We start from the raw sequence: 115,343 nt of genomic DNA on the forward strand, positions 1-115,343 counted from the left end.
CAAGGCGGGCGCAGCGCCGGGCGCGTCGTGAGCGCGGACGCCGCAAGGGCGACGCCTGCGCCGGCGCGCTCGCGGACGCTGCGGCTCCTCGTCGGGGCGCTCGGCTATGCGGCGATCGCCGCCCTCGCGTGGCGCAACCTGGACCGCGATCGCGTCATCGAGGGCCTCTCCCGCCTCCGGCCTGTCCACCTGCTGCTCATCGTCGCCGTCTCGCTCGCCCACATCGCGGCGCGGGCGCTCCGCTACCACGCCCTCCTCATGCGCGAACGGCCGCGGGACTACCGCTGGGTCGACGGCGCGCGGATCTTCCTCGCGGGGCTGAGCGTCGCGGCGGTCACCCCGGCCAGAGCGGGCGATCTCATCAAGGCGGAGCTCGTCCGCCGGCATGGCGTCTCGGGCAGCGCGGGGGTCGGCCTGGTCCTGGTGGAGCGGGCGCTGGACCTCCTCGTCATCGCCGCGTCCATCGCGGTCACGGGCGCGCTCCTGTCCGGGCGCGCGGCGGCCGACGCGTGGCGGGGCGCGAGCCTCGCGCTGCTCGCAGGGCTCGCCGCCGGCGTCGCGGTGATCTCGGTGCGCCGCGCGCGCACGCCGCTGCTCGCGGCCCTCTCGCACCTCGCCGGGCGCGTCATGGGATCGGGCAAGAAGGGCCGCGCGCTGGAGCTCCTGGAGGGGCTGTTCGCCGCGTGGGATCGCAGCTTCGGCTCGCCGGCGCGGCTCGCCGGCTACGCGCTGCTGTCGGCGGTCGCCTGGGCGATCGAGTTCTCGAAGCTGTACCTCGTGATGGTGCTGCTCGGCTTCGAGGCCGAGCTCGGCGTCGTCTTCTTCGTGTACCCGATCTCGATCATCGCCGGGATCCTGACCCTGCTCCCGATCTCCGAGGGGGTGATGGGGCTGACGGGCGTCGCGCTCCTCACGTCGCTCACGGCGATCGACGCCGGCGCCGCTACGGTGGCCGTCGTCGTGGACCGGGCCGCTTCGGTGCTGCCGCCGCTCTGTCTCTGGGGCGCGTGGTCGCTCTTCGGGGCGCCCGGCGCGCAACGCGGCGCGGACGAGCCCGCGCCGGTCGAGCGAGGCTGACGCCCATGGTCAGGGCGCTCCTTGCGCGCGCGCTGCTCCTCGTCCTCGGGCTTGCCCTGCTCGTGCCGGCGCTCTGGCACGTGGCGACGCTCGCGCAGATCTTCGCGGCCCGCATCGACTACCCGATGGATATCGAGTGGATGGAGGGCGGGGCTCTCCTCCACACCCATCGCCTGCTGGCGGGAGAGGCAGTCTACGGGCCGCCGTCCCAGGGGTTTCTGCCGTACCCTTACCCGCCGGTCCACTTCACGGCCGTCGGGCTCGCCGCCACCTTCGCCGGGCTCGATTACGCGACGGGCCGCGCCGTTTCCATCGCCGCCTTCGCGCTCGCGTGCGCCGTGCTCTTCGTGGAGGCCATGCGCGCCTCGGGCCGTCGCCGCGGCTTCGGCGTCGCCCTGGGCCTCACCGCGGTCGCGGCGGCCGCGGCCAGCTTTCCCGTGGTGGGCGGCTGGTACGATGTCGTGCGCAACGACTCGCTCGCCATCGCGCTCCCGCTCCTCGGCGCCGCGCTCGTCAGCGGCGAAAACCCTTCTCGCAAGCAGCTGATCGCCTCGGCCGCCGTGTTCACCGCCGCGCTGTTCACGAAGCAGACGGGGATCTTCTTCGCCGCCTGGGTCGGCCTGTTCCTGCTCGTGCGCCGCTTCCCGCGCGCGATCGTGTTCGGCCTGTCGATGGCGGTCCTGTCGGGCGCCCTGCTCGCGGGGCTCCAGATCGCCACGCAGGGCCGCTTCTGGATCTACACGGTCAAGAACCTCTCGCACCATCAGGTGCGCGGGTCGCAGGCGCTGGACGGGCTGCGGATCCTCTTCGAGTTCGCGCCGTTCCTCGCGCTCCTCCCGCTGATCGCGATCCTCGCGCGCCGCCGTCGCTGGCTGCGGCCCCGCACCGCGCTCTGGATAGGCATGCTCATCGCGGCCTTCCCGGCGGCGATCCTGCCGTACGCGAAGGCCGGCGGCTTCCTGAACAACCTGATCCCGGTGGCGCTCCTGTCCGGCCCGGTGTTCGCGCTGCTCGTGGGGGACGTCCTCCAAGGTCTCTGGTCCTCGCCCCGCGCGCGCGCCGCCGCGGAGATCGGCGCCCTCGCGCTGGCCGCCGCCTTCTTCGTCCACCAACGGTACGACAAGGCGCGCTACATCCCCTCCGAGGACCTCTGGAAGAGGGCGATCGAGCTGAACAAGTACGTGGCCTCGCTGGAGGGCGGCGTGCTCATCCCGAGCCACCCGTTCCTCGCCGTCCGCAATGGGCAAACGACACCCCAGTTCCATGACATGCCCTACTGGGATGCCATGGTGGGGCGGATGCCCGGCATCGATCTGCCCGGCTTCCTGAAGCGCACCCAGGCGACATGGGTGATCCTGTCGGGCCTCGAGGGGCCGTCGATCCGCGGCTGGATCCACCAGCTCTACAGGCCGAACAAGCAGCTTCCCAAGCGGGCGCGCGTCAACCCGTTGATGGGCTACCCCTCGGCGCCGCGGAACCTCCTGCGGCTGCGGGAGCCGGTGAACAAGAAGGAACGGCGCGTGCTCTTCGACTTCGAGGCTGGGCTCGGCGGCTGGACGACGTCGGGGGACGCGTTCAATCCGGGCGTCGTGGGCGCCTCACGGCACAAGCTGCTCACGAGCTTTGCTCCCAAGCTCTACGACGAGGCGGTGGGCCAGGCGATCTCTCCCGCGTTCGTCGTCGACCGCGATCGCCTCGGCTTCTTGATCGGCGGCGGCAAGTCCTCGGCGACGCGCGTCGAGCTGCGCGTCGACGGAAAGAAGGTCTTGAGCGAGGTGGGGATCGAGAGCGACATCCTCACCGAGGTGACGTGGGACGTGCGGAGTTTCCGCGGCAAGACGGCGCAGCTCGCGGTGATCGACGAGGAGAAGAAGGGCTGGGGCCACATCGCGATCGACGAGGTCGAGCTCTTCGACGAAGCGGCGCCGGCGCGCTGACGCTGCCGACGCCTCCACGAACGCTCGGCCCTTCACGCGATCCGGGTCGTCTGATACCATCGCTCCCGACCGCGGCGGACGCCGCACTGGAGCGTGACGTGAACTGTCCGAAATGCACCGCCTCGATGGATGTCGTCACCTTCGGCGGGATCGACGTCGACCGGTGTACGGCGTGCGGCGGGATCTGGTTCGACAGCCGGGAGAAAGAGTCGCTCAAGGCCATGGAGGGCTCCCAGCAGATCGACACCGGCGACCCGTCGGTCGGGCGGAAGAACAACCAGATCCGGCGGGTGCCGTGCCCCCGCTGCACGACGCCGATGGTGCGCATGGTCGACCCGGAGCAGTCGCACATCTGGTACGAGAACTGCAGCGTCTGCGGCGGCGTCTACTTCGATGCCGGCGAGTTCCGCGATTACAAGGAGCACACGCTGAGCGACTTCTTCCGGGACCTGTTCGCGCGCCCGCGCAGCTGACGGCGCGCCGGCGCCCGGAGCCGCGGACACGGGCCCTCCTCCTCCGTGCAGCTCAGCCTCGAGGAGCCCGCCCGGCTGCCCTCGGGGGCGCGCTCGATCAGGGGACCTCGGGGGCGGACTCCTCGGCGCCTGAGCCTTCGCGGGGCTCGGGGAACGTCGCCAGGAGCTCGCCGGCGCGGAAGACCCACAGCGTGCCGGGCGTCGCCTTGCGCCAGAGCTCGTCGCGCGTGAGCGGCTCGGTGGCCACGACCGCCATCCGGGCGTCGGGGCCCACGCCGTGGAGGTCGTTGAAATTCACCTTGAGATCCGCGTCCACGAGCGTGGCCTCGCCGAACGGCGCCTGGCGCAGGATGCAGGACAGGTGGTCGCCGCAGCGGGCGAAGAGGTGCTCGCCGTCCGCGAACAGGAAGTTGAAGACGCCATCGGCGCCGAGCTCGTTCCCGAGCTCGTACAGCGTGCGCCCGAGCTCCCGCCCGTCGGCCGGGTAGCTCGCGCCATACGCGCTCCGGATCGCCTCGAGGAGGACGCAGAACGCGTGCTCGCTGTCGGTGTCGCCGACCGGCGTCTCGACGTGGAGCTTCCGATCCCGGACCGTGGGCAAGGTGCCGTTGTGCGCGAACACGACGTGCCGGCGGTGGAGGACCCGCATGAAAGGGTGCGTGTTCTTCAGGGCCGCTCCCCCGCGCGTCATCTTGCGCACGTGCGCGATGGCGAGGGCCGTATGGATCGGGTTCTCGCGGATGAACCGCGCGAGCGGGCTCGAGAAGGCCGGGTGAGGCTCGAGGAACGTCCGCGCGAACAGCCCATCGTACAGCGAGACACCCCAGCCATCCGCGTGCGGCCCCGTCTGCCCGCCGCGGAGCGCGAGCCCCGTGAACGAGAACACGATGTCCGTCGGCACGTTCGACACCATACCAAGGAGCTCACACATGGCGTGCTCCCTCCCGTGGCGCGCGCGCGCCATCGACGATCACGAGCCCCGTGACCCCGCCTCCGGCGGAGACGTTGCTGACCTCCGAGGCGGAGAGCCGCACCATGGCGCCCTCCATGCGCGAGATGAAGGTGGGGAGCGGGCCCTCCGCGCCGCGGGCGAAGACGAAGGGGCAAAGGTCGAAATAGACCTGCTCTTCCTCCACGGCGCCGCCGCGGAACGTCGGCATGCGCGCTGTGCGCGGGCGGCGCCGCTCCTGCACGATCCAGGGCTGATCCGCGGCGGCCCGGACTGCCTCCCTCCACGCCGCCGGCGCCGCCTTCCAGCCGAGCAGCACGCCTCTGCCGCCGTACTCGTCGTTCGGCTTCAGCACGAAGCTCTCCTGCTCTCCGAGGAGGAGCTCGACGAGATCCACCTCGCGGCCCCGCCACGCGGCGCGGCCGGCGGTCACCCTGCGCGTCCAGGGGATGTGCTCCGCGATGGCCGCGCGCTGCTCGGGCGAGAACATGCCCGAGAACATGGGGTTGCTCAGCACGGCGAACGCCGCCTTCTTGTTGAGGGGCCTGATCCGGAACGAGTTCGCCACGTACGCGGCGCGGTCGCGGTAGGCGCGGATGAGGGGGTGATCGATGCCGCGCCGCTCGATGAGCTCCTGCGTGATCACGCGCCGGTAGACGAGATCGATCCGCTCCCCGCGCGCTTCGAGGCGGCGGCCGTCGTACGTGAGCTCGTCCGGATCGACGATCCTTGTCCGGTGCCCCTCGGCCGAGAACAGGTCGGCGAGCACCCTGAGCTCGGCCGAGGTGTCGACCGCGGTCCAGTCGACGATGGCTATCGCGGGTCGGGCCTCGCGCCCGCCCCACGCGGCGTAGCCCTCGCGCAGGGCGCCGAGGAGCGCCCGGTGCGGCGCCGGCGTGCGCAGGCCGTGCCCGTCCCGGAGCGGCGCGAGGTGGGGGAGCGCCATCAGCGTCCGCTCGACGAGGAGCTGGTCGGTGAGGCCTGCGGGGGAGTCGGCGTTGTACTCGATGAAGGAGAAGCCGCCGTCGGTGATCAGCATGTCGAGGCGCCCGACCGTGTGGAGCGGCCCCGCGCCCGGCACGATGGCCGCGAGGGCGCGCTCGTCCGCGGAGAGCCCGATCTCCTCGGCCAGGAAGTCGTCCCAGATCGCGCGCTGCGCGACCCTCTCCAGCGCGGAGGCGATCTGCTCGGCCGCGCGGGCGATCGCGGCGAGGTCGTGCTCGGCGATGAGGTACGGCCGCAGGTGGCGGCACAGCGGGCGCGCGCCGTGGACCAGCCCGAGCCTCCGCTGGGCGTCGAGGAACGCCTCGAACCGCGCCGCATCCATCGCCCCCGGCGCGGCGAGCCGGGCGTCGAGCTGCTCCGCGAGGGATCTCGTGGCGTCCTGGCTCATGGCGACCTCATGTCGCGCCCGCGCGCGGGGTCCCCCAGGCGTGCACGGGCGCGCCGGAGTCGACCTCGGCCATGTACCGCTCCAGCATCCTCCTCAGCGCCTCCTCGCGCGACGCGGAGCCCGTCTCCAGCGCCGAGAGCGCGCGGAGCTGCCATGTGGCGCCCGTGATGCCTTTGGCGACCCGCGCCTCGAAGATCCCGAGATAATGGCGGGCCTCGTCCCCGTCGACCCCCGCGGTCACGAGTCCCTCCTCGACCCGCGGCAAGAGCGAGAGGAGGAGATCGCGCGCCCGGACGCACCTCGGCGCGGCCCCCGGTGCGGCCGGCCAGATGAGCTCGGCGTCGAGGCCGTAGTGCGCCGCATGGTAGAAGTTCCTCACGGCGAGCTCGAACGGGAACGACGGCAGGAGCTCTCCGATGGAGGGCGCGAGGGCGAGGATGCCTCCGAGCAGGAAGCTCCCGTTCGCGAGCATGTCATCGAGCGTGGGCCCGGACGGCAAGGCGCGCAGCTCGATCCGCAGGTGGCCGTCGCCGTCCGGATCGTACACCGGTCGATTCCAGTTCCAGACCGTGCCGTGGTGCAAGCGGAGCTCGTGGAGCTGCGGTATCCCCCCGGCCCGCGCGCAGCCCACGACGTCCTCGTCGCCGCACACCGGGAGGATGGGCTCGTGCAGCGCGACGCTCTCCATGAAGAGCTCCGCCGCGCCGTCGCGCACCCAGCCGGTCCCGAAGCCGATGCGGGCCGGCATCTTCCAGTCCGCGCCGGGCGCCGGCGGGCGATCGTCGCCGGCCTGCTTGAACACCGCCACGCGCGTCTCGTGCCACAGCCGGTGGCCGAGGAAGGTGGGCGAGTTGCACGCGGCCGCGAGCGCGGGCGCGGTCATCATCATGGCGGCGTTGAACAGCCGCGCGAAGGCGTCGGGCGTGGCCCGGAGGTGGATCTGAAAGGCGGTGTTCGCCGCCTCCATCGCGGGGTCGTCCGACGTGAGCTCGAGCGGCTCGGCGCCGTCGATCCGGATATGGAAGGGCGCCTTGCGCAGCCGGCAGAGCCCCGCGGCGAGCGCGCGATACCGCGGCAGGTTGGTGATCGTCGCAGGGCTGAAGTCGCGCCGCTGGAAGGTCGGCAGGATGCTGACCGGGACCACGCGCGCGCCCCGCGCGGCCGCGCGCTCGCGGATCGCCTCGACGGTCGCGCGCATCTGCTCGCGGAGCGCCGAGAGCGGCCTGCCGGCGAGCGGCACCGGCTGCGTGCTGAGCTCGATGTCGAACGCGCCCATCTCCGGCGTGATCATCGGGCTCGCCGCGGCGCGCGCGATCTCCGCCCCGATCGGCACGGGGCGCGCCTCGCGATCGACGAGGAACATCTCGAGCTCGGTGCCGATCGTCGCTTCCCCGTGGCCGAACCCCGGCCGCGCGAGCACCATCTCCAGCGCCGCGAGGTTCTGCTGGAGCCGGGTCTTGAAGAGCCGATAATCCACCGTCTTGAAATGGTCTTGCTGGATCTCGATGCCCAAGGGACCTCCCCTGCGATCCCGGCGAGGGCCCGTCCGCCAGCACGGCGAGCGCCGTGGGCTTCAGGAGAGCTCGCAGCCGGGAGCGCGATGTTCCCGCGCCCTACGCGCTGCGCAATGCAAGCGCAGGGCCACGGACGGCGGTCTCGGCATGAAGGAAGCCGGAGACGGCCGCCCGCCGGCGTCGAGCTCGATCGGTGTGGCGTCGATGCAGCCTGTGGCAAAACGCGCCGTGGGCGCTGTGCGAGGGGGTTCCCTGTGTTTCGTGCAGGTGTCGGGCAGGTTTCACCCTGGGCGCCGGCTCATCGGTCGACGTGCGGGACGCGCTCGACAACACATGCGCCCGCCTTGCAGCGAGCGACCGAGTCCTCCTTCGGCGCCATGCACTTGGCGACCGGGCAGCTCGCGGCGGCGCAGCTCGCGGCGCGCCACTTCTGGAGCTCCGCGAGCGCGTCGCGGTGGAACGCCTGGTTGCACGGCGGGCACAGCTGGTCGCAGCACTGCCCGGCCTGCGCGCAGGACACCACGCAGTCGGCGTCGGCCTCGCACCGAGCCTCCGTCGCCGCGGCGCGCGGCTCGCCGGCCGCCGGCGGGGGCTGCGCCGCCGGCGAGGTCTCGGCCGCCGGCGGGGCCTGCGACGCGGGTGAGGCCTCGGCCCCCGACGGGGCCTGGGCCCCCGACGGGGCCTGCGGCGCGGGTTCCTTGGTACAGCCGGCGAGACAGGCGAGGCCGGCGAGGCCGGCGAGCACGAGCGAGCGAGAGGGCAGCGGGATCTTCATGCCGGCCATGATGGCACGGAGCGAGCCCGCGGCGCGCGGGGCGATGGCCGATCCATTTGTTCTTTGTGCGACTTTGCGCCTTTGCGACCTTGCGTTGAAATCTCTCTCCGGCTCCCCGGCCGGACCCCTGCCAGTAGCTAGTAGAACGAGAGCGGCTGCCCCGTGGCCTCCACGACGGCCATCCACAGGTCGTCCGTCGGGTCCACCTGCTTGCGCATGCGGACGGCCAGGGGCATCGGCACGTGCACGAAGCGGCCGTGCCACCGGCCGATCAGCATCTCGGTGTTGCCCGCCATGGCCGCGTGGACCGCGTTCCGGGCCATGTTCCAGCAATACACGCTGTCCGACGGGGACGCGGGGACGCTGCGGATATGATAGCTCGGGTCCAGGTACTTCAGCGTCGCCTCGACGCCGCGCGCCCGGAAGTGCGCGTTGATGCGGTCGCGCAGGAAGAGGCCGATGTCCTTCAGCTTGAGGTTGCCGCTGAGGTCCGTCGCCATGGGCTCCGCGCTGGAGGTGCAGTGTTCCTGCATGGCGCCCTCGGCGACGACGATCACGGCGTTGCCGTGGCGGGCGAGCCGGCGCTCGAGGTGCGCGAGCAGCCCGCAGGGGCCGTCGAGCTCCGCGTGGACCTCGGGGATGAGGACCACGTCCACGTCCGCCGACGCGAGCGCCGCCGCGCAGGCGATGAAGCCCGAGTGCCGGCCCATCAGCTTGACGAGGCCGATGCCGTTCTTCGCCCCCGAGGCCTCCACGTGCGCGCTGCGGATGACGTCCACGGCGGCGGCGAAGGCGCTCTCGAAGCCGAAGCTGCGATCGATGAACTTGATGTCGTTGTCGATGGTCTTCGGCACGCCGACGACCCCGATCGACAGGCGGCGCTCCTCGATGGCCCGGACGAGCGACATCGCGCCGCGGATGGTGCCGTCGCCGCCGACGACGAAGAGGACGTTGATGCCGAGGGCCTCGAGCGTGTCCACCATCTGGTGCGGGTCCTGGTTGCCGCGGGAGGTGCCGAGCACGGTGCCGCCCATGCGGTGGATCTCCTCGACGCTCCGGGGATCCAGGCGCATCGGGGCGTGCCCGAAGCGGGCGACGAGCCCCTCGTAGCCGTAGCGGAAGCCGAAGATCTCCGGCACGCCATAGCTCTGCGCCATCGTGAGCACGAGGCCGCGGATGACGTTGTTGACGCCGGGGCAGAGCCCGCCGCACGTCACGATGCCGGCGCGCACCTCCTTCGGATCCCAGAAGACGCGGTTGCGCGGCCCGGCCAGCTCGAACGCCGGCGGCCGCTCGCCGGAGGCGTCCGCGAGGACGGCGGACAGGCGATCGTTGAACAGCACCTTGTCGGCCTCGCCGACGTACACCGTGGCCTTTTCGCCGAGCTTCTCGGCGACGGGCGAGGGGTGCCGGCAAGGGCCGAGATCCTTGATGGCGAGGTCGGCAGGGGTCACCACGCGCAATGCCTCCAGGTGGGGAGAACAGCGCCCCTCCGGCGAGCACCGCCGCGGGGACGCTTCCATCGTCCGACGGCGCCTGTTTCGACCGCTTTTCAGGAGCGATAAGCTATCGTAACGCCGCGCGGTTCCGTTCCCACGCGAGGAGCAGCGCGCTACGGGGCGCCGAGCGCTCCGCTGAGGTGCGCGCGTCGGTCGTCCGGTGCTCCGGATCTAGAATTCAGCCATCAGCCCTATCGACGGGTAGACGATGAAGCTGTCGAGATCGAGCGCGACCGCCCGCTGACCGAGCACCGTGAGCTCACCGCTCGAGAAGATCTCCGCCATCGTCAGCTCGAAGCCGAAGAATACGTGTTTATAGCCGAGCGCGACGCCGGCCTGGCCGCCCACGTAGAAGCCGGTGCCGGAGAACGACGCGAGCTCCCGCTCGCCCGGATAGCCGGTGAAGGCGGGCAGGTCCAGGACGAGCGACGTGCCGAAGGTCGTGAACATCAGGCGCGGGCCGCCCCAGACCCGGTACCACGTGCCGGCCTTCCCGATCTCGATAGGCAGATCGACCTGCCATCGCGTGAAGTCCTCCAGCTCGACGATGCCAAGGATGCTCCCGACAGGGAACTCCATCACGTAGCGCCCGATGCCTGCGCCGGCCGTCAGATCGACGCCGTGCTCGTCGCTCTTCAGGAGCTGGTAGCGGGTGCCCAGGCGGAACGCGCTGCCGGTATAACGGAGGTTGAGCTCCCAGCGGTCGAGCGCGGTGTAGCCGATGCCGATGTGCGGCGTGACCGAGGGCGGGTTCAACGCGAGCGCGCCGCCCGCCTCGAAGAGCGCCTGACGCTCGGCCTCGGACAGCTCCCGTGACTCCGCGACGTCCGCCAGCACGACGCCGGCGTCCACCATCGACGCGAGCGCGCCTGTGGGGATCGAGACGTCGAGCCCGAGCTCGGCCTGGACATGGCCTTTCTTGGCCACATGGGCTGGCTGGAACGTGGAGAGCGCCGGGGCGCAGCCGCAGGTCCACAGGGCGAGCACGGCGAGGGTGCGAGGAAGCATCGGCTGGTCACGGTATCATGACCGTTCTCTCGAGGCGCGCGTCGACGAGGGCGCGCCGGCCCGTTGCCGTCGGCGTCGGCCTGACGCACGTGGTGGTAGCGACACCCGACTGAGCCTCGCGTCCGGACACTCGATCCCGAGGTGTCCGCTGTCCGGCTTACCGGTCGTCGCGCGGCATGCCGGCTCTCGCAGGCGTCCAGGCGGGCGGGTCGCTCGCAGGAAAGGATTGCTGACAGGCCTCTTCCACGACATCAGCCACGGGCACGGTCGGCGCGCCCGGCGCCGCAGTTCGCCCCGCGCGCTGCTCCCTGGCCCGGCGCGCTTCGTCGCCTGACTTTCCCAAGCCACTCCAGGTCGTCCGCGCCTGCGCGTGCCCCATGGTGCCTCCTCCGCCGACGGACATTGCGCCTCGCTGCCGCGGTGGCAAGCTCCCGCACCGCGCTGTCGATCTCGGACGACCGGGCAGGCTGCTGCTGCCGGAGCGCAGCGTCCCCGTCGTGATCTACGCCGTGAGCGCCGGGCCGCTGTCGGACCCGGGCGCGAAGCAAGCCGTACGGGCGGCGCTGAACGCCGCGGACATCGTGACCGTACGAGACAAGCAGGGACGTCGCCTGCTCGAGGAGGTGGGGGTGAATCGCGAGATCCGCCTCACGGCCGATCCGGCCCTGCTGCTGCGCGAGGAGGCGCTGCCCATCGAGGCCATCCGGGCCGAGGGGGTCGAGTTCGAGCGGCACCTCGTCGGCTTCTCCGTCAGGGAGCCGGGCCCGGCGGCGCCCGACATCGACACTGACGAGTACTATGGCCTGCTCGCCAACGCCGCCGACTTCGTCGTCGAGCGCCTCGACGCGGACGTCGTGTTCGTGTCCATGGAACGGACGGACGTGCAGCACAGCCACGCGGTCGTCGCCCACATGAAGAACGCCGAGCGGGCAGAGGTCTTGAGGCGCCGGTACACGCCGCAGCAGATCCTCAGCCTCGTCGGGCACCTCGAGTTCGTGGTGGGCATGCGCCTCCACTTCCTGATCTTCTCGGCGCTCCGCGAGACCCCGTTCGTGGCGCTGCCCTACGCGTCCAAGGTCGCGGGGTTCATCGAGGACCTCGAGATGGAGACCCCGCCCCTCGGGAGCATCAGCTCCGGGCAGCTCATCGCCAGGCTCGATCGCTCGTGGGACACGCGTCACGAGATCCGCGCGAAGATCCGCCGGCTGCTCCCTGGCCTGAAGGCCAGGGCGAGGGAGACCAACCAGCTCGTCACCGAGCTCCTCGCGCGGCGCGCTCCGGCGGCGCAGCCCGTGCGGAAGAGCGCGTGAGCGCGGGGAGCTGGCGATGGACGTGATCCGGACCGATGTCGCCGTCATCGGCGGAGAGCTCGGTGGCTGCGCGGCTGCGCTCGCGGCGGCGCGGACGGGCCGCCGCGTCGTCCTGACGGAGGCGACTCACTGGCTCGGGGGCCAGCTGACGAACCAGGCGGTCCCCCCGGACGAGCACCCGTGGATCGAGGACATCGGGGCGACCCGGAGCTACCGCGCGCTGCGCCAGGGGATCCGCGAGTATTACCGCAGGCATCTGCCGCTCACCGCGTCGGCCAGGGCGCTCCGCGAGCTCAACCCCGGCAACGGCTGGGTCAGCCGCCTGTGCCACGATCCGCGGGTCGCGGTGGCGGTCCTGCACGAGATGACCGCGCCGTATCGGCTCAACGGGCGCCTCCTCGCGCTCCCTGCTCACCGGCCCATCTCGGCGTCGACGCACGGCGATCGGGTGACCGGCGTCGTGGTCCGAGGGCTCGAATCGGGGCGCGATGTCCTCCTCGTGGCCGACCTCTTCATCGATGCCACGCCTCATGGCGAGCTCCTCTCGCTCGCGGGCGTGGAGCACGCGCTCGGGGCGGAGTCGCGCGCGGAGACCGGAGAGCCGCACGCCCCCGAGCGCGCCGATCCGAGGGCCCAGCAGGCGATCACCGTCTGCTTTGCGATCGAGCACCACCCGGGAGAGGACCATACCATCGACAGGCCCTCTCAGTACGAGCGCTGGCGCTCCCTCGAGCCGCCCGGCTGGCCGGGCCGACTGCTGGACTGGACCGCGGTTCGACCCGATACACTCGAGCCTCTGACTCGAGGTCTGTTCGCCGCGGAAGACCGGCATCCCTGGTGGAGCTTCCGGCGGATCCTCGACAGGACGGTCTTCGAAGCGGGGTTCGCGCCGAGCGACATCACCATCGTGAACTGGCCGCAGAACGACTATTGGTTCGGGCCCGTCTGCGGCGTCGACGAGGCGCAGGCCGCGCGGCACCTGGAGGAAGCGCGGAACCTCAGCCGGAGCCTTCTGTACTGGATGCAGACCGAAGCGTCTCGTCCAGATGGCGGGGTCGGTTATCCAGGCTTGCGCCTCCGCGGGGACGTGGTCGGCGGCACGGTCGACGGCCTCGCGCCGGCGCCCTACATCCGCGAGTCCCGCCGGATCCGGGCCGAGCTCACGGTGCTCGAGCAGCACATCGCGTATCCGCTCCGGCCGGACGGCCCCGCGACGTTCGAGGAGAGCGTCGGGATCGGGTGTTATCGTATCGATCTGCACCCGCGCGTCGGGGGCGCCGGGTACCTCGATCTCGGCTGCTGGCCGTTCCAGATACCGCTGGGGTCGCTCATCCCGGTGCGGGTGGAGAACCTCTTGCCGGGCGGGAAGAACCTCGGCGTCACGCACATCACGAACGGCGCCTACCGGGTCCACCCCGTGGAGTGGAGCGTCGGCGAGGCGGCAGGGCTGCTCGCGACGTTCTGCCTGGAGCGCCGCGTGGTGCCGCGGCAGGTGCGCGCCCGGCGCTCGCTCCGTGAAGAGCTCCAGGCGTTCCTGGTCCGCGAGGGCATCGAGCTGGCCTGGCCGGCGCTCAGGCCGGTATGAGCCAGCGCCGCGCCGCGGCGTGTGGTGGCGAAACGACCGCGCTACGACGAACGGGGGAGCTTGACGCGGAACGTGGTGCCCTCCTCCAGCGTGCTCGTGACCTGGATGGAGCCTCCGTGCGCGTCGACGATCGATTGGACGATGAAGAGCCCCAGCCCGAGTCCTTTCGCAGAGGACGCCGCGTAGGTCCTGCCCGCGCGCTCCGCGCTGGCACGCGCGGCGTGCGTGCCCGATACTCCGCGCATGCGCCCCGGGGACCTGCTCGCAGGTCGCTTCGAGCTCGATCGCGTCGCGGGATCCGGGGGAATGGGCGCGGTCTATCGGGCCATCGACCGCGAGACCGGGCAGCCGGTCGCCGTCAAGGTGGGGCTGCACGCGGAACACGCGGAAGGCGAGCAGACCGAGCGGTTCCGCCGGGAGGCGCGGGTCCTCGCGGGGCTCTACCACCCCGCCATCGCGCGGCACATCGCCCACGGCGTCACCGACGAGGGCCGGCAGTACCTGGCCATGGAGTGGCTCGACGGCGAGGATCTCGCGGCGCGGCTCCGGCGCGGGCCCCTGGGCCTCGACGAGAGCCTCGCGCTCGCCGCGCGCGCCGCCGAGGCGCTCGGCGCCGTCCACCTGCGCGGGGTGGTCCACCGTGACATCAAGCCGGCGAACCTCTTCCTGCCGGGTGGGGACGTCGAGGCGGTGAAGATCCTCGACTTCGGGATCGCGCGGGCCTCCGACGTCACGTACACCCTGACCAACCCCGACGCCCCCGTCGGGACGCCCGCCTACATGGCGCCGGAGCAGGTCCGCGGCGAGCCCGACATCGACGCGCGCGCCGACCTGTACGCGCTCGGGTGCGTGCTGTTCGAGTGCCTCACCGGGCGGCCGCCGTTCGTAGGGTCGCACGTCGTCGCGCTGCTCACCAAGGTGCTCTTCGCGCAGGCGCCCCGCCTCCGCGAGCTGTGGCCCGGCGCGCCTCCGGCGCTCGACGCGCTGCTCTCGCGCCTGCTGGGCAAGGATCGGCAGCTGCGGCCCGGGGACGCGCTCACGATCGCGGCAGAGCTGCGCTCACCGGAGATCCGGGAGGCGAGCGCGGCGCCCCTGGCGCCGTCGGTCGGGCTGACCACGGCCGAGCGGCGGCTGGTCACCGTGGTGCTGGCGACGCGCCAGCCCGAGCCGGCGCGGCCGCCGCAGCCGGCGCAGGCCGTGGCCAGCGACGAGAGCACGGCGCCGGCGCGCGGCCTGACCCATCAGCGCCGCTGGCCGCTCGCCCTTCTCCGAGAGATCCGGAGGACCGCCGACCTGCACGGCGCGCGCGTGGAGCTGCTCCAGGACGGATCGATCGCGGCCCTGCTCACGGGGGCCGAGGCGCCCACGGATCTCGCGGCGAGCGCGGCCCGGTGCGCCCTCTCGCTCAAGGCGCTGCTCCAGGCCTCCGACGTGGCGCTCGCCACGGGCTGGGAGGTCGTGGACGGGACCCTGCCGCTCGGGCCCGTGATCGACCGCGCGGTCGCGAACCTCACGGCCGCGGAGCGGGGCGCGGAGGAGGCGCTCCGGCCGATCGCGATCGACGCGATGACGGCGTCCCTCCTCGGCCCGCGCTTCGAGGTGGCGCACGGCGAGCGCGGGGCGGCGCTGCTCGGCGAGCAGGAGCCGCTGGAGGAGGCGCGCGCGCTGCTCGGCAAGCAGACGCCGTTCGTGGGGCGGAGCAGCGAGCTGCGCTGGCTCGAGCTCCTCTTCGACCAGTGCGCCTCGGAGTCGTGCGCCCAGGCGGCGCTCGTGATCGGCGCGGCCGGCGTGGGCAAATCGCGGCTCCGCATCGAGCTCGCGCGCAGGATGCGCGGCCGCGAGGCGCCGCCCCAGATCTGGACGGCGCAGGGCGACGCGGTGCGGGCCGGGACGCCGCTCGGGCTGCTCGCCCAGGTGGTGCGGCGCGCGGCCCAGATCGCGGAGGGCGAGCCCCGGGAGCGCGGCCGGGAGAAGCTCGCCGCGCGCGTCGCGCGATCCGTGGACGCCGCGGAGCAGGCGCGGGTCACGGAGTTTCTGGGCGAGGTGATCGGCGCGCTGTTCCCGGACGCGGATCGGCGCGAGCTGCGCGCCGCGCGGCAGAACCCGATGCTCATGGCCGACCAGGTGCGGCGCGCCTGGCTCACCTTCCTGGAGGCGGAGTGCCGCGCCGGGCCGGTGCTCCTGGTGCTCGAGGACCTGCACTGGGGCGACCTGCCGACAGTGCAGCTCGTGGACGCGGCGCTCGGGCAGCTCCGGTCGAGCCCGCTCCTGGTGCTGGGGCTCGGGCGGCCCGACGTGGATGAGGTGTTTCCAGGGCTGTGGGCCGAGCGGGGAGCGACCGCGATGCGGCTCGGGGCGCTGCCGGCCCTCGCCTGCGAGCGGCTGGTGCGCGCGGCGCTCGGGGAGCAGGCGCCCACGGCGCAAGTGGAGGGGCTCGTCCACCGCGCGGCGGGGCACCCGTTCCTGCTGGAGGAGATGCTGCGCGTGGCGGCCGAGGGCGCCGAGGGCCGCGACGCGGGCGAGGCGCCCGAGACCGCGCTCGCCATGGTGCAGGCGCGCCTCGAGGGGCTCGATCTGGAGGCGCGCCGGGCGCTGCGCGCCGGGAGCCTGCTGGGCGAGGTGTTCTGGTGGGGCGCGGTCGCCCGGCTGCTCGGGGTGGACCGGGACGACGCCGCGCTCGCGGGCTGCCTCCTCGCGCTGGAGCGGCAGGAGTGGATCGCGCGGCGGCCCGCGTCTCGGTTCCCGGGCGAGGTGGAGTACGCGTTCCGGCACGGGCTCGTGCGCGAGGCGGCGTACATGATGCTCACCGAGGCGGATCAGCGGCTCGGGCACAGGCTCGCCTCCGAGTGGCTGGAGCACGCCGGGGAGCGGGACGCGCTGGTCCTGGCCGGGCACTGCGAGCGCGGCGGCGAGCCCGCGCGGGCCGTGCGGTGGCTCTGCGCCGCGGCGGACGAGGCGCTCCGCGGCAACGACCTCGCGGCCGCGCTCGCGCGCGCGGAGCGGGGCGTGGCCTCCGGGGCGAGCGGGCGGGATCTCGGCGCGCTGCGCCTGGTCCAGGCCGAGGCGCACCTGTGGCGCGGCGAGCTGTCGGCCACCGAGGCGCGCGCGACGGAGGCGGTCGCGCTGCTCGAGCCGGGGTCGGGCCCATGGTACCGCGCGCTCACCGCGGCCCTGGCCAGCGCCAGCAAGCAGGGCGCCGTCGATCGCGCCGGGGCGTGGGCCGCGAGGCTCGCGGCGACGGCGCCCGCCGAGGGGGCGCTGAGCGCGGTGGTGCTCTGCCTCTCCTGGTGCGCGGCGGAGCTCATGCTCGCCAACCAGCACGCGACCGCCGACACGCTGCTCGAGCAGTGCCTGCGCCTCGCGGGGGATCCTCCGGCCGTCGACGACGAGGCGGTCGGGGGGCTGCACCAGACCGTCGGTTTCCGCGCCGCGCTCGCGGGCGATCACGCCGCCGCGGTGGACGCCCTGGAGCTGGCGGTCGGGGCGTTCGGGCGCGCCGGCGACCGCCGGCAGGCCTGCTCTGTCCAGCTGAACATGGGCTTCATGCTCACCGAGCTCGGCGCGTTCGATCGCGCCGAGCAGCTGCTGCGCGCGGCCGTCGCCCAGGCGACACAGATGGATCTGCACGAGGTGCTCCCGACCGCGCGGCAGAACCTCGGGAACGTCCTCCTCCAGGCGGGCCAGATCGACGAGGCCCGCGCGCTCCTCGAGCAGGCCATCGACGCGTCGCGCCGGCAGGGCAACCGGCGCATGGAGGGGCTCTCGCGCGCGTACCTCGCCCGGGCGGCGCTCCTCTCGGGCGACCGCGAGGCCGCCGCGCGCGAGGCCGGCGCGGCGGCGGCGCTGCTCGACGTGGCGCCGCTCCTGCGCGCGGTGGCGCTGGCCCTCCTCGCGCGCGCCCGGATGGGAGGGGAGCCCGAGGGGGCGGCCGAGGCGCTCCTCGACGCGCAGGAGGCGTTCCGCCTCATCGAGGACGCGGGGATGGCCGAGGAGGGAGAGTCGCTGATCCGCCTGACCTACGCCGAGGCCCTGCGCGCCGCCGGCGAGCGCGAGCGCGCCGCGCAGATGATCGAGGCGGCGCGCTCGCGGCTCCTCGAGCGCGCCGCGAAGATCGGCAGGCCGGCGTTGCGGCAGTGCTTCCTGGAGCGCATCCCCGAGAACGCCCGGGCGCTCGCGCTCGCCGAGGCGTGGGCTCTGGAGCGTCAGGGGGCTGTCGCCTGAGCGCCGCGATACCTGGGGGCCCCGTGGATCAGCCTCGCTCGAGCGGATCACACCTACCCGCCGCGGGTGTGCATCTCCAGGTGCGCGTCGCGCTTCAGCTGGATGGCCGGGAGCAGCGCGCCGCGTGATCGGTCGGCGAGGCGGGCCTCGGCGCCGCGGTCGGAGCGAGCGCCCCACACGCGGGCGACGAGGGCCTTCATCTCCTCCAGCGAGGCGCCCTGCCGGAGCGGCTCGCGCAGGTTGGTGCCGCGCGGGGCGTAGAGGCACAGATACCACATCCCGTCGGCCGTCAGCCGGCTGCGATTGCAAGCGCCGCAGAACGGCTGCGTGGTCGAGGAGATGATGCCGAACGTCGTCCCATCGGGGAGCGCGAACTGGGCGGCCGGCGCGGCGCCCTCGCTCGGGATCGCCTCCACGCGGCCGTAGCGGCGCGAGAGCGACCTGAGGATCTCGGCGCGCGAGACGACCTTGTCGCACGACCACTGGGTCGCGCCCCCGACGTCCATGTACTCGATGAAGCGGACCTGGGCGGGAATGGTCCTGCCGAACTCGATGAGATCCGCGAGCTCGTCGTCGTTCACACCGCGGATCACCACGGCGTCGATCTTGGTGTCGGCGAACCCGGCGGCGGGCACGGAGCGCAGGCCATCGAGGACCCGGGCGTGGGTCGTGCGGCGGGTGAGCGCCTTGAAGCGCTCGGGGTGGAGCGTGTCGAGGCTGACGGTGACCCGGTGCAGGCCGGCCGCACGCAGCGCGTGGGCGTGCTCGGCGAGGAGCACGCCGTTCGTCGTCATCGCGATGTCGTGTATCCCGGGCTTGTCGGCGATGAACCGTACGAGCGTCCTGAGATCGCGGCGCAGCAGCGGCTCGCCGCCCGTCAGGCGCACCTTGGCGGCGCCCAGCGCCGCGAAGACGTCGACAAGGAAGCTGATCTCCTCGAACCGGAGGATGTCCTCGTGGGGGAGCCAGGCGTACTGTTCCTCCGGCATGCAATAGGAGCAGCGGAGGTTGCACCGATCCGTGACCGAGATTCGCAGATCGCCGATCGGCCGGCCGTGCACGTCGACCGTCGACGTCTGGCCCTCCGATCGCCGGGCACCGGCGGCACCTGGGAGCGGCATTGTCGCGAGCATGCCACCTTCCTCCTGCGCCCACCTGGCCGGTTTACACATCGACCGCAGCGCCGAGCATGCAACGCTGATGGTGTTCCAGGCGCGGACCCGCAAGGGACGGCGGCCGCGTTTCCAGCTCATGAAAGGCGAGACTCGATGGAAAGCCATCGCCTCCTGGGCCTGTTCGACTCGATAGTACCGCGATCGACTTGGCCCCCGACGTCGGCCGGTCGCTCGCGATGATCTCCGCGGAGCTCAGCCGCTCGGCGCTCGGCGCTCGAGCTCGAGCGTGTCCGCTGCCTCAGCGGGGAGGGGGATGATCGATCGGGCGTCGCGGCGTCGAGCTGCATGGGATGGTACGTTTCGGCCATGGAAAACACCGTCAACTTGCTCGCCTTCGGAGGCGCGCGCGACATCGTCGGGGCCTCGGAGGTGCGCTTCGAGCTGAGCGGCCCCTGCACGGTGGAGGAGTTCATGGGCGAGGTGTGCCGGCGCTATCCGGCGCTCACGCCGCATCGGCGCTCGATCCGCCTCGCTGTCAATGGGACCTACGCCCATGCGGACGAGAAGATCCGCTGCGGCGACGATGTCGCGCTCATCCCGCCGGTCGCCGGCGGCTAGGCCGGCTCACGGCGCCGCGGCGCGGAAGCGCAGCGGGAGCCGCGCCAGCCGTGCTGCCCGCCAGCGCCCGGCCGTCGACGACGGGCAGGATCGATGCTGTCGCCGCGGCTCGTGTGCGCGCTCGCCGGAGGGAGCTGGGGTCGCGGCGGGAGGTGGCGCCGCCGCTCACTTCACGCAGGTGCGCTTGTCCTGGAAATCACAGCTCGGCACGCCGGCATTCACCACCGTCTGGGTGAAGCCAGGGTAACAGATCGGGTCGCACGTCGCGTAAGCCCCGCTCGGGTACGGCACCGCACCGCACGAGATCCGATCGTAGATCCCGGCGCAGTAGCTCGGCCCGCTCTGCGAGCTGCTCACGTACCAGCCGGGCGGACAGGCGACGGAGGCGTCGCAATGCGCGAAGGACGCCCGCGTGGCCCAGGGGATGAGCTCGCAGCGGTACGCCTCGCCGTTCGCGCAGCCGAGCGCGCTGCCCTGGCTCAGCGACACGGAGTGCGTGTATTCGCCGCTGACGCACGCCGCGCACTGCCACCCGGTCAGCGCTTGCGCCCCCGCCGCGCTCGGCTCGGCCAGCGCTGCGTCCTCCCCCTCGGCCGTGCCGAGGCAGCCGGCGGCTCCCGTCAGGGCCACGACCAGCCCGAGCCCAGACACCCCCATCGTCCACCGCAAGAAGCTCTCCATGCTCGTCCTCCGATGCGATCCCGCGCCACCAACGACGTGATCCATGGAGAGGACACCGCAAGAGCGTAAGGGACGCAAGGGAAAGCGATATCCACCTGGTGGAGGCGAGCTGGGAGCTTGCGAAATTTCGCTGCGCGTGGTCCTTCGGGGGGCGGCTCGCCTTCGGTTTCTACAGTGAAGGCGAGGAGCGTTTGGGTCTATAGGCACGCGGTTTGATGGGGCCGCGGCTCCCGGGGCGCGGTTCGCGCCGGGGGGGCGTCGTTCATGGCTTCTCTCCCGAGACGAAGCCGCTCGCCGTTACAGGCGTCGCGCTCCCGAGGTTGAGCGTGCACAACTGGCCAGTGAGTGAATAGGAATAGCTCGAGCAGCTGGGGGCGTGCTCGCAATACAAGGCACACTTGCGGCTCTGATCGACCGATGGAGCGATAGTGAAGCTGCTTGACACGAGTCGAACGCCCACATTGCGGGTCATTCCTCCGGTATAGCTGATCTTGTTGAGGACCCAGTTTAGCCGGTGCGTGATGCTCGTGTACTTCGTCTTCCACGTACCCCACTCGTCGACGCTCGAGGCTGCCACGCCGTGAACGACGTATCGGCCCGGCGTGCTCGCCCAGACCAGGAAGGGGCCTCCGGAGTCGCCATGGCTGGCGTTCGGCCAATCTGTCAAAAGGTGCTCGTCATTGACCAAGAAATGCCCGTCATTCACGTTACTCGAATACGTGGCATCAGAGAGCTTCCGCATATCCCAGTCGTCGTTCGGCTGATTGTCGTGATATCCGATGCCGACCATGTAACCGGAAACATCGTTGCCGGGGTAGCCCAGGGGGAGCAACGCCGGGCGCGTATAGCTCGGGATATCCGAGTCGAGCGTGAGTATCGCGATGTCGGCGAACTTGCCGTTGGTGTCCCGGCGGCCGTCATCCGAATGCGAGCCCAGCTCGACCCCGCTCGGTGCTACGGTCGCGACCACCGTGGCGAAGTCCCCCGTTGGCAGCGGACCGTCATAGAACGTCACCGTGGTGTCGCCCGCTGGCGGAACGCAGTGCGACGCCGACAGCACGTGCCGAGGGCCGACGATGACCCCCGTGCAGTCATCTACCCAGTCGATTCCGGGGGGGAACCACGATGGGTGCGTCTGAGTTGAGACTCGAACCGTCGATTTTGCCAGGGGGCTTTTGTCGGCAACGGGGGATTCGCCGTTCGTAAGTGCTTCAGCGTGCTCGTTCGTAAGCTCGGCCCCGAGGTGCGTATCGGGGCCATTGGGGGCATCGAGGACGCATCCGGCGATGGAATAGGAGGCGGCGACAATGAACACTGCGAGTGATTTGTTCATGATGGCTCTCCGTCTTACGCATCGTGCTTCGGCAACAACCATGCCGGCGCGGGTCGACCGGTGATTGTCGCGTCGATCCACGTCGATTTCCGGGAAAATGTGGTCCTGGGGACGAGGGCGTGTGCGTCCGTCAAGCGTTGGATGGAGGCGACGGCCTCCAGCTGGCGGCTCCACCCATCAGCACATTGGATATCCGTTCACGGGTCGGATCGGCAAGCGCAACAATTCGCGCGCTTGCAAGCCCGAGCGGGCCCAAGAGAACACGCTGGGTGGCCCTCCCCGATGCCCTGGACCGCGCTGGCCAGTCTCAGCGCGAGCTGGCGTGGCGCCGCGCCTCTCGGCGCGCCCATGATCGACCTCGGCGCGACGCCGGCTGTTTGGCTCACGCGAGCACGGCCTGTCCGGTCAGGGGTTGGGTCGCTTCGGCCCCTGGAAGCACACCACCCTGTCGGTCGCGACGCCATCGCCGTCCGCCGGGTGGCTGCAGGCGACGAGCTCGTCGTGCCCGCACCCGCGCACCTGGAACACGTCGAGATCGTCGAGCGTCTCCCTCGTCTCCGCGTCCTGCTCGGCGCGGTCTGCGTGCCACTTGGCGAGCCGTCCCGGGTCGTTCTTCACCTCGGCCGGCGGGGCCTCCCGCGGCGCGTCGCCGAGCACGACCGTGCTCCACTTGACGTCGTCACGCTCGCGCACCTCGACCCTGTCCTCCGGGCAACTATACCTCTCCGCGAAGTCTTCGCGGGCGCCTGTCTTGAGCCGCTTGCAGCCGGCGCTGGAGAGCACGACCAAGAGAGTCAAGAGGCAGATCGAGAGCACCGCTCGCATCGTCAAAGGCTACACGAGCCAGTCTGCCGGCGGCAACTCGATCCACCAGCATGACAGGTGCTCCCATCGGCCGCCGGCTGCGAAGAAGACGCTGTTCAACCACTCTCCATCGAGCAGGGGGAGGCTCGCGAGCATACCGAGCCCGAGTTTCCGGCGACCGCTCGTCATCGCGCGGTGCTTCTGGCGGGACGAATCCGTGGGGGCGAACCGTCGCGATCCGTCGCATCGCCAGGGATTCTGGGAGGGCGTGACGACGGATCGCACCCCCTCAGGAGGCATGGACCCAACCCCGGCCCAACCGCCGAGCCCTGGGCCCGGAGAGCTCGCGACGGTCGATCTATCGCCTCGATCCGCCGTGGTTGCGTCGCTCGCCGGCACGCTGAGCCGAGCCGTCGCCCTCGGGGACGCGGAGGCAGCCTGGGTCGTGCACGAGGCGATCGGTCCGCTGCTCGGGCTGCCGGTGGCACCGGAGCGGTGAGCAAGCTTGGGCCGAACGTCGAGCCCGCCGCTCGCGTCGACTCGCTGGCGGAGCCTTGCCGCTCGCCGCCGAGGCGCGTGCGGCGCGGTAAAAAGCGGCGCGGTGACCGTCGTGCAACGCACGTCCGGCGACATGCGGCTCAATCCGCATCTGCACGTGGTCTTCCTCGACGGGGCTTATCACGAAGACGGCACCGAGCTCGTGTGGAACGAACTCGGTCACCTGCGAGCGCGAGGTCGGTCAGGTCATAGAGCACGCCGTCGTGTCAGCGCGGCGCGGACATGAACCAATGCGCGCTGCGGCGTAACGGCGGGCGGTGGCACGCAGGGCAACGAGGCAGCCACGCGATCAAGGCGCGAGCGATCGCGCGGCGAACGGTCGCGAGCTAGTCGGCGAAGTGACGCTCAGGCCGCGAAGCGGAGCGGGTGGGCGTGACCTTCGGCGTCTGCCGAGGGAAAAAAAGATCGATCACGCTCGGCCACGATGAAGGCGTAACAGCACAGGACGACGGAAACATGGTGGTGCCAGCCTCGGAATCGCCGCCCTTCGAAGTGATCGAGCCCCAGCTCGCCCTTCATCTCTTCGTAGGCCTGCTCAGTTCGGTAGCGCTCCTTGTACTGGCGTACGATCTGCTTCTTGGACATCTTGGTCCCCAGCGTCGTGACCGCGAACTTCGAGGGATCGCTTTCGCCGAACGGCCACTCGATGAGCAGCCACAGCGGCTCGTGCTCCTCGACCGGGATGCCATCGTCAATCGTCATTGGCGAGCCGAACGCGGCGCAAGGCGAACCGCGACGCGAGCTTCTTGCCCGTACCTTCGCGCCATGTGATCCGACGAAACGCCTTTTTGCCAAGCTTGCGCGCGAGCTCGTCGGCTGTCATGGGCGTCCTGTTCCAGCGCCCGCCGGGACCGAGGGCGACGACCATCGTCGTCGAGTCCACACCGACGGGGTAGTCGAAGCCGAGCAGGCGCACGGTGTCGCGAAACTTTGCCGAGCGACCGTAGACGGCGTCCGCAAGCACGAGCTGACCCGGCACGTTGTCGGCCGCAGCGCGCTCGATCGCGTCGAGTGCCAGATCCACCTTGCTCTTGAACTGAATGCCGTCAGGGATCTGCGCTTCGCGCCGGCGACTTGGATCGTTGGCACACTCCCAACGCGGCGATCGGCTCAACGCTCTTGCGTTCCAGATCGCTGAGAAGCCCCAGCGTGTAGCTCGCAAACGCCTCCCGGCGCTTGGGATGACCGAGGACCGTGCCAATGCCGTCAATGTACTGCTGAAGCCGCTCCTCCGCAGCGGCGTCCATGATGTATTCCATAGTCCACCGCGACGCCCGCGGCCTGCATCGTCGTGATGACGCTCGTGATCCTCGGCGGCCTCGGCTTCCCGGTGCACGACGAGCTCCTGCGCCGGGCCAGGCTGCGGCTCCGGGGCGAGCGCCCGCCGCGGCTGTCGCTGCACAGCCGGGTCGTGCTGATCACGACCGCGGTGCTGCTCGCGGTCGGGGCCGCGGGCTTCCTGGCGCTCGAGTGGTGCCGGTCGATGGACAGCCTGTCGTGGCCGGTCAAAGTGCTGGCGAGCCTCTTCCAGTCGGCGATGACGCGGACGGAGGGCTTCAACGAGGAGCGCGTGGGTATCGGGTGAGCGCGGCGCCGGTCCGGGTCGCGGCGCGTCCGCCGCGGAGGCGCGGTGAGGCGGCGCCGGCGATGGACGCGCCGCGGGCCCGCCCCGCGGCAGGGCTCCGCGCGAGGGATGTCTCGGCGCGGTCGGGGCCGGGGCGGACGCTCGACAGCCCCTCTCGGCGACCTCTGAAGATCGGCGATGTTCGATTCATGAAACCCGTACGATCGGCAATCGGGACATCGTCGATCACCACCTGATTACGAGTGCTCCCGACGCCTCGTTCGCGGCGGGCTCCGTCGCGGTGTGCGAGCCCGGCGCGGTCGTCGCGGGCCACGCGGGCCGCGCGGGCCACGACTGCCGGCCGGGAGCGATCGCCTCATGACGCAGCGCCGCGACCACATGCCCCTCCACGCCGAAAAAAGCCGTACGTCCCGCTTGACCTTCATTCCGCGGTTGTGTGTAATCGGCTGCGCTGCGAATAGCCTTGAATTGTGGACCGTCACCCTGCCACGGCGTCGATGGACTCGCCCATCGAAGCGTGAGTACCAGCGTGATGCAGCATGGTATCCGTGCCGACCGCGCCCCTGAAACGTCGGGGGCGCGCCCGTGTCACCGGCTGCCGCCCTGGAGCTCACTCCGGTGCTCCTGGGACGGTTCTGAACGAGATGCGTGACGCCCTCGCGTCGCTGCTCGGGCTCGCACACGGCGGCTGATGTTCTGCCCCTGAAGAGACTCCTGCCACCACACACGACATGACCTATCACGACTTCAGCTCCGAGGACGCCAGCATTCACCGCTCGTTCGAGCTCCAGGCCGGGCGCACGCCCGGCGTCGTGGCCGCATCCTTCGGCCCTGACCGGCTCACCTATCAGGAGCTGAATCGCCGCGCGAACCAGCTCGCGCACCACCTGAGGAGCCTGGGCGTCGGCCGCGACGTCCTCGTCGCGCTCTGCGCCGAGCGCTCCCTGGAGGCGCTCATCGGGCTGCTCGCGGCGCTCAAGGCCGGCGGCGCCTATGTCCCTGTCGACCCCGCGTACCCGCGGGAGCGGGTCGCCTTCATGCTCGAGGACGCCGGGGCGCCCGTCCTGCTCACCCAGGCGCGGCTGCTCCCGTCGCTGCCGCGCCACGGGGCGCGCGTGGTCCTCCTGGACGGCGATCGCGATCTGACCGCGGGCTTCAGCGGCGAGGACCCGCCGGACACCACGGGCCCCGACGACCTCGCCTACGTCATCTACACGTCGGGCTCGACCGGCAGGCCCAAGGGCACGCTGCTGACGCACCGCGGCCTCACCAACCTCACCCGCGCGCTGGCCGAGCGATTCGACGTGGCGCCGGGCTGCCGCGTGCTCCAGTTCGCGTCCCTCAGCTTCGATGCGTCGGTCTGGGAGATCGCGATGACGCTCGCCCGGGGAGGCACCCTGGTGATGGGGGCGCAGGCCGAGATGATCCCCGGGCCCGCGCTGCTCGATCGGATGCGCGCGGAGGAGGTGTCGATCGCGACCTTCCCCCCCTCCGCGCTCGCCGCCTTCCCCGAGGGCGCGGAGCGCTCGCTGCCCGCGCTCCGGACCCTCATCGTCGCCGGCGAGACCTGCCCGGCCGACCTCGCCGCGCGCTGGGCGCAGGGGCGCAGGTTCATCAACGCCTACGGTCCCACCGAGTTCACCGTGTGCGCCACGATGGCCGACGGGCTCGACCCGGTTCGGGACCCCGGCGAGCCCCTCTCCATCGGCCGGCCGATCAGGAACGCGCGCTGCTACGTGCTCGACCATGCCATGCGCCCGGTCCCGGACGGCGAGGCCGGCGAGCTCTACCTCGGTGGACCCGGGCTGGCCCGGAGCTACCTGGGACGGCCCGAGCTCACGGCGGCGCGGTTCGTCCCCGATCCGTTCAGCTCCACCCCGGAGGCCCGGCTCTACCGCACGGGGGACGTGGTGCGCCGCCTGCCCGGCGGCGATCTCGCCTTCCTCGGGCGCGTCGACCAGCAGGTGAAGATCCGCGGCCACCGCGTCGAGCTCGGCGAGGTCGAGGCCGCGCTTGGGCGCCACCCCGCCGTCCGCGCGGCGGTGGCCGTCGCCAGCGAGGGCCGCCTCGTCGCCTACGTCGTCGCGCGCCCGGACGCGCCGGACGCGCCCCCGGCCGCCCCCCGGGCCGTCGTGCCCGCGCTGCGCAGCTTCCTCCGCGAGAGCCTCCCCGAGGTCATGATCCCGTCGACGTTCGTGCTGCTCGACGCGCTGCCGCTCGGCCCCAGCGGGAAGGTGGACCGCGCGGCCCTGCCGCCGCCGGACGCCGCCCGGCCCGATCGCGGCGACGGCGAGCCCCTCGCGCCGCGCAACCAGATCGAGGCGGCGATCGCCGCGGCGTGGGCCGAGGCGCTCGGGATCGAGCACCTCGGCGTCCACGACGACGTCTTCGACCTCGGGGCGCACTCGCTGCTCGCCGCGCGGGTGCTGTCGCGGCTGCGCCGCGCGCTCGGCGTCGAGCTCTCCCTGCAGAGCCTGTGCGACGCCCCCACGGTCGCCGCGCTGGCCGAGCTCGTGGAGTCGCTCCCCCGGCCGAAGCAGCGCCCGGCCGCCGCGGCCATCCGGCCTGCGCCGCGCGACCGGCCCATCCCCCTCTCGCACGGGCAGCGGCAGATCTGGCTCCACGCCTCGCTCCACCCGGGCGCGCTGTTCTACAACGAGCCGTTCTCCCTGCGCCTCCGCGGGCCCCTCGACGTCCCGGTCCTGGGGCGTGCCCTCGACGAGCTCCTCAGGCGCCACGAGATCCTGAGGAGCGTCGTCGCGGTCGTCGGCGGCGAGCCCGTGCAGCAGATCCTGCCCCCGGCGCCGCTCGATCTGCCGCTCGTCGAGCTGACCGCGCTGCCGGCCGAGGCGCGGTGGGGGCGCGCCGTCGCGCTCGCCACAGACGAGGCCCGGCGCCCGTTCGATCTCGCCCGCGGCCCGCTGCTCCGGGCCACGCTGGTCCGGCTCGACGAGGCCGACCACGTGCTGTTCGTGGTGGTGCACCACATCCTGATGGATGGAGTCTCCATCTTCGACGCGCTCCCGAGGGAGCTCCACGCGCTCTACCAGGCGTTCGCCGCGGGCAGGCCGTCGCCGCTGCCCGAGCGCGCGATCCACTACGCCGATTACGCGGTCTGGCAGCGGGAGCAGCAGCTGAGCGGCGCCCTCCAGCCGCAGCTCGATTACTGGAGGCGACAGCTCGCCGACCTGCCCACCCTGGAGCTGCCGACCGACAGGCCGCGCCCGGCCGCCCCGAGCCTCGCGGGGGCCCGCCACTGCGTCGCCCTGTCGCGGGAGCTCACGCTCCGGCTGAAGGCGCTGGCCAGGGAGCAGGGCGTCACGCTCTTCGTGGTCCTGCTCTCGGCCTTCAAGGCGATGCTCTACCGGTACGCGCGGCAGGACGAGGTCGTCGTGGGCACGTCCGCGTCGTGCCGCCACCCGCCGGAGACCGAGGACCTCCTCGGCTTCTTCCTGAACACGCTCGTGCTGCGCACCGACCTGCGCGGCGACCCGACGTTCCGGCAGCTGCTCGGGCGCGTGCGTGCGGTGAGCCAGGCCGCGCTCTCGCACCAGGACGTGCCGTTCGCCAGCGTCGTGCAGGCGCTCCAGCCGAAGCGGGTCCCCGGCCAGAACCCGCTGTTCCAGGTCGCCTTCGTGCTGGAGCCGCCCGTGCCGGCGCTCGATCCGGGCTGGACCCTGAGCCAGCTCGACGTGGACACGGGCGCGTCCAAGTTCGACCTGATGCTGGAGCTCGACGAGCGCGAGGACGGCATCATCGGGCGCATCGAGTACAGCACCGCGCTGTTCGACGCCCGCACCATCGAGCGGATGGCGGGCCACTACGAGGCCCTGCTCGAGGGCGCGTCGCGCGACGTCGATCTGCGCCTCTCGGCGCTGCCGCTGCTCACGCCCGAGGAGCGGAGCGCGCTCCGCGCGTGGGGCACCGCCCCGGCCGGCCCCGGGTCGGACGCGTGCATTCACCGCCTCTTCGAGGCCCAGGTCGAGCGCTCTCCCGAGGCCGTCGCGGTCGTCTTCGACGACGGCGCGGGCAACGTCACGTCGCTCACCTACCGGGAGCTGAACCGGCGGGCCAACCAGCTCGCGCACACCCTGCTCGGCCTCCGCGCGCCGGGGGCGCCGGGGCCCGGGGCCGCGCCCGGCCCCGACGAGGGGGCCCTCGCGCGCACCGACGAGGGCGCCCTCGCGCCCGAAGACCGCGTGGCCGTGTGCATGTACCGGTCGATCGAGATGATCGTCGCGCTCCTCGGCGTGCTGAAGGCGGGCCTCGCCTTCGTGCCCCTGGATCCGACCTACCCCACCGAGCGCCTCGCGTTCATGCTGGAGCAGGCCCGGGTCCGCGTGATGCTCACCCAGGTGCGCGTCGGCGCGGTGCTGCCGGGGTGCCGCGCGCGCGTCCTCTGCCTGGACGCGGATCCCGAGGAGATCGGCCGGGCGCGCGACGACAACCCGACGGAGCTGGCGACGCCGGACCAACTCGCCTATGTCATGTACACGTCGGGCTCCACCGGCCGGCCCAAGGGCGTGGCCGTGCCGCACCGGGGCGTGGCCCGGCTTGTCAAGGGCACGACGTACGCGCGCTTCGCGCCGGACGAGGTCTTCCTGCAGCTCGCGTCGATCTCCTTCGACACGTCGCAGTTCGAGATCTGGGGCGCGCTCCTCAACGGCGGCCGGCTGGTCGTCATGCCCCCCGCGCCCGCGTCGCTCGACGACCTGGATCGCGTGATCCGGCAGCACGGGGTGACCACGGTGTGGCTCACCGCCGGCGTCTTCCACCTCCTCGTGGACGAGCGGATCACGGCGCTGCGCGGCCTGCGCCAGATCGTGGCCGGGGGGGACGTCCTGTCCCCGCAGCACGTCAACCGGGTCCTCGCCGAGCTCCCGGGGTGCCGGATGATCAACGGCTACGGGCCCACGGAGGCCGCGACGTTCGCCTGCTGCGCCGCGGTGGAGCGCCCGGTCGGCCACACGGTGCCCATCGGAAGCCCGATCCCCGGCACGAGGGTGCACGTGCTCGACCGGGATCTCAACGAGGTCCCGGCCGGCGTCCCCGGGGAGCTCTGCATCGGCGGAGAGGGCCTCGCGCGCGGCTACCTCGATCTGCCGGAGCTCACCGCGGAGCGGTTCATCCACGATCCCATCGGCGGCGAGCCGGGAGGGCGGCTGTACCGGACCGGCGATCGCGTCCGCCTGATGCCGGACGGGCAGCTCGAGTTCCTCGGCCGCATGGATCAGCAGGTCAAGGTCCGCGGTTACCGGATCGAGCTCGGCGAGATCGAGGTGGTCCTCGGCGAGCACCCGGCCGTGCGCGAGGTGGTCGTGGTGGCGCAGCCGGCGCGCTCGGGCGACCGGCGCCTCGTGGCGTACGTCGTCCCGCACGGCGGCAGGGCCGCGGCGCCGCCCGCGCAAGCCGGGGCCCGCGCGCGCCCGTTCATGGCGGATCCGACCGGCGGGCTCGAGCGTGCGATCCGCGATCACGCGCAGCGGCGGCTGCCCGACTACATGCACCCCTCGGCCATCGTGCTGCTCGACGCGCTGCCCCTCACGGGCAACGGCAAGGTGGACCGCCGCGCCCTGCCGGCCCCCGTCGAGCTCCGCCCCGAGAGCGCGCCCATGGTGGCGCCGCGGAGCTCGCTCGAGGAGCGGCTCACCGCGATATGGCAGGACGTCCTCGGCATCGAGCGCGTGAGCGTGCAGGACAACTTCTTCGATCTGGGCGGCCACTCGCTGCTCCTGATGCGCCTCCACGAGCGCGTCCGGGAGTCGTTCGGCAGCGATCTCTCCATCGTCGATCTGTTCGCGCGCCCGACGGTCACCGATCTCGCCGCGTTCCTCGCGAGCGGCAGCGGCGGCGGGAGCGACCTCTCGGAGGCCGACGCCCGGGCGCTGAAGCAGCGAGAGATCCTGAAACGAAAGAAGCAGGCAGCCAAGAGCAGACAGAATGGATCCGCTTGATCAACCCGTCCCGGAGGACCAAATCGCGATCATCGGGATGGCCGGCCGCTTCCCGGGCGCGAGGAGCGTCGACGCCTTCTGGCAGAACCTGCGCGATGGCGTCGAGTCGATCGCGGCGCTCTCGGATCAGGATCTCGCCGCGGCGGGCGTGCCCCCGGAGGTGGCCTCGGACCCGAGCTACGTCCGCGCGCGGGCCGTGCTCGACGAGGTGGAGTGGTTCGACGCGGCCTTCTTCGGGATGACCCCGCGAGAGGCCGAGATCCTGGATCCGCAGCACCGCTTCTTCCTGGAGTGCGCGTGGGAGGCGCTCGAGCACGCCGGGTACAACCCCGAGGCGTTCAAGGGGACCATCGGCGTCTACGCGGGCGCGAGCGGCCACGACACGTATTTCCTGAGCAACCTTTACCCGAACCACGAGCTCAGGAAGGCGATGGACTATCAAGTCTACGTCGCCAACGACAAGGACTTCCTGCCCACGCGGACCTCGTACAAGCTGAACCTCCGCGGGCCGAGCGTCGCGGTCCAGACCGCCTGTTCCACCTCGCTCGTGGCCGTCCACATGGCCTGCCAGGCGCTGCTCACCTACCAGTGCGACATGGCGCTGGCCGGCGGCGTGGCCATCAACGTCCCCACGCGGTCGGGTTACCTGTACCGGCACGGCATGATCCTCTCGCCCGACGGGCGCTGCCGCGCGTTCGACGCCGAGGCGCAGGGGACGGTCGTCGGCAACGGCGCGGGCGTCATCGTGCTGCGCCGGCTCGAGGACGCCCTCGACAGCGGCGATCACATCGAGGCGGTGATCCGGGGCTCGGCCGTCAACAACGACGGCTCGGGCAAGATCGGGTTCACCGCGCCGGGCGTGGAGGGGCAGGCGCAGGTCATCGCGCAGGCCCTGGCGATGGCGAACACCGATCCCGAGACGATCAGCTACGTGGAGGCCCACGGCACCGGCACGCGCCTCGGGGATCCCATCGAGGTCGCGGCGCTCACCCGGGCGTTCCGCGCCCGGTCCCGCGGCCAGCGCAAGGGCTGGTGCGCGCTCGGCTCGGTCAAGCCGAACGTCGGGCACCTCGACGTCGCCGCCGGCATCACCGGCGTGATCAAGGTCGTGCAAGCGCTCCGCCACCGGCAGATCCCGGCCAGCCTGCACTTCAAGACGCCGAACCCGGAGATCGACTTCGCGAACAGCCCGTTCTACGTCAACGCGGCGCTCGCGGACTGGGAGCCCGGCGACGGGCCCCGCCGCGCCGGCGTGAGCTCGTTCGGCATCGGCGGCACCAACGCCCACGCCATCCTCGAGGAGGCGCCCCACGCGGCGGCGGCGCCCGGCGGGCGGTCCTGGCAGCTCCTCCTGCTCTCCGCCCGCACGAGGACCGCGCTCGACACGAACACCGAGAACCTCGTCGGGTACCTCAAGGCGCACCCGGACGTCAGCCTGCCGGACGTCGCGTTCACGCTCCAGGTCGGCCGCAAGACGTTCCCGCACCGGCGCATGCTCGTCTGCAACGACGCAGACGAGGCGGTGAACCTGCTGTCGACGCTCGGGGAGCGGCGGGTCCTCGCGCACGTCGAGGAGGCCATCGATCGCCCGGTCGTCCTCATGTTCCCGGGGCAGGGCACGCAGTACGCCGGCATGGCGCGGGAGCTGTACGAGCGGGAGCCCACGTTCTGCGCCGGCGTCGATCTCTGCGCGGCCATGCTCCAGCCCGAGCTCGGGTTCGATCTCCGCGAGGTGATCTACCCGCCCCCGGGGCGGGAGGCGGCGGCCGCGGAGCTGCTCAAGCAGACGCGCTTCGCCCAGCCCGCGCTCTTCGTGATCGAGTACGCGCTCGCCACGCTCTGGATGGAGTGGGGCATCCGGCCCGCGGCGATGATCGGCCACAGCCTCGGCGAGTACGTCGCGGCCTGCCTCGCGGGCGTCTTCTCGCTGGAGGACGCGCTGAAGATCGTCGCCCGGCGGGGCAAGCTGATGCAGGAGATGCCGCCGGGCGCGATGCTCGCGGTCCCGCTGCCCGAGGCCGAGGTGCAGCCGCTGCTCGACGAGGGGGGCGGCGCGCTCTCGCTCGCGGCCGTCAACGGGCCGGCCGCCTGCGTCGTGGCCGGGCCCGAGGACGCCGTCGAGGCGCTCTCCGACCGGCTCTTCGCCGAGCGCGAGCTGGAGTGCACGCGCCTCCAGACGTCGCACGCGTTCCACTCCCGGATGATGGAGCCGATGCTCGCGTCGTTCACCGCGATCGTGGCCCGCGCGCGCCCGAGCGCCCCGAAGATCCCGATCGCGTCGAACGTCACCGGCACCTGGCTGTCCGCGGCCGACGCGCAGGACCCCGGGTACTGGGCGAGGCACGTGCGCGAGCCGGTGCGCTTCATGGCGGGGCTCGGCGAGGTGCTCGCCGATCCGACGCGCGCCCTGCTCGAGGTCGGCCCGGGCCGGGTGCTCGCGACCCTGGCCAAGCAGCACCCCGCGCGGGGCGCCCGCCGGGTGATGCTCTCGTCGATCCGGCACGTCCACCACCGCCAGTCCGACATCGGGTTCCTGCTGGAGACGCTGGGCCAGCTCTGGCTCTCCGGCGTCCGCGTCGACTGGTCGGGCTTCTACACCCACGAGCCCCGCCGGCGCGTGCCCCTGCCGACCTACCCGTTCGAGCGGAAGCGGTACTGGATCGACCCGCCCTCGAGCGCCGCGCGCCGGCCGGCGCGCAGCGCGCCGGAGCCGGCCGGCCTGATCCACCTCCTGGCCTGGAAGCGCTCGGTGCTGTCGGGGTCGATGAAGGCGTCGGCCCGGCCGGCCAGGGCGCAGTGCTGCGTCGTCTTCGCCGACAGCTACGGGCTGGGCGCCCGGATGGAGATGCGGCTCCGCCGGGACGGCTACAAGGTCATCACCGTGCGGCCGGGCGAGGGCTTCGCCGAGACGGGCGAGGGCGAGTTCACCGTCGCCCCCGCGAGCCGCGCGGACCACGCGTCCCTCTTCGGCGCGCTGCGCGCGGCGGGCGTGTCCCCCTCGCGCATCATGTTCCTGTGGGGCGTGACCAAGCCCGCGCGCGCGCCGCTCGACGCCGGCCGCCTCGCGGAGGCCCAGCGGCTCGGGTTCGCCAGCCTCGTCGCGCTGGCCCAGGGGATCGGCGACGCGGGGATTCGCGACGAGGTGCGGCTCGGCGTCGTGACGAGCCACATGCAGAAGGTGACCGACGCGGCCGTGCTCTGCCCCGAGAAGGCCACGCTGCTCGGCCCGTGCGAGGCCATCCCCAGGGCGTACCCGAACGTCTCGTGCATCAGCGTCGACATCGACCTGCCGGAGCCGCGGACGCTGCAGGAGGCGAGGCTCATCGACCAGCTCCTCGCCGAGGTCACGCTGGAGCAGACCGAGCCCGTCATCGCCTACCGGAACGGGGAGCGCTGGGTCCGGATCTTCGAGCCCGCGCGCATGGACCGCGCCGAGGGCCTGCCGCCGCGCCTCCGGGAGGGCGGCGTCTACCTGATCGCCGGCGGGCTCGGGGCCGTCGGCTCCGCCCTCGCGGAGCACCTCGCGAAGGTCGCGCGCGCGAAGCTCGTGCTCGCGGGCCGGACGGCGCTCCCGCCCCGGGAGGCCTGGGACGGCCTCGCCGGCGCGGGCGCCTTCGACGCGCTACGCCGCAAGATCGGCGCGGTGCTCGAGATGGAGCGGCTGGGCGCCGAGGTGCTGCTCGTGACGGCCGACGTCACGCGGCTCGACGACATGCAGCGCGCGGTGGCCGAGGGGCTCCAGCGCTTCGGGCGGATCGACGGCGTGATCCACGCGGCGGGCGCCCGCCGCGCCGTGCCCCTCCAGCGCATGACGCGCGAGGAGGGCGAGGCGCTCCTCGCCCCGAAGCTCGACGGCGCGCTCGTCCTCGACGAGTCGCTCCGGGGCCTCCGGCCCGATTTCGTCGCGCTGTGCGCCGCGCGGACCGCGGGCGCCCGCGGGGCGGGCCTCGCGGGCCAGTGCGCCGCGACCGCCTTCTTCGGCGCCTTCGCGCAGCGGCGGGCCGCCGGTGACGGCCCGCTCACGATCGCGATCGAGTGGGACCCGTGGCAGCGGCAGGACGCCTCGCGCGGCAAGGATCCCGAGCCCGCGGCCGACTCGAGCGAGGGCGGCGCGGCCGCCGCGGAGGAGGGGATCTCGCGCGACGAGGCGCTCGACGCCTGGATGCGCGTCCTCACGAGCCCCACGCCCCACGTCCTGGTCCTGAAGCGGGAAGCGCAGGCTAAGCAGCGCCCCTCGGCCAGCTCGATCGCGCCGCCCTCGCGGGACGTCGAGTCCGAGGGCATCCCGAGATCGGTCCACCCGCGGCCCGACCTCGGCACGGCCTACGTGGCGCCGCGCGATCCGCTGGAGCGCGCCGTCGCCGAGACGTGGGAGAAGCTGTTCGGCATCGAGCGGATCGGCGTCCACGACGACTTCTTCGCGCTCGGCGGCGACTCGCTGCTCGCCGTCCAGCTCATCTCCCGGCTGCGCAGCGTCGTGAACATGGATCTCCCCGGCCACAGCCTGCTCAACGCGCCGACCGTGGCGGCCCTGGCCGAGCTCATCGCGCAGTCCGACTCGCCCTCATCCACCTCGCTGTCGAGGCGCTCTCCCGCGCGCCTCTTGCCCGCGTCGCTCGTGCGGATCAAGCCCGGCACCGGGCGGCCGCTCTTCCTGATGCACCCGGTCGGAGGGCACGTTTACTTCTACCACGATCTCGCCACCTGCCTGGACCCGGCGCAGCCCGTGTACGGGCTGCAGGCGCAGGGCATCGAAGGCAAGGCGCCGCCCTTGACCCGCGTCGAGGAGATGGCCGCGCGCTACCTCGAGGCGGTACGGCGGCACATCCAGCCGGAGGGCCCCTACGTGCTCGGCGGGTCGTCCTTCGGCGGGGTCGTCGCCTTCGAGATGGCGCACCAGCTCATCTCCGGGGGCGAGCGCGTCGCGCTTCTCATGATGATCGACACGCCCGCGCCCTCGGCGGTGTTCCCCGAGGATCTCGACACCCCCGAGCGCCTCGCCTACCTGATCAGCGGCGATGCGAGTCTCCCCGTCCCCGCGGAGGAGATCCGGCACCTCTCCCCGGACGAGCAGCTGCTCCACGTGCTCCAGCGCAAGAAGGGTGTCTCCCGGATGTTCCCGAAGCTGGCGCTCCAGGAGCTCGCCACGTTCCGCAAGATCGTCACCGCCAACCTGCAGGCGATGCTGCGCTATGTCCCCCGCCCCTACCCGGGTGACGTGCTCTTCTTCGAGGCGAGCGAGCGCGACGCCATGACCGTGAACAACCCGGCGCGGGGATGGCTCGATTTGATCCAGGGCCAGCTCACTGTCCACGAGGTCCCTGGCAATCACATCACAATGAATTTGCCGCCGAACGTGCAAGTCATGGCCGATCATCTGCGCGCGGCCCTCGAGGCGGCGGGACATCAGGGCTGATGTTGACGCCCGGCCGGCGGGCTCTTTACCATGGGTGTGGAGCGGCGACGGCGACGCCCCCGCGCGGTCGCGCGGGCTCGAGTGCGGCCAGGGCGCGCGGCGGAGGTGGAGAATGTCGAAGATCACCGCGGAGCAGGCGAGAGAGGAGCACGTCGCGCTCCTCAAGGCGTGGACGAAGGCGGTGGGGGCCGTCAAGGACTACGGCTTCCTCGATCGCCACCTGGCCGAAGGCTGGCGGTACGTCGATTACAACGGAGTGCAGCGCGGCAAGGACGAGTACCTGAAGCTCGTCGACAGCATGTTGACGTACACGCAGGAGCTCCGGCAGTGCGACGTGCGTATCGTCGGCGGGGACGTCGCTATCGTGAGCGGCGTCTACCGCTCGCGTGCCGAGCTCAAGGGCGGTGTCAAGCTCGATAACACCATCGCCTTCACCGCGGTCTGGGAGCTCAAGGGCGGTGAATGGAAAGCCCTCGTGCACCACACGACGAGGATCCCTGACGCGTCGTGATCGACGTCCGCGCCGACCGCGTCGACCGCGTCGAAGCGCTCCGGCGGCCGGCGCCTCGCCGGCGAGGCCGGAGGAAACGTTGACAGGGATCCTGCTTCGAGTACCGTACACTCAGGATCGTCCTATCGACGATCACCAGGGCTCTCATGGATCTTCGCCGGTTCCTCACGCACGCGGTGCAGATCGCATCTGCGCTGTCGAAACTTCATAAGTCAGGCACCCTTCACCTGGACATCCGCCCCGCGAACCTCTCCGTGCACCCGGAGAGCGGGGAGGTGTCGCTCGACGGTGGGCTGGCCGTGGTGCGCGGCGATCTCGGCCTCTCCGACGAGACGAAGATCAACCCGGAGTCGCTGCCCTACATCGCGCCGGAGCGGACGGGCCGCGTCGACTGGCCGATCGACGAGCGCGCCGATCTCTACTCGCTCGGCGTCACGCTGTACGAGCTGCTCTCCGGCAAGCTGCCGCTCGACGCCGAGGACGCGCCCGCGTGGGCGCACGCCCACATCGCGAGGGTCCCTGTGCCGCTCGCGGAGCTGGTGCATGACGTGCCCCGGATCGTCTCCGAGATCGTGATGAAGCTCCTCGCGAAGTCTCCGGAGGAGCGTTATCAGACCGCCCGCGGGCTCTGGTCGGATCTCCTCATGTGCCAGACCGAGCTGGAGGAGCTCGGGATGATCGACTCGTTCCCGCTCGGGACGGCCGACATCCCGGACCGGCTGCAGCTCCCGACGAAGATCTACGGCAGGAGGCGCGAGCGCGCGATCCTGCTCGAGGCGTTCGAGCGTGTGGTCGCCACGGGCACGGCCGAGCTCGTGCTCGTCGCCGGGTACTCGGGCGTCGGGAAGACCTCGCTCGTGAAGGAGGTGCAGGCGCCCATCGTCCGCGAGCGCGGGGCGTTCATCTCCGGGAAGTTCGATCAGCTCCAGCGCGACATCCCCTACCGCACGATCGCCCAGGCGTTCGGGGAGCTCGTCCGGCAGATCCTGACGGAGAGCCCGCAGTCGCTCGCGGGGTGGAAGCACCGGTTGAGCGACGCGCTCGGCGAGGAGGGGCGGGTCATCATCGACATCATCCCGCAGCTCTCGCTGATCCTCGGCGAGCAGCCGCCGGTGCCGCCGCTCGCGCCGAACGAGGCGCGCAGCCGCTTCGTCCGCGTGTTCCATGCGTTCCTCGGCGTGGTCGCGCGCAAGCGGCACCCGCTCGTGCTGTTCGTGGACGACCTGCAGTGGGCAGATCCCGCCAGCCTGAGGCTCATCCGCGACGTCGTCGCGGCGCCCGAGAAGCGGCACCTGCTCGTGATCGGGGCGTACCGCGACAACGAGGTGACCCCGTCGCACCCGCTCATGGAGGTGCTCCGGCAGATCCACGCCACGGGCGCGCGCGTCTCGACGCTCAGCCTCGACCCGCTCCCGCACGAGAACGTCCTCGAGCTCGTCACGGACACCTTCCGCTGCGAGGACGAGCTGGGGGCTCAGCTCACCAGGCTCCTCGTCCAGAGGACGGGCGGCAACCCGTTCTTCGTGGGCCAGTTCCTGACGGAGCTCTATCGCCAGAAGCTGGTCTGGGTCGATCCCGTGAGCGCCATCTGGTGCTGGAACATCGGGGCCATCGCCGCGCAGAACCTGACCGACAACGTCGTCGACCTGGTGCTGGGCCGCCTCAGGCGGCTGGACGGCGAGACGCAGCGGGTCCTCTCCCTCGCCGCGTGCCTCGGCGCCCGCTTCGACGCCGAGGTCCTCTCGGCCATGTACGGCGAGTCGACCGAGACGACGCACGCCGCCATCTCCCCGGCCATCCGCGAGGGGCTCGTGGCGCGCCGAGGCAGCACGTACAAGTTCCTCCACGACCGCGTGCAGCAGGCCGCGTACCTGCTCATCCGCGAGGGCAACCACGCCTCGACGCACCTGCGCATCGGGCGCCTGCTGCTCGTCCAGACGCCGGAGGAGGCGCTGGAGGACCGGCTGTTCGAGATCACGAACCAGCTGAACATCGGCGCCTCCTTCATCACCGATCCGGGCGAGCGGCGCAGGACGGCCGAGCTGAACCTCCGCGCCGGCAGGAAGGCGAGGGCCTCCGGGGCCTACGGCTCCGCGGTGGCCTACTTCGCCGCGGGCTGCGCGCTGATCGGGGAGGACGACTGGGCGGGAGCCGACGATCTGCTCGCCTTCGCGCTGCACCTCGATCTCGCCGAGAGCGCGTGCGTGAACGGGGAGTTCGATCGGTCCATCGACCTCTGCTCGGTGCTCCTCGAGCGCGCGCGCACGCAGCTCGACAAGGCGGCGGCCTACCGCGTCCTGATGCAGAACCACATGGCCCGGTCCGAGCACGACGCGTGCATCGGCGTCGGGCTGGAGTGCCTCGCGCTGCTCGGCATCAAGCTCGGGAGGCAGCCGGCCGACGAGGAGGTCGTCGCGGAGATCACGGCGCTGCGCGACGCGCTCCGCGATCGCACGGCCGACGAGATCCTCGGCCAGCCGAGGATGACGGCGCCGCCGATGCTCGCGGCGATGGGCGTGATGGCCGTGATGTACGCCTCGACCTTCTACACCGATCCGAACCTCAACGACCTCCTGGTCTGCCAGATGGTCCGGCTCAGCCTGCTCCACGGCAACGCGGAGCCGACCGGCATCGGGTACACGTGCCTCGGCAAGGCGCTCTGCCAGAAGCTCGGCGCGTACCAGGACGGCGACCGGATCGGCAGGGTGGGCTACGAGCTGACCGAGAAGATGAACGCGCTCGTCTACAAGCCCGAGGTGGCCAACCTCTATGGCTGTCTGATCTCGGTCTGGACGCGCCACATCGACACCGGGATCGCCTGCCAGCGCGTGAGCATCCAGGCCGCGAACGAGGTCGGGAACCTGACGTGGGGGAGCTTCAGCAACATCCAGCTCACCCTGAACGTGATCGTGCGGGGCGACCCGATCGAGGAGGTGTACAAGGGCGCGGTGAGCGCGCTCGACTACGCGACGAAGGCGAAGATCACGTTCGCCGCGGACGCCGTGACGAGCATGCTGCGCCTGGTCCAGGCGATGAGGGGCGCCACGCGCCACCTCGGCACGATGAGCGCGGACGACTTCGACGAGCAGGCGTTCGAGGACCGCCTCGAGAAGGAGAGCTTCCCGAGCGTGCGGCTCGTCCATTACGTGATGAAGACCGCGCAGCACCTCCTGGCCTCCAACCCCGACGAGGCGGCCCTGGCCGCGGAGAAGGCGGAGCGCAACATCTCGGGGGGCAACGGGATGTTGTTCTCGGCCGAGTACCACTACTTCGGCGCCCTCGCCCGGGCGGCCCGCTTCTCCGGGGCCCCGGCCGAGGAGCAGGCCGGGCTCCGGCGGTCGCTCGCCGGCCACGAGGAGCAGCTGCGCGTCTGGGCCGAGAGTTGCCCCGACAACTTCGCCGGCAAACACGCGCTCGTAGCGGCGGAGCGCGCGCGCGTCGACGGCAGGCACGACGAGGCCGCGGCGCTCTACGATAAGGCGATCGTGGCCTTCCGCGAGTCCCGGTTCATCCACCAGGAGGCGCTCGCGAGCGAGCTCGCCGCCCGGTTCTACCTGGATCGCGGCTACAGCGGCCTGCCGGGGCTCTATCTGCGGGAGGCGGTGGCGTCGTACTCGCGCTGGGGCGCGAGCGAGAAGGTGAGGCAGCTCGAGCAGCGGCATGCGCTCGTCCTGAATCAGGAGCAGCGCCGCGCGACGAGCAGAGGCGTCATGACGATGGCGGCGGAGGCCATCGACGCGCAGACCGCGGTGAAGGTCTCGCGGTCGCTCTCGAGCGACATGACGCCGAAGGAGATGATGGAGTCGCTCATGCGGCTCGTCGTCGAGCACGAGGGGGCGGAGCGGTGCTGTCTCCTGCTCACCGGGGACGGCCTGCGGCTCGCCGCCGAGGCTGTGGTGGACCGCGACGGCATCAGCATCCGCGTGTACGAGCGGAGCACGGCGCCGCTCGCGACCCGCGTCCCGGCGTCGATCGTCAACTATGTCGAGCGGACGCGGGAGCGGGTGGTGCTCAGCGACGTCGGGGCGAGCGGCGCCTTCGCCGGGGACGAGTACCTCGTGCGCGAGCGGCCGAAGTCGGTGCTGTGCATGCCGCTCATGAAGAACCCCGGCGAGGTGGGCGGCCTCCTCTACCTGGAGAACCGGCTGGTCCACGGCGCGTTCATCCTGCGCCGGCTGCCGCTCCTCGAGTTCCTGGCCGCGCTGTCGCTGCAGAACACCGTGCTCCGCGGCGAGCTGGAGCAGGAGGCGCTGAAGGTCCAGCGGACCGAGGAGGCGCTGCGCCGGAGCGAGAGGGCGCTCCGGGATCTGGCGGAGTCGAGCGACGTCCCCACGTGAGGCGCGGGCCGCGCCGCCGCACCGGCGTGGTGTGGCGGCGCGGCGTTCAGGCGCTCTCGAGCACGTGGCCCACGCTGTCGAGGAACGGCCTGTCCGACACGGAGAGGTGGAGCTGCACGAACCGCCAGTGATCCCCGTGGCGCTCCACCGTGCAGGTCAGTCGGAGCGCGGGCAGGTCGAAGCGCACGCCGCCCATGGTGGCGTGGATACCGAAGCCGGCCGTCCCGGCGCAGGCGGCCGCTCCCCCGGCCAGCAGACGCACCTGGACATCGCCGGTGATCCTGCACACGAGGTCCTTCAGGAGCTCGCTCTGCCGCCGGAACGAGGCCTCGATCTCGGCCCAGCGCGTGAAGTGCAGCTTGTCGTGTGTGCCGTAGAAGATCAGGGCATCGTCACGTACGAACATGTCGCATAACGCGTCCACGTCGCCTCGCTCGAAGGCGCGCGCGAACTCGACGAGCATCTGGCGAACCGAATCTTCTGGACTTGCCGGCTTTCTCTCCGAGGACTCCATGCGCTCGCTGCTCCCGTACCGATCCGAGCCTGATCTCGGCCGAGCATACAGCACCCCGGAGGCGACGCGCGACGCCCTGCGCGCGAAAGCGCTCGGAGCCCGGGCGGCTGCGCGCGACAAGGGTCGTCGCGGTCACGAACACGTAACACCACACGACCCCGACCAGCGCCAGCCGACCAGGTGCCCCCTCGAACCCCGGAACCCAGCTGACCAGAAACCCCACGAGCAGGAACAGCAGCCCCACGCCCTGCAGCTGCGCGATCGACATCCGCTTCAGGAGGGCGCCGACCGAGAGCGAGGGCAGGTACATGCTCAGGAGGTGCACCTGGATCACCCAGCTCGCCTGCTGGACCGAGCACTGTTCGACGCCGCACATCTGGAGCGGCGTCGGCACCATGAGGAGGCTCATCACCAGGAAGGCGCCCGCGCCCATGGCCACCATGGGCCAGTACAGCGCGCGGGCGCGCGCGTCCGGCGCGGCGGAGGCCTCGGCGGCGCGCGCCTCCTGCGGCCCGTGCGCCGCGAACGAGAGCGCCGCCATGAGCTGGAGCGCCGCGAGCATCAGCAGGGCAGCGGGCATGTACCTGGACGTCCGCCCCTCCAGCAGGCCGAAGAGCGAGATGCCGGGGACGATGCCAGCGGCGCTGGCGAGCTGGATCATGGTCAGCAGGCCCGGCGCCCTTGCTGCTCGGCTGCCCCTCGAGGATCGCGAAGCGATACTGCTGCACGAACGCGCCTTGCAGACCGACGCCGCAGACCGCCGCGCAGAACAGCGGGAGATCGGCGCGCTCCACCGCGACCGCCGCGTTGGGCCACGGCCGAGCCCCGCTCGGCGGAAAGACAGACGGAAAGTGTTGAAAATGCCGAGCTATCTTCCGGCCCCTTCTCGCTGTCGCAGAAATCCCTGGCGGGACGATTCCGCGGGGGCGAACCGGTGCGATCCGTCGGATGCCCCGGGATTTGGGGAGAGGGTGACGACGGATCGCAGCCCCTCGGAAGGCGTGGGCCCAACCCGGGCCCAAGGGTCAAGCCCAGGGCCTGGGGCGCTCGCCTTGACCGATCCGTCGCCTCGGGCTGCGGTGGTCGCCTCGCTCGCCAGCACCCTGAGCCGCGCCGTCGCCCTCGAGGATGAGGTGGCAGCCCAGGTCATTCACGAGGCGATCGGTCGGCTGCTCGGGCTGCCGGTGGCACCGGAGGGGTGAGCAAGCTTGGCCGGCGACATGCGGCTCAATCCGCATCTGCACGTGGTCTTCCTCGACGGGGCTTATCACGAAGACGGCACCGAGCTCGTGTGGAACGAACTCGGTCACCTGCGAAGCCAGAAGAGCCTACGAAGGCGGACGATGACGCCGCTCCGAAACGCAAGCGTGGCGGCCGTCGACCGTGGGCCGAGCTCTTGCGCCGCACATTTGCGATCGATGTCCTCGAGTGCCCAGCTTGCAAGGGGCGGATGAAGCTCGTCGCCGTGGTGACCGCGCCAAGGAACATCGCCCGCTTCCTCTCCGCGCTCGGCGAGCCGACCGACGTCCCAGCACGCTCTCCCAGCGTCCACGCGCCGGCCACCGTACTGGAAGAGCACCGTTCTGCGCCGCAAGGCGCCCGGTGACGCCGTAGAGCGTCTCGCGTCGCGCGTCCTGGGCCAGACCAGCGCCCGGACGGGCAGGTGTGCCCACGGCACGCCGATGCGCCCCACAGCGCGCTCGGCGCCGCCCGGACCACGCTCTTTCGACCCAGGACCGAGCCATCACGACGCTCGCCGTCCCACCCTTTAGGTTCGCTGCGCTACACTTCCTCGCGAAGGGCGCTGTGGGCTCAGGTCGCGCCGGGTCAGCGGGCGACCGAGCTCAGTTGACGACCGGGGTGAAGCAACCGATCGACGTGTCGATGCGGAAGTTCGACTCGGTCGTGTGGCGCTCGGCGAAGAAGAAGTCGAGCGTGTAGCTGTTGCCCGGCGTGATGCCGAACTCCTCAGCGCGCGCGTCGAGGTCGATGGTCGCGCTCTCCGGCCTGTGAACACCGCCCAGATCGATCGCGAGGTGGCCGTTGATGAAGGTGAAGAGATCGTCGTCGCCCGAGAAGGTGAACACCTCGCCGCCCTCGTATTCAAACTTGGTGCGGAGCTCGAGCGTGAAGTGGTAGTTGTGGCTCCGGTCCTCGTTGCCAAACCCCATGTCGTCGATCGGGAAGAAGTCGGTGCTGTCGTACGTGGACGTGCCATTCCCGTTGTCGGCGAGCGGGATCGATATCTGGACGGCGGTGTTCACGTCGGGCACGTCGCGGAACCACTGATCGAAGGCCTCCTTGCCGGTCGTGGTCCGCGTGCCCTCGCTGCCGCCCGCATACACCGGCTTGCTGTCCGCGCCGAGCTGAGCCTCGACGAGGCCCCGGTCGCTCCCGAACCGGCCCGCCTCGAAATCAGGGTGCGTGTCCTTGAAGTCGCGGGCGATTGCGATGAGATCGCTGCCGCAGGCGTCGTCGCCCGAGCTCGGGTTACCGCCCGAGCTACCCCCGATCTCGCCGAAAGAAGGATCTTGCCCGAAGTCGCCGCCGCTCGCCGTCCCGGAGCCGCCGCTCGCCGTCCCGGAGCCGCCGCTCGCCGTCCCGGCGCCGTAGGAGGCAGCGTCACCAGCGTCGCTGGTCCCTCCTGCACACGCGGTCGCCGCCACGAGGGTCACGCACGCCGACACCGCCACCACCATCCGCCGATAAGCCATCATGTCTCGCCCCTTTTCCCGACCGCCAGAAGTCATCGAACCCGCACGGGACGACGTCGGAGGCCCCACGTCGCCAGCGTCCTTCCCGGTGGGCAGCGGTGGGTCGAACGGGTCAAAAATTCTTCGACAAAAAAGCTCGGCGTCCCCGGCCGCAACCCCGGAGACCTTCTACATCAGGAGCAGAAAATTCAAACGTATCTGAAGCTCGTCATGGCCTGTCTACGCCGCGGGACGTGGCCCTCCGCGCAGGAGCTCCGTAGAAGCAGTACCCCTTACCCCACAGGGGGAATCGGTGCGTGCGCTCGAACCCCTCGGAGAGGAAGATGCCGGTCCTCGCGCTGCGATCCGGCTTCTTTTACCTACGCGCCGACGTCGCGCTCTGCTTGATTTGCACCTCGTCCAGGAACTTGCCGCCGATCGCGACGCGCTTCTCCGCTGGCGGCGGGACAAGGGCCTCGACGCCGTCGGGCAGCAAGGTCTCGCAGACCAGGTCGTTCCCGCCCGCTTCCGTCGTCTGGAGCGCAGCTTGACGACTGTCCGCGTGTAGGGGTCTCGCTTTGTCCGTCTCGTCGTCATGCCGCTCTTCGCTCAGGCGTCCCCATGCGGAGCGTGACCTCGCGCGCCGTGCCGAGCAGCCGGCAGCGGAGGGCGTCTCCGTTGTAGAAGAAGCGTGCTCGACCGCACAAGGCTGGGCCTTGAAGGATCTCCTCTGTGATCGCGCCGTCGCGCTCGCCAGAGGCGACGGCCCCCCACGCCTGCGACGACTCATGCCTATCTGACGTCGATGATGTTCGTGGAGCGCCTCTGGAAGTCGAGCATGCACGTGAGGCTGAACTCGAAGCCGCTCCAGCCGTTTCCGAACCCGCAGCCGGCAGGGTGCGAGCTGTTGCGAATCGTGCGGTCCGAGGCGCTCCACGACCAGCCGAGGGACGCGGGCGCGCCATTGCAATCGAGCATGTGGATCCAGCCGTACCCATCGCGCACGTCCAGGTGGATGCACTTGTTCGCGGCGACGTTGCGCAGCGATCCGTCGCCGCCGAAGATCCAGCGCGAGGCGGGGCCGCCCGTGTTGTTCACGGCGAATAGCGCTGTCCAATGCGAGCTGTCTGGGTAGTATTCGTCCGCGACGAGCTCTGTGCCCCAGACTCCGTGGACGATCCTCACCTCCGCGCGCTTGCCGCGAAGCAGGCCGCCCGCCGGATCGACGCCCCACGGATTGCCGCCCTCGTCGACGCTCACCTGCGCGAGCCGGCCGCCTCGCCGATCCCAGCCCCGGCGGTTCCACCAGAAGAGCGTGCCGTCGTTGCCCACGACCCAGACGGAGCGCTCCGCGCCGATGCCGATGTCCTGCGCGCCGCCCGCGATCTGGTCCCAGGCGGCCCCGTTCCAACGGTAGATCGCGTTGTACGCGTTCACGACCCACGGCACGCCATCGGGATCGACGTCGATGCGCGCGGCCATGCCGGGCTTCTGCACCCAGCCCGCCTGCCCTTCCCACCGGTAAATGTTGAAGTTGCCGCGGCCGTCGCCGCCGCCGCCGATCGCCCACATGTGGTCGCCGACGGCGCTGCGCCCGACGTCGCGAATGTCGCCGTACACCTGATACCAGCCGCCGTTCCACGTGAAGAGCTTCTGGTCCCTCGTCACGGCCACGGGTTGCCGCCGCTATCGACGTCGATGCGCATTCCGGTGGTGATGCCGCCGATCTCGGTCCACGCGCCGGGCGGGGTGTCGAAACGGTAGACCTTGCCGGTGGTGCCGACCGCCCAGGCCTTGCCGCCGCCGTGGCCGATGTCGAGCCCGGTGCCGCCGGTGCCGAAGAACTGGAGGTCCTGCGCCGTCGCGACGGCGCTGGACATGAGACACGCACCGGCGAGCGCAATACGGACGAGTGATTTCGCTTTCATGGACGTCTCCCTGATCGAGCCCGCGCTCCCGCGGCGGGCCGTGATGGATCATAGGAGCACATTCATCGCGCCGCACGAACGGCATATTGCCCTGGTGCGCGGTGTCGAGCCCGCAGCAGCCATTGCAGCGGTGTTGTCCCCGTCTGCTCCTTGAACGCCTGTTCAACGAACGGACGCTCATCGGCGCCTCCGCCGCGACGGCCGCCCCGCTCGGAGGAAGGGGGTTTGACCCGGTTCGATCCCTGACGGCCTCGAACAGCGCCCCGTGATCCTGAGCGAGATCGCCGCGGCGCGGACGTGCGTCTCCCGCGCACGATCGGAGACGCCGACCCGCGAGCGCATTTCGATCTTCCACCCGGCGCATCCTTCCGGGCATCCTGCGAGCCATGGGCGATCGGCCGAGGCCGTTGCTGATGCCGCGGCCGGATCTCGGCCTGCGCGCGCTCCTCACCGTCATGGAGGGTCGTGGCGCGAACGAGGTTCGCTCGGAGCCACCGCCCTTGCGCTGAAGGACATCGATCTACTCGCTAGACGTTGGGCCATGGATCTCTCCTTCGGCGGCGCGGCGCAGGGGGCACCGGCTCGCGTGCCCGCGCGGGGCCCGGCGGACCGCTCGGCGGCGCGCCCATTGACCGCGGCCCGTGCCGGCGCGAGGTATCCATCATGAACGCGCCAACGTACGAGCTGTACTACTGGCCTGGCATTCAGGGCCGCGGCGAATTCGTGCGCCTCGCGCTCGAGGACGCCGGCGCTCCTTATGCCGATGTCGCCCGCCTGCCCGCGGCGAAGCACGGCGGCGTCGCCGCCATGCAGAAGCTCATGAAGAGCCACGCGCTCGCGCTCGAGCCCTTCGCGCCGCCGTTCCTCCGCTACGGCGATCTCGTGATCGCCCAGGTGGCCAACATCCTCTTCTACCTCGGCCCGCGCCTCGGCCTCGCGCCGGACGACGAGGCGAGCAGGCTCGGCGCCCATCAGCTCCAGCTCACCATCACCGATCTGGTCGCCGAGGTGCACGACACGCACCACCCCATCTCTGTCGAGCTCTATTACGAGGACCAGAAGCCCGAGGCCCTCCGCCGCAGCCAGGCCTTCCTCGCCGAGCGCATGCCCAAGTTCCTCGGCTATTTCGAGCGCGTCCTCGAGCGCCACGGCGGCCGTCACGTCCTGGGAGGCGCGATGTCCTACGTGGATCTCTCGTTGTTCCAGGTGATCGCGGGCCTCCGCTACGCGTTCCCGCACGCCATGGCCGCCTTCGCGCCCAGGATCCCCGGGCTCGTCGCCCTGCACGACCGCATGGCCGAGCGCCCGCGGATCGCCGCCCACCTGGCCTCGGATCGGCGGATACCCTTCAACGAAGACGGCATCTTCCGGCACTATCCGGAGCTCGATCCGGCGCCGTCGAAGAGGCGGTGAATCCGTCCGACGCGATCTCGAGCTTCGTGCGGGTCGCGCTCGCGCAGGGAGCGCTCGCGACGCTGCACCGCGCGTGCGTCACGCGTCGTCTCGACGCTGAGCCGCTGGGGCGGCGTGGAGCAGCTCGCTCGGCGCCGCCCGGACCAGCACATCTTGCCAGGACGTCAGATTGGGCCTGTGCTTTGCGACACCACGGACTCGAGCGTCTTGCGAGATGAGAAAGCCGAGAGCCTCGCGGTGCGCAGCGCAATACCGGAACATTGACCGATACCTCGTTCCGAAGGAGACTCGCCGCATGGGACTGCTGACCTTCTCCATCAACGTCACCCTGGACGGCTGCGTCGACCACCAGGAGGGGATCTCCGACGACGAGACGCACGCCTTCTTCACCCGCCTCATGGACGAGAGCGGCGCGATGCTGTGGGGCCGCGTCACCTACGAGATGATGGAGAGCTACTGGCCGGCGGTCGCCCGCGGCGACGAGGAGGCGCCTCCGGCGATGCGCGAGTGGGCGGTCAAGCTGGAGACCAAGCCGAAGTACGTGGCGTCGTCCACGCGCAAGGACTTCCCGTGGACCAACAGCCACCCCATCGCCGGCGATCTGCGCATGGGCGTGCAGAAGCTCAAGGACGCGACCCCGGCCGGCGTGCTCCTCGGCAGCGGCAAGCTCGCGACCGAGCTGGATCGGCTGGATCTCATCGACGAGTACAAGTTCCTCGTCCACCCCAAGCTCGCCGGCCACGGCCCGACCCTGTACCAGAGCGGGCTGCCCGCCACGCGGCGGCTCGAGCTGGTCTCGGCCAAGCCGCTCCGCTGCGGCGCGGTGGCGATGCACTACCGGCGCGCGCGCTGACGCAGAGGAGCCCCATCGCGCCCAGCTCGCGGGCCAGCGCGTCGTCGGGAGCCTTCTCGCCGCGCAGCACCGCGGCGATGTTCGGGGTGATCGCGCCGCGGATGGCGCGGCCGGCGAGCGCGGCGTACAGGCTCGGCGGGTCGCCGGCGAATGGCGAACCAGCCGCGCGGCGCGCGGCGCACCTCGGCGGGCACCACGAAGGCCGGCTCGGGACAGAGCGCGAGGGCGCGCAGCTGGGCGGTGAGCCACTCGTCCGGCCGCACCGCCGGGTTGCCCAGGCCGACATACTCGCAGAAGCGGTAGAACGCCTCCTCAAGGCACAGGCCGGCGCCGTGCTCGCGCCAGTCGAGGGCGGCGGGCGACTCGAGGAAACTGGCGGCCAGCGGCCTTCGGCCGCATCCAGACCCTAGCGTTCAGATCCGATAAGGTCGATTCCGTCGCCTCGATGGCACTCGGAGGCAACGGCCCCGGCCGAGCTCCAGCTCGAACCGCGCGTCCGCTGGCGCGGACTGGATCTCGATCAAGCCGGCGCGATCCCCAGCCACCGGCACCGCGGCCGCCAGCTGGGCCTGCTTCGACGCGCGCGCCCGCTTCGGCGCCAGGCCAGGCGCCGACCCCGATCGGTGATGCCGCGGGCCCTTCACCGCGGGCCCTTCACCGCGGGCGACGCGACGGCGGAGGGCGCCCCGTTGGGCCACACCAGAGCCGCCCTCGGCGGCGAAACAGGCGGAAGCCATGAGAATCGCTACTGTTTCCAGCGACCGCTCGTCATCGGCCGTTTTTTCTGGCGGGACGATTCCGCGGGGGCGAACCGTCGCGATCCGGTGCTTTGCCCCGAATTTCAGGGAGGCGTGACGACGGATCGCTGCCCGTCGGTGGGGTTGGGCCCAACCCGGGCCCAACCGGCGAGCCTCGATCCTGGGAAGCTCGCGTCGGCCGACGCGTCGCCTCGGGCCCTCGTGGTTGCCTCGCTCGCCGGCCCCCTGAACCGCGCCGTCGCCCTTGGGGATGAGGAGGCGGCGCGGATCGTTCACGAGGCGATCGGTCGGCTGCTCGGCCTGGTGCCAGCACCGGAGGGGAGAGAAAGGTCGCGCCGACGGTAGCAAGCCGCATTGACGAGGCGCCCGGATAGGACAGGTGCGGAGATCCGCGGAAACCGAACTGTCTTGGCCTTGGCCGGCACTGTCGGAGATGGCGGCCGATGTGGCACAGGACAGCTGTTCGCGCCCGATCGAGTGAACGAGCTGAGCCCTTGGGTCGCCGCGTCTCCGACGCCTGCTCTCCGTGTTCACGGAGACCAAGCCCCGGGCCGACCGAACATTCAGTACGACACGCCATCGAGGACGAACAGGATCCGGAGATCGATTCACGTTGCCGATATCGTGGAGGCTCGGCCAGCGCGAGCGGCGGCGCGTCAGCGCGACAGGTCGAGCTCGAAGAGCGGGAGCAGCCGGCCAGGGATGCTGGCAGAGCCCTTCTCGCCCACGCGCCGCGCGCCGCAGGCCTCGTAGAACCGCCCGGCGTTCGGATCGCCCTGGATCACGAGGACGCGGTACCCGCGTCGCCGCGCTTCGTCGCGCGCGTGCGCCAGGAGCGCGCGGCCATGACCGCGCCCGATCTCCTCCGGCTCGACGAAGAGGTGGCCGAGCTCCACCCGGGTCGAGCTCAGGGCCTCGAGCGTGTAAAACCCGAGCGCCTCGTCTCCGCGCACCAGGACGAAGGTCGGATGCCGCGCCACGTACGCCGGCGAGATCGAGAGCTCCGCGCGGCACGCCTCCATGAACTCGCGCGTGTAGCCCCAGTGCACCTTGGAACGGAGGGCGAGCGCGCCGAGGAGCTCAGCCTCCTCGGGGCGAGCGGCCCGGATCACGGGGACCTCAGGCAGGCGAGCCGACCGGGCGCGCCGGGGACGGCGGCGCGCCGGTCTCCGCCGGGCGGTGTCTGCTGGCGCAAGGGCATGGCTTCGGCATGCATGGCTTCGGCATTCTAGCGACGGGCTCCTGACCTCGCGATGTGCTGCGAGCGGACGAGCTCTCCGCGTGACGGCGTCTGCAACCGGCCCCGTCGAGTGATAAGAGAACGTCATGGGGTTCGATGTGCCTTTGATCCGAGAAGCACGGCCGGAGGACGCGCCGCTGCTCGCGGCAGCCGAGCGCGCGATCGCGAGCGTTCCGGGGAAGCTCGCCTCGATGCCCGACGAAATCGTCGACGACGACCTTCGAAAGAAGATAGTCGAGCTCGACGATCGCTGCGGCGGCATCTATCTCGTCGCCGAACACGCGGGCACGGTCGTCGGGCATGCGTTCTTGGAACCGCTCTCACTTGCCGCGACGTCGCACGTCGTCAGGCTGATGATCGCCGTTCACGAAGGCCATCAACGCCAAGGCGTTGGCAGAGCCCTCATGAACTCGCTCTTGCGCTGGGCGCGGTCAAACCCGCGCGTTGAAAAGGTCGAGCTTCAGGTGCGCTCGTCGAACGAGCCCGCGATCGCGCTTTATCGATCACTCGGGTTCGTCGAAGAGGGGCGTAAGACGAGGCGGCTGAAGATCGGTCCGAACGAGTATCTTGACGACGTTTACATGGCTCTGTGGGTTGGTCCGTAAAGCGCGAACCTTGCGCGCTCTCTAGAACGATACTCTTGCGTTTTGGCTTGTATGGGAAGGTGCCGGCCACTGCGAATCGCCAACGTTGACGTTGCGTGGTTCTGAGTGCGGCGATGCAACTACCAGTCCCGCTGCCAAGCAATTCTACGCAATGCTCGATCGCCAAAATCGATAGGTGATTTTTTTGTGTCGGCTCCAGGCTGCCAAACCGTTGAGATACGGAGGAAGCGGGTCGCCGATGATGACCTATCCCGATCGATGACGAATGCGCGGCGCCGCGCACTGACCTTCAGATTAGACCAGTGCGACGACTCCCCGCAGGCTGTGGAGTGAAGGCTGCCTCATCGTCGATGCATGGATAATTTGTTGATACAGCGTCACTTTTCAAGGAGCGCCGTCGTCCTTGGGGATGAGGAGGCGGCGCGGATCGTTCACGAGGCGAAAGGGAGGCTGCTCGGCCTGGTGCCAGCACGTGATCCAAGGCCGGGAACTCCTCGGCGACAACGGGGAGGGGTGCGGGGGTCGGCGCCGAAGTGCCCGCGGAGGCGGCCGAGGAAGAACGGCTCCTGCGCGGCCTGGGCCGCCGCCATCGCGCCCATCAGATCCGTGAGGGAAGGCGTGGGGGTTTGGGGCTTGTCGTTATCCATGGTCTTGTCGCCAGCGTGGGGTGGACAATCTCACACGAATGAGTGAACTCAATGCTCCGTTCCTCGAACGCCGCCGTTCCAGAACGCCCCCTGGCATCGTTCCGGCCATCTTCGCATACTCCGGACGTAATCCTCAGCGTCGCGGCGACGGGGCGGCGTCCCTCCTTACCCGTCGCAGGGCCCGCGCGCCGTGCATTGGGTGCAGCTCTGGCTCGACGGACCGCGACGTGCGTTCGCCATGACGGGCTCGGGCCGGGTGCCCACCTACGCCGCGTCGAACCCGAACGCCATCGGTTCCACGTTGGATCGTGCGCGGGTGCTGCCGTTCGGGGTTGCGAGGGCAAGTTCAGATGATCGAGGATGCAGCGCACCACCGCTGAGTCGGTGATCGTGGAAGCGTGGTCGCGGCACAAAGCGACGTCGATGTCGTCGGCGACGCTGAACCGAGAGAGCCACTCCGCGATCGGGAGGGGCCGCGACGGATCGATGGCGACGTCCAGGATCATGAGCTGTCCACCGACCCGGACCACGGGCGCGACGTGGTGGGACCACGTCACGGTTCCGGACGGCTCGTTGGTTGTCTGGAAGACCAGCCGCTTGCGCGGCTTTGCCCTGACTCTGGCAAAGTAGGGCGTCGGATAGTCCCATTGGTGGAAGAAGTAGACCGCTGCCTCGGCCCGCTCCTCGCAGCCGTTGTCGGCCGCGAGCCAGGGAATCCGCCGCAGAAACTCGGCTTGCTCCGGCACGGTGAGCAGCCGGCTGTCGCGGATCGCGGCGAACCCGGAGCTCAGCTGCTCCCCGGTCCACGTGGGAACGCAATCGGCTGCCAGGCTTCCGGGCGGGCCCTTGAGCTCGTCGAACGAGCGCGGACCGTCGGGCAGCCGTCGGGCAGCTGGCAGGTCCCGCTCGCGTTGCCTCCGGGGGATCCTTCGTCACCCGGCGAGCCCGCGCCGGACGGCGGGGAGTCGACGGCGTCCTCTAGCTAGCAGCGATCCCGTGCCGGCGCGCTCGATGTCAGGAGCCGGATCGGAATAAGCGCCCTCGTCGCCTCCACAGGCCGAGGCGGCCAGGGCCGCCCCCGCGACACACAACACTCTTGCAAGAGTAAAATAAGACTGTCGCATGAATCTGATCTCCCTGCGTAAGACATGAAGCGCCCCGAGAGGAGCCGTCACGCTCGGAGCATGTCGGGGACCACGGGGTGCGGCGCACCATAGCACCGCTCGCGGTCCCCGCACGGCAGACATCGGCGATTCTCGAGGCTCGGCTGGCTCCTGCGCCGCCGCTCGACGGTTACCGGGTGGATGCCGGCAACCCCGGTCGTCCTTCGCTCGAACCGCATCGGATCGCGCCGTTTTCCTGCTGTGCGCAACCACGCACCGCGACGCGAGGACTTCCCTCTGCAGGGGCGCAGTGCCTCGGTGTACAATGCTCATCATGAAGAGCTTTTCCTGATGAGCACGCTGTGTCTGCCTGTCGCGTGCAGCCCCGAGAACCCGGACTTCGATCCAGCGAGCTCCGACGCCACGAGCACGGGGACGTCCGGCGGGGGCGGCGGCTTGCCCGCTTGCGATGATGGGCAGACGTTCTGCTCCGGATCCTGCGCGGACACGAGCTCCGGCATCGCCCACGCATCGTGAGCGAGCTGATCGAGTCGGCACCACTCATGGCGTGTCTGTCGGATCGCGAGCGGCTTCTCCGCTCGATGCTGCGCCGTGCGACCGGGCAATGTGCTCTTGTCTTTGTTGAGCTCCTCGTGACGGTGAGCGACTGGTCCACGAGGACGTCGTCGCCGAGCTCGACCCAGTTCGGGTGTGCGTAGAAGTCCTGCACCGCGTGAAGCGAACGGGAAAGGGCCAGGCGACACCTCGCCACGCGCGTCCGCGCAGGGCGCGTGTTGGTCGAGGCTCCTTCCGGGCGAGTTTGCGGTGCAGGACCGTGGTTATCGGCTTGGCCTGCCCAGGCCGCACGGCACCACCATCACTGCGTCATGAACCGTCCGCGCGACGCGGGCGAGGTCAGCGCTCTCTCCGCCACGCGGACGGAGCCCACTGCACTGCCACGCGACATTCGCTCGCTGGCCTTGCGGACGCTGGGTAGAAGTTGCGGATGCTGGCGGCGGCCTGCGGCCGCCAGGCCTGATCCGCCGGCGCCCTACCAGCCTGCCAGCCGGGGGACGAGCACCCGGATGCTGACGCCGGCGATGAGCAGGCAGCCGGCCAGAAACAGCATGGGGGCGAGCTGGCTGCCGGTCGCGTCGTAGATGCGCGGCACCACGTTCTGGGCCACGAAGCCGCCGAGGTTGCCCACCGAGTTGATGGCGGCGATGCCAGCGGCGGCGTGCGGGCCCGCGAGGAGCTTCTGGGGCACGCTCCAGAACACCGGCTGGCCGGCGAAGATGGCGGCGGCGGCGACGCACAGCAGGGCGAACTTGGGTGCTGCGCCCGGCACGACCACGCTCAGCACCAGGGTGACGGCGCCCAGCAGCATGGGGCCGGAGATGTGCCAGGCGCTGACGCCGTTGCGGGCGGCATGGCGCGGCACCCACCAGAGCGCCAAGGCGACGAAGACCCAGGGGATGACGTTGATGAAGCCGTTCTGGATGTTCGAGGCGCCGAAGCCCTTCACGAGGGTGGGCAGCCAGTAGCTGAGGCCGTAAGCGCCGAGCGGCAAGCCGACATACAGGCCGGCGAGCGCCATCACTCGTATGTCCAGCAAGGCCCGCCAGGGGGAGCCTTCCGCCTGTTGGCGGGGCTCCGCGGCGAGGGTCCTGGCGAGCCAGGCCTTCTGGTCGGGGGTGAGGAAGCGGGCCTGCTCGGGGTGGCTCGGCAGGCGCCAGAGGACGTAGGGCGCGAGCAGGACGGCGGGAGCGCCGGTGGCCACGAACACCCACTGCCAGCCAGCCAGTCCCAGGAGGCCGTTGAGATCGAGCAGCGCGCCGCCGACGACCGAGCCCACCGCGTTGGCCACGGCGCTGGCCATCATGAAGGCGCCGATCATGCGGGCGCGGTGCGCATGCGGGTACCAGAGGGTCAGGACGTAGAGCACGCCCGGGAAGAAGCCGGCCTCCGTCACGCCCAGCAGGAAGCGCAGGACGAAGAACATGGCCGGGCTCTGGGTGAACCCCAGCGCGATGGTGACGAGGCCCCAGGTGCCCATGATCCGGCTGAACCAGACCCCGGCGCCGACGCGGACGAGGATCAGGTTGGCCGGCGCCTCGAACAGGAAGTAGCCGAGGAAGAACAGCGAGGCGCCGAGGCCGTATGCGGCTTCGGTGAGGCCCAGGGCGCCCACCATCTCCAGCTTGGCATAGGAGACGTTCTGCCGGTCGATGTACGCGATCAGGTACATCAGGCAGAAGAGCGGCATCAGGCCACGGGTGATCCGCTTCAGGGTCGCGGCGCCGATGTCCGGGGTCGCGACGCCCATGTCCGGGGCCGCGGGGCCCATGTCCGGGGCCGCGCCCCCTGCGTGCTGCATGCCATCCTCCAATCCTCTCGATAGGCTAAGAAATCCAAACTCGATCCGAAAGTCAAGCTCCTCTCGTAGCGGCCGTCCAATCGTACAGCCACGCTGCATGCGATGGTTGACATGCGCTTGGCTGTGGGTTGCCGTGTCGCCGCTCCGCGGAGCGGCTACTCCTGCGGAACAGCCATCTAAGCGGATAGGAAACGATAGAGCTCTCGCCCGTGTCAAGCCCCGCGGAAACGGCGCCTGGCGAGCCGTCTATCGCGCATCAAACACCCGCTCGCCCCGTCGCAGGGCCCGCGCGCCGTGCATTGGGTGCAGCTCTGGCTCGACGGACCGCGACGTGCGTTCGCCATGACGGGCTCGGGCCGGGTGCCCACCTACGCCGCGTCGAACCCGAACGCCATCGGTTCCCACGTTGGATCGCGCGCGGGTGCTGCCGTTCGGGGCTGCCAGGGCAAGTTCAGATGATCGAGGATGCGGCGCACCACCGCTGAGTCGGTGATCGTGGAAAGCACGCGCATCCTCCGTTCGCATTTCGGGCAGCGGAGCGCATCGAAGCCGAACGAACGCTTCATGAGCACGGCCCACTCGACGTAGCGCGACGTTGCGAACAACTCCCCTTCGAGCAGCCGCCCCCAGTGCAAGACCGAGATCAGGATCGACTCAACTCGCACCGTGGGCTCGGCATGCGCGAGCGACCTCGCTGAGAGCGCCGGCGGAGCGCACGGCGACGCGGGCGCGGGCGATGCGGGCGCGGGCGCGGCGGGCGCGGGCGCGGCGGGCAGAGGCGCGTGCCCCGCGCACCGCTCAGACTTCGCGGCGCGGGCCGGAGGTTTGGGTGTCACGAGAGAGCGCCACGACGAGCGAGGCGCGAACACGCCATGGCATCTAACAAGCGGGATGTTCGGCGGAGGAATCAAAGCCACGAGCCGGGCCATGAACTCCATTGGACTCATGACGCGGTGAGTGCGTACCCGCCGAGGTGTCTTCAGCAAGTACGCTATACGCCCGTCGAGCAGGAGCTCGATTCGATCAAATGCGAAGGCCGGGCGGGAGCAGTACCGCACGAGCCTCTCGCGCGCGGGTCGTCGACCGCCGTCATCCGCTGCGATGCGCACCGCGCAATGCACGTCGAACCCGTCGCACGCCGCGGAGAAGCGTCGCTCTCGGCGCTCGAAAGCCGCGTCGGGACTGTCCTTGTGCTCGAAAGGCCGCGCAAGATACGCTCCACCTGCGAGTGCGAGCTGGGTACACGCATCGAGCGCGGGGGGCTCGATGGTCTCGTTGCTGCGCTCCTCGGCCGCGCGCTCGTCGAGGTAACCGCGGCGCCGTAGCCAAAGAAGCGCACGCTCGCGCACCCGTCGTGCCACCTCGCTGGCATCGTCCTTTGAAGGCGGCGGCGCATCCTGGAAGCGCACGCCCATGGCGGTCTTCTCGAAAACGCCGTCGATTGCCATCGCGTGAAAATGGACGTGAACGTTCAAGCTCGAGCCGAATCTCTGAGGGAACCCGACCGAGCCCGTCCGTGCGCCCGGCGAGCGGCGGCTCTCAGCCCGGCAAGGGGCGGCTCTCGGATGTCTGATCCCATGATGCGCGACCAGGCACCGCCCAACACAGAATTGGACCTGACGGCGCTTCGCGCGGCAGGTCAATTCAACGTTGGGCTGGCAGAGTGCGGGCACGCAGGCACGATCCCGAAACAGGCGGCAGCGCATCGAGGGGCCCGACAACAGGGCGGCGAACGAAGGAGAATCCCGCGGCGCTGCACCGCCAGGCCAGGCGCCGACCCCGATCGGTGATGCCGCGGGCCCTTCACCGCGGGCGACGCGACGGCGGAGGGCGCCCCGTTGGGCCACACCAGAGCCGCCCTCGGCGGCGAAACAGGCGGAAGCCATGAGAATCGCTACTGTTTCCAGCGACCGCTCGTCATCGGCCGTTTTTTCTGGCGGGATTTCTGACACGCGGAACTAGAAGCGGACGTGCAGCGCCGTCATCCCGCGGAGCTTGGTGTTGGGCCCCCATGTCGGCTCCGTGGTTGCGAGCTCGAGCCGGGGCAGCCGGCGCAGCAGCACCGAGAAGGCGATCTCGAGCTCGGTGATGGCGAAGAGGGAGCCCAGGCACGCGTGCGTGCCCCGGGCGAACACCAGGTGCGGGTTCTGCTTCCGCGTGATGTCCAGCCGATCGGGCTCCGCAAACACCTCGGGGTCGCGGTTGACGGCGCTCAGCACGACGGACAGCCGATCCCCCTTGCGAATCAGCTTGCCCCCGAGCTCGAGATCCGTGAGCGCCCAGCGCTCGACCCCTCGCTGTACAGGCGACGCGTAGCGAAGCAGCTCCTCGACGGCGCTCTGCATGAGCTCCGGGTGGCCTCGAAGCAGCGTCAGCTGATCGGGATGCGAGAGCAAGGTGTATACGCCAGCCGAGATCATCCGGGCCGTCGTCTCGAAGCCGGCGTAGAGGAGCAAACTGAGGTTCGACAAGAGCTCCGGAAACGCGAGCCGATCGCCGTGGTCCTCGGCCGAGAGCAGCGCGCTGATCAGATCGGCGCCCGGGCGCACCTGCCGTTCGGCGATCCATCGGCTCAGGTACTCTCGCGCGGCGCCATCGGCGGCTTCGCCCTGCTGTCGCACCGCCGGCGGTTGAGCCTGATCGAACTGCAGATGAATTCCGGGCATCCACGCGCGAAGTTGCTCTCGCTCCGATGCCGGCAAGCCCATCAGCTCACAGAGCACGTTCGTCGGCAGGGGATACGCGTAGTCGGCCATGATGTCCATGTGCCCGTCCCCCTCGACGCGATCCACGAGCTCATGCGCGACCTGCTCGATCCTCGACCGGAGGCGCTGGATCGCCTCGCGCGTCAGCACCTTGCCGACGAGGGAACGCACCCGGTCATGCTCGGGTGGATCCAGCTCTATCATGTTGTGGGCCCACGGGCATGATCCGGAGGTGTGGCGCGGGGGGAAGGCCATGACCCTTTCACGTTGTGTGGACAAGCGCCTGTCGGCCAGGACGAGCTTCGCGTAGGAATATTTCGTGATCCACCATTCCCCTACCGAAGGGACGAAATGGACCGGCGCTTCCGCCCGGAGGCGTGCATAGAGCGGGTAGGGGTCCGCCACGAAGGCGGGATCCAGCGCGTCGAAGCTGTCGACTGACCATTCCTTGTACGTGATCGCGGATGTCATCTTCTTCCTCCGCCCTGGAAACGGACGTGCAGCGCCGCCAACCCGCGGAGCTTGGTGTTGGGCTCCCATGTCGGCTCCGGGGTCGCGAGCTCGAGCCGCGGCAGCCGGCGCAGCAGCACCGAGAAGGCGATCTCGAGCTCGGTGATGGCGAGGAAGGAGCCCAGACACGCATGCGTGCCCCGGGCGAACACCAGGTGCGGGTTGTGCCTCCGCGTGATGTCCAGCCGGTCGGGCTCCGGAAACACCTCGGGATCACGGTTGGCGGCGCCCAGGACAATGGAGAGCCGATCCCCCTTGTGGATCAGCTTGCCCCCGAGCTCGAGATCCGTGAGCGCCCAGCGCTCCATCCCTCGCTGCCCGGGCGACGTGTAGCGCAGCAGCTCCTCGACGGCTGTCTGCGTCAGCTCCGGGTGGCCTCGAAGCAGCGTCAGCTGATCGGGATGCGAGAGCAAGGTGTACACGCCAGCCGAGATCATCCGGGCCGTCGTCTCGAAGCCGGCGTAGAGGAAGAACGTGAGGTTCGACAAGAGCTCCGGGAGCGCGAGCCGATCGCCGTGGTCGTCGGCAGAGATCAGCGCGCTGATCAGATCGGCCTCCGGGCGTACCTGCCGCTCGGAGATCACCCTGCTCAGGTACTCCCGCGCGGCGTCATAGGCCTCTTCGCCGTGCTGCCGCACCTCCGGCGGTTGAGCCTGGTCGAACTTCAGATGAATCCGGGTCGTCCACGCGCGAAATCGCTCTCGCTCCGATGCCGGCAAGCCCATCAGCTCGCAGAGCACGAACGTCGACAAGGGATACGCGTAGTCGGCCACGACGTCCATCCGCCCGCCCCCCTCGACGAGGCCCACGAGCTCGTGCGCGATCTCCTCGATCCTCGACCGGAGGCGCTGGACCACCTCGCGCGTGAACCCCTTGCCCACGAGGGCGCGCACCCGGTCATGCTCGGGTGGATCCAGCTCCATCATGTTCGGGGTCCATGGGCAGGATCCGGAGCCGCTGCGCGGGGGGACGGCCATGACCTTTTCACGTTGTGTGGTCAAGCGCTTGTCGGCCAGGGCGAGCTTCGCGCAGGAATACTTCGTGATCCACCATTCCCCTACCGAGGCGACGAAATGGACCGGCGCTTCCGCCCGGAGGCGCGCATAGAACGGGTAGGGCTCCGCCACGAAGGCGGGATCCAGCGCGTCGAAGCTGTCCGCTGACCATTCCTTGTGCGTGACCGCGGATGTCATCGTCTTGCTCCTGATTCCTCCTGAGCCACCGGCGATCGAGCTCCGGAGCCGTTGCGCGCCGGTGGACACGCGCGTTCACCTCGCGAGGAAGTCGTCGAGCGCGCGGTGAAACCGGATGGGCCCGAGCTCGAAGCGGCCGAACGTGACGACCTGGTTCGCGCCGGAGCGCAGCCCGCTCTGGATCGACGTCACCCTCCTGAAGTCTTCGTCCAGTGTCGTCTCGAAGCTCTCTCTGTCTGCTCTTGTGTGGCGCACCTCGCGCTCCGTCTGCGGGACGCGGGCGGCGCTCGCCCACGTGCGCCAGAGCGTCCGATCCAGGCTGCTCGGAAACACCGTCTGGAGAATGGTCGGACCTTCTCGCAGCATGAGGACCGTATTTGGAAATATGAGATAGACGACATTCGCCACGGAGAGGAGGTCCCAGCTCGCTGGATCGCGGTCCAGGCACGCGTTGATCCTGTTTCTGGGGACGATCATGCGCTGGTGGGGATAGAAGTCGTCATGCAGGGCGATGTTGTCGTGCAACCAGGGGGCGATCGTCTGCGCGTGCGTCTTCCGGAAGTGATAGACCTCGAATGCCACTTCCATGAGGAGCTTCCAGTTCGCGTTGGGCGAGAAGGTGAGCTGATATGCCGGCTGGAGGCGCGAGAGGTTCCAGCCGGCGAGCTCTTGCGCGAGGGGACCCAGAAAGGCGTCCAGATCCGGCCCAGGATCGGTCCACACCATGCCGAATTTCACCCGAACTGGGAACGGGGTGAGCGCGGTGCGTTCGCAATGCCCCTCGGCAAAGCCGTAGGCGTGCGGGACGTGCAGCAGCTTGCCATCGAGCCCATAGGTCCATCCGTGGAAAGGGCACGTGAAGGAGCTCCGGGCGACGCCCGTGGGGCCGTCCAGGAGCCGGGCACCTCGGTGGCGACACGCATTCAAGAACCCCCTGATCTGGCCCTCCTTGTCGACGGAGAGCAGGATCGGCACGCCCAGCCCGTCGTGGGTGACGTAGTCGCCCGGCCTTTGCAGGAGCGCCGCGCTCGTCAGGATGATGGGGTAGCGCTGGAACAGCTGCCCTCGCTCCCTCTCGAGCCGCGTCGGTGACGTGTAGATGTCCACCGGCCTCTGGTCCGGCTCCGCGTCCATGTCCGTGGTCCGCCGCTGGATCAGATCGAGCGTGCGCCGTATCAGCGTCACCTGCTCCGCATGCTTCATACAGGCTGGAGAGCGGGCTCAGGCGCCGATACCAGGGATTCCACGATCTCCCGCTGCGTATCGGTCAGGCAGGCAGGGACGGGTTTCGGTCCTCGGGGATCCATTCCCGGAACCTTGAGCAAATTCTCGGCTAAGCAAGCTCCGAGAGCTCGACCTGGCGCACCGCCGGGGCCGTCGTCATGGAGGGCTCCTCCCTGCGGCGCGGGCTCATCAGGGCGTCGAGCTGCTCGATGAAGCAGGCGTTCTCCGCCGGCAGGCCGACGGTCACGCGGAAGTATTCGTCGTATCGCTCGTCGCCGAACGGCTCGAAGGCCTTCACCTTCACGCCTCGGGCGAGCAGCGCGTCGTGGATCTTCGCCCCGGACCACGCCCCGCGCGCGCGGCACAGGATGAAGTTGGTCTGTGACGGATAGGCCTCCAGAGCGCGATGAGCTCCGATGGCTGCCATCAGCCTGGCTCGCTCCCTCGCCGTCTGATGCCGGACGAATCCGAGGTGTCCGCTGTCCTGGAGGGACGCCATCGCGAGCTCTGCGGCCAGCTGCCCGACGCGGTGCGGCGTCATCTTGGCCTCCATCTGCGCCACCACCTTCGCGTTCCCCATGGCGTACCCCACGCGCACCGACGCGAGCCCGTAGGCGAAGGAGAAGCTGCGCAGCACCATCAGGTTGGGATGGCGCAGCACCAGGTCCGCCATCCGGGTGTTCGGGCTCTCCTCGAGGTAGTGCACGTACGCTTCGTCGATGAAGAAGAGGGATTTCGGGAACCGGGTGAGCAGCGGACCGAGCTCCTGCCTCGTGATGAGGACGTTGCCCGTGGGGTTGTTGGGGTTGCAGAGGTAAACCAGGCCGTCCTGCCGCGAGAGGCGCGACTCGAGCATGTTCATGTCGAGCGCGAAGCCGTTCTCCGGGCAGAGCGGGAGCAGCTCGCATCGCAGCCCCACGCGGACGCCGGAGGCAGGCACCTTGGAGTAGGTGAGCCGCGTGGTGATGATGGGATAGGCCGTGCGCTTCAGCAAGAAGCGCAGGGTCCGCATCGCCGAGCGCTTGATCTCGCGCTCGATCAGGAACGGGATGCAGGTCTTGAGCAGCGGGCCGCTCCCGTTGGCGACCAGCACGTTCTCCGGCCTGACGCCCGCGTCCGCGGCGAGCGCGCGCCGGAGATCTCCGTTGTCTCCGGCCGGGTAGCTCCGGAGGGAGATGTTGCCGGCGTGGCGCCGCAGGACGTCCGCGCACCGCTCGGAACAGTACGTGCCGTGGTTCAGCGCCATGTCGATGGGCGGCGCGCCGGACCGGCGAACCGGGGCGATGGGTGCGTTGCTCGCTGTCGTTCGAGGCTGCATGGAGCGCTCCTCCCGTGGTGTTCAACCAGCATCAACCAGGCTAGTAGTCCCCAGGATTCAGGAGGCCACCTTCGCTGGCCAGTTGCAAGGAGGAAGAGTGAGAGGCGCGGCCCCAGAGCTTGTGTGCGAAGGCGTGGGACCAGGGTGAGGATGGGCCGAAGTGCGAGCTCGGCTTACGGAGCGGTCGTTGTCCCCCCCCCGCAGGCCCCCCCGCAGGCGCTCGTGGGGCACCTGTTGACGCCTTCGTCGTCCCGTGTGGAGCCCGCGCGCGCCCCCGCGCCGCTCGGCTGGTCTCCTTGACCGCCGTGCGGGCACTCACGGACTGATCGCCGTCCCGACTGTCGCGTTCCCGACTGTCCCTGTCGTCGCCTTGACGCCCGGGTTTTGCCGCACGGCCTTCCAGTGGCAATAGCACAGGTACGGCGGGTTGATGCGACACTCGAACCTGTCGATGCAGTACGGAGAGAGCCCCCAGCAGTCTGACGACAGCGTTCCACCCTCGCACGTGCAGCTCCCGTCTTCGCTGCACCACCAACTGAGCGAACCAGTGCCCCCACCGTTGTTCACGAGCTCCTCTGTCACGGCGGTCGTCTCCTCGGGAGTGGTCGTTTCTTCGGGGGCTACGACGCAGCCGGCCAGGAGGCCGGAGGCAAGAGACAGGACGGCGAGCGCGGCGCGAATGGTGTTCTTCATCTGAGCAGCTCCTTGTGAGGGTTCGCTGTTCCCTCAGAGCAAGGCAGGTGCCCGCGCATCAAACCCCCCGCTTCTTCGGGCTATTCCTTGGAGGCGTGCGTGGGCAGGTTGAGCGAAACCTCGCTCACGTGCGCGCGTAGTTGAGCGAAACCTCGCTCACGTGCGCGCGTAGTCGCGCATCGCGGGCGCTCCGCCGGTCCCAGGCTGCGGTCGCGAGCTCGGGCCCCGCGGCAGGCCGCGTTGCTTGAAGGACCGCGAGCTTCGGGGGGGCCAGCACGAGCGTGCCCGCCTCGTGCCGCACGCGTTCGAGCGTTGGCTCAGGGTCCGTGGGAAGGAGGATGGAATCGACACGAAGCGGACCGCCGCGCCCATCGGGTCGCGGCCTCGCGCGACCGTTCAGCTCGCGCGGAGCGGCGGCGCCTGCAGCGGGGCGCTCTCGCGCTCGAGCGCGAGCGCGGCGCGCAGGACCAGCGCTTCCTCGAAGTGACGCCCCACGATCTGCAGCCCGAGCGGCAGGCCGACGCTGGTGAGGCCCATCGGCACGCTGATCGCCGGCTGGCGCGTCAGGCTGAAGGGCGCGACGAAGGAGGGGGGGAGCGCGCCGCCGTCGATCAGGGGCGCGGCCCCGGCCGACGTCGGCGTCACCAGCAGATCGAAGCGGCGGTGGAACGCGGCCATGGTCAGCGCCAGCTCCGCGCGCTGCCGCTCCGCCTCCAGGTACGCCACCGCGCTCAGCGCCTCTCCCTGGGCTGCCGCGCTCTGGACCGCCGGATCGAGCAGCGCGCGCTGCTCCGGTCCGAGCTCCCGCACCGTGTGCGCGGCGCGCGCCGCGAACAGCGTCCGCAGCACGCCCCCCGGGTCAGCGAACGGCGGCGCCACCTCCTCCACCTCGGCGCCGAGCCGCTGGAGGAGCGCGACCGCCGCGTCGAAGCGGGCCCGCGTCTCGCCCGGCAGATCGACGTACCCGAGCGTGGCGCTCACGCCGACCCGCACGCGGCGCAGGAACCTTGCATTGAGCGTGTCGGACGCGCCGAGCGTGTCGGACGCGTCAGGGGCGTCGGGGGCGTCGACCGCGACGAGCGCGCCCAGGTACAGCGCGTCCTCGCGCGGCGGCGGGGCCCGGAACGGATCGCGATCGTCAGGACCGGAGAGAACCGAGAGGAGCAGCGCCGCGTCGCCGACGGTGCGCGCGATCGGCCCCACGTGCGGGGGCACCCCCACCACGCTCGCCGGGTGCGCGGGCACGCGACCGAAGGTCGGCTTGCACCCCACCACCCCGGAGAACGCGCTCGGCACGCGGATCGAGCCGCCGCCGTCCGTTCCGACGGCGAGCGGACCGAAGCCGGCCGCCACCGCCGTGACGGCGCCGGCGCTGCTGCCGCCCGGCGTGCGCCGCGGGTCCCACGCGTTGCGCGTGATCCCGGTCAGCGGGCTGTCGCCGAGGCCCTTCAGGCCGAACTCGGAGGTCGTCGTCTTCCCGAAGAGCACCGCCCCGTGCTCCCGCAGGCGGGCGACGGCGGGCGCGTCCTCTGTCCAGGGGCCAGCCGCGTCCACGGTGCGCGAGCCCCGCCGGGTCGGCCAGCCGCGCGTGAGCAGGAGGTCCTTCACCGAGACGGGTACCCCGTCCAGGCGCCCCACCGGCTCGCCTCGAGCCCAGCGCGCCTCGGACGCCCGCGCGGCCTCCAGGGCCCGCTCCTCGTCGAGGAGCGCGAACGCGTTCAGCGGGGCTCCCTGGCGCTCCACATGGGCGAGGACGGCGCGGAGCGCCTCGACGGGGGAAGCGCTGCGGGATCGGTAGAGCGCGAGGAGCTCGACGGCGGTGGCTTGCACGAGCGAGGTCGGCGGCATGTGTCCACTATAACGGATGATATGTCCTTCGCAACGGATATGCGCGTTCGCCTCGGTGTTCTCGCCATGGTCCTTGTCGTGTGGATCTGTCGTGCATCACAGCCGACGGCGACGCCGGGCACAGGATGGCGTCTCCGGCGAGAGGGCGCGGCTGTCGCATTCGTAGCTCGGTGGACGGCCGGCGCCGTGCCCGGCTTGCGCCGGATCGGTCTTTGGCCGCCCCGTCCAAACCCGGCGTGCACCTTTCGTCATGCACCGGGCTTTCCATCCATGTTCGTGGCGAAGCAGGGTTCGCGCATCCACCCCAGCTTGTGCCGTTGCAGCGCGGCTGAGGCCGAATGCATGGCAGAGCTCGCGATGCTCGTTGAGGCCTCCGGGCCGAGTGGGGCCGCGCGCTTGCCTCGCGTTTCGAATTCCACCACACGCCGAAGCACGCGAGCTGATCGAGCGCGGCCGAGATATGCGTCGACGCGGATGCGACGAGGTGGTAAGCGTACGAGCCCTAGGAGTGCAACATGGCGTCGATGCGCACGCGAAAAGTGAGTCTCTGCGGCAAGGAGCTGCATGGCCTGCAGCACATCTGCGCGTTCTTCGATTCGCGCAAGGAAATGTACGACATCCTCAATCCGTACTTCCAGGAAGGAATCGATACCGGCGACGAGGTGGTGACCATCCTCGAGTCGAGCGTGCATGACGACCATGTGAATCGGATGCAAAGCGGCGGCGTGCCCGTGCAGGACGCGATTCAGCGTGGCCAGCTCAAGGTCGTGCCTTCCGAGCAGACGTACCTCCAGGACAACGTGTTCGTCGCGGACCGCATGCTCTCGACGCTCGAGGGCGTGCTCCAGGGCGCAGCCGAAGGCGAGTTCAAGTCCGTTCGCACCTGCGGCGACATGGAATGGGCGCTGAAGAGCCTGCCGGGCACCGAGGACCTGATGGTCTACGAAGCAAAGGTGAACACGCTGGCGCCCAAGCACGACTGCACGCTTCTTTGCTGCTACGACGTCAATCGCTTCAGCGGCCGGGTGATCGCCGATGTGCTCGCCACGCACTCGCACGTGGTCATCGGCGGCCACGTGCACGAGAATCCGTACTACCTCGACCCGGTGACGTTCCTGAAGAAGCTCGCGCTGCGGCGGGCGCCGGTGGCTCTCGCGAACGCGGGCTGACACGCCTTCGGCTGATCCGCGCCCCGCGGCAGGCGCCCGGGGCGCTCCGCTTCGCGCGCCGGGCTGCCACGATCGCCGCCTCGCTCCGCGTGGTATACCCCCTGCGTGGGACGCTTCGATCATCTTGCCACCACGCCCGCGCGCGGCGCGGCCGACGTCCTCAAGTGGAAGCTCGGCGCCCGCGAGAAGGCCGTCGCTGACGGGTTCGTCACGCCGCACCGCACGTACGACCGCTCGCTCGTCGAGAGCGGCCGCGCCTCGCTCACGTGGATTGGCCACGCGTCGTTCCTGCTCGTGCTGGGCGGCCTGCGCATCCTGATCGATCCCATCCTCGCGACGGGCCTCGGCACAACGAAGCGGCTCGCCCCGGCGGGCATCCCGCTCGAGGACCTCACCGAGATCGATCTGGTGCTGATCACGCACAATCACCGCGATCACCTGGACACGCCGACGCTGTCGCGCATCCTCGCGGCGCACGCGGTGCACCCGGGCAAGCTCGGCAAGAAGAACCCGCCGCTCCGGCCCCGCTTCGTGGTGCCGCAGGGCAACGGCGCGCTCCTCGCGAAGCTGGGCGCGGGCGCGATCGACGAGCTCGCGTGGTGGCAGTCCGTCCGCGTCGGCCAGGTCGAGATCACGCTCGTGCCCGCGCGGCACTGGTCGATGCGCATGCCCTGGGACAGGAACGAGGCGCTCTGGGGCGGCTTCGTGATCCGCGGCCCCGAGGGCGCCGCATACCACTCGGGCGACACCGGCTTCTTCGACGGCTTCGCCGAGATCGGCGCGCGCAACGGCGGCTCCATCGACTGGGCCATGTTGCCCATCGGCGCCTACGCCCCGCGCTGGTTCATGGAGCCGCAGCACATGGGCCCGGAAGAGGCCGTGCAGGCCTCCAAGCTGCTCGGCGCGCGCACCTTCGTCGCGATGCACTGGGGCACGTACAAGCTCACCGACGAGCCGATCGGCGAGCCGCCGGTCCTCGCGCGCGAGGCCTTCCTGAAGGGCCGCGGCGACATGGAGCGCCTCTGGATCCTCGACGTCGGCGAGACCCGCAGGCTCTGAGATCACGCATCTTCCGACGGCGGCGGCAGGCCCGGCAGGCCGTCGATGCTCGTCGTGTTCTTCTGCAGCCGATAGAGCGAGAGGCCCTCAGGCCCCTTGCGCTCCGCCCACTTCGACAGCGTGTCCCGCTCTCCCTCGTAGGCCATGCGCGGCACGGCGTAGCCGCACGACGTGGCGACGCGCTCGAGCTCGACGCGGATCACCGAGCGGACGCCCTGGAACGGCGGGAAGAGGTCCGCCAGCGCGCCGAAGCGCGGGTCGCCTGGGAAGACGGGCTCGCCGCGGCCCTGGAGGCGCAGGATGCGGGGCGGGCCGTCGAACGCGCAGAACATCAGCGTGATGCGGCCGTTGTCGCGCAGGTGCGCGATGGTCTCGACGCCGCTGCCGGTCAGGTCGAGGTAGGCCACGGTCCGCGGGTCGAGCACGCGGAAGGTGTCGTGCCCCTTCGGCGACAGGTTGACGTGCCCGCCGCTGCCCGAGGGGGCGGAGGCCACGAAGAAGAGGCGCTGCTCGGCGAGGAAGCCGATGAGGTCGTCGTCCAGCTCGGAGAAGGTTCGTCCCATGGATCCTCGTGGGCGGCGGACTGCCGCGTCGCGCGGTGTTGTAGGGGCGGCGCGGCGGTGAGGGGAGGGGAGGGGGAGAGAGCAACGCGCGCGCTGCGCCACGCGGGCTGGCTCATCCGTGGTCGGTTCGGTCGGAGACCCACTCCATCACAAGATGGTATTCCGCGACGCCCGCCTCGACGTTCAGGCTCTCGGCGGTGGCGAGCCGCCGCGCGTGCGCGTCGGGCGATGCGTCGATGAGGGCGAATGGATCCGCGGCGGACGCGACCTCCGCGGCGACCGCTCCCCATCCCCATTGCGCGAGCGGCCAGCTCAACCCCGCGTTACGACCGTCGCGCCCCCGCGCTCGACGAGCTCGTTGAGCCACGGTGGTAGGGCTGCGAGGGCCGACCAACCTCTCTCTAGAGCGACAAACGGGCTGAAATTGCCTGAAAAGCGCAGAATTTCGAACCGCCACGACACCATAAGACACCAAGACGTTTGTTTTATTTTCTGGCGTCTTGGCGTCTTCTGGCGCCTTAGCGGTTCATTTCTTGCTTGAAGAACGTGATCGGTGTTCTAGCGGGATCGCGAGCGCCGGCGCCGCACCCCGAGCGCGGCCGCCGCGATCGCGAAGAGCGAAGCGTAGGACGCGCCCCGCGGCGACTCCTCGCCGGTCACGCGGCAGCCGCAGCCGCCGTCATCCTCGCTGCCACCCGCGCCGCCGGTGCCGGTCGTGGCGGCCGCGGTCGTGGATGTCGTGTCGCCGCCGGTGCCCATACCGCCGGCGCCATCGCCGCCGGCGCCATCGCCGCCGGCGCCATCGCCGCCGGTGCCATCGCCGCCGGCGCCGCCGGTGCCAGCGCCGCCGGTGCCATCGCCGCCGGCGCCGCCGCCGGTGCCATCGCCGCCGACGCCCGTACCACCGCCGACACCCATACCACCGCCCATGCCACCCCCGCCGCCCGCGCCGGACGCGTCGCAGGCGTCGCCGATGCCATTGCCATTGGAGTCCGCCTGGTCGGGGTTCGGCACGGTCGGGCAGTTGTCGCAGGCGTCCCCGACGCCGTCGGCATCCACATCCGACTGCACCCTATTGGCCACGGTCGGGCAGTTGTCGCAGGCGTCGCCGACACCGTCGGCGTCGGTGTCGATCTGCGCGGTGTTGGACACCGTGAGGCAGTTATCTATGTTGTTGAGGACCGTGTCGAGGTCGATATCGGCGGCGCTCGGCACGGCGCACGCGGTCCAGGTCGTCGACCAGGGCTCGCTGGTCTCGTCGCGGCCGCTGACGCCATTGCTGCCCGTCATGACCTGGCCGGCCTCCGTGAGGTCCACGCGACACGTGTTGATCGTCGTCGTATTCATCGACAGGGGTGCGTGCAGCGCGGGATTGTCCGCCGTATCCGGCAGATACGTCGAGCCGTTGACCGTGACGCCCGTCTTGTTCACCGGGGCTTGGGTCCCTGCCGTTCCATAAGGCACGTAGTCGACGTCGGTCACGAGGTTCGTCATGCCATCCCAGTAAAATAGAATGACCGGCTCGCCCCCATTGGTGAACCCCCACGCGGTGCCGACCCCGTTCATGACCGGCACGAGCATGTCAGGGACAGCGGGGCTCGTCGTGGTCGCGGCGCCCGTTGCGATCTCGTACGTGGGATAGATCCCGTATCCGGTGAACGCGCTCGTCACGCCGCAGGAGGTCCTGAAGCACTCGCCGCCGGCGATCGACACGTACTGGGTCTCACCCGGCTGGATGACAGCACCGGCGGGGAATCGCACGATGAAGTCGCTGGTGCCGGCGGGTGCCCCAGCGATGACCACGTCGTAATAAGTATTGTAATCGGCGAGATAATAATCGGTCAGGACGATCGGCGTGTTTCCGGGGTTCCGGATCGCGACGGACTCGGCCTGTGTCGGGGAGACGACGACCTCCATCAGCAGGAGCTTCTCCGCCGCGGCGTGCGCCGCGGCTGGAAGCAAGACCATCGTGGAGAAGGACAGAATCGAGGCGAAGCGCTTCATGGGGCGTACCCTAAACCAAACCCGGAGAGAGTGAAAGGCCCAGGGTGGCGTCAGTCCGGATTATCCCAAAGCGGCTCCGAGGCCGGCGCGCGCTCGACGCGGCCACCACGGCAAGCAGGGGCCACCCCGATGCGGGTTAACCCGGCGGAGCTGCTGAATTGGCCAGGGCGTTCGGGCGGCCCGACGGAGATCCCGTATCCAGCCGCGGCCCGGGTCGGACGTGACGAGAAGACGACAGCGGGTGGACCGCCATCTGGACGACGTTGTCGAGCAGCCGCTTCGCAGCTAGCTCGATGCCGTCACACCGATTCAAGACCAGGACCGGGAAACAGCCGACGATGGCACCGTTCGTATCCGGCAAGGCGTTGCGCCGGATGACCTCCCTGGGCCGTCGCCCAGCTCAGGGGCAGCTGCCGGCGAAGCTCAGGAAGCTCTGTACGCAGGCGTCCGCCTGAGCTTGGCTGGTGAGCGGCAAGGAGGTGAGGGTGTTGGCCACCGACACGTATCCGCACTGGTCGGGCTCCGGGCCGAGCTGGCCGTTGACAGCGAACTCGACGAAGGGGCCCTCGTGGCCATTGCTGTTACTCTTCAGATAGTAGTAGATGCTGCCGGGGCCCATGAACCCCGAGTAGTTGATGCACTCGACGGGGGGAGCAGGGGGACCCCACCCGGGCATGCCATCACACGGGCACGCCGGCGCTGTGGGCTGGCAGGTGCCGCTCTGGCAGGTGAAGCCCGACCCGCACGAGCCGCAGTCGAGCGCCCCGCCGCAGCCATCGGCGATCGAGCCGCAGGTCGCTCCCTGAGCGGCGCAGGTGGTGGGGACGCAGACGGGCGTCTCGCAGCTCGTCCCCGTCCAGCCGGGCGCGCACGTGCAGGTGTAACCGCTCTCGGTCGCGGCGCAGGCGCCGCCGTTCTGGCAGGGGGCCGAGGCGCAGGGGTCGGTGCAGGTGCCGTTCTGGCACAGCAGGCCGTCGCAGCACGGGAGGGTGGCGTCGCACGGCGCCCCCACCGGCAGGCAGCCCTGGCCGTTGCAGGTCGGGTCGTAGAGCGGCGAGCTCGGGTCGGTGCTGGTGATGTAGTCACCGTCGTGGGCGCTATGCGCGTTGATGCAGGCCTGGTCGCTGATACGAAGGATCTTGTACGGCTTGCTCGCGGAGCCGGTATGGTGGCAGATCTGGACTGTGCCGCCTGGATCGAAGTAGGTGCACTGCTCGGGGGTGAGCGCGTCATGGGCCTCGCCCACGACCTCCCGGCTTTCGTCGCCGTCGGCCGCGGAGGGGCCGGCGCTGGTACAGCCTGCGAGCAGCAGGGTGGAGAGAGCCGGGATCGTCAGAGAGTGGAGACGTGAGCCTGCAAGATACCGCATGGGTGGTCATCCTTTCAAGGTTGTGCTTGCGCTGGCTGGAGAAGGGGCTGGCGGTCTATTCAAGTTAGCTATTCAAGTTAGATGCCAGTGTCGAATCGGCGCTTTCGGAGGTGATGTTGACGCAGGCCCCTGCATGGCATTCGGTGTGTGCGCGCCGCCGGTTCCCGTCGCCCAGGTCCGGTCGCGCGCCGCCGCCTGCTGCTGCCTGAATGCCTCACCTGCGGAGTCCACGGCGCACCGCCGTGACCGACCGCGGCGACCCTGCCGAGTTCGATGACGGAGCGATCTTCCACCATAGGTTCAGGCGAGGATGCAACAGCGACGAGCTCGTCCGCGCGCTTGTCTTGCCGTTCGTGGACAGCTCGCTGCCGTTTCTGGACAGGCGACATCGTTCGCGCACGCGATCGATGGCGATCTGCGCGATACGTCGAGGTCGAGCCCGACTACCGGTACGCCATGGTGAGCTGCGGGCGGTTGGCCCGGGGTGGCGTTGTCGCCGGGGTTGTTGCTCGTGGGTGCCAGCGCTCGTGACGTTCAGGGCCGGCGCCGCGGCAGGCCCGCGGCCGCGCGCCCCGCGGACAGCGTCCCGGAGGGGCTCTCGCCGAACCGGCGCTTGTATTCGACGCTGAACCGCCCCGGGTTGCCGAGCCCGAGCGCGGCCACGACGCCCGCGACCGACGTGCCGGCCGAGGGCTCGGCCAGCTGGCGGCGCGCGAGCTCGAACCGGCGCCGCCGCAGGAAGTCCATCGGCGGCATTCCCCGGCTCGCCACGAAGGCTGCTCGCAGGGACCGCTCCGGCACGCCCGCCGCGGCGACGATGTCGGCCAGCGTGATGGGCTCCGCGGCGTGCGCAGCCATGTATTCTTCAGCCTTGCGGACGCACGCCGGGGCCACGCGCGGCTGCGGTGCATCGAGGATCTCCGATAGGCTGTGCCGTGTGTGTACCAGGAGGCTCGTGAAGAGAGCACCACGCAGCGCGGCGAGCAGCATCGCGAGGCCCACGACTGCTCGATCTGGCGGCGGAAGAGCTGCGCGACCTCGTGGACCGTGCGGCCCGGTCCGTCCTCGATGTCGAGCGCCGTACCGAACCGGATCGGGCCGCGCAGCGCAGCGCCCGTGAGCGTGGTGAAGTGGGCGTAGTCTTGGAATCCAGGGGGGATATGAAATGAACGCCTGGAAGCGGATGATCTACCGTTGCAGTCTCGGCCTGACTGTCTCGCTCGTCTTGCTCGAGCAAACCGCCCACGCCGGCACGATCGGGATGGTAGCGGGCAACGCGCATGTCGAATCCTTCAATGCCGACACCGATGAGAGCCTAGGCGGCGCGGAGCTGGTCGGTTCCAGCTTGTTCTCCAGCGGGGATTGCGCCATTCGCGCGACCGCGACCGAGACGATCGGATACGTGGCCACCCTCTCCTCCCAGATCTACATCGTCGACCTTGACGTGGGTCCACCGGAGGTCATCGGGACGATTCCTATTTCGAACCCAGGGCAAGACATCGTGCTTACCCCGGACGGAAACTACCTCGTCGTGTGCAGCGGGATCCCGTTTCCGCTGGTAAGCGTCATCGACGTCCGTACATCCGCGGAGACGTCCACGTTCGACCTTGGCCTTGGCACGAACTGCACCTCGGTCGACGTATGCAGCGACGGCTCGGTGCTCGTCACATCGGACGGAACACCGGACGAAATGTCGACCGTTCGCCGGCTCACCATCAACGCGAGCGGGGGCCTCATGGATACAGGCGAGGAACTGCAGTTCTTCGCCAGACCGAGCAATGTCTATTGCGCTCCCGACGCTGCGGCAGGTGTGGTTCTGACGGGGGACGATGGCCATGCTGTCTCGTTCGCAGTGCAGGGGCTCGTGGCGGTCGACACACGTCCCCTGTCGGCTGTGGTCGGCATGTCGGGCGCCTTCGATGGAACGGGCGGAGAGTTCTACGCGCGCAGCTCGTCTGGGTTGGAATTTGAACCAGGCTTCGTGGATGCCTTCGGGTTCGCGCCGATGACCGGGGCTCTGAGCCAGGCGCCGCTCTTTACCTCGGAGCTTTCCATCGGCGGGCTCGCCGAGCCGGGGACGGACCAGCTGCCCGTCCATCCTGACGGGACGCGTCTGTACGTCTCTCAGTTCACGACCGTCTCCGTGCTCGACGCAGCGACGGGGGGCCACGTCGACGAGATCGCGACGAGCAGGCCGCGCTTCTCGAGCCTCACCGGCGTGTGCGTCGCCACGGCCGACGTCCTGCCGCTGCCGCCGGCGAACGACGACATCCAGCGCGCAACCGTCGTGACGGAGCCGCTGTCGTTCATCGACGACATCAAGACGGCGGCCGCAACGACGGCGCTGGACGACCCGTCCTGCTCCGGCAACGGCCATACTGTCTGGTACACCTACACGCCGACGGTCAGCCGGCGCATCGAAGCACGTACGGACGGGAGCGACTACCTCACAACGCTGTCGGTGTACACCGGGAGCCCGGGGGCGCTGTCGCAGATCGCATGCAACGACGTCTTCAATCAGAATTCCTTGGTATCGTGGGACGCCGTTGCCGGGGAAACGTACTACATCATGGCTGGGTCGATCTTCGACAATCCAGGAGGAAACCTCGTCTTCACCGTGGAGCCCGCGCTGGCCATCGACGTCACACTCAATCCAAGTGGTTCAATGTTCGTCGGGACCGGCGATGCGCGGGTGACAGGCACGGTGACGTGTACAAGGCCGGTCGACGTCTCCATCAGCGGGAGCCTCCGCCAGCGCGCGGGGCGAACGATCGTCGAGGGACCCATCGATGCGTCGGTCTTCTGCGAGGGCTCTGCCACCTGGAGCGCGCTGGTCGACGACCCGGACGCGCTGTTCGCCGGGGGCCCCGCCGCTTTTCAGGTTGATGCGCACGCATGCGACCGGGAGTGCGCCGACGACGCCGCGACGGGGACCGTCCGGTTGCGAGGAGGGAAGTAGGGCTGTCGCGCGCGTGAGGTCGCTAGAACGGCAAACATGGATCGGCTCTACAGGTCGGTCTCCTGATCGGTGTCCGTCACTGGTACCCGATGATCCGGTGGGGGACGTAGGGCTCCTCGAGGGAGGCGGCCTCCTCGGCGCTCAGCTTGACCGACAGCGCGGCCACGGCGTCGTCCAGGTGGGAGCTTCTTGTCGCGCCGACGATCGGCGCCGCGACGGGGGCCTTCTGGAGAAGCCAGGCCAGGCCGATCTGCGCCCGGGGGACACCGCGGCGGGCGGCAAGGTCGGCCACCCGCTCGACGATGGGTCTGTCGGCATCGGCGGACGCGTCGTACTTCTGGTGGAGCACCTGGTCGCTCTGTTCTCGGGCGGTCGTCTCGCTCCAGTCGCGGGTCAGCCGTCCGCCTGCGAGGGGACTGTAGGGGATGACGCCGATCCCCTCCTCCTGGCACAGGGGCAACATCTCCCGTTCCTCCTCCCGGTAGATCAGGTTGAGGTGGTTCTGCATCGAGACGAACCGGGTCCAGCCGTGGCGGTCGGCGGCGTGCAGCGCCTTGAGGAACTGGTAGGCGCGCATGGCCGAGGCGCCGAGATAACGGACCTTGCCGGCCCTCACGACGTCGTGGAGGGCCTCGAGGGTCTCTTCGATGGGTGTACCGTAGTCCCAGCGGTGGATCTGGTAGAGATCGATGTAGTCGGTCCCGAGCCGCTCCAGGCTCTTGTCCACCTCGCTGAGGATGGCCTTGCGGGACAGGCCGGCGCCGTTAGGGCCTTCGTGCATCCGGCCGTGGACCTTGGTGGCCAGGACGATCTGGTCACGGCGGGCCAAATCTTTCAGGGCCCGACCGACAAATTCCTCGCTGGTGCCGGCGCTGTAGACGTTGGCGGTGTCGAAGAAATTGATCCCCAGGTCGAGGGCGTGGCGGATCACCTTCCGGGATTCGTCCTCGCCGAGGACCCATTGGTGGAATCCCGGCTGGGGAACGCCGAAACCCATGCAGCCCAAGCAGATCCTCGACACATCCAGCCCGGTCCGGCCGAGCTTTACGTACTCCATCGGAACCCTCCTCAGGGCACTCTACTACGGTTCGGAACGAGGGCTTCCAGCCCTGCCAAGGGGCGGCTGTGAAGGTGACCACCGCCGCCACGCGGCTTCCTGGTCGATGGCGTACGATCGCCCAGATACGACCTCGCTCGACCCCCGCCGGATGATCCAGAGGCGCCTTCCTGGCGCGGCGCGGATCCGGTAGTCCTCGCCCGGCCTCCGGCTCTCGCATGCCCCCGTCGACCACGCCTCCCTCCGTCGCAGAGCGCCTCGCGCGCGCCCTAGAGGTGCTCGTGCCGGCGCTCGACATCGTCGAAGCGCGGGTCGACGAGGGCGCGCCGCCGGCCTGGTGCGAGGCGCGGGGCTGGACGGGCTTCCTCCTGTCGCTCTCCGACGCCGAGCTCGCCCGCTGCGAGGCCGAGGGGCTCGCCGCGTGCATCGACGGCCTCGAGCGCCCGCCCCCGAGCCTCGTGGCCCTGGCGCGGGCCGCGGACGAGGCCGCGAGGCTGCCGCGGCGGCCTGTCCAGCCGCTCCCGCGGGCGTCGCTGGACGAGCTGCGGGCGGTGCCTGCGCGCAAGCGGCTCCAGCTGGAGGCCCTGCTCGGCGCCGTGGCCCCCATGGCCGCCCGCGCCCGCCGCCTCGTCGACGTGGGCGCGGGGCACGGCCACTTCACCCGCCTGGCCGCCGCGCGCTTCGACAGGGACGCGATCGGCCTCGAGCGCGAGCCCGACCGCGTGGCCACCGCCTCCGCGCTGGCCGCCGGGGGCCGGGCGCGCTTCGTGGCGTTCGACGCCTTCGAGCAGGCGCTGGCGTTCGGTCCGGACGACCTGGCGGTGGGCCTGCACGCCTGCGGCGAGCTCGGGGACCGCACGGTGACGGCGGCGGCCGAGGCGCCCTGCGACCTGGCGCTCGTCTCGTGCTGCCTGCAGAAGATCGGCGCGCCGGCCCGCGCCCCGCTCTCGGCCGCGGCCAGGGCGGCGGGGCTCGTCCTGAAGCGCGAGGCGCTGGGGCTCACCAACCTGACGGCGCGCCCCGCGGGGGTCGAGGCCAGCCTCGACGAGGAGCTCCTGGCGCGCGAGCGGCGGCACGCGCTGCTGTCGCTGCTCCGCGGCCGCGGGCTCGACGTCGCCCTGGGCGAGGAGATGCGCGGGATCAACCGGCGGCGCGCGCACGGCGGGCTGCGCGAGCTCGCGGCCCGGGCGCTCGCGCTGCGGGGCCTCGGCCCGGCGACCGAGGCCGAGCTCCGCGAGCGCGAGGTGGCGGCGCGCGCGGCGTTCGGCCAGATGCGCCGGCTCACGCTGCCGCGCGCGCTCCTGGCCCGGCTCACGGAGGTCGCGGTCGCGCTGGATCGCGCGATGGCCCTCGGCGAGCGAGGGCACGAGGTCGAGGTGGCCATCGTGTTCGAGACCGAGGTGACGCCGAGGAACGTCGCGATCTTCGCCAGCGCCCGGCCGGGAGGGCTCGGTGGCTGAAGCGGCCCCCGCGGCTCACCCGATGCGCGGGAGTGCCGTGGAGCCCCAAGCCCGCCCCCCCCGGTCACCAACGTGGTCGTGAACGTGGTCGTGGTCGTGAACGTGGTCGTGGTCGTGGTCGTGGTCGTCAACGGCTTGTCGTGAACGTGAACGTCCCCGGAAGTCGCCGGGGGCAGCGACACTCGTCGACCAAGGTACCGGCGGAACGTTCACGTCTACGATCGTGTCGTCGACGGCCACGACCACGACCACGACCACGACCACGTTCACGACCACGACCACGTTCACGGTGGTGACCGCTGGGCCAGCAGCCCTGCGGATCGGGTGCTTCCCTGGCAACAGTGCCGCGCGGCAGACCGTTGATTCCAAGCGTTTCATGGAATGGCACGCACGGTGCACATCACGGCGCCATGCAAAGACGTCAGTTCTTGGGAGGCGCCGCTGCAGCGGTGTCGGCAGCGCTTCTGGCAGGCAGGGCGCGGGCCGCCGGGCCCAGCGTGATCCGCGTCGGGGTGCCCGGTGTCGGCGTGGGCAATCGCCCTGTCACCGGAGGCAGCTTCTTCTCCCTCTTGCACCTCCAGGGGACCCTGGCGGAGGAGTTCAAGAAGGACGGCATCGAGGTGAAGTGGAACTTCTTCCGCGGCGCCGGCCCGGCCGTGAACGAGGCGGTCGCGAACAACCTGCTCGACATCTGGACCCACGGTCACCTGCCTTCCGTGGTCGGCCGGGCGAGCGGCCTCAAGACGCGGCTCCTGGCCAGCGCCAGCCGGCGCGGACACGCCTACCTGGTGGTGCCCGCCGATTCGCCGATCACCGGGGTCAAAGATCTGCGCGGCAAGAAGGTGGCCTTCCAGAAGGGCACGGCCTCGCAGCTGTCCGCGAACCGGATCCTCGAGGGCCACGGGCTGACCGAGAAGGACATCCGGTCCATCAGCATGGATGCCTCCACCGCGAAGGCGGCGATCGCCACGAAGGACATCGACGCGGTGTTCGGCGGCACGGACTACCTCTCGCTCCGCGACCAGGGGATCGGGAAGATCGTCTACACGACCAAGGGGGATTCCCCTACCTACCCGAGCAATTCAGGCATCATCGCGCGGGAGGACTTCATCAACGAGTACCCCGACGTCGTGCAGAAGATCATCACGCTCGCGGTGAAGTCGGCGGCGTGGGTCTCGGACGAGAAGAACCGCACGCAGGCCTTCCAGCTCTGGTCGAAGTCCGGCACGCCCTTCGCGAACTACAAGGAAGCGCAGCAGGGCGAGGACATGAAGCAGAACGCCAGCCCGCTGCTCGACGAGTACGCCATCGCCCGGTACAAGTCGGCGGTCGCCGACTCGAAGAAGTACGGCCTGATCAGGAGCACGTTCGAGGTCGAGCCCTGGACCGATCGGCGCTTCCTCAACCGGGCGCTGAAGGACACCGGACTCGAGCGCTTCTGGGCGGAGTGGGACGCGAACGGCAAGCCGAAGGGCTGACGGCACGCGGGCGCGGGCCGCGACGCGCGGTCTGCGCCGCCAGCACCGGCGACTCGCTCGATCCCAACTTGCTGCAAGGAATGACCTGATGGAGAAGAGGCGGATTGGCTCGCTCGACGTGTCGGTCGTGGGCCTGGGGTGCAACAACTTCGGCGGTCGAATCGACGAGCAAAGGACGGTGGCGGTCGTCGGCGCGGCGCTCGACGTCGGCATCAACTTCTTCGACACGGCGGACGTCTACGGCGGCACGAAGAGCGAGGAGCTGCTCGGCAAGGCCCTCGGGAGCCGGCGGAGCTCGGTGATCATCGCGACCAAGTTCGGCGTCCCGCTCGACGACGAGCGCAGGGGCGGCGCGCGGCCGGCGTACATCCAGCGCGCCGTGGAGGACAGCTTGCGCCGGCTGGGCACCGACTGGATCGACCTGTACCAGCTGCACCGCCCCGATCCCGAGACGCCCATCGAGGACACGCTGGAGGCGCTCGACGCGCTGGTCCGCGCCGGCAAGGTGCGCGAGATCGGCAGCTCCAACTTCTCGGCCGCGCAGATCCGCGTCGCCGAGGAGGCCATCCGCCCGGGGAAAGCGCGCTTCGTGAGCGTCCAGAACGAGTACAGCCTCCTCCAGCGCGAGCCCGAGCGGGAGGTGCTCTCGGACAGCAAGCGCCTCGGGATCGCCTTTCTGCCCTATTTCCCGCTGGCGAGCGGGCTGCTCTCCGGCAAGTACCGGCCCGACGGCCCGGCGCCCGTCGGCGCGCGGCTCTCGTCGCAGGACACGGCGCTCTCCGCGCGCTTCTTGACCGAGCGGAACCGGCAGACCGCCGCGGCGCTCGGCGCCTACGCGGCGTCCCGGGGCCACACGCTGCTGGAGCTGGCCTTCTCGTGGCTCGCCTGCCGGCCTGCGGTGGCCTCCGTGATCGCCGGCGCGACGTCGCCGGAGCAGGTGCGCGCGAACGCCGCCGCCGTGGGCTTCCGGCTGACCGGGGCCGATCTGGAAGAGATCGATCGACTGGCGCCGCTCCCGGCCCGCTGAGCGAAGAGGAATCCATGGCCGTTTCGACATCCACGTTGCGTGTTCAGGCTGCCGTCGAGCAGCTCCAGTCCGGCGGTATGGTGATCCTCGTCGACGACGAGGCGCGCGAGGACGAGGGAGATCTCGTCGTCCTGGCGGAGCACGCGACGCCGGCCACCATCAACTTCATGGCGACCCACGGCCGGGGGCTGATCTGCCTCGCCCTCACCGAGGACCAAGTGGACCGCCTCGGGCTGCCGCTCATGGCGACCCGGCCCGGCGCCCGCCGGTCCACGGCGTTCACGGTGAGCATCGAGGCGCGCGAGGGCGTCACCACCGGCATCAGCGCCCGCGACCGGGCGCGCACGATCGCGGCCGCCATCGCGCGGGACGCGTCGCCGCGAGACGTCGTGTCGCCAGGGCACGTGTTCCCGCTGCGGGCGCGCCGGGACGGGGTGTTCGAGCGCGAGGGGCACACCGAGGGCGCCGTCGACCTGGCGCGGCTCGCCGGGGCGCTGCCGGCCGCCGTGATCTGCGAGATCCTGAATGACGACGGGACGATGGCGCGCCGCCGGGACCTCGCGCGCTTCGCGGCGCGACAGGGGCTGCCGCTCGTCTCCATCGATGACCTCATCCGCTACCGGGTGCGGTCCGAGGACGTCGCCGCGCGCGTCCGGAGCGCCCCGTTCCGGCCCGCAGGAAGCCCGAGCGGCGAGTGGCGGGCGCACACGTACACGCTACGTCGCGAGAGGCAGCTGCTCCTCCTGACGCACGGCGCGCCGGCGCACGCCGGCGACCCCGCCCTCGTGTACACCCACCGCGCCGCGCTCGTCTCGGACCTCCTCGGCGACGCCCATCTGTTCGACGCCCTGCGAGACATCGAGGCCGCGGGCGCCGGCGCGGTGGTCTATGTGCCCCCGCCGGCCGAGCCGACAGCGCCGGGAGCGGACGTCACGATCGGGCTCGAGCTCGCCGTGGCTGCGCGCGAGCTCGTGGCGCTCGGATATCGCCGGGTGACGCTCCTCGACTCGAGGGCACCCCGGCCCGACGGGCCAAAGAAGGAGATCGACCTCGAGACGGGCGAGCCCGTGGCGCAGGTGGGGGGCCACGGCGCGCTGCTGCCCCGGCGCGGGCGGACGGCGGATGGCCTCTCGGGGTCTCCCGCCCTGCAGAGCTGAGGCGAGCGTGCCGCTGCGACGCGCGTGGAGCGCCGTCGCTCGTCGCCGCCGGTGCAGCTCGTCGGCCTGGCCAGTTCCCCCTGCGGATTCCGGTCATGGCAGCACGTCGCATGTGATCCAACCTAGCCTGGATGTCCCTGCGGTGAGCTAGGCTCTGCCTGACGAACCGCGGCTCGGATCGAGCCATCGGTCGATCTCGATGGGCACGGACAATGAACGGGCAGAAGCTCATACCGGAGCTCGACGTGGCGGATCTCGGCGCCTCGCTCCGCTTTTACGTTGGCGTCATCGGCTGCACGCTGCGGTTCGAGAGGCCCGAGGAGAGATTTGCCTTCATCGACCTCGAGGGCGCGCAGCTGATGCTGCAGGAGGCGGCAGGGCCGGGCCGCAGGTTCCGCACCGCACCGCTGGAGCATCCTTACGGGCGCGGCGTCAATTTTCAGATCGAGGTCGCCGACGTCACTTCGCTGTACGAGCGCGTGCGCGCAGGCGGCTTCCAGATCGTGATCCCCTTCGAGGATAGGTGGTACCGCGAGGGCGATACGGAGCTCGGCAACCGCCAGTTCGTCGTCGCCGACCCTGACGGTTATCTCCTGCGGTTCTTCACCGACCTGGGCCAGCGCCCTCTGCGCTCTTGATCGCTCTCCGTGCTCGCTGGTCGCCAGTCCGATCGACCGAACTGGCTCCGCCTGTCAGAAATCCAACCAGGGATCTGTAGCGCGAATGAAGAGATTTTGACGCAAAGACGCAAAGGCGCAAAGACGCAAAAATACAAATAATCTGCTCTTTTTTGCGTCTTTGCGCCTTTGCGTCTTTGCGTTGAAATCTCTCTCCGGATCCCTGGCTGGACCCCTGGCGGGCGAAACTAGGGATAACTGACGGTGATCTCGGCGAGGAACGTCCTGCCGTTCTGCCGGCTCGTGGCCGAGAGGTAGCTCTCCGCGGCCGGGTAGTCGTACCGCGTGTCCATCGCGTTGTAGATGCCGATCACATAGCGGCTGTGGAAGCGCTGGAGCTCGCCGGACACCGTGAGGTCCGCGACGATCGCGCCCGCGGTCTCGTCAGCCGAGCTGCGGGCGATGCGCCGGGGCGCCTCCAGGTTGATCCGGAGCCCGGCGGCGACGAGCCGCTCCACCACGGGCACGACGCCGCGAAACGACGCCAGGTGCTCCGGCGCGTTGATCAGCCGCTCTCCGCGCCTGAGCTCGCCGCGCTGGTAGCCGTACGTCGCCGCGAGCATCCAGCCTTGCCGCCACTCGCGGCGGAGCTCGACGTCTCCCCCCGCCACGAACGCGTCTGGACGGCTGTTCACGTAGCGCACCACGCCGGGCACCCCGGGCCTGTCCTCGGCGGAGATGATCCGGGCCGACAGCTTGCTCGCGTGGACGGCGCCGAGCGCGGTCCAGTCGTCGCCGAGGCGCTGCGAGTACTCGATCTCGGCCGAGGCGATGGACTCCGGCTTGAGCACGAGGCCCCGGGCGGGGTCGACGGCGGGCACCTGCGTCTTGCCGTCGGTGTAGAACTGCTCGGAGATGCTCGGGGCGCGGAAGGCGCGCCCGGCCATGATCTTCAGGACCCCTCCCGGCGCAGGCCGGAGGATGATCGCGGCGCGCGGCACGACGATCGGCGCGAACGTGCTGTAGACGTCGAGGCGCGCGCCCCACGAGAGGCGGACCCACGGGGCGGGCGAGCTGTCGAGGATGAGGTAACCGGCGCCGAAGCGGTACGGCTCGGGCTTCGTGGTGACGCGGCCGTCCCCGAGCACGCTGCCCAGCGTCGCCTCGGGGTGCGCCTGCACCTCGCCGCCGCCGGTGACCCTCAGCCAGGGGAGCGGCGTCCACGCCGCCCTGAGCTCGCCGCCCAGCCAGGTGCCGTGCTGCTGCTCGAAGATCGTCTCTTCCTCGAACGCGTAGACGCCGCGCCAGACGAAGCGGTTCACGTGGGCGCGCGCCATGAGCTGCAGGTCGGGCGCGAGCCGCGGCTCGAAGCGCAGCTCGGCCATCATGTGCGCGTCCTCGTAGCTCGTCCCGAGGTCGTTGAGCCGCGTGCCCACGTAGCCGGTCGGGACGAGCTGCTCGCGCGTGTGGTACATCCACTGCGCCGTGAACGGCCCGTACCAGGCGCGCCCGGACGTGCCGCCGGCCCGGAACGTCTCGGCGCGCTCGGCGATCTGCGCGCGCGGCCCCTCGCCGGGTTCCCGCAGCGACACCGGGACGTCGAACCCGTCGGAGCGCGCCCCCGTGACGCTCGCCCGCACGCCCGCGTCCTTGCGGGCGTTGTAGTGGAACCCGGCGCGCGCGTGGCCCACGCCGTCGTAGTAGGTGCCGGCCGCCACGTGCGCGGCCGTGGGCTCGTCGCGCCCGCGCGGGACGAGGTTGACGATGCCGGAGAGCGCGCCCGTGCCGTAGAGCAGCGAGCCAGGGCCGCGGACGACCTCGATGTGATCCACGTCGTGGAGGTCGTCGCGCGCGTCGGAGCCCACGAACGCGGCGTTCAGCACGTTGTCGTTCGTCGAGTGGCCGTCGGAGAGGACGAGCAGCCGGTTGCCGTAGTCGAGCGGCTCGCCGAGCCCGCGGATCCCGGCCGAGTAGACCACGTGATCGTTCGAGAGGTAGACGCCGCGCGTGCCGCGCAGCGCCTCGGCGATGGTCGGGTACCCGAAGGCGCGCAGCTCCTGCTGGTCGATGACGCTGATGGATGCGGGCGCGTCCTCCAGGCGCTCGAGGACGCGTGAGGCGGACGACACCTCCCGGAGCGGCGCCAGCGTGACGTCGCGCAGCTCCGCCTGCTGGCCGGCCGCCACCTCGATCGTCCGCTCGACGGGCGTGAAGCCCCGCAGGCTGACGCGGACGCGTCGCCGGCCCACGGGGACGCCCTGGATCACCGACGGCGTGAAGCCCATGGGGCGGCCGTCGATCTCGACGAGGGCGGCGGGCTCGTCGGCGCGCACGAGGATCGAGCCGGTGAGCGGGCTGAGCGTCGCCGTGATCGGCACCGTCTCGTGCGCGGCGAGCGTCAGCGGCTGCGGCGCCGCCTCGAAGCCCGGGCGCGAGAAATGGAGCACGTGGCGGCCCGGCGGCAGATCGAGATCGCACGGGGCGGTGCAGGCGGGCGGCGCCCCCTCGTGGTCGACGTGCACCGTGGCCTCGCTCGCGCCGCGCACGTCCACCCGCACGGTGCCGACGATGCGGCGGAGCACGATGAGGACCTCCTTGCTCTGCCCCAGCTTCACCGGGACGTCGTCCACGGCCACGGGCTCGTAGCCCGCGAGCTCGACGAGGATCCGGTAGCGCCCCTCGGACATGGCGAGCCGGCGCGGCGCCGTGCCGCGCGCGCCGAGGTCCTTGCGATCGACGTAGATCCTGGCGCCCGGCGGCGACGTGACGATCTGGAGCACGGCCACGCGCGGCGCGATCCGCTGGAGCGCGGCCTGGAGCTCGGCGACGACCTCCGGATCGGTCTCGCCCTCGAGCGCGTCGTCGTAGTACCGGTGCGCGTCGGCGAAGCGGCCCAGCTCCTCGTAGGTGAGCGCGATGTTGAAGACCACGTTGCGGTTCGGCACGAGCCGGTTCGACGCGAGGAAGTGCTCGAGGGCGGCCTGGAACCGCCCCTGCTTGTAGAGATCGCGGCCCAGGTCGAAGTGGAGATCGGCCTCGTCGGCCTGGCCCTCGCCGTCGGCGCGGGCGGCGGGGGCCTGGAGCAGGGCGCCCGCGAGGAGGGGCACCGCGGCGAGCCTCCACCGGCGAGCGCGCGTGCTCGAGAGCGCTCGACGCATGCAGCTAGCGGTGCTCGCGCAGGCGCGTCGCCTTCGTCGGCGCCGGCTCGCTGCTGGCCGGGTACGGCGACGACGGCGCGAGCACCGCGCGCGGGCGGCCCGCCCTCGCCGAGCCGAGCGGCGCGAGCGCGGCCCCGGCCGTGGCGAACCCGCTCGCCGCGGCGGCCGCCGCGGCCGGGGGCGGCGAGGCGGCCTCGGACGGCGGGAGGGACGAGGGCCCGGGATCCTCGCCCGAGGGCGCAGAAGGCTCGCCCTGCGCCGGCGCGACCTGCGAGGGCGCCTCGCCAGCAGGCGGCGCGCCCGCGGCCGGCGCCGCGCCGCGCCCGAGCCACGCGGTCGCCGCCACGCCCCCGAGGAGCGCGACGAGCGCCGCCGCCGCGATGGGCGCGACCATGCTTCGCCGGCGCCGCTCCTGTGGATCCCCTGCGGCGACGCGCTCGCCCCGCCTGGACGGCGCTGCCGTCGGCGCCAGCGACTCGTCCGGGGGCAACGCGTGCACGGAGGGAGGTCCGGCAGCCGACGTCTGCGCCGGCGGCATCGACGGCGAGGCCGCCGCCGTGAGCGTGAGAGGAGCGACGGACGCCCGCGCGGGCGGCACCGACGGCGAGGCCGTCGCGGTGAGCGTGAGAGGAGCGACGGACACCCGCGCAGGCGGCATCGAGGGCGAGGCCGCCATCGCGAGGGCGGGTGGAGCGACGGACGCCTGCGTGGGCGGCATCGAGGGGGCGCGCTCCTTCGCCTGCTCGCTCAAGCTGTGCCGGGACCCACGCGTGGGGCCGATCGGCCCGGTCAGGGTCTCGGCTTCCTCGTCGATGGCCCGCGGACGATCCGCCGGAGGCGGCGCGTCGACGGCCTCGTTCCCCATCGCCCTGCGCAGGATGCGCGCCACCGTCTGGCGCGCGGACTCCGACCCGAGCGGCTCGAGCAGCGTGGCGAGCTCGGCGATCGTCTGGGGACGGCGCGCCGGATCCTTCTCGAGGCACATCAGGATGATCCACTCGAGCGCGAGCGGGATCTCCGGCCGGTGGCTGCGCGGCGGCACGGGCACGTCGGTCACGATGCTGACGAACAGCGCCGAGACGGACTCGGTCTCGAACGGCAGCCGCCCTGTCAGGAGCTGATAGAGCGTCATGCCGAGCGCCCAGATGTCGCTGCGGGCGTCCACCGTGCGGGTGCTGCGGATGTGCTCTGGCGACATGTAGCGGGGAGAGCCGAGCACCACGGCGGATGCGGTCAGCTGGGCGTTCAAGCCGAGCACGCCCTCCTCGGACGCCTTCGAGATGCCGAAGTCGAGCACCTTGATCAGGGTCGAGCCGTCCTTGCGGCTCGCGAGGAAGAGGTTGCCCGGCTTGAGGTCGCGGTGGACGATCCCGAGCGAGTGCGCCTCGGCGAGCGCCTCGCAGGCCTCGATCACATAGCTGACCGCCTGCTCCACGGGCAGCGGGCCCCGCGATTCGAGCAGCGCCTCCAGATCGATGCCATTCAGGTACTCCATCACGAAATAGGGCAGATCGTCGTCGGTCTGCCCCACGTCGATGACGCGGGCGATGTGCTCGCTGGCGATCGCCGCCGCGGCCTGCGCCTCTCGGAAGAAGCGCTCCGTGGCGCCGGGCGTCGTGCGCCCCTCGGGCAGCAGGAACTTCAGCGCGACGCGATGGCGCAGCGAGAGGTGGTGCGCCGCGACGACGATCCCCATGCCGCCTCGGCCGAGCACCCGCTCGACGCGGTACTTGCCACCGACGACGTCCCCGACGCGCGGAATCCTGCGCCATGAAGCCGATTCCGCCGCGTCCGAGCCTGCGTGGGCCATCGGCCGTCAGTATACACCAGCACCTCTGGGACCCGGCAGAATCTCGGCCGCCCGCCGGCGCCGTGTGCGATACGCCCGCTCCCAGCCCCACCCGCTCTGTCGGGCGGCGATCCAGGCGGGGTGTGGCGCTAGCGCTCGCAGCAGCGGCTGCGCGGCGAGCGGTTGTGGACGGGGGCGGGGGCGCACAGGCCGGGCGGGGCCGGTCGACAACCGCCGAGCGGGCTCCGGCTTTGCGCACTGCGTGGTGGTTCGTCTTCCGTGGATGACGCGCATTGCTGTGCTGGCCACCGGTTCCTCGGCGAGGTCTCATCGTGAATGCCTGGCCTACCGCGTCCTTCGCCGGCGGCGGCGCGGGGGCGGCGCCGATGCGGCCGGCCTTGCCCGCGCGCCGAGGTTTCCCCTCCTGGCGCCGCTCAGGGAGGGGCCGACGTTCGGACGAACACGACGACGCCGTTCGCGGGGATCGTGAGTCGCAGCCGCCCGCCCTCGGACCGCAGCGTCGATCCGTAGTTGCCGACCCCGTCCCCGCCGTAGATCTCCGCGTCGCTGTTGAAGATCTCCTTCCACTCGCCGCCGCCGAGCCTGGGGTGGTCCAGCACGAGGTCCCGGAGCGGGTGGTTCGAGAGCGTCGCGGCGACGAGGAGCGCGTCGGGGCCGTGCCAGCGGAGGAAGCACAGGAGCCGTCGCTCGCGATCCGTGGAGAGGACCTCGATCTCCCTGGATCGCAGCGCCTCGTACGCCAGCCGCAGCTTGATCATGTCCCGGTAATAGGCGAACAGCCTCGCGCCGGAGCCCGGGCGCTGCCCCGCGAAATCGACCTTCCCTTCGATCAGCCGGTTATAAATCAAGTCCTGCGTCGCCCCGATCTCCTCTCCCATCAAGAACATCGGCGTTCCCGCCGAGAGCATCGTCACCCCAAACGCGAAGCGGCACCTGGCCTCGGCGAACCGGCGTGTTTCCCCGATGAGCGGCGCGCCGTTCACGGCCGTCACGATGGTCCGGTGCGTCCCCCTCGCGTTGCCAGCCTCGTCATGCGACTCGTGGTAGACGATCTTCTTGTGCCCGGAGCGGCCCAGCGCGCCCGCGAGGTAATCCATCGGGAGCGGCCGGTCGTCGCCGTATCCGGCCTCCTTGATCAGCCGCGCGTCACGCGGGCCACGGTCGTCCGCGTCTCCCACCAGGTGGTGGTAATACTGGGCGTACCATGTCGCGTCGAACCCGAGCCCGCCCTGCTCGGCGTCCTCGGTCACCTGGTACCACTCCGAGTGATCCTCGGCGATGAGGATGACACGGGGGTTCACCATGCGGAGCGTGCGCGTGAGCTCCCGGAGCAGCTTCTGCCCGAACTGGTTGGCGCGCCCGACGGGCCGCCCGTCCGCGTGCAGCCGGTTGTACGCGTGCATCGAGGTGGTCTGATCCACGCGCAGCCCGTCCACGTGGAACTCCACGACCAGGCTCACGGCGCTGCTGATGAACAGCTTCCGGACCATCTCCTCGTCATAACGCGGGGCGAAGCCCGTCGACTGGTTGTCGACATAACCACCCAGGGGGTCGGGATACTCGCTGGGAGCGCCCTCGTACCAGTAGTAAATGTTCCGGTCGTGGGCGTTCGTGTCGTACATCCACTCGGCGCGGTCCGCGCGAGCCTGCTTGTAGTGGTTGTAGACGACATCCAGGATCACCGCGATGCCGCGCTGATGGCACGCCCTCACCAGGTACTTGAGCTGATCGCGCCCACCCGCCGTGAACTCCATGGCGAGGTAATGCGACGTCCCGTATCCCCACCCCTCGTCGCCTTCGAACTGGGCCACCGGAAGCAGCTCGATCGCGTTCACCCCCAGATCCGCGAGATGGTCGAGGAACGCCAGGACGTCGCCGAAATTGCCAGGCCGCCTCGCCCGGTAGCCGAGGGATCCGACGTGGAGCTCGTAGAGGACCAGATCCTCCACCCGCCTCGGGAGCGGTCGGCTGGGATCGTACTCGTCGCGCCAGAACTCCTCTGCGGGCATGAACTCCGTCTCCGGCCAGGCCGGCTCGCTGAACCTCCTCGTCACCTTCTCCTGATCGATGACCACGGAGCAGCTGACCGAGCCGTCGAGCTCGGTGTAGCGCCCCGAAAAGGGCCGGCCCTCGGGGTTCACCCGGCCCTTCCCGACCTGGCAGCGCGAGTAGAGATCGGTCCGGTAAGCGATCTGCCCGTCGTCCTTGGTGATCCGGAACATGTAGAGCCGGTGATCGAACTCATGAAAGTCCGCGAGCTCGGGAGCGGTCGGATCGGTGTGCCAGATACCCTCCTGGTCCCGGGTCATCAGGAACGGGGCCCCGTCGCTGCCCGACCCGTCGTCGGCGATGTACCCGCTCTGCTCGTCGTGACAGCACCCGAACCTGCCGAAGACGAGCTCCACGCGGCGGGCGCTCGGCGCCCAGACGGAGAACTGGATCCCCGGCGCCGCCCCGCGCGAGAACCGCTTCTGCGCCCCGAGCCGCCGGCAGTGGGTGAGGTAGTACCGCTGCTCCTGAGGCGGAGGCGCGCCGCCGCCCGGCGGCTTCAGCTTGAACGACCGGTACCGATCGGCGGAGCCCGGGTCGCCGACCTCGGTGGCGATCCCCCACAGGTTCGTTCGCCACGGCGCGTCCAGGATGACCCCCCAGCGGAGCTCGGCGCCTGCCAGGGCCTCGTCGATCTCCACCGTCACCTCGAAGACCGGGCAGCCGTCCTCGCCGGTCGATACCCGCATCGGCGTCGTCACGGATGGATCCCAGCTCCCGTGGAGCCTCGGGCGCCGGAAGATCTCCGCGGCGATGCTGGTCAGGTAGATGAAGCGTACCGGGATACCGCTCATGCTCGGCTCCTCTCTACCTGGCCCTATGGAGCTGGACCGCCGTCACTCGACCGGGATCCGAGATCTGGAAGGAGCTCCGGTCCTCGACCTTGCGCTCGACATCTTCGGTGAAGACCTTCGAGACCTCGAGCTGGCCCGGCGGCAGGAAGTCGGGCGCCACGTTGATCGACCCGAGTCCGGAGCGCGGGTCGGGCTTGAAGTAGAGGCACAGCGTGCGCTCCGTCTCGGTGTCCCCCACATGGCTGCGGTTGTAGACGTGCGCCAGGTAGCTCAGCTCGAACGTGTGATAGCCGGAGGCGTCGGAGTGTCCGCCGCGGAGCCCGTACTCGCCCTGGGTGATCGGCAACCCGCTCTCGTTGACCCGGAAGTAGATCCCGCGGTGCTCCCGGTCGAGGAAGAACAGGTTCCAGAACGCCTGCGTCTCGCGAGCGGCGCGGTGATAGAACGGGTCCTGGGTCGCCCCGTAGAGGATGAGGTGGGCCAGGATCGCCTGCTCCTGCTGCCAGAAGTCCTTGGTGGTGCCCCAGGTGAACTCCACGCGCATCCCTGTCGCCGGCTCGCGCTCGACGGCGTCGAAGCAGCCCCCGCGGAGCTGGTCCAGCCCGATCTCCGTCATCGATCGGCCGAGCCGCTCGGCCATCGCGAGGCATCGCGCGGCCATCGCCTCGCCCGACGCGCGTCGCTCCTCGGGCCCCCCCGCGAGCCGCACCCTCTCTGCGCTGGACCGGTAATAGTTCGCGATGCGCGTCAGATTCCAGGCGATTTTGAAGTTGTGCCCGATGACGGCGCGGTTCTGCTGCCAGCCGTGATGGTGATCCGGGCTCCAGTCCCGGTTGAATCGCTCATTCACATAGGGGATCGACGGATCGGGGTCCGGGAACTTGTCGAGGATGAGGAGGGTCAGATCATGCAGCATCCTCTGGCTCTGCTCGAGGAGCTGGCGCATGTCCTCCCTGCCATGGTCGGGCAGGGGATCGAGCGCGAGGATGACGTTCACGAGGTAGGCCGGGATGTGATCCCCGATCGAGTTCCAGTTCTTCTTGAGGTTATTGTCCTCGCGAAGGTTCCGATCAGGCCGCAGCGTCAGGGGATCGATATGGGAATAATAGCCTCCTTCCGCGCGGTCGAGGTAGTAATCGTCGAACATCCGCATCGTGCGGGCAATGTCGCAGAGGACCTCGGGATCTTGCGTGACACGGTAGTACATGGCGAGCCCCGAGAGCGCGTAGATCTGCTCGTAGATCGGCATCGATCCCTCGTCCTCCCCGTACGACGAGGGGACGATGAGCTCCGCCCCGTAGCGCCGCCGCCGCCGGGCGTGGGCCCACATGCACTTGTCGCCATCGGTGCTGGAGATGCGGAACGACTCCCGCTGGAACCGCACCCCGGCGCGCGCCGCGAGGAGGTACCGCTCCTGGCCGGTGATCATGTAGGCCGACGCGAGGCCGTAGATCAACCGGGAGAGGACCGCGCACTCCTGCAGGTCGTCGTCCGTCGGCAGCCCGATGACGTTCAGCTTGGTGCGGTATCCGGCGACGAAGTCTTCGATGGCGTACCCGCGCTTGTCGCCGAACAGCGAGTCGAGCCACTGGTCGGCGAGGACGCCCGCGTGCCAGGTCCACCAGCGCGGATGCTCGAACAGCGGCCGCCGACGATCGCCGTGAAGGTCCTTGACGTGAACGGTCGTCGCGACATCCACAGGCAGGGCAGACGTCGGCGTGGAGAGGTAGAGGATGTGGACGACCTTGGCGGCGAACGTCTTGCCCTCGTAATAGACGCCCTCGACGACCACCAACATATCTGCCCAGACGTACTTCTTCAGCTCCCAGGATGGGGTGTCCCTCGAGCCCGTCGCGTCCACCGGGTCGAGCGTCCGGTCGAGGTCCAGGCCGTCCAGGTTCCGCATCACGCCGAACGCCGTCGCTCGGCCGACCATGACGGTGAACCTGTCCCCGCTCCGGCATTCGATTTCGAACCGAGCGCCGTCCGGGTCAACGGCTCGTACCGTGCCCATCAGCGTCGTCGTGATCGTGAGCAAGCGCATCTCCCCGCCCTCCCGCCCTCGATAGATCGACAGATCTGCTCCAGGGACGCTCCTGTCATGAAGCTCGTCCGCTCTGCTGTCAACGCGCCTCCGGCGCTTGGCCGGAAGCTCTACGTTCCTGCGCTGAGCGGCTGATCGTACTCCTCGTTTGTCGCGAACGCGCGGCGCTGCACGAGGCTTGTCGCCATGGGCGACGGGAGCTAAATGTCGCCCGGGGGAGGCGTACCATTCGGGGGAATCGTCGCGCTTGCGCGGCGTAACGCTCGCGGTTTCTCCATGGCGCTGGGCGTGAGGGACATGACCGATATAAAGGACACCCTGCTGCGTTACTACGCCTATGCCAACGCGGGCGACTGGGCCGCGTGGTGCGACCTCTTCGCGGAGAACGCCGTCGTTGACGAGCAGCTCGCCGGGCACATCGAGGGGCTCCCGGCGCTCCGCCGGTTGATGAAGAACGGGCTCGTCGGATATGCCGCGTTCCAGAACGTCCCCGAGCGCGTGCTGGTCTCTGGCGCGGAGGGCGCCGTGCTCTCGCGGATCACCGGCAGGACCCACACGGGCGCCGTCATCTCTGCGCCTGTCATGAATTACTTCGTCTTCGACGCGGCCGGCAAGATCGCCTACATGACGAATGTCCACGACACCGTGCCGTTCGCGCCGCTCTCCGATCCTGCAAACCGAGAAGGACGAATGAAAAAGAGAATTCTCGTCGGGCTCTCCGAGTGGGGCTACTGGGGCGAGGAGCTGGTGGGACCCCTTCACGCCTTCGACGCGGCCGGGTACGAGGTCACGTTCTTCACGCCGAAGGGGAAGAGGCCAGTCGCCCTCGGCGCCAGCCTCGATCCCAGCTACGTCGACCCGCCCCTCGGCCGCAGCGTCACCTCGCAGGAGAACGCCAAGAGGGCCCTCGAGCTCGAGAGCTCGGGCCGCCTCGCAAGACCGAAGGACCTCTCTCGGTGGTTCCCGGAGCGGCCCTACATCTCGTCTCCCACCTATCTCCGGGAGCTCGAGGCGTACCACAGCGCGCTGGCCGAGCGGCAGTCGGAGATCGAGGCGTACGACGCCCTGCTCCTCGTCGGCGGCAGCGGCGCGCTCCTCGACCTTGTCAACAATTTCCGCGTCCATGACCTCATCCTCGCGTTCTACCGCCTCGGAAAGCCCATCGCGACGGAGTGCTACGCGGTCGGCTGCCTCGCCTTCGCGCGGGAGGAGGACCGGAAGAGCATCATCCGCGGCAAGCACGTCACCGGGCACCTCCTGGAATACGATTACAAGGAGGGCACTGGCTTCGTGGGCACGGACTTCGTCATGGGCCCGCCGCCCTATCCCCTGGAGTACATCCTGCGCGACGCCGTGGAGCCCGGCGGAGAGTACCACGCCAACATCGGCCATCCGACGTCGGCGATCGTCGACTACCCGTTCATCACGAGCCGCTCGACCCCGGACTCCTACCTCTGCGGTGAGCTCGTTGTCGCGGTGCTCGAGAAGGGGCTCCGCAAGTACGGCTGGGAGGCCTGAGCCATGAACCGCGCGCACCACAGGACGGGGCGTTATGCCCTGATCGAGCAGCTCCGCGCCGACGGCGTCGAATACATCTTCGGCAACCCGGGCTCGTCGGAGGAGGGGCTCGTCGACGCGCTCACCGACTACGAGACGCCGCGCTATTACCTGGCGCTGCAGGAGACCGTCGCGACGGCCATGGCCGACGGCTACGCCCGGGCCGGCCGGCGCCTCGGCGTCGTCCAGGCCCACAGCGGGGTGGGGCTCGGCAACAGCATCGGAATGCTCTACCAGGCGAAGCGCGGCCACGCGCCGCTCCTGGTCCTCGCCGGGGAGGCCGGCCTGCGCTACGACGCCCTGGAAGCGCAGATGGCAGCCGACCTGCCGGCCATGGCGGCGACGGTGACCAAGTGGGCGACCCGGGTGGTCCACCCCGGCTCCCTCCTGCGGGTGATTCGGCGGGCGATCAAGACGGCGCTCACGCCCCCCATGGGGCCCGTGTTCGTCTGCCTGCCCATGGACGTCCTGGACGCCGTGAACGAAGAGCCGGTGGTGCCCACCGGGGTTCCGGTCACCCGTGTCGTGCCCGAGCCGGCCGACGTGGCGAGGGCGGCAGCGATCCTCGCCGGGGCCGCGCGGCCGACGTTCATCGTCGGCGACGGGGTGGCGTTCTCGGGGGCGCAGGCGGAGCTCACGCGGTTGGCCGAGCAGGTCGGGGCCGAGGTCTGGGGCGCCGACTCCTCGGAGGTGAACATGAGCGCCGCGCACCCTCTGTTCCAGGGGCTCCTCGGCCACATGTTCGGGGAGGACAGCCGGGCGATCACCAGGAAGGCGGACGTGATCCTCATCTGTGGAACCTACGTGTTCCCCGAGGTCTTCCCCGCCCTGTCCGGGGTCTTCGCGGAAGGAGCGCGGGTGATCCACGTCGATCTCGATCTCCAGGCGATCGCCAAGAACTTCCCTGTCGACCTCGGGCTCCTCGCGGATCCGAAGAGCACGCTGCGCGCCCTTCGCAGGGCGCTCTCCTCGATCATGACGCCGGCGCAGCGGGACGAGGCCCGGAGCCGCCTGGCCCGGATCGGAGAGGCCCGCGATCGCGCCCGGGCCGCCGCGATCGCGGCCGACCGCGCGGCGCGCGACGCGACGCCCATCCGCCCTTCACGGCTCATGGAGGAGCTCGCGGCGGCGCTGCCGGCGGACGCGATGATCTTCGACGAGGCGCTGACCTGCTCTCCCGAGCTCTGGCGCTACCGGCCTCCGGTCAGCCCTGGAGAGCTCTTCCAGACGCGGGGAGGCTCGCTGGGCGTCGGCGTCCCCGGGGCGCTCGGGATGAAGCTCGCGTGCCCGGAGCGGACCGTGGTCGGGGTGAGCGGCGACGGCGGCAGCATGTACACCATCCAGGCGCTCTGGACGGCGGTCCGCTATCGGATCGGCGCGAAGATCGTCATCTGCAACAACCATAGCTACGAGCTCCTGAAGCAGAACCTGGAGGCCTACTGGCGCGAGCGCGGCCTGCCCGAGCGCGCCTTCCCTCCGGCCTTCGATCTCACCTGTCCGGACATCCGCTTCCACGAGCTCGCGCGGTCCATGGGAGTCCCGGCGACGCGGGTGGACCGGCCCGAGCAGGTGGGGCCGGCCATCCGGCAGGCCCTGGGCACCTCGGGGCCGTTCCTCGTCGACGCCGTGATAGCTGGTGACCCGCGCGGGCGCGCCGCCGCCCCATGCGGACAATGACCGCGCCGGCGGCTCGACCTGGTCGACGATGCGCCGCCGTACCGGGAGCGGAGCAGGGTCGGCGCGCGGCGCAGCGGTATGCCGGGAGCGATCCGGTCGAATGGATAGACAGAGAGAGGGGGCCTCACGATGGATCAGCCGAACGTCGCCATGCTTCAGCGGATGACCGAGCGCGCGCCCCTCGACGCCGATGAGGTGAAGCGGCTGGTCCACGCCTGGTTTGAGAAGCTCGACGCCCACGCGCCGGTGGAGGAACTCCTCCCGTTGCTCGCGGACGAGGATCTCTCGCTCGAGCTCCCCGAGGGCACGGTCCGCGGCCACGCGGGGTTCAGGGCCTGGTATGGCGGCGTGACCCGGAAGTTCTTCGACGAGCTCCACGAGCTCGTCGATCTCCGCGTCGAGGTCGCCGAGACCGAGGCGAACGTGACGCTCGTCGTGAACTGGCAGGCTCGCACGTGGACCCCGCCCGCCGCGAGCAGCCTGTGGCTGGGGTTCGACGCCGCGCAACGGTGGCTCGTGCGCAGCTATCCGGCCGGCGGCAGGCCGGTGATCGTGCATTACGTCGTCGACTCGCTCACGCCCATGCAGGGCTCCGCGAGCCTCGGCGCTCCCTGACCCGCGCAGGAGCGCCATGGGCGCCGGAGGTCCAGGGGAGCGGGTGATGCGGAGCCTACCCGGAGAGGAGAGGGCCATGTCCATGAAAGGGAAGAAGGTCGCCATTCTGATCGAGAGCGACTACTACGAGCCAGAGATCTTCTACTACCAGCGCCGCTTCGAGGAGGAGCAGGCGGACCTGCGCTTCCTGACCCGGCTCTGGGGTCAACCGGCCCTCACCTTCAAGGGGCACGAGTGGCACGTTCCCTTCGAGTGCAGGGAGAGCTTCGAGGGGATGAGCGATGATGACCTGCGGAGCTACTCGGCCATCATCGTCCCGTCGGGCATGGTGGCCGATCGGCTACGCTACTCGGAAGACGTTCGCAAGCTGGCCCCGGCGACCGAGCTGCTCGAGCGAGCGTTCGCCGAGCCGACCATCGTGAAGGGCATCATCTGCCATGGCATGTGGCTACTGTCCACCGTGCCCGAGCTCGTCCGCGGGCGCCGGGCGGTGGTCCACAACAACCTGGTCGGCGACGCCAGGAACATGGGGATCGACTACACCGACGAGGATCTGGTCGTCGACTGCGACCTGGTGACCGCGCGCACGGGCGACCACGCCCCGATCTTCGCCCGGAAGATCATCGACATGCTGGCCGGCCTCTGAACGGCCGAGGAGAGGGGTTCTCATGGCGCTGCTCTGCTTCTCGCACCTGGCGTTCTCGTGTGACGACCCGATCGCCGTCGAGCGATTCTACACCAAGCATTTCGGCTTCAGGCGCGCCCGGGTCTATTCGCCCGGCCCGGACCAGGTGGTGCAGATCGAGCGTGGGCCCGTGGCGATCGAGCTCTTTCGTGCCACGGAGGCGCGTCCGTGTCCCGCCGTCGGCGGGGCCGGGCCGGCGTACCCGGGCTACCGCCACATGGCGTTCCTCGTCGACGACCTCGATGCGAAGATCGCGGCCATGGGCCCGGACGCCCGGATCACGCTCGGCCCCGTGGACATGAGCCAGTTCATCCCGGGGATGCGCGTCGCCTGGATCGCAGATCCCGAGGGGAACATCATCGAGCTGAATCAGGGTTACGTGAACGAGGACACCCCCCCTCCGCCGCCCGCGTAGGCTCCCCTGGATCGGGCCACGCACGCGCTCGCGTCACGGGTGTGCCGCGGGCGGATCGGGATCTGCGGGCCAAAGCAGGCGGCGTGCGTTGTCGTGGTAGATCTTCTGGAGCACGGGCGCGGGCAGGTGCATGCCGTAGATCCTCCAGAACCCCTGGCGGCCGTTCGCGGCCTCGGTGTCGAAGTAGTCGTCCTCGGTCTCGAGGAAGCGCGCGTAGACCTCGTAGCCTGCGGTCTTTGCGCTCTTGAGGTCGGTGCCGAAGAGCACGCGGTCCTGGTAGCGGACGAAGAAGCGGCGCGCCGCGCGCGGCTGCCGGCCAAGCTCGCTGATGCTGGCCGACATGTCGACGTTGAAATTGGGGAAGCGATCGAGCCAGCCCGCGAGCTGCTTCAGGTCTTCGGACGAGCTGCCCATGTGCGCGCCCACGAAGGTGACGTCGGGGTGGCGTTCGAGGACGCGGTTGCGCTCCTCGAAGAGCTGCGCGCGTGTGGGAAAGCGCGTCCGGTCTGCGAACGACCAGCCCGGGAACTCGCGCAGCTCGTGCCAGCGCTCGTTCTTCGCGTCCAGCGGGACGAAGAACGCCGCCGGGTCGGCCACGTGCCAGAGCACGGGCCGGCGGTAGCGCGCGCACGTGCGCCAGACCGGCTCGAGCTCCGGGCTGTCGAGCGCGACGCGCCGGCCCTCGGGCGTGCGCACCGTGAGCCCGAGCTCCTTGAAGATCTTGAGCCCCTTGGCCCCGGCCTCGAAGTCGGTCGCGAGCTGAGCGGCCGCGCGCTCGCCCCACCCCGGCGCGCCCACGAGCGTGAGGTCGAGGTTGGCAAAGGTCAGGAAGCGCCCTGGATATGCGCGGTCGAAGCGCTCGAGCTCGCGCGCCAGGCGCTTGCCCGAGAAGCCATCGAGGTTGACGATGGTCTCGACGTGAAACGCGTCCATGCGCGCGACCTCGGCGGCCACGTCCACGACCCGGCGCAGGTGCGTGTGGACATCGATGGCGGGCACGGCCAGGTGGGTGATCGCGGTGCGCTCGAGCGCCACAAGCGGTGTGGGCTGCCAGTCCGCGAGCCGCAGCGCCGCGATGTCGGCGGGCTGCGACGGCGCCGGGCCGTGAGCGCACGCGGCTGGCAGGAGGAGAACGAGGAGGACCGCTGCGATGTGCGCGCGGGACATGAGGTGACCTCTGGACGCGAGCATGACCGAGCATAGCGCGCAGGAGGCCGCGCTCGGCGAGGAACGCCTCGGGGCAGATCACCGAATTGGCATGATAGGCTGCGGGGCGCAGGCGGAACGGAAGGAGGCAATGTGCTTCGACTTCACCTGGCCCTTGGTTGCGCGGTTTTCATGGTTGCAGCGTGCGGCAACGATGTGCACGAGGGGGGTGCTGCCGGCAATGGCTCTGGCGCTACCGGTGGCACCACCGGTGCCGGCGGATCCGTCGCGAACAGCGGCGAGGGCGGCGCCGTCGGCTCGGCGGGAACGGCCGGCGGCGAGGGCGGCCATGGCGGCACCGGCGCCGGCGGCGACCCGGGCGGCACCGGGGGCAGTGTCGCGGGCGGGGGCGTGGACGGTGCGGCCGACCCGTGTGGGGGAGCGTTGCCGATCACGTGTGGCGATCGTTTGAATCACAGCACGACGAGCCAGGGGCGCGCGAATGTGTGGACGGGCTACGGCCGGACCGCTCGTGCCGAGTCCGGGCGTGAGACGGTCTATGCCTTCTCCTCGACGACGGAGTGCATGGTGGTCGCAAAGCTCGAGAACCTCGCGACGGACCTGGACCTGCTGCTGCTTTCCGCCTGCGACCCCATCCGGTCGAACGAGATGGCTTCCTCGACCCCGCTGGATCTACAGACCGTCGAGACCGTGAGCTGGACGAGCGCGCCAGGCCAGACATCCTACCTGGTGGTGGACGGCTACGCCGGGGCCGAAGGCAGCTACACCATCTCGGTCGACTGCACGTGTCGATGATCTGACCGCTCCAATCGCGCCGGTCCTGCCCATCGCGCAGCGGTTAGCGGCCAGCGAAGCGCCGTCGGCGCGTCCTGCGCAGCCCATTGACCCTCCTGCACAAGCCTCGGCGGCCTCCCGCGCAGCGCCGTCGGCCGTCCTGCGCAGCCCATTGGCTCTCCTTTACAAGCCCCGGTGCCCTCCAGCGCGGCCCCGGCGCCCTCCAGCGCGGCCCCGTCGTCCCTCCAGCGCGGCCCCGGCGCCCTCCAGCGCGGCCCCGTCGTCCCTCCAGCGCGGCCCCGGCGCCCTCCAGCGCGGCCCCGGCGTCCCTCCCGGGGACCCACGCTGTGTCCTGCGCTACATTTGCTCCCGTCCTGCGCGGCCGCTGCGCCCCTCCTGCACACCCCTGTTGGTGTCCTTTGTCACCATCGTCCGTCTCCTGCGCAGCCCCGGTGCCTCTCCTGCGCAGCCCCGGCGTGGCCTCGCGTGCCTTTTGTGGTTGCTACGCAACTCTTTCTCCATCGTGCGCCCCCTCCGCCAGCTCCGTGGCCTGCTGCCGGCGGCGCCGGGCACGCCGCTCCCTCGATGCCGCGGTGCACCGCCGCTCCCAACCTTCGGCCCCAGCTCCTCGCTCGTGACGGGAGCGACTCGTGCTCTCCTCTGACCAATTCGCACGGCCTCCGATGCCAGGGACAGACAAACGCATTGCGGCATCGGACTGATTTTTCTCGCCCGAAGCGCAGGGTATGGCGATTTCAACCCCGTTGACGCCGTGCGGCTCGCGCACGTACCGTCCGCGCGTGCGTGTCGTTGAGCCATCGCTGCACGGCTGCCCGACGCTCGGCGGGACCACACCGGCCGCCGAGGGTCTCCGCGCCGTTCCGGTGGCGGTTCGCGAGCAAGCAGGGCTGCTCCGTCGGGACGCGCGGTGAGGCGGAGGGGAGCTCATGCGTCGTCGGGTCGATGATCGAGCCCGCGGGGTTGCTCGTGCCATCTCGCTCCTCGCGATGGCCTCGATGGGCGTCGCCGGTATCTCCGGGTGCTCCTACGCCGAAGACTGCGCGACGATGTACACGTGCGAGCCGCTCCCCGGCGAGATGCCGCCACAGCTCCCGGCGTCGCCGTGCGACGGCGATCCTGCGAAGAGCCCGGCGAAGGACGGGTGCGGGGTGTTCGTCAGCGAGTCGTCAGGCGACGACGGGAGCCCTGGCACGAAGGGCGCGCCGGTGAAGACCTTGCAACACGCGATCGGGCTCGCCGTGCACGGACGGGGCGACGGCAAGCCGCCGACCCGGCGCGTGTACGCGTGCGGCGGGTCGTTCGAGGAGGAAATCACGCTGCCTTCCGGGGTCGACCTCTGGGGCGGCCGGCGCTGTCAGAACGGCGACTGGTCGTACGCGTGGTCGTTCGGCGGGCCGGACGAGCCCACCGTCATCGCGCCGCCCGAGGGGATCCCGCTGCGGATCCTCGAGGGCGAGGACCTGGGGGCCATCCCGGGGGACGACGCGACCTCCATGATCTTCGGCGTGCGCGCCGTGGCGGCGGACGCCTCGGCGCCCGATGGCAAGTCGTCGATCGCGATGATCTTGAGCCCCGGGACCTGGGCGATCGTGCGGGATAGCGCGATCGTCGCGGGCAACGGCAAGGACGGGGAGCCGGGAGAGGACGCGTTCAGCGAGCGGGCGCAGGACGGGGCGCCGGGGAACCACGGCGCACACGCCTGCACGGCGGACTTCGCGACGGGCGCCCTTCCGGTTGTGACCGTGTGCGATGATGGATCCGAGTCCATTGGAGGCTACGGAGGCGACGGCGGGCTCGACGCAGGGGGTGACGGGGAGCCGGGACAGCCGGAGTCGGCGGCGAATCCGGAAGGCAAAGGCCTCGCGGGGACCGGCGCGGGCAGCAGCGCGTGCACACCGGGGAAAGACGGCGCCGACGGCGACGATGCCGGGCGCGCTGTCGGCGCCGTGGACGCGGGCTACCTCTCGGAATCGTATGGCTGGGTCGGCATCCGGGGCGAGGACGGCAAGAGGGGCGGCGTCGGCCAAGGAGGGGGAGGCGGCGGCGGCGGCAAAGGGCGAGACGGCACGATCTCGTGCCGCGCGGGCGGACCGCAGGGCGGCGCTGCCGGCGGCTCGGGCGGGAGCGGCGGTTGCGGTGGCCGGGGCGGCATGGGGGGCGGCTACGGCGGATCGAGCATCGGCATCGTCGCGTTGCAGGGGAGCGCGATCACGCTCAAGGCGACCGAGATCACCACGGGCAACGGGGGTCAAGGGGGCGCTGGCGGAAGGGGCCAACCGGGAGGCATCGGTTGGAGTGGCGGGTCCGGCGGGGATCTCGAGGGAACGGACATGCTGCGCGCGTGCGGCGGCGGGGGTGGAGGCCGTGGCGGCCGGGGCGGGGACGCCGGCGGCGGCATCGGGGGCTCGTCGTACGGCGTCGCGTTCGTTGGCGCCTTCGTGAGCCTCGATCCGGACGTGATCGTCCACTTTGGACGGGGGGCCGGCGGCGGCCCCGGAGGCAATGCGGCGCCTGACGACGACCGGGGCTGGGGCGAGTCCGGCGACGGCATGGCCTACCGTCCGTTCGATGCGCCCGCTCCACGACCCCCCCAGTGACCGAGGCGGTGCGCGCCGTGCGGCGCCGAGAGAGGACCATGACAACGATCCGAACGACCTGTCCGGTTCTTGCATTGCTGTTCGTCGTGGCCGGGTGCGGCACCACACCGGCCGCGAGCGACGCCGGCGGAGCACCGTGTGACGGCTCCGCGGAGTGTCATGACGAGGCGCCGCCGGAGTCGGTCTGTCTCGAGCGCCTTGCCGCCGATGAGCTGGTGGACGGCTGCGGCGTGTTCGTGACCAACGAATTCGGAGGCGGTGACGACGCGAACCCCGGCACGACGAAAGCCAAGCCGGTGCGCACGCTCCAGCGCGCTGTCGAGCTCGCGCGCGCCGGGCGCGGGCGTGTGTTCGTCTGTGCCGACGGGTTCTTCGGTCCGCTGGTGCTGCCCTCCGGGGTCGATCTCCTCGGAGGGTTCCATTGCTTCCAGTGGTGGCGTCAGGCAGGGAGCAGATCCCTGCTTCAGACTACCCACGATCGAGCGATTGCCCTGACCGTCGTACCGGCGACCGCCGAGGACACGGGCGCTGCGGACGGGGTATCGAGAATCGTCGACATCGACATCACTTCATCAAAGCCGATCGCGATGCTCGTCCAGTCGAACACCGAGGTCGAGATGCTCCGAGGCAGGGTTCGCCCCACAGCCGGGTGGGGGGGGCATGACGGCGAGGACTTGCCCGAGCCCAGCGACGCACCCGACGGCGCCGATGGAATGTACGGCGGCGACGCGTGCTCGGCCGAGACCGTGGCCGGCGGGGCTGCCGTGGTGAACCCGTGCGAGGGCGGGCTCCCGAGCGTCGGCGGCAAGGGCGGTGACGGATTGCCCGGCGGCGCGGAGGACGGGCACGACGGCGAGCCGACCCCGACGCCGAACCCCAGCAACTACGGCGGGCGAGGACGCGGGGACGTGGCCGACGTGGGCTGCACGGACGGCGATTACGGGATCTACGGCGCGCGGGGCACGGCCGGCGCCCCCGGCCAGGGCATCGGGCGCATCAGCGAGGCCGGCTGGGAAGCGGACTGGGCCGGCGACGGCGGCCGGGGCACGCCGGGCCAGGGCGGCGGCGGAGGCGGCGGCCGCAGGGGCGGGCTGGGCGCGTGCGGCGCGGCGTCCAAGGGGGGCGCGGGGGGAGGCTCGGGCGGGGCCGGCGGATGCGGCGGACGAGGCGGCAAGGGGGGCGAGAACGGCTACCCGAGCATCTCCATCGTTGCGCTGCACGCCAAGGTGACCGTGCGCGACAGCGAGATCGAGGCGTCCCACGGCGGCCAGGGCGGCGACGGCGGCGAGCCCCAGCGAGGCGGCCGAGGCGGCCGGGGCGCACCGGGCGGCGTACTGGAGGACCGCCCGGCCTATTCCTGCAACGGCGGCCCCGGGGGCTACGGCGGCGAGGGCGGTTATGGCGGCCCGGGGCGCGGCGGCGACTCGATCGGCATCGCCTATCTCGACGAAGACCGGCTCACCGTCGAGGGCGTCACCTTCACGCTGGGGCTGCCGGGCAAGGGCGGCATCAGCTGGGATGACCAGGGCAGGATGATCTCGGGCGAGGACGGTCTCGCCGTGGAGACGCTCCGGTTTCCTGAATAGCTCGATTGGTTCCCCGAGGCGCGCGCCCGTGGCCGCGGCGGCGCCGTCCGCGATGCAGGAGAACTTCGCGGTGTTTCTCCTCGAGCTCTCAATCGCGTGAATGATCGCCGATGCCGGCCCCACGTCATGAACTCGCGCAACGCGCTCGAAAGCCACCGGACGGCCAGCTCGTTGCCGCTCTTCCGACGAACAGTCACACGCAGATCGAAGTCACCGCAGGACGCAATTCCCTCGACGAAATCCTCGACGTGCCGGCCAGCATGGCGGGCAGGGTTGTAGAATGATGCGTGTAACTGGTACGTTACCCCCGACGGTGTGAGGCCGACCCAGGGCGTCTCGGCGATTTCGAGGGTCGCGTCGAGCCCGCTCGGTCAGCTATAGATGTCCCGGAGGAGGAGCGCATGGTCGGGATGGGGAGGGAGATCTGCGGCGACCTGAGGATCGCCGAAGAGCGCGAGTGGCTCGTCACCAACGGCATCGGCGGTTATGGCTCCGGGACGGTGGCCGGCTCGCTCACGCGCGGCTATCACGGGCTCCTCGTCGCTGCCCTCCGGCCGCCCGTCGATCGGCGGCTGATGCTGGTCAAGCTCGACGAGACCGTCACGTACCGCGGCGCGGCCTGGGACCTCGCGACCAACCGCTGGGCGAGCGGCGCCGTCGCGCCGAGCGGCTTCGTCAACATCGAGCACTTCGCGCTGGAGGGCTCGATCCCTTGCTGGCGCTACGCCTGCGCCGACGCGCTGCTCGAAAAGCGCGTCTGGATGGAGCACGGCCAGAACACGACCTACGTCGCTTACACCGCGCTCCAGGCGCGCGAGCCGTTGCGCCTCACCGCGCGCGCGATCGCCAACAACCGCGTCTTCCACAACACCGGCACCGTCGCGTGGCCGGCCGGGGTCAGCGCCGCTTCGGGCGGCGTCCGCGTCGTCACGGCCGGCGACGCGCTGCCGCTGTTCCTCAAGCTGGAAGGCGCCGCGGCCACCCCCGCGACGGAGCTCTACCGCGGCTTCGCGCTCCCGGCCGAGACGGCGCGCGGGCTCCTCGATCGCGACGACCACATCCACGTCGCGACCTTCGAGACGACCCTCCTGCCCGGCGAGACGGTGGTGTTCCTCGCCGCCGCCGGAGACGGCACCACCGCTGTCGATCCGGAGGCCCTCGCGCGCCGCCGCGCGCGCGATCGGGCCCTCCTCTCAACGTGGAGCGGAGCGAGGCCGTCGGGCGCGCCCGCCGCCTCGGAGTGGATCGCACAGCTCGTCCTCGCCGCCGACCAGTTCGTCGTGGACCGCGCGCAGAGCCCCGGCGGCAGCCCCGGTAAGAGCCCCGGCGGCAGCCCCGGCAAGAGCATCATCGCCGGGTATCCCTGGTTCGAGGACTGGGGCCGCGACACGATGATCAGCCTCCCCGGGCTCGCGCTCTCGACAGGACAGGCGAGCATCGCCGCGCCGATCCTCCGCACGTTCGCCGCCTTCGTGGATCAGGGGATGCTGCCCAACCGGTTCCCCGATGCCGCCACGGTCCCCGAATACAACACGATGGACGCCACCCTCTGGTACTTCCAGGCCATCCGCGCCTGTCACGAGGCGACCGGCGACGACGGGCTCCTGCGCGATCTGTTCCCGGTGCTGCGGGACATCGTCGACTGGCATATCAAGGGCACGCGTTATGGGATCCAGGTCGACCCGGGCGATGGCCTGCTCCGCGGCGGGCAGGAAGGCGTCCAGCTCACCTGGATGGACGCCAAGGTCGGTGATCGCGTGATCACGCCGCGCATCGGCAAGCCGGTCGAGATCAACGCCCTCTGGTACAACGCGCTGCGGGCGATGGTCGCCTTCGCCGCCCGCCTCGGCGAGCCCGCCGAGCCCTATCAGGGGATGGCGGCGAGGGCCCTCGCGTCCTTCGAGCGCTTCTGGAACGCCGCCGCGGATTACTGCTACGACGTCCTCGACGGGCCCTCCGGCGCCGAGGCGGCGCTCCGGCCGAACCAGCTCTTCGCCGTGTCGCTCCCCGAGAGCCTGCTCTCCCCCGAGCGACAGCGCGCCGTTGTCGACGCGTGCGCGCGGGCGCTCCTGACCTCGTACGGGCTGCGCTCGCTCGCCCCGTCGGAGCCGGCCTATCAGGGGGTCTGCTTCGGCGATCAGGAGCGCCGCGACGCCGCTTACCACCAGGGCACTGTATGGGCGTGGCTCATCGGCCCGTTCATCGAGGCGCACCTCCGCGTCTACCGCGATCCCGACGCAGCCCGCCGGCTGCTCGCGCCGATGGGCGATCACATCAACGCCGCCGGACTCGGCTCGATCAGCGAGATCTTCGATGGTGACGCCCCCTTCGTGCCGCGCGGCTGCATCGCCCAGGCGTGGAGCGTCGGCGAGGCGCTCCGCGCCTTCACGCTCCTCGACCAGGCGGCGTCGCCCGTCAAGGCGCCCGCTTGACGCGACGACGCCGGCGCGGGGCTCGACGCCGGTGAGATCCAGATCAGCCGCCCTTGCAGACGTCGGCGCAGGTGCCCGTCGCATCGGCACACGCGAAGGACGCGCAGTCCGAATCGGCGGAGCAGGGCGCGCCGGCGGCGCCGAGCGGCGTGCACGTGGCGCCATCGCACGCCGCGCCGGCCGCGCAGTCTTCGTCCGACGCGCATGCACCGCCCGCCTGCTCGCGCGCCTGGCACGTCCCGTCCTCGCCGCAGCGAAGCTCGTCCTGGCAGTCGAGGCTTCCCTTGCACGATTCGCCGATGGCGAGCCGTGGCGCGCACGTCCCCGCGTCGGGCGCCGAGGGCTGGTCGCACCGGAGCCCGTCGTCGCAGTCGAACCTCGACGAGCATGGCTCTCCGGCCACCGCCCTCGCTTTGCACGCCGACGTCGACTGTCCGCTCGCGTCGACGGTGTGCAAGCAGCGGTCCCGGGCGCAGTCCCAGTTGTTGCCGCACGTCCCGCCCTCGGGCACGGAGCCGTCCCACGCATCGGGGCAGGACGGCGTGAACTTGGCGTTCACCCCCAAGAGCACGCTCACGATCTGAATTTCGGCGCAGGGGGCCGCGTCCACCTCGGCCAGGCACGCCTCCGCCTTCTCCGGGACGAAGGTGCCCTTCACCTCGCCTCCGTCGCTGACGGCAACGAGGATCGCCTCGAGCTCCGAGGCGCACGCGTCGGCGGAGCTCGCGTCCAGGTCGTGCGCAGCGCGGGTCGCAGCGTCGCAGCACGCGAAGGTGCGGTCGCAGAGGGCCTTCGCATAGCTGGAGAGGAAATCGCTGCCTGCCCGCGCCCGCGCCTCGTCATCCCCGCATCCGGGCACGGCGGACATCGCGACGGGGACGGCCGACAGGAGCGTCGCGAACAAGACAGGTCGCTGTATGCGCATGGAGAACCTCCTCGGTTCGATCGTAGATGGATCGCCGGAGCCAAACCACCGTGAGCGCCATGACGAGCTTCGGGATCTCCTCGCCGGTGGGGGTCGAGACGGCTGGCCGTTCCACGAGACCGAGCTGAGCCCCGCGCCGGGCGAGCTGGGCTGTCGCGCCCCTTCAGTCGTCGTCCGCTCCTCCGTGCCGCTCGCTTCCGCGCGCGGGCGAAAGCCGCCCATCGCGGAGCTCTTCCAGCACCTCCGCGAGGCTCGTCGCGACGTCGACGAGCGCCGCGTTCACGCGGTCCGCGTGTGTCCTGAAGCTCAGGATGCACATCCGCAGCAGGAACCGCCCCCCGGCCACCACCCCCGTGAGCAGCACCCGCTGCTTCGCGTTCACCCGCGCGAGGAGGCGCCGGTTCAACGCGTCGAGCGCCGGCCCGTCGTCGACGCCGGGCGGGCGCGCTCTGAAGGCGAGGAGCGACAGCTCGGGCTCCGCCACGACCTCGATGTGCGCCATCTGCCGGAGCGCGTCGGCCGCGCCGCGGGCGAGCGTGAGCTTCTCGTCGAGCTCGGCCCGGAAGACGGAGGCCCCATGCATCTTGAGCGGCAGCCACACCCGCATCCCGCGCGCGTCGCGCGACAGCTCGGGGCTGATCGCGCAGAAATCCACGAGATCGTCCTCTGCCTGCATCGGCGGCATGTACGACGCGGAGAGCGCGTGCGCGCGCCGCAGCGCCTCGCGATCGCGCACCGCGAGGCAGCCCGTCCCGTACGGCAAGAAGAGGCTCTTGTGCGGGTCCAGCGTCACCGAGTCGGCGCGCTCGATCCCGCGCATCGCCGCGCGCCCTCGCTCGGTGAGCGCGAAGAAGCCGCCGTACGCCGCGTCGACGTGCAGCCAGAGGCGCTCGGCCTCGGCGAGGTCGGCGAGGGCGGGCAGATCGTCGATCGCGCCGGTGCCCGTCGTGCCCACCGAGGCGACGAGGAGGAAAGGGGAGAGGCCGCGCGCCCGGTCGCGCGCGACCGCCTCCGCCGCCGCGCCGGGCCGCATGCGGAAGCGCCCGTCCACCGGGATCTCGCGCACGGCTTCCGGCGGAAAGCCGGCGAGGAGCGCGGCCTTCGTCACCGAGTGGTGCGCCTCCTCCGAGGCATAGAGGGTCCCTCGCAGGAAGTCCGGCGGGAGGCGCTCGCGGCGCGCGGTGATCACCGCGACCAGGTTCGCGAGCGAGCCGCCCGTCGTGAGGATCCCCCCGGAGCCCTCGGGCAGGCCGAGCATGGCGCAGAACCAGGCGATCACGTTCGCCTCGATCTGCACGAGCAGGGGGGCGGCCTGGAAGACGCCCACATACCGGTTCACCGCGTCCGCGATCAGATCGGCCACGGCCGCGTGAAAGAGCCCGCCGCCCGGGATGTACCCCATGTAACCGGGGGACGCCGTGTTCAGGCTCATCGGGATGAGCTTGCCGAAGAGCTTCCGGAGGAGCTTTTCATAAGGCACGCCGCGCTCCGGCAGCGGCTCACGGAGCGAGCGCGCGACCCGCTTGCCTCCCCGCGTCGCGTGCATCGGCTGCTCCGGCAGGCTCTCGATGTGCTGGACGATGCGGTCCATCGCGAGCTCGACCATCTCGCGCATGGCGTCGCCCGGCAGCTCGAGCGGGTGGGGGCCTGACGGCGGGCGTTTCGGGCGGGGCAACGCGCGGCATCCTACTTCACCGCGCGCTCCACGGCGCGCGGCGTTCCGGGCGAAGGCGTCGCGAAGACGTTGCGAAGACGTTGCGAAGACGTTTAGAGATGTCCAGCCAGACGAGCCGCCTCGTCACGGGGGCGCCGGCCTGCGATCGACCTGCGATCGACGCCCGAGCCGGGTCCTCCGCGAGCTCGCCGGAGCGTCACGCGCGTCCGTACCCTCGCTGTCCGTGCACCACCACGGCGCGCATCTCGCGCTCGGCGTCTTGCTCCTTGATGGTCTCGCGCTTGTCGTGGCTCTTTTTCCCCCGCGCCAGCGCGATCTCGACCTTGGCAAGACCGCTCTTGAAGTAGAGCCGGGTGGCGACGGCGGTCATGCCCTCGCGGGCGATCGAGAGATCGATGCGCTCGATCTCGCGCCGGTGGAGGAGGAGCTTGCGCGCGCCCTTCGGCACGTGGCCGAAGGCGGCGCTGGCCATCGCGGCGATGCTCACCCCGTGCAGGAACACCTCGCCCCGGAGGACCGTGCAGAACGAGTCGGTCAAGTCGGCCTTGCCGGCGCGAAGCATCTTCACCTCGCTCCCCTTGAGGACGATCCCCGCCTCGAACCGGTCGCCGAGGTCGTAGTTGAAGCCTGCGCGCTTGTTGCGCGCGATGAGCGTCTCGCCCGGCCTGGCCTTCTCCTTCGGCATCAGGGGAGCTTATCCGTCGATCCCCAGCGCGGCGAAGCGCCGGGCGAACGAGAGGCCCGACGGGAGCAGCGGGCGGGCCTCGGCGAAGGCCGTGCGTGCGTCGGCCTCCCGGCCGGCGCGGCGGGCGGCGCGCGCCAGGAAGTAGAGCGCCTCGAGCCGCTCGATCGGGAGCAGGCCGCGCGAGCGCGCGAGCGTCTCCTCCCAGCTCGCGCCGCCGGGCGCGCCGATCGCGAGCGCCACGGCGTCCAGCAGGGCCTGCGCGTTCGGCGCCGCCGGGCCGGGCGGGCAGCTCGCGCGGATCCACGCGACCGCCGCCGCGGCCTCGGCGCCCTCGCCGCGCGCGGCGTGGAGCCGGGCGAGCATCAGCGAGAGCTCGACCACCGGGCGCTCCATGAAGCGCTCCTCGAGCGCGCGGCCTCGGCGGGCGAGCTCGAGCGCCTCGTCGTCGCTCCCGTTCCAGAAGAGCTGCTCGGCGAGGTTGCCGGTCGCCGCGCGCTCGGGCCACGGGTTGCCCACCTCGCGCGCCAGATCGACCGCGCGCCGGAGATCGTCGATCGCGCGGTCCAGCGCCTCCATCGCGGTCCACAGGAAGAACCGGTTGCAGTACGCGACGCAGAGGTGGACGCTGTCCTTCGCCCCGGCCGCGAGCGCGATCACCTCGTCGAAGCGGGCCTCGGCCTCCGCGAGCCGACCGGCCACGACCAGCGCGCACGCGAGCAGGAGGAGCGCGACGACGCGCGCCTCGTAGTCTCCGTCCGCCTCGGCCATCGCCGCGCCGCGGCCGAGCTGCTCGACCGCCTCGGGCACGCGCGCGTGGCGCCACGCGCAGCGCCCCTCGGCCACGAGGAATCGGCGCGAGAGCCGGCGGTCGCCGAGGCGCGCGACGATCGGCCGCGCCTCCTCCACGCGCGCCGCCGAGCCGGCGAAGTCGTTGTCCCAATCGAGCGCCGCGGCCTCCTCGAGAAGGGCCTCGCAGAGCAGCGCGTCTGCGCCCGACGCGCGCGCGGCGGCGGCCGCCGCGGTGAGGTCCTCGAGCGCCTCGCGCGTGCGCGACATCCGGTAGCGCGCCGCGCCCCGCAGCGTGAGCGCGCGCGCCCTGGCCAGGCCGTCGGCGCCGCCGAGCGCCTGGCCAGGCACACCTCCCGGTGCCTCGGCCGGCGCGTCGATCACGTCGCCCACGTCGCCCGCGTCGATTACGTCGATCACCTCGATCGCGCGCGTTGCATGGGCGTCGGCGGCCACGTGCTCGTGCGCCGCGAGCGCGGCCTCGGCGAGCCGGATCGACGCCGCCGCGGCCTCCGCGCGCGCCCCCACCGCCGCGGCGTGCAGGGCGAGGCGCTCGAGCGCGTCCGCGCCCGGATCCCGGGCGTCCCGCCACACCTCGAGCGCAGCCTGGTGGACGCGACGGCGGTGCGACGGGTCGAGCATCCCGTACAGCGCGTCGCGGAGCGCGGCGCTCCGGAAGGCGAAGCGATCGGGCGCGCGCTGCTCGAGCAGGCCGTGGTCGCGGAGCGCGCGCAGGCCGGCGCGCGCGTCGACGGGCGTGGTCGCGCCGCCGCCGCGCTCGAGCGCGCCCTGGACGCGCTCGACCTCGGCGGCGCTGAAGGTGACGCCGAGGACCGCGCACAGGCGGGCGCACGCCGAGATCTCCCGCGGCAGGAGGTCGAGCTGGCGCGTGGCGAGCCACTGCCACGCGGGGGAGGGCGGGATGCGGTCGAGCGCCGCGGTGGCGAGGTAGAAGCTGCCCGTCCGCACGCGCCGGCGCACCATGCCGGCCTCCTTGAGCGCGGCGGCGAGCTCCACGAGCGCCGCGGGGTTGCCGGCGGCCCAGCCGTGCAGCCGGTCGAGCGCGGCCGCGGGCGGGTACTCGGCGGGCGCGAGGAGCGCGGCGGCGAGCCGGACCCCGGCGGCCGCGTCGAGCGGGGCCAGGGTGAGCGCGTCGCTCCGGGCGGCGCGCGCGCCGAACCCCCGGCGCGCGGCGGCGAGCCGCGGATCCGCGGCGACGAGCGCCCAGCAGGGCCCGCGCTCGCCGTCCAGGGTGGCGACCTCGAGCGCGTCGAGGAGGCCGTCGGGCGCCCAGTGCGCGTCGTCGAGGACGACCGCGATCGGCCCGCTGCGCGCCCGCGCGCGCAGCGCGGAGGCGAGCGCGCGCGGGCCGTGCTCGTCGCCCGGCGGCGCTCCGGCGAGCGCCTGGCGCAGGAGCTCCTGCAGCGGCCGCGCCGGATCCCCCGCCGCGGGCGGCTCCGCGGCGGCGGCGATCACCGCCGCGTCGGGCCAGAGGCGCTGCACCAGCGCGGCCGCCTCCGCGAGGAGGCGGGACTTGCCGAGGCCGCGCTCGCCGAGGAGCGTGAACAGCCCAGGCGCGCCGCGCGCGAAGCAGGCGCCGGCGCTGGCGGCGAGCGCGTCGAGGACGTCGTCTCGGCCGACGAGCGGCGGTCCCGCGCGCTGCCGCAGGAGGTCCGTCTCCGCGCCGGCGCCGCCGCGCGCCGCCGGGAGCGCGCGGGCGGCGGCCTCGGTGAGCGCCACGGGATCCGCCGCGCCCTCGGGGATCCAGGTCTCGGGCTGCTCCACCGCCGCGCCGTAGACGGCGGGCGGGCCGTCGCTGCGCGGGCGGCTGCGGAGCGGGGCGAGGTGGACAGCGGCGCGCGCTTCCCCGCCGCGGGTGAGGTCCTCGGCGGCGGCGAGCGCGGCAGCGAGCGGCGCCTCGACGTCGGCGCCCGAGAAGACCGCGACGAAGCGCCGGCCGCGGCGCCGCGCCACGAAGCCCGCGCGCCGCGCGACGGCGGCGCTCACCTGCGCGGCGTCGGCCGTGGTCTCGACGGCGACGAGCGCCATCAGCCGGCGGCCCTCCGCGATGAGCGCCGCGGCCGGCGCCTTTGCTGCGGCCGCAGCGGGCGTCTCGGCCGCCGCGGGCGTCTCGGCCGCCGCGGGCGCGGCGGCGGCCACGGGCAGGGCGCACGGCGCGCGGCGGCGCGCATCGTCCAGCGTGCGCGGGAGCGCGTCTTCCAGCGCGCGCCGGAGGGCGCCGGCGCTCGGCGGGCGCTCGGCCGGGTCCTTGGCCATGCAGGCGAGGATGAGCTCCTGCACCGCGTCGGGGGCGCCTGCCTCCTCCGGCAGGCGGGGCGGGCGCAGGTGGAGGTGGCCGTGCTCGATCGCGCTGCGATCGCCGACGAAGGGCGGCCTCAGCGCGAAGAGCTCGTGGAGGATCACGCCGAACGCATAGAGGTCCGTCCGCGCGTCCGCCGCCGCCTCGCCGCGGATCTGCTCGGGCGCCATGTACTCGGGCGTCCCCAGCGCGAAGCCCGCGCCGGTCCGCTCGGCGCCGGCCCACGCCGCGCCGTCGCCCGTCGCGGAGGCGGCGCCGCCGCCGAGCGTGCAAGCCCGGCCGAAGTCGAGCAGCGTCGCGCGCACGGCGGGTCCGGTCGCGTCGATCGCCACGTTGTCGGGCGTGAGATCGCGGTGCACGACGCCGCGCGCGTGGACGGCGCCGAGCGCCTCGAGCACCGCCGCGGCCACAGCGAGCGCGCCGTCGGGGGCGGCCGCCGCGCCTGCGCCCGCGGCGCGGTCCTCGATCCACCGGGCGAGCGTCGGCGCACGCACCCGCTCCATCGCGAGGTACGGCCGCCCGTCGTCGAGCTGCCCGCGCGCGTGGAGCGCAGGCGCGGGCGGCGCGCCGGCGCGCGACATCGCCGCTGCCTCCCGCGCGAAGCGCGCCCGCGCGAGCCCGGTGCTTGCGCGCGCGACCTTGATGGCCGCGGCCGCGCCGTCGTCGCGGCGCGTGGCCTCCCAGACCACCGAGAACCCGCCGCGGCCGAGCTCGCCGCCCACGGCGAAGCCCTCGATGCGCGACGGCGCCCCGGCGCCCGCCTCCGTGACCGCGGGCGCCGTGAAGCCGTCGCGGGGACACGGGCACGAGGCGGAGACCCGGATGTGGCAACGTGGGCAGCGAGGCAAAGGACCTCTCGGGCGGCGGCGTCCGGTGCGGCGAGGGCGAGGGCGAGGGCGAGGGCGAGGGGATGAGTACGAGAAGCTGAGATCCGGACCGCGCCCGGCGGCGCTCCGCGCGCCCCGCATGCTACGCTGTATGTCTTGTGAAGTGCGACGCGACCGACCCTGTGCCGCTCACCACGGTCGTGGCGCGGGGATGCTCCTCCGGGGACCGGCGCGTGCTCTCGCCTGGGGATCGCGTCGGCGACTACGTCGTCGCATCGCTGCTCGGCCAAGGCGGCGCGGGCGCTGTGTACCGCGTGGTCCCCGCGGAGCGCGGCGGCGCCGCGCGCGCGCTCAAGGTGCTCCACGCCGATCTCGTCTCGAGCCATGAGGCGGCGCTCCGCTTCGCGCGCGAGGTGCGCGCGATCGGCCGCATCCGGCACCCCAACGTCATCGCCGTCCACGAGGTCGGCGAGCTTCCGGACGGGAACCCGTACTTCACGATGGAGCTGCTCGACGGCGTGGATCTCCGGGCGCACCTCGCGGCGGCCGGGCGCCTGTCGCTCGACGAGACGCTCTCGATCCTCGATCCGCTCGCGGCAGCGCTCTCGGCCGCGCACGCGCAGGCGATCGTGCACCGCGACATCAAGCCCTCGAACGTCTTCCTGGCGGACGAAGGCGGCGCGCGGCGCGTCGTGCTCCTCGACTTCGGCGTGGCCAAGCTGCTCGACGACTCGGGGCCGGCGATCACCGGCTCGCGGCAGATGGTCGGCACGCCGGCGTTCATGGCGCCCGAGCAGATCCGCGGCCTGCCGACGGATCAGCGCACCGACGTCTACGCGCTCGGCGCGCTCGTCTATGCCCTGCTCACCGGCGAGCCGCCCTTCCCGGCGACGTCGACGCTGCTCCCGCAGCTGCACCTCCACGCCCGCCCGCCGCGCCCGAGCGCGCGCGCGCCGGTCGAGCCTGCGATCGACGAGGTGGTGCTGCGGGCGCTCAGCAAGGACCCGGGGCGGCGCCAGCAGGGCGCGGCGGCGCTGCTCGCCGAGCTCCGGGAGGCTGCGGGCCGCGCTGGCCTCCCGTCCGGCGCCGAGCGGCTCGCGGTCGCCCTCCACGTCGAGGCGCACGCCGACGCGGCGGCGCTGGAGGACGCGGAGCCGGGCCTGCTCGACGACCTGGAGGCGATCCTGCCCGCCGCCCAGGCGTGGCTCGCCGAGCGCGGCTTCCGCGTCGCGGTCGAGGCCGGCCACGCTGCGCTCTACGTCGTCGATCCGGGCGGGTTCCCCGGCGGCGAGCGCGCCGCGCGGCGGTCGGCGATCGACGCGGCGCGCGCGCTCCTCGGCGCGCTCGAGGCGCGGCCCGCGCGCGATCCGCGGGTGCACGTCGCGCTGTGCCTCCACGCCGCCCCGGCGCGCTTCGACGGCGGCGCGCCGGCTGGGGGCCCGCTGCTCGACGTCGCGGCGTGGCTCCCGGAGGGCCTGCCCGCCGGCCTCTTCGCGACGCCGGCGCTGCTCGACCTCGCGACGCCGGCGCTGCTCGACGGGCTCGGGCTCGAGGCGGCGCCGGCCGGGGCCGTGGCGCGGCTCTGCGCGCGCGCCCTCCCAGCGATCACCATGCGCCGGTGATGGGGACGTCGCCGGCGAGGCCGAACTGGAGGGCGCGGTCAGCGCCGTCCCAGCCGTTGCCGTTCATGTCGAGGAGCCACATCCCGTTCGACGGCCGAAAGGCGCCGACGAGGCTCCGTGCGGTGCCGCTCCAGCGCCCGACCACGGGGATATCGCCTGCCTGGCCGAGCAGGATGGGCACCTCGCCGTCGTACCCGTTGCCGTTGAGATCGAGGTGGAATTCTCCGTTCCGGAAGACGCCGACGCGCGTCTTGCCGGTGCCGGTCCAGTCGCCGACGAGGGGCACGTCGCCGCGCAGGCCGAACTGGAGCACGCGGTAGGTGCCGTTCAGCCCATTGCCGCTCACGTCGAGGTACCAGTACATGAATCCATCGGGCAGCACGCGGACGACGCCGGGGCGCGCCTTCCCGCTGCCATCCCAGCTCCCCACGACCGGGGTGTCCCCCGGACTGCCCCAGTGGACGACGCGATCGGACGAGTCATAGCCGTCGCCGTCGAGATCGAGGTACCAGACGCCGGCCCGGAAGACGCCGACGCGCGTCTTCCCGGAGCCGGTCCAGTCCCCGACCACGGGCACATCGCCGGGCAGCCCGAACTGGATCTGCCGATCGACGCCGGGCGACCAGCCGTTGCCGTCGAGATCGAGGAACCACATCCCGTCGGCGTCGCGGAACACGCCGGGCTTCGAGTGACCGTCGCCGCTCCAGTCGCCCACGACAGGCGTGGTGTTGCCGGTGACGGAGAAGCTGATCCCGGCGTCGCCGTCCCACCCGTTGCGGTTGCGATCGAGCACGAAGCTGCTCGGCCAACGGAAGACCCCGACGCCGGTCGGAACCCGCGCCACGGGCGGCGAGATCGGGCTGTCGCTGCCGCCCTCGATCTCGCCCTCGAGCGCGCCGTCCGCCTCGCCGAGCGAGCCCTCGATCGCGTCGCCGCCGTCGATCGAGGCTTCCCCGCAGCCCGCCGCGGCGGTGACAGCGGCGATCAGAAGAAGCAGCGTACTGGACTTTGTCGACATCGAATTCATGGATTTCATCCTTATCCTCAATGGTCCATCGTTCATGGCGCGGATCGCCGGCATGACGACACACGCCTATCTGCGAACAGCGTTCTCGCTGCGCCCCGCGTCAGCGCCGCCCGAGATCAGCTGTCCCAAATCAGTCGTTCTGATCTCCCCGCCCAGGCCCCCTGCGTCACAGAGCGGCGGTCACCCGCACAGGAGACGGGTCCAGATCGACGTTTTCGGCGCGCAGGCGCACTCCAGTGCGCCGAGCACCGAAAACGTCGAGATGGGCCCGTATCCGAAGCGGGTGCCCGCCGCTCTCGCTCACCAGCAGCCGGTGAGGGGGACGTCGCCGGGGAGGCCGAACTGGAGGGCGCGGTCAGCGCCGTCCCAGCCGTTGCCGTTCATATCGAGAAGCCATGTTCCGGTCTGCGGCCGCCAGGCGCCGACGAGGCTCCGGGTGGTGCCGCTCCAGCGCCCGACCACGGGGATATCGCCTGCCTGGCCGAGGCGGATGGGCACCTCGCCATCGTACCCGTTGCCGTTGAGATCGAGGTGAAACTCCCCGTTCCGGAAGACGCCGACGCGCGTCTGGCCGGTACCGGTCCAGTCGCCGACGAGGGGCACGTCGCCGCGCAGGCCGAACTGGAGGACGCGGTAGGCGCCGCCGTCCGTCCCATTGCCGCTCATGTCGAGGTACCAGTACATCAATCCATCGGGCAGCACGCGGACGACGCCGGGGCGCGCCTTCCCGCTGCCGTCCCAGCTCCCCACGACCGGCGTGTCGCCCGGATTGCCCCAGTGGACGACGCGATCGGACGAGTCGTAGCCGTTGCCGTCGAGATCGAAGACCCAGACGCCGGCCCGGAAGACGCCGACGCGCGTCTTGCCGGAGCCGGTCCAGTCGCCGACCACGGGCACGTCGCCGGGCAGCCCGAACTGGATCTGCCGATCGACGCCGGGCGACCAGCCGTTCCCGTCGAGATCGAGGAACCACATCCCGTCGGCGTTCCGGAACACGCCGGGCTTCGAGTGACCGTCGCCGGTCCAGTCGCCCACGACAGGCGTGCTGCCGGTGACGGAGAGCTGGATCGGCGCATCGTCGTCGTAGCCATTGGCGTTGCGATCGAGCGCCCAGGCGCCTGCACGAAAGATCCCGACGCCGGTGGCCCCAGGCGTGGTCGGGGCGAGATCGTGGCTCGATCGGTTGTAGACCGTGATGACCTCCGGGTACGTGACGCCGCCGCCCCCGCACTGCCCGAAGATGTCCCCGTCTCTGGAGCAATGCTCGGCGCAGGGGCCGAGGACCTGGAACCCGCACTCCTCGCCTGACGTGTGGCAAGTCCGCCCTCGGCCCATCGCCTTCATGTCGTTCGTCGCGCCGATACACGCGAACTTCTTCGGCTCCAGGTCGAAGAGGTTGCCGAAGTACGTGGCCTCTTGAGCGGTGTAGTCCATCCCTTCCTCGGGGGTGAGGGTCATGCGCGGCGCGCGCAACGAGATGTTGACCGGCTCGCCGAGCTTGTTCGCGTGCGCGAGCAGGCACGCGCTCACCCAGCGCTGCTCTTGGTCGGTGAGCTGCTTGTCACTCCAGGACGGGGCAAGGCCGTGGAGGCCGTTGAACTGAACGAAATCTGTCGGTCGCGGATCCCCTACGACCCGTTGCGGATTCGCTACGACGAGCTTTTGTCCCTGGCTCAGGGCGCACGACATCATGTACGCCATCGCTTTGCGGCGCAGCCCGTTCCCCTCGCCGGTCACCCGCTTGAAGATCCTCTCGGACTTGCTGGCGAGGGAGGCAGCCGCGAGTTCGCGGAGGAAGTTGAGGACGCCGGGGTCCCGCGTGAAATCGGCGTCGATGCCGTTCAACGAGATGACCGTAGGCCCCGGGTCGCCGCCCGGCACCGGCACCGGCTCGGGCTCCG

At 70.9% G+C, this 115,343-nt stretch carries 88 protein-coding genes and 1 pseudogene (2 of these 89 running past the window's edge); 41 read left to right on the forward strand and 48 right to left on the reverse strand.

From position 1 onward, the window contains the following. The 4 genes from WMF29_RS11915 to WMF29_RS11930 form a co-directional block, all read left to right on the forward strand. Positions 1-31, forward strand: the 3' end of a protein-coding gene (locus WMF29_RS11915; protein WP_437328948.1) for an NAD-dependent epimerase/dehydratase family protein. 1,007 nt of this gene lie to the left of the window's left edge; only the last 31 of its 1,038 coding nucleotides appear in the window; its start codon lies off the left edge, out of view; its stop codon occupies positions 29-31. After that, positions 28-1,077: a lysylphosphatidylglycerol synthase transmembrane domain-containing protein gene (locus tag WMF29_RS11920; RefSeq protein WP_437328949.1), complete on the forward strand. Its 1,050-nt coding sequence runs from the start codon at positions 28-30 to the stop codon at positions 1,075-1,077. Before WMF29_RS11915 ends, WMF29_RS11920 begins: the two co-directional genes overlap by 4 nt. A gap of 5 nt (positions 1,078-1,082) precedes the next feature. Then, positions 1,083-3,014, forward strand: a complete 1,932-nt coding sequence (locus WMF29_RS11925; protein ID WP_437328950.1) for a hypothetical protein — start codon at positions 1,083-1,085, stop codon at positions 3,012-3,014. A 98-nt stretch (positions 3,015-3,112) separates the two neighbouring features. Next, positions 3,113-3,487 (forward strand): zf-TFIIB domain-containing protein, encoded by a 375-nt coding sequence (locus WMF29_RS11930; RefSeq protein WP_437328951.1) that lies wholly within the window; start codon positions 3,113-3,115, stop codon positions 3,485-3,487. Positions 3,488-3,584: 97 nt separating this feature from the next. Here the strand turns inward: WMF29_RS11930 and WMF29_RS11935 are convergent, their stop codons facing one another. The 6 genes from WMF29_RS11935 to WMF29_RS11960 all read right to left on the reverse strand — a co-directional run bounded on the left by WMF29_RS11935 (position 3,585) and on the right by WMF29_RS11960 (position 10,625). Next, positions 3,585-4,418: a class II glutamine amidotransferase gene (locus tag WMF29_RS11935; protein ID WP_437328952.1), complete on the reverse strand. Its 834-nt coding sequence runs from the start codon at positions 4,416-4,418 to the stop codon at positions 3,585-3,587. Further along, complete coding sequence (locus WMF29_RS11940; protein WP_437328953.1) at positions 4,411-5,829, reverse strand: hypothetical protein; 1,419 nt, start codon at positions 5,827-5,829, stop codon at positions 4,411-4,413. The genes WMF29_RS11935 and WMF29_RS11940 overlap by 8 nt, the downstream gene beginning before the upstream one ends. Before the next feature lie 7 nt (positions 5,830-5,836). Beyond that, on the reverse strand, positions 5,837-7,342 hold the full coding sequence (locus tag WMF29_RS11945) for a hypothetical protein (RefSeq protein WP_437328954.1): 1,506 nt from the start codon (positions 7,340-7,342) through the stop codon (positions 5,837-5,839). 299 nt (positions 7,343-7,641) lie between these two features. Next, positions 7,642-8,118 (reverse strand): hypothetical protein, encoded by a 477-nt coding sequence (locus WMF29_RS11950; RefSeq protein WP_437328955.1) that lies wholly within the window; start codon positions 8,116-8,118, stop codon positions 7,642-7,644. 137 nt (positions 8,119-8,255) lie between these two features. Then, positions 8,256-9,575: an ATP-dependent 6-phosphofructokinase gene (locus WMF29_RS11955; RefSeq protein WP_437328956.1), complete on the reverse strand. Its 1,320-nt coding sequence runs from the start codon at positions 9,573-9,575 to the stop codon at positions 8,256-8,258. A 213-nt stretch (positions 9,576-9,788) separates the two neighbouring features. Continuing rightward, complete coding sequence (locus WMF29_RS11960) at positions 9,789-10,625, reverse strand: hypothetical protein (protein ID WP_437328957.1); 837 nt, start codon at positions 10,623-10,625, stop codon at positions 9,789-9,791. A 377-nt stretch (positions 10,626-11,002) separates the two neighbouring features. Between WMF29_RS11960 and WMF29_RS11965 the strand changes: the two genes are divergently transcribed. Both WMF29_RS11965 and WMF29_RS11970 read left to right on the forward strand, forming a co-directional pair. Next, complete coding sequence (locus tag WMF29_RS11965; RefSeq protein ID WP_437328958.1) at positions 11,003-11,935, forward strand: polysaccharide pyruvyl transferase family protein; 933 nt, start codon at positions 11,003-11,005, stop codon at positions 11,933-11,935. A gap of 16 nt (positions 11,936-11,951) precedes the next feature. After that, positions 11,952-13,520: an FAD-dependent oxidoreductase gene (locus WMF29_RS11970; RefSeq protein ID WP_437328959.1), complete on the forward strand. Its 1,569-nt coding sequence runs from the start codon at positions 11,952-11,954 to the stop codon at positions 13,518-13,520. A 41-nt stretch (positions 13,521-13,561) separates the two neighbouring features. Here WMF29_RS11970 and WMF29_RS11975 read toward each other — a convergent pair whose 3' ends face one another. Then, positions 13,562-13,765: an ATP-binding protein gene (locus tag WMF29_RS11975; protein ID WP_437328960.1), complete on the reverse strand. Its 204-nt coding sequence runs from the start codon at positions 13,763-13,765 to the stop codon at positions 13,562-13,564. Here WMF29_RS11975 and WMF29_RS11980 point away from each other — a divergent pair. Beyond that, a complete protein-coding gene (locus WMF29_RS11980) occupies positions 13,764-17,741 on the forward strand; it encodes a protein kinase domain-containing protein (RefSeq protein WP_437328961.1) in 3,978 nt (1,325 codons plus the stop codon). The genes WMF29_RS11975 and WMF29_RS11980 overlap by 2 nt on opposite strands. A gap of 53 nt (positions 17,742-17,794) precedes the next feature. Here WMF29_RS11980 and moaA read toward each other — a convergent pair whose 3' ends face one another. After that, complete coding sequence (moaA, locus tag WMF29_RS11985) at positions 17,795-18,862, reverse strand: GTP 3',8-cyclase MoaA (RefSeq protein WP_437328962.1); 1,068 nt, start codon at positions 18,860-18,862, stop codon at positions 17,795-17,797. Positions 18,863-19,222: 360 nt separating this feature from the next. Here moaA and WMF29_RS11990 point away from each other — a divergent pair, with 360 nt between their 5' ends. Beyond that, positions 19,223-19,474, forward strand: coding sequence for a MoaD/ThiS family protein (locus WMF29_RS11990; protein ID WP_437328963.1), 252 nt, complete (start codon positions 19,223-19,225; stop codon positions 19,472-19,474). A gap of 165 nt (positions 19,475-19,639) precedes the next feature. Here WMF29_RS11990 and WMF29_RS11995 read toward each other — a convergent pair whose 3' ends face one another. From WMF29_RS11995 to WMF29_RS12005, 3 genes are all read right to left on the reverse strand, one after another. Further along, the gene (locus tag WMF29_RS11995; protein WP_437328964.1) at positions 19,640-20,155 is read right to left on the reverse strand and encodes a hypothetical protein; all 516 of its coding nucleotides are present in this window, start codon (positions 20,153-20,155) and stop codon (positions 19,640-19,642) included. Between the two features lie 262 nt (positions 20,156-20,417). Next, positions 20,418-21,488, reverse strand: a complete 1,071-nt coding sequence (locus WMF29_RS12000) for a trypsin-like serine protease (RefSeq protein ID WP_437328965.1) — start codon at positions 21,486-21,488, stop codon at positions 20,418-20,420. 405 nt (positions 21,489-21,893) lie between these two features. Then, entirely contained in the window at positions 21,894-22,313 is a 420-nt protein-coding gene (locus tag WMF29_RS12005; protein ID WP_437328966.1) for a hypothetical protein, read from the reverse strand. 277 nt (positions 22,314-22,590) lie between these two features. On the opposite strand from WMF29_RS12005, the gene WMF29_RS12010 reads away from it, so the two are divergent. Next, positions 22,591-22,791 carry a hypothetical protein gene (locus WMF29_RS12010; protein WP_437328967.1) on the forward strand — a complete coding sequence of 67 codons (201 nt, stop codon included), beginning with the start codon at positions 22,591-22,593 and terminating at the stop codon, positions 22,789-22,791. A gap of 132 nt (positions 22,792-22,923) precedes the next feature. Beyond that, entirely contained in the window at positions 22,924-23,076 is a 153-nt protein-coding gene (locus tag WMF29_RS12015) for a hypothetical protein (RefSeq protein ID WP_437331107.1), read from the forward strand. Between the two features lie 119 nt (positions 23,077-23,195). Here the strand turns inward: WMF29_RS12015 and WMF29_RS12020 are convergent, their stop codons facing one another. From WMF29_RS12020 to WMF29_RS12030, 3 genes are read right to left on the reverse strand one after another with little or no spacing between them, the layout of a single operon-like run. Beyond that, positions 23,196-23,552: a transposase gene (locus tag WMF29_RS12020; protein WP_272100911.1), complete on the reverse strand. Its 357-nt coding sequence runs from the start codon at positions 23,550-23,552 to the stop codon at positions 23,196-23,198. After that, positions 23,542-23,964 carry a transposase gene (locus tag WMF29_RS12025; protein WP_437328968.1) on the reverse strand — a complete coding sequence of 141 codons (423 nt, stop codon included), beginning with the start codon at positions 23,962-23,964 and terminating at the stop codon, positions 23,542-23,544. The genes WMF29_RS12020 and WMF29_RS12025 overlap by 11 nt, the downstream gene beginning before the upstream one ends. Then, a complete protein-coding gene (locus tag WMF29_RS12030) occupies positions 23,897-24,097 on the reverse strand; it encodes a hypothetical protein (RefSeq protein WP_437328969.1) in 201 nt (66 codons plus the stop codon). Before WMF29_RS12030 ends, WMF29_RS12025 begins: the two co-directional genes overlap by 68 nt. 47 nt (positions 24,098-24,144) lie before the next feature. Here WMF29_RS12030 and WMF29_RS12035 point away from each other — a divergent pair, with 47 nt between their 5' ends. The 5 genes from WMF29_RS12035 (at position 24,145) to WMF29_RS12055 (ending at position 40,653) form a co-directional block, all read left to right on the forward strand. Further along, positions 24,145-24,435: a hypothetical protein gene (locus WMF29_RS12035; protein WP_437328970.1), complete on the forward strand. Its 291-nt coding sequence runs from the start codon at positions 24,145-24,147 to the stop codon at positions 24,433-24,435. A gap of 731 nt (positions 24,436-25,166) precedes the next feature. Beyond that, positions 25,167-30,389, forward strand: coding sequence for an amino acid adenylation domain-containing protein (locus WMF29_RS12040; RefSeq protein WP_437328971.1), 5,223 nt, complete (start codon positions 25,167-25,169; stop codon positions 30,387-30,389). Continuing rightward, positions 30,376-35,805: an SDR family NAD(P)-dependent oxidoreductase gene (locus WMF29_RS12045; protein ID WP_437328972.1), complete on the forward strand. Its 5,430-nt coding sequence runs from the start codon at positions 30,376-30,378 to the stop codon at positions 35,803-35,805. Before WMF29_RS12040 ends, WMF29_RS12045 begins: the two co-directional genes overlap by 14 nt. 112 nt (positions 35,806-35,917) lie before the next feature. Further along, positions 35,918-36,316 carry a YybH family protein gene (locus WMF29_RS12050; RefSeq protein ID WP_148313982.1) on the forward strand — a complete coding sequence of 133 codons (399 nt, stop codon included), beginning with the start codon at positions 35,918-35,920 and terminating at the stop codon, positions 36,314-36,316. 146 nt (positions 36,317-36,462) lie between these two features. Next, a complete protein-coding gene (locus WMF29_RS12055; RefSeq protein ID WP_437328973.1) occupies positions 36,463-40,653 on the forward strand; it encodes an ATP-binding protein in 4,191 nt (1,396 codons plus the stop codon). 46 nt (positions 40,654-40,699) lie between these two features. Here WMF29_RS12055 and WMF29_RS12060 read toward each other — a convergent pair whose 3' ends face one another. After that, complete coding sequence (locus tag WMF29_RS12060; protein ID WP_437328974.1) at positions 40,700-41,116, reverse strand: nuclear transport factor 2 family protein; 417 nt, start codon at positions 41,114-41,116, stop codon at positions 40,700-40,702. Further along, the gene (locus tag WMF29_RS12065; protein WP_437328975.1) at positions 41,046-41,828 is read right to left on the reverse strand and encodes a hypothetical protein; all 783 of its coding nucleotides are present in this window, start codon (positions 41,826-41,828) and stop codon (positions 41,046-41,048) included. The genes WMF29_RS12060 and WMF29_RS12065 overlap by 71 nt, the downstream gene beginning before the upstream one ends. A 391-nt stretch (positions 41,829-42,219) precedes the next feature. Here WMF29_RS12065 and WMF29_RS12070 point away from each other — a divergent pair, with 391 nt between their 5' ends. Genes WMF29_RS12070 through WMF29_RS12080 form a run of 3 tightly spaced genes read left to right on the forward strand, consistent with a single transcriptional unit; the run spans position 42,220 to position 42,773 of the window. Then, positions 42,220-42,369, forward strand: coding sequence for a hypothetical protein (locus tag WMF29_RS12070; RefSeq protein ID WP_437328976.1), 150 nt, complete (start codon positions 42,220-42,222; stop codon positions 42,367-42,369). Between the two features lie 18 nt (positions 42,370-42,387). After that, complete coding sequence (locus WMF29_RS12075) at positions 42,388-42,621, forward strand: transposase (RefSeq protein ID WP_437331108.1); 234 nt, start codon at positions 42,388-42,390, stop codon at positions 42,619-42,621. Next, entirely contained in the window at positions 42,618-42,773 is a 156-nt protein-coding gene (locus tag WMF29_RS12080) for a hypothetical protein (protein ID WP_437328977.1), read from the forward strand. Before WMF29_RS12075 ends, WMF29_RS12080 begins: the two co-directional genes overlap by 4 nt. Before the next feature lie 238 nt (positions 42,774-43,011). Here WMF29_RS12080 and WMF29_RS12085 read toward each other — a convergent pair whose 3' ends face one another. The 3 genes from WMF29_RS12085 to WMF29_RS12095 all read right to left on the reverse strand — a co-directional run bounded on the left by WMF29_RS12085 (position 43,012) and on the right by WMF29_RS12095 (position 45,788). Further along, positions 43,012-43,884, reverse strand: a complete 873-nt coding sequence (locus tag WMF29_RS12085) for a fibro-slime domain-containing protein (RefSeq protein ID WP_437328978.1) — start codon at positions 43,882-43,884, stop codon at positions 43,012-43,014. Positions 43,885-44,652: 768 nt separating this feature from the next. Beyond that, the gene (locus tag WMF29_RS12090; RefSeq protein ID WP_437328979.1) at positions 44,653-45,534 is read right to left on the reverse strand and encodes a tectonin domain-containing protein; all 882 of its coding nucleotides are present in this window, start codon (positions 45,532-45,534) and stop codon (positions 44,653-44,655) included. After that, positions 45,525-45,788 carry a hypothetical protein gene (locus tag WMF29_RS12095; protein WP_437328980.1) on the reverse strand — a complete coding sequence of 88 codons (264 nt, stop codon included), beginning with the start codon at positions 45,786-45,788 and terminating at the stop codon, positions 45,525-45,527. Before WMF29_RS12095 ends, WMF29_RS12090 begins: the two co-directional genes overlap by 10 nt. A 663-nt stretch (positions 45,789-46,451) precedes the next feature. On the opposite strand from WMF29_RS12095, the gene WMF29_RS12100 reads away from it, so the two are divergent. Continuing rightward, on the forward strand, positions 46,452-47,201 hold the full coding sequence (locus WMF29_RS12100) for a glutathione S-transferase (RefSeq protein ID WP_437328981.1): 750 nt from the start codon (positions 46,452-46,454) through the stop codon (positions 47,199-47,201). Between the two features lie 295 nt (positions 47,202-47,496). Further along, on the forward strand, positions 47,497-48,054 hold the full coding sequence (locus tag WMF29_RS12105; RefSeq protein WP_437328982.1) for a dihydrofolate reductase family protein: 558 nt from the start codon (positions 47,497-47,499) through the stop codon (positions 48,052-48,054). Between the two features lie 1,414 nt (positions 48,055-49,468). Here WMF29_RS12105 and WMF29_RS12110 read toward each other — a convergent pair. Next, positions 49,469-49,924, reverse strand: coding sequence for a GNAT family N-acetyltransferase (locus tag WMF29_RS12110; RefSeq protein WP_437328983.1), 456 nt, complete (start codon positions 49,922-49,924; stop codon positions 49,469-49,471). A 214-nt stretch (positions 49,925-50,138) separates the two neighbouring features. Between WMF29_RS12110 and WMF29_RS12115 the strand changes: the two genes are divergently transcribed. After that, positions 50,139-50,657, forward strand: a complete 519-nt coding sequence (locus WMF29_RS12115) for a GNAT family N-acetyltransferase (protein WP_272094494.1) — start codon at positions 50,139-50,141, stop codon at positions 50,655-50,657. Between the two features lie 598 nt (positions 50,658-51,255). Here the strand turns inward: WMF29_RS12115 and WMF29_RS12120 are convergent. Continuing rightward, complete coding sequence (locus WMF29_RS12120) at positions 51,256-52,050, reverse strand: protein-glutamine glutaminase family protein (protein ID WP_437328984.1); 795 nt, start codon at positions 52,048-52,050, stop codon at positions 51,256-51,258. A 708-nt stretch (positions 52,051-52,758) separates the two neighbouring features. On the opposite strand from WMF29_RS12120, the gene WMF29_RS12125 reads away from it, so the two are divergent. Then, positions 52,759-52,944, forward strand: a complete 186-nt coding sequence (locus WMF29_RS12125) for a hypothetical protein (RefSeq protein ID WP_437331270.1) — start codon at positions 52,759-52,761, stop codon at positions 52,942-52,944. Between the two features lie 178 nt (positions 52,945-53,122). Here WMF29_RS12125 and WMF29_RS12130 read toward each other — a convergent pair. From WMF29_RS12130 to WMF29_RS12170, 9 genes and pseudogenes are all read right to left on the reverse strand, one after another. Then, positions 53,123-53,179, reverse strand: a pseudogene (locus WMF29_RS12130) (hypothetical protein); the annotation flags it as partial. 279 nt (positions 53,180-53,458) lie between these two features. Next, positions 53,459-54,733: an MFS transporter gene (locus WMF29_RS12135; RefSeq protein ID WP_437331109.1), complete on the reverse strand. Its 1,275-nt coding sequence runs from the start codon at positions 54,731-54,733 to the stop codon at positions 53,459-53,461. Between the two features lie 419 nt (positions 54,734-55,152). Beyond that, positions 55,153-56,670 carry a transposase gene (locus WMF29_RS12140; RefSeq protein ID WP_437331110.1) on the reverse strand — a complete coding sequence of 506 codons (1,518 nt, stop codon included), beginning with the start codon at positions 56,668-56,670 and terminating at the stop codon, positions 55,153-55,155. Positions 56,671-56,742: 72 nt separating this feature from the next. Then, positions 56,743-57,960, reverse strand: a complete 1,218-nt coding sequence (locus WMF29_RS12145) for a cytochrome P450 (protein WP_437328985.1) — start codon at positions 57,958-57,960, stop codon at positions 56,743-56,745. Next, positions 57,957-59,192, reverse strand: a complete 1,236-nt coding sequence (locus WMF29_RS12150; protein ID WP_437328986.1) for a cytochrome P450 — start codon at positions 59,190-59,192, stop codon at positions 57,957-57,959. Before WMF29_RS12150 ends, WMF29_RS12145 begins: the two co-directional genes overlap by 4 nt. Positions 59,193-59,267: 75 nt before the next feature. Next, the gene (locus tag WMF29_RS12155) at positions 59,268-60,395 is read right to left on the reverse strand and encodes an aromatic ring-hydroxylating oxygenase subunit alpha (protein ID WP_437328987.1); all 1,128 of its coding nucleotides are present in this window, start codon (positions 60,393-60,395) and stop codon (positions 59,268-59,270) included. 130 nt (positions 60,396-60,525) lie between these two features. Continuing rightward, entirely contained in the window at positions 60,526-61,734 is a 1,209-nt protein-coding gene (locus tag WMF29_RS12160; RefSeq protein ID WP_437328988.1) for a pyridoxal phosphate-dependent aminotransferase, read from the reverse strand. Positions 61,735-62,049: 315 nt separating this feature from the next. Then, positions 62,050-62,427, reverse strand: coding sequence for a hypothetical protein (locus WMF29_RS12165; protein WP_437328989.1), 378 nt, complete (start codon positions 62,425-62,427; stop codon positions 62,050-62,052). A gap of 396 nt (positions 62,428-62,823) precedes the next feature. Continuing rightward, positions 62,824-64,275, reverse strand: coding sequence for an amidase (locus WMF29_RS12170; RefSeq protein ID WP_437328990.1), 1,452 nt, complete (start codon positions 64,273-64,275; stop codon positions 62,824-62,826). A 515-nt stretch (positions 64,276-64,790) separates the two neighbouring features. Here WMF29_RS12170 and WMF29_RS12175 point away from each other — a divergent pair. Both WMF29_RS12175 and WMF29_RS12180 read left to right on the forward strand, forming a co-directional pair. Further along, complete coding sequence (locus WMF29_RS12175; RefSeq protein ID WP_437328991.1) at positions 64,791-65,444, forward strand: MEDS domain-containing protein; 654 nt, start codon at positions 64,791-64,793, stop codon at positions 65,442-65,444. 105 nt (positions 65,445-65,549) lie between these two features. Continuing rightward, complete coding sequence (locus tag WMF29_RS12180) at positions 65,550-66,503, forward strand: MBL fold metallo-hydrolase (RefSeq protein WP_437328992.1); 954 nt, start codon at positions 65,550-65,552, stop codon at positions 66,501-66,503. A 2-nt stretch (positions 66,504-66,505) separates the two neighbouring features. On the opposite strand, the gene WMF29_RS12185 is transcribed toward WMF29_RS12180, so the two are convergent. The 5 genes from WMF29_RS12185 to WMF29_RS12205 form a co-directional block, all read right to left on the reverse strand. Next, on the reverse strand, positions 66,506-67,066 hold the full coding sequence (locus WMF29_RS12185; RefSeq protein ID WP_437328993.1) for a pyridoxamine 5'-phosphate oxidase family protein: 561 nt from the start codon (positions 67,064-67,066) through the stop codon (positions 66,506-66,508). Positions 67,067-67,178: 112 nt separating this feature from the next. Continuing rightward, a complete protein-coding gene (locus WMF29_RS12190) occupies positions 67,179-67,382 on the reverse strand; it encodes a hypothetical protein (protein ID WP_437328994.1) in 204 nt (67 codons plus the stop codon). Positions 67,383-67,624: 242 nt separating this feature from the next. Continuing rightward, positions 67,625-69,070 carry a thrombospondin type 3 repeat-containing protein gene (locus WMF29_RS12195; protein WP_437328995.1) on the reverse strand — a complete coding sequence of 482 codons (1,446 nt, stop codon included), beginning with the start codon at positions 69,068-69,070 and terminating at the stop codon, positions 67,625-67,627. Between the two features lie 400 nt (positions 69,071-69,470). Continuing rightward, positions 69,471-70,439 (reverse strand): hypothetical protein, encoded by a 969-nt coding sequence (locus WMF29_RS12200; protein ID WP_437328996.1) that lies wholly within the window; start codon positions 70,437-70,439, stop codon positions 69,471-69,473. A gap of 534 nt (positions 70,440-70,973) precedes the next feature. Further along, positions 70,974-71,297: a helix-turn-helix domain-containing protein gene (locus WMF29_RS12205; RefSeq protein ID WP_437328997.1), complete on the reverse strand. Its 324-nt coding sequence runs from the start codon at positions 71,295-71,297 to the stop codon at positions 70,974-70,976. Positions 71,298-71,378: 81 nt separating this feature from the next. On the opposite strand from WMF29_RS12205, the gene WMF29_RS12210 reads away from it, so the two are divergent. Beyond that, positions 71,379-71,579: a hypothetical protein gene (locus WMF29_RS12210; RefSeq protein ID WP_437328998.1), complete on the forward strand. Its 201-nt coding sequence runs from the start codon at positions 71,379-71,381 to the stop codon at positions 71,577-71,579. 25 nt (positions 71,580-71,604) lie between these two features. Next, on the forward strand, positions 71,605-73,398 hold the full coding sequence (locus WMF29_RS12215) for a YncE family protein (RefSeq protein ID WP_437328999.1): 1,794 nt from the start codon (positions 71,605-71,607) through the stop codon (positions 73,396-73,398). A gap of 76 nt (positions 73,399-73,474) precedes the next feature. Here WMF29_RS12215 and WMF29_RS12220 read toward each other — a convergent pair whose 3' ends face one another. Further along, positions 73,475-74,455 (reverse strand): aldo/keto reductase, encoded by a 981-nt coding sequence (locus WMF29_RS12220; RefSeq protein ID WP_437329000.1) that lies wholly within the window; start codon positions 74,453-74,455, stop codon positions 73,475-73,477. 218 nt (positions 74,456-74,673) lie between these two features. Between WMF29_RS12220 and WMF29_RS12225 the strand changes: the two genes are divergently transcribed. Then, positions 74,674-75,915 carry a methyltransferase gene (locus WMF29_RS12225; protein WP_437329001.1) on the forward strand — a complete coding sequence of 414 codons (1,242 nt, stop codon included), beginning with the start codon at positions 74,674-74,676 and terminating at the stop codon, positions 75,913-75,915. Between the two features lie 15 nt (positions 75,916-75,930). On the opposite strand, the gene WMF29_RS12230 is transcribed toward WMF29_RS12225, so the two are convergent. After that, positions 75,931-76,203, reverse strand: a complete 273-nt coding sequence (locus WMF29_RS12230; RefSeq protein ID WP_437329002.1) for a hypothetical protein — start codon at positions 76,201-76,203, stop codon at positions 75,931-75,933. 161 nt (positions 76,204-76,364) lie between these two features. Here WMF29_RS12230 and WMF29_RS12235 point away from each other — a divergent pair, with 161 nt between their 5' ends. The 4 genes from WMF29_RS12235 (at position 76,365) to WMF29_RS12250 (ending at position 80,215) form a co-directional block, all read left to right on the forward strand. Next, complete coding sequence (locus WMF29_RS12235; RefSeq protein WP_437329003.1) at positions 76,365-77,393, forward strand: ABC transporter substrate-binding protein; 1,029 nt, start codon at positions 76,365-76,367, stop codon at positions 77,391-77,393. Positions 77,394-77,481: 88 nt separating this feature from the next. Then, on the forward strand, positions 77,482-78,420 hold the full coding sequence (locus WMF29_RS12240; protein WP_437329004.1) for an aldo/keto reductase: 939 nt from the start codon (positions 77,482-77,484) through the stop codon (positions 78,418-78,420). 14 nt (positions 78,421-78,434) lie between these two features. Beyond that, positions 78,435-79,577, forward strand: coding sequence for a 3,4-dihydroxy-2-butanone-4-phosphate synthase (ribB, locus tag WMF29_RS12245; protein WP_437329005.1), 1,143 nt, complete (start codon positions 78,435-78,437; stop codon positions 79,575-79,577). A gap of 212 nt (positions 79,578-79,789) precedes the next feature. After that, complete coding sequence (locus WMF29_RS12250; RefSeq protein WP_437329006.1) at positions 79,790-80,215, forward strand: bleomycin resistance protein; 426 nt, start codon at positions 79,790-79,792, stop codon at positions 80,213-80,215. Between the two features lie 227 nt (positions 80,216-80,442). Here the strand turns inward: WMF29_RS12250 and WMF29_RS12255 are convergent, their stop codons facing one another. From WMF29_RS12255 to WMF29_RS12270, 4 genes are all read right to left on the reverse strand, one after another. After that, entirely contained in the window at positions 80,443-83,301 is a 2,859-nt protein-coding gene (locus WMF29_RS12255; protein WP_437329007.1) for a TonB-dependent receptor domain-containing protein, read from the reverse strand. Between the two features lie 55 nt (positions 83,302-83,356). After that, positions 83,357-85,162 carry a protein kinase domain-containing protein gene (locus tag WMF29_RS12260; protein WP_437329008.1) on the reverse strand — a complete coding sequence of 602 codons (1,806 nt, stop codon included), beginning with the start codon at positions 85,160-85,162 and terminating at the stop codon, positions 83,357-83,359. Between the two features lie 413 nt (positions 85,163-85,575). Continuing rightward, positions 85,576-88,005: an alpha-amylase family glycosyl hydrolase gene (locus WMF29_RS12265; protein ID WP_437329009.1), complete on the reverse strand. Its 2,430-nt coding sequence runs from the start codon at positions 88,003-88,005 to the stop codon at positions 85,576-85,578. A gap of 13 nt (positions 88,006-88,018) precedes the next feature. Then, entirely contained in the window at positions 88,019-90,049 is a 2,031-nt protein-coding gene (locus WMF29_RS12270) for an AGE family epimerase/isomerase (protein ID WP_437329010.1), read from the reverse strand. Between the two features lie 297 nt (positions 90,050-90,346). Between WMF29_RS12270 and WMF29_RS12275 the strand changes: the two genes are divergently transcribed. The 5 genes from WMF29_RS12275 to WMF29_RS12295 all read left to right on the forward strand — a co-directional run bounded on the left by WMF29_RS12275 (position 90,347) and on the right by WMF29_RS12295 (position 94,998). Beyond that, complete coding sequence (locus WMF29_RS12275; protein ID WP_437329011.1) at positions 90,347-91,567, forward strand: type 1 glutamine amidotransferase domain-containing protein; 1,221 nt, start codon at positions 90,347-90,349, stop codon at positions 91,565-91,567. A gap of 3 nt (positions 91,568-91,570) precedes the next feature. Then, positions 91,571-93,283: a thiamine pyrophosphate-binding protein gene (locus WMF29_RS12280; protein WP_437329012.1), complete on the forward strand. Its 1,713-nt coding sequence runs from the start codon at positions 91,571-91,573 to the stop codon at positions 93,281-93,283. Positions 93,284-93,412: 129 nt separating this feature from the next. Then, positions 93,413-93,898, forward strand: a complete 486-nt coding sequence (locus WMF29_RS12285) for a nuclear transport factor 2 family protein (protein WP_437329013.1) — start codon at positions 93,413-93,415, stop codon at positions 93,896-93,898. Positions 93,899-93,974: 76 nt separating this feature from the next. Further along, the gene (locus WMF29_RS12290; protein ID WP_437329014.1) at positions 93,975-94,544 is read left to right on the forward strand and encodes a DJ-1/PfpI family protein; all 570 of its coding nucleotides are present in this window, start codon (positions 93,975-93,977) and stop codon (positions 94,542-94,544) included. 22 nt (positions 94,545-94,566) lie between these two features. Then, positions 94,567-94,998: a VOC family protein gene (locus WMF29_RS12295; protein WP_437329015.1), complete on the forward strand. Its 432-nt coding sequence runs from the start codon at positions 94,567-94,569 to the stop codon at positions 94,996-94,998. Between the two features lie 33 nt (positions 94,999-95,031). Here WMF29_RS12295 and WMF29_RS12300 read toward each other — a convergent pair whose 3' ends face one another. Further along, positions 95,032-96,165 carry an amidohydrolase family protein gene (locus WMF29_RS12300; protein ID WP_437329016.1) on the reverse strand — a complete coding sequence of 378 codons (1,134 nt, stop codon included), beginning with the start codon at positions 96,163-96,165 and terminating at the stop codon, positions 95,032-95,034. A gap of 132 nt (positions 96,166-96,297) precedes the next feature. On the opposite strand from WMF29_RS12300, the gene WMF29_RS12305 reads away from it, so the two are divergent. The 4 genes from WMF29_RS12305 to WMF29_RS12320 all read left to right on the forward strand — a co-directional run bounded on the left by WMF29_RS12305 (position 96,298) and on the right by WMF29_RS12320 (position 103,575). Further along, positions 96,298-96,960: a hypothetical protein gene (locus WMF29_RS12305; protein WP_437329017.1), complete on the forward strand. Its 663-nt coding sequence runs from the start codon at positions 96,298-96,300 to the stop codon at positions 96,958-96,960. A gap of 986 nt (positions 96,961-97,946) precedes the next feature. Next, positions 97,947-99,557 carry a hypothetical protein gene (locus tag WMF29_RS12310; RefSeq protein ID WP_437329018.1) on the forward strand — a complete coding sequence of 537 codons (1,611 nt, stop codon included), beginning with the start codon at positions 97,947-97,949 and terminating at the stop codon, positions 99,555-99,557. Positions 99,558-99,595: 38 nt separating this feature from the next. Continuing rightward, positions 99,596-101,143 (forward strand): hypothetical protein, encoded by a 1,548-nt coding sequence (locus tag WMF29_RS12315; RefSeq protein ID WP_437329019.1) that lies wholly within the window; start codon positions 99,596-99,598, stop codon positions 101,141-101,143. A 401-nt stretch (positions 101,144-101,544) separates the two neighbouring features. Continuing rightward, complete coding sequence (locus tag WMF29_RS12320; protein WP_437329020.1) at positions 101,545-103,575, forward strand: amylo-alpha-1,6-glucosidase; 2,031 nt, start codon at positions 101,545-101,547, stop codon at positions 103,573-103,575. 43 nt (positions 103,576-103,618) lie between these two features. Here the strand turns inward: WMF29_RS12320 and WMF29_RS12325 are convergent, their stop codons facing one another. The 4 genes from WMF29_RS12325 to WMF29_RS12340 form a co-directional block, all read right to left on the reverse strand. Then, positions 103,619-104,500, reverse strand: coding sequence for a hypothetical protein (locus tag WMF29_RS12325; protein ID WP_437329021.1), 882 nt, complete (start codon positions 104,498-104,500; stop codon positions 103,619-103,621). Positions 104,501-104,663: 163 nt separating this feature from the next. Further along, positions 104,664-106,175 (reverse strand): pyridoxal phosphate-dependent decarboxylase family protein, encoded by a 1,512-nt coding sequence (locus WMF29_RS12330; protein WP_437329022.1) that lies wholly within the window; start codon positions 106,173-106,175, stop codon positions 104,664-104,666. 196 nt (positions 106,176-106,371) lie between these two features. Continuing rightward, on the reverse strand, positions 106,372-106,860 hold the full coding sequence (gene smpB, locus WMF29_RS12335) for an SsrA-binding protein SmpB (RefSeq protein WP_012234932.1): 489 nt from the start codon (positions 106,858-106,860) through the stop codon (positions 106,372-106,374). A 9-nt stretch (positions 106,861-106,869) separates the two neighbouring features. Next, positions 106,870-110,814: a protein kinase domain-containing protein gene (locus tag WMF29_RS12340; RefSeq protein ID WP_437329023.1), complete on the reverse strand. Its 3,945-nt coding sequence runs from the start codon at positions 110,812-110,814 to the stop codon at positions 106,870-106,872. Positions 110,815-110,951: 137 nt separating this feature from the next. Between WMF29_RS12340 and WMF29_RS12345 the strand changes: the two genes are divergently transcribed. Next, positions 110,952-112,415: a serine/threonine-protein kinase gene (locus WMF29_RS12345; RefSeq protein WP_437329024.1), complete on the forward strand. Its 1,464-nt coding sequence runs from the start codon at positions 110,952-110,954 to the stop codon at positions 112,413-112,415. Here the strand turns inward: WMF29_RS12345 and WMF29_RS12350 are convergent. Next, positions 112,399-113,442, reverse strand: coding sequence for a hypothetical protein (locus WMF29_RS12350; protein WP_437329025.1), 1,044 nt, complete (start codon positions 113,440-113,442; stop codon positions 112,399-112,401). The two genes, WMF29_RS12345 and WMF29_RS12350, sit on opposite strands and share 17 nt — an antisense overlap. 300 nt (positions 113,443-113,742) lie before the next feature. Next, positions 113,743-115,343, reverse strand: partial view of a hypothetical protein gene (locus tag WMF29_RS12355; protein WP_437329026.1) — the 3' portion only. The gene runs 145 nt beyond the window's last position; only the last 1,601 of its 1,746 coding nucleotides appear in the window; the start codon falls outside the window, past its right edge — the gene reads right to left on this strand; it ends in the stop codon at positions 113,743-113,745.

The organism is Sorangium sp. So ce381 (genome assembly GCF_051473845.1).
Lineage (GTDB): Bacteria > Myxococcota_A > Polyangia > Polyangiales > Polyangiaceae > Sorangium > Sorangium atrum.

Excerpts from the sequence above, each read along its gene's own strand:
- WMF29_RS11925 (WP_437328950.1), top strand. The coding sequence starts at position 1,083 with ATGGTCAGGGCGCTCCTTGCGCGCGCGCTGCTCCTCGTCCTCGGGCTT.
- WMF29_RS11935 (WP_437328952.1), bottom strand. The coding sequence starts at position 4,418 with ATGTGTGAGCTCCTTGGTATGGTGTCGAACGTGCCGACGGACATCGTG.
- WMF29_RS11940 (WP_437328953.1), bottom strand. The coding sequence starts at position 5,829 with ATGAGCCAGGACGCCACGAGATCCCTCGCGGAGCAGCTCGACGCCCGG.
- WMF29_RS11950 (WP_437328955.1), bottom strand. The coding sequence starts at position 8,118 with ATGAAGATCCCGCTGCCCTCTCGCTCGCTCGTGCTCGCCGGCCTCGCC.
- WMF29_RS11960 (WP_437328957.1), bottom strand. The coding sequence starts at position 10,625 with ATGCTTCCTCGCACCCTCGCCGTGCTCGCCCTGTGGACCTGCGGCTGC.
- WMF29_RS11965 (WP_437328958.1), top strand. The coding sequence starts at position 11,003 with ATGGTGCCTCCTCCGCCGACGGACATTGCGCCTCGCTGCCGCGGTGGC.
- WMF29_RS11970 (WP_437328959.1), top strand. The coding sequence starts at position 11,952 with ATGGACGTGATCCGGACCGATGTCGCCGTCATCGGCGGAGAGCTCGGT.
- WMF29_RS11980 (WP_437328961.1), top strand. The coding sequence starts at position 13,764 with ATGCGCCCCGGGGACCTGCTCGCAGGTCGCTTCGAGCTCGATCGCGTC.
- WMF29_RS11975 (WP_437328960.1), bottom strand. The coding sequence starts at position 13,765 with ATGCGCGGAGTATCGGGCACGCACGCCGCGCGTGCCAGCGCGGAGCGC.
- moaA (WP_437328962.1), bottom strand. The coding sequence starts at position 18,862 with ATGCCGCTCCCAGGTGCCGCCGGTGCCCGGCGATCGGAGGGCCAGACG.
- WMF29_RS11990 (WP_437328963.1), top strand. The coding sequence starts at position 19,223 with ATGGAAAACACCGTCAACTTGCTCGCCTTCGGAGGCGCGCGCGACATC.
- WMF29_RS11995 (WP_437328964.1), bottom strand. The coding sequence starts at position 20,155 with ATGGAGAGCTTCTTGCGGTGGACGATGGGGGTGTCTGGGCTCGGGCTG.
- WMF29_RS12000 (WP_437328965.1), bottom strand. The coding sequence starts at position 21,488 with ATGAACAAATCACTCGCAGTGTTCATTGTCGCCGCCTCCTATTCCATC.
- WMF29_RS12005 (WP_437328966.1), bottom strand. The coding sequence starts at position 22,313 with ATGCGAGCGGTGCTCTCGATCTGCCTCTTGACTCTCTTGGTCGTGCTC.
- WMF29_RS12010 (WP_437328967.1), top strand. The coding sequence starts at position 22,591 with ATGGACCCAACCCCGGCCCAACCGCCGAGCCCTGGGCCCGGAGAGCTC.
- WMF29_RS12015 (WP_437331107.1), top strand. The coding sequence starts at position 22,924 with ATGCGGCTCAATCCGCATCTGCACGTGGTCTTCCTCGACGGGGCTTAT.
- WMF29_RS12020 (WP_272100911.1), bottom strand. The coding sequence starts at position 23,552 with ATGACGATTGACGATGGCATCCCGGTCGAGGAGCACGAGCCGCTGTGG.
- WMF29_RS12030 (WP_437328969.1), bottom strand. The coding sequence starts at position 24,097 with ATGGACGCCGCTGCGGAGGAGCGGCTTCAGCAGTACATTGACGGCATT.
- WMF29_RS12035 (WP_437328970.1), top strand. The coding sequence starts at position 24,145 with ATGACGCTCGTGATCCTCGGCGGCCTCGGCTTCCCGGTGCACGACGAG.
- WMF29_RS12040 (WP_437328971.1), top strand. The coding sequence starts at position 25,167 with ATGACCTATCACGACTTCAGCTCCGAGGACGCCAGCATTCACCGCTCG.
- WMF29_RS12045 (WP_437328972.1), top strand. The coding sequence starts at position 30,376 with ATGGATCCGCTTGATCAACCCGTCCCGGAGGACCAAATCGCGATCATC.
- WMF29_RS12050 (WP_148313982.1), top strand. The coding sequence starts at position 35,918 with ATGTCGAAGATCACCGCGGAGCAGGCGAGAGAGGAGCACGTCGCGCTC.
- WMF29_RS12055 (WP_437328973.1), top strand. The coding sequence starts at position 36,463 with ATGGATCTTCGCCGGTTCCTCACGCACGCGGTGCAGATCGCATCTGCG.
- WMF29_RS12060 (WP_437328974.1), bottom strand. The coding sequence starts at position 41,116 with ATGCTCGTCGAGTTCGCGCGCGCCTTCGAGCGAGGCGACGTGGACGCG.
- WMF29_RS12065 (WP_437328975.1), bottom strand. The coding sequence starts at position 41,828 with ATGATCCAGCTCGCCAGCGCCGCTGGCATCGTCCCCGGCATCTCGCTC.
- WMF29_RS12075 (WP_437331108.1), top strand. The coding sequence starts at position 42,388 with ATGCGGCTCAATCCGCATCTGCACGTGGTCTTCCTCGACGGGGCTTAT.
- WMF29_RS12080 (WP_437328977.1), top strand. The coding sequence starts at position 42,618 with ATGAAGCTCGTCGCCGTGGTGACCGCGCCAAGGAACATCGCCCGCTTC.
- WMF29_RS12085 (WP_437328978.1), bottom strand. The coding sequence starts at position 43,884 with ATGATGGCTTATCGGCGGATGGTGGTGGCGGTGTCGGCGTGCGTGACC.
- WMF29_RS12095 (WP_437328980.1), bottom strand. The coding sequence starts at position 45,788 with ATGAAAGCGAAATCACTCGTCCGTATTGCGCTCGCCGGTGCGTGTCTC.
- WMF29_RS12100 (WP_437328981.1), top strand. The coding sequence starts at position 46,452 with ATGAACGCGCCAACGTACGAGCTGTACTACTGGCCTGGCATTCAGGGC.
- WMF29_RS12105 (WP_437328982.1), top strand. The coding sequence starts at position 47,497 with ATGGGACTGCTGACCTTCTCCATCAACGTCACCCTGGACGGCTGCGTC.
- WMF29_RS12115 (WP_272094494.1), top strand. The coding sequence starts at position 50,139 with ATGGGGTTCGATGTGCCTTTGATCCGAGAAGCACGGCCGGAGGACGCG.
- WMF29_RS12125 (WP_437331270.1), top strand. The coding sequence starts at position 52,759 with ATGAGCACGCTGTGTCTGCCTGTCGCGTGCAGCCCCGAGAACCCGGAC.
- WMF29_RS12135 (WP_437331109.1), bottom strand. The coding sequence starts at position 54,733 with ATGGGCGTCGCGACCCCGGACATCGGCGCCGCGACCCTGAAGCGGATC.
- WMF29_RS12140 (WP_437331110.1), bottom strand. The coding sequence starts at position 56,670 with ATGGCTTCCGCCTGTTTCGCCGCCGAGGGCGGCTCTGGTGTGGCCCAA.
- WMF29_RS12145 (WP_437328985.1), bottom strand. The coding sequence starts at position 57,960 with ATGACATCCGCGATCACGTACAAGGAATGGTCAGTCGACAGCTTCGAC.
- WMF29_RS12150 (WP_437328986.1), bottom strand. The coding sequence starts at position 59,192 with ATGACATCCGCGGTCACGCACAAGGAATGGTCAGCGGACAGCTTCGAC.
- WMF29_RS12155 (WP_437328987.1), bottom strand. The coding sequence starts at position 60,395 with ATGAAGCATGCGGAGCAGGTGACGCTGATACGGCGCACGCTCGATCTG.
- WMF29_RS12160 (WP_437328988.1), bottom strand. The coding sequence starts at position 61,734 with ATGCAGCCTCGAACGACAGCGAGCAACGCACCCATCGCCCCGGTTCGC.
- WMF29_RS12165 (WP_437328989.1), bottom strand. The coding sequence starts at position 62,427 with ATGAAGAACACCATTCGCGCCGCGCTCGCCGTCCTGTCTCTTGCCTCC.
- WMF29_RS12170 (WP_437328990.1), bottom strand. The coding sequence starts at position 64,275 with ATGCCGCCGACCTCGCTCGTGCAAGCCACCGCCGTCGAGCTCCTCGCG.
- WMF29_RS12175 (WP_437328991.1), top strand. The coding sequence starts at position 64,791 with ATGGCGTCGATGCGCACGCGAAAAGTGAGTCTCTGCGGCAAGGAGCTG.
- WMF29_RS12185 (WP_437328993.1), bottom strand. The coding sequence starts at position 67,066 with ATGGGACGAACCTTCTCCGAGCTGGACGACGACCTCATCGGCTTCCTC.
- WMF29_RS12195 (WP_437328995.1), bottom strand. The coding sequence starts at position 69,070 with ATGAAGCGCTTCGCCTCGATTCTGTCCTTCTCCACGATGGTCTTGCTT.
- WMF29_RS12200 (WP_437328996.1), bottom strand. The coding sequence starts at position 70,439 with ATGCGGTATCTTGCAGGCTCACGTCTCCACTCTCTGACGATCCCGGCT.
- WMF29_RS12205 (WP_437328997.1), bottom strand. The coding sequence starts at position 71,297 with ATGGCTGCGCACGCCGCGGAGCCCATCACGCTGGCCGACATCGTCGCC.
- WMF29_RS12215 (WP_437328999.1), top strand. The coding sequence starts at position 71,605 with ATGAACGCCTGGAAGCGGATGATCTACCGTTGCAGTCTCGGCCTGACT.
- WMF29_RS12220 (WP_437329000.1), bottom strand. The coding sequence starts at position 74,455 with ATGGAGTACGTAAAGCTCGGCCGGACCGGGCTGGATGTGTCGAGGATC.
- WMF29_RS12225 (WP_437329001.1), top strand. The coding sequence starts at position 74,674 with ATGCCCCCGTCGACCACGCCTCCCTCCGTCGCAGAGCGCCTCGCGCGC.
- WMF29_RS12240 (WP_437329004.1), top strand. The coding sequence starts at position 77,482 with ATGGAGAAGAGGCGGATTGGCTCGCTCGACGTGTCGGTCGTGGGCCTG.
- ribB (WP_437329005.1), top strand. The coding sequence starts at position 78,435 with ATGGCCGTTTCGACATCCACGTTGCGTGTTCAGGCTGCCGTCGAGCAG.
- WMF29_RS12250 (WP_437329006.1), top strand. The coding sequence starts at position 79,790 with ATGAACGGGCAGAAGCTCATACCGGAGCTCGACGTGGCGGATCTCGGC.
- WMF29_RS12260 (WP_437329008.1), bottom strand. The coding sequence starts at position 85,162 with ATGGCCCACGCAGGCTCGGACGCGGCGGAATCGGCTTCATGGCGCAGG.
- WMF29_RS12265 (WP_437329009.1), bottom strand. The coding sequence starts at position 88,005 with ATGAGCGGTATCCCGGTACGCTTCATCTACCTGACCAGCATCGCCGCG.
- WMF29_RS12270 (WP_437329010.1), bottom strand. The coding sequence starts at position 90,049 with ATGCGCTTGCTCACGATCACGACGACGCTGATGGGCACGGTACGAGCC.
- WMF29_RS12275 (WP_437329011.1), top strand. The coding sequence starts at position 90,347 with ATGACCGATATAAAGGACACCCTGCTGCGTTACTACGCCTATGCCAAC.
- WMF29_RS12280 (WP_437329012.1), top strand. The coding sequence starts at position 91,571 with ATGAACCGCGCGCACCACAGGACGGGGCGTTATGCCCTGATCGAGCAG.
- WMF29_RS12285 (WP_437329013.1), top strand. The coding sequence starts at position 93,413 with ATGGATCAGCCGAACGTCGCCATGCTTCAGCGGATGACCGAGCGCGCG.
- WMF29_RS12290 (WP_437329014.1), top strand. The coding sequence starts at position 93,975 with ATGTCCATGAAAGGGAAGAAGGTCGCCATTCTGATCGAGAGCGACTAC.
- WMF29_RS12295 (WP_437329015.1), top strand. The coding sequence starts at position 94,567 with ATGGCGCTGCTCTGCTTCTCGCACCTGGCGTTCTCGTGTGACGACCCG.
- WMF29_RS12300 (WP_437329016.1), bottom strand. The coding sequence starts at position 96,165 with ATGTCCCGCGCGCACATCGCAGCGGTCCTCCTCGTTCTCCTCCTGCCA.
- WMF29_RS12310 (WP_437329018.1), top strand. The coding sequence starts at position 97,947 with ATGGCCTCGATGGGCGTCGCCGGTATCTCCGGGTGCTCCTACGCCGAA.
- WMF29_RS12315 (WP_437329019.1), top strand. The coding sequence starts at position 99,596 with ATGACAACGATCCGAACGACCTGTCCGGTTCTTGCATTGCTGTTCGTC.
- WMF29_RS12320 (WP_437329020.1), top strand. The coding sequence starts at position 101,545 with ATGGTCGGGATGGGGAGGGAGATCTGCGGCGACCTGAGGATCGCCGAA.
- WMF29_RS12325 (WP_437329021.1), bottom strand. The coding sequence starts at position 104,500 with ATGCGCATACAGCGACCTGTCTTGTTCGCGACGCTCCTGTCGGCCGTC.
- smpB (WP_012234932.1), bottom strand. The coding sequence starts at position 106,860 with ATGCCGAAGGAGAAGGCCAGGCCGGGCGAGACGCTCATCGCGCGCAAC.
- WMF29_RS12350 (WP_437329025.1), bottom strand. The coding sequence starts at position 113,442 with ATGAATTCGATGTCGACAAAGTCCAGTACGCTGCTTCTTCTGATCGCC.